Genomic DNA, 115343 nt, shown 5'->3' on the forward strand with positions numbered 1-115343 from the left:
ATCACTTGGTTCGCGTTTTGCACGGTGCAAACATCTTGCGGCATGCTCAGCCCCATGGCTTTCACGTAGCTTTGGCCACCACGGGCGTCGATCGCCATCATGTGGTGCATACACATTTTTCCGTCTTCGACACAACGGTTCAGCACCTTGTCGTATAGGCCGGCTTCGACGCTGGCAAAGCGCTGTACCGGGTCACGTTCGCTCGGCTTCACCAGATTTTGATAAGTGGCGCGATCCAAGGCCTTGCCTTCGGTTTTGGCTTTGTTTACCCATTGCGCAAAGTCTTCATTGCTCAGACCGTGAAATTTGAAAGTCATTCCCGAAAAACCAGCGCCGCTGTAGTGCGAAGACATGCCTTTGAACACGCCAGGGCGGTTGATCACGGCATTTAGTTCGGTTTGCATACCAGGCATGGCGTAAATCATGCCGGCCAGATCCGGCACATAAAACGCATTCATGGTCGATGTGGACGTCAGCTTGAACAGGATGGGTCGGTCCACAGGTGCTGCGAGCTCGTTCACCGTGGCAATACCTTGCTCGGGGTAGAAGAACAACCATTTCCAGTCCATCGCCACCACTTGCACTTCCATGGGCTTGTCATCAGCCGGCAGAGGGCGCTGTGCGTCGATACGGTCCAAGGGACGGTAAGGGTCAAGTTTGTGGGTTCCGATCCATGTCAGAGCGCCCAGCGCAATGATGATGATCAACGGTACGCCCCAAATCAGCAGCTCCAATGACGTGGAGTGGTGCCAATCGGGCTCGTATTCCGCCTCGGTATTGCTCTGGCGGTACTTCCAAGCGAAAAACAAGGTGAGAAAGATGACGGGAACGATGATGATCAGCATCAGCAAGGTGGCTGTGATCACCATTTGACCTTGCTGAGCTGCAATATCCCCGGCGGGATTCAGCACTACAGCCTTGCTGCAGCCCGAGAGCGCAGCGGCCATCGTAATGGACGCCAGCGCAGACCACCTTTTCAATGCTTTGATTTTGAACATGTTGTTAATGCCTGGGTGAGGCACCCTTGTTAAACACTTTATGGACAGCTTGTAACTGTAATTTCATTAATAAATTTGTCCATTGGACATTTTGTCCAAGGTCAACCGACCCGCTTTTGAAGTTGCAATCAGGGTTTTCCTGAGGAGGAGATTAGTGCAAACCGAGCTTTTCTGCCTCGCGCGGGTGTAAAACACGGTTGTAGAAGTAGATTTAAGGACGGCATCATGTACACACCAGCATCCACAGCCCCCAGCGGGCACGGGTTCGAGAGCTCGGTATCGCTTTCAGGCGCACACACCGACGAAGATGTCACTCCGGGTGAGATTGCGGTCGGCGTCATCATCGGGCGAGCATCTGAGTATTTCGACTTCTTTGTTTTCGGCATCGCCTGTGTGCTGGTCTTTCCGGGATTGCTATTTTCGCAGATGGCGCGCTTAGATGGCACCCTAATGGCCTTTGCCATTTTTTCTCTGGCATTTGTTGCGCGGCCGGTCGGCACAGCGCTCTCCATGGCTATCCAGCGGCGCTGGGGTCGAGGCACCAAGCTCACGATTGCGCTGTTTTTACTGGGATCCAGCACCGCCGGCATGGCCTTTTTGCCAAGCTATGCAGACGCCGGGCTCACCGCTATCGCCGCCATCGTGATTTTGCGGATCGGCCAGGGGCTGGGCATGGGCGGCTCGTGGGACGGATTGCCCTCTCTGTTGGCCATGAGCGCACCCAAGGAGCGCAGAGGTTGGTTCTCGATGGTGGGCCAACTGGGCGCGCCCGTAGGTTTCATCTTGGCAGCCGGCTTGTTTGCTTATTTGCACAGCAGTCTGACTCCGGCAGAGTTCCTGAGCTATGGCTGGCGCTATCCGTTTTTTGTGGCGTTTGCCATCAACGTCGTGGCGCTGTTTGCCCGCTTGCGCTTGGTAGTGGGTCAGTCCTATGCCGAACGCTTGCAAGAGTTGGAGCTCCAGCCGGTGAGCGTGCGGAATGTGTTGCGCGATGAAGGTGGCAACGTGGTCTTGGGCGCATTTGCTGCGCTGGCCAGCTTTGCACTGTTCCACTTGGCGACGGTATTCCCCTTGTCGTGGATCGCCATGTATTCTGAGCAGGCTATCGGCGACGTGCTGCAGATTCAAATCATCGGGGCCATTTTGGCTGCTGGCGCGATCGTGTTCTCGGGTTGGTTGGCTGACCGTATCGGACGCCGCAACCTTTTGGGAACCATGGCCCTGCTGATCGGTCTTTTCAGCTTCGTGACGCCCTGGCTATTGGGTGCCGGCGAAGTCGGCAACAACCTCTTTTTGCTGACCAGTTTTGTGTTGTTGGGGCTCTCCTATGGCCAAGCCTCCGGCACGGTGACATCCAACTTTTCGCCAAAGTACCGCTACACCGGTGCAGCCTTGTCGGCTGACCTGGCGTGGTTGCTGGGTGCGGGCTTTGCACCCTTGGTAGCGCTAGGGCTCTCTGCCAAGTTCGGTCTGGGTGCTGTATCTTTGTACCTGCTGTCGGGAGCGATCTGCACGCTGTTGGCCCTGCGCATCAACCGCCTGATTGAACAAAAGGAGTAAGCCACCCACACCGGTTGGCGCGTCAACGCAGATAGTTTTGTGTTGAACCGGCCCGGCACCTTCAGGTGGCCGGGCCTTTTTGTTGGTGACGGCAAGGGCGCGCAATTTAAATGGGTAGAAATAGACAACAAAAAAGGGAGTTGTTATGCCGCAATATCGTTTCGGGGCGGGCGAGCCGCCTCACCAACGCTGGCCTGTCGCTTGGTACAACCCCGCCGTACTGTTGCAGTCTGCGCGTGAGTTGGTGTCCAGCGCCGATGTGATTCGGAATGCAGATCCCCGGGAGCTGTGGACCGGTGTTTTTGAAGCAGAAGACCACACAGCGGAGGTCGGACCGGATGGCGAGTTCTGGTTCGACTTTTTGTCCGACACCGGCGATGGCGGCAATGCAACATATACCGTTGCGCGAGCGGTGCAGGCTGAGGCCATGGACGATGGCGAAGGCGAACTCTGCCCGCGGGGGCGGATTTTGTTTTTGGGTGGCGATCTCAGCTACCCGGGTGCCAGCGCCTATGAATATCAATATCGTTTTCTGGAAATGTTCGAGGGCGCTCGCGCCGCATCGGGTTCAGATACCGCTGGCCGCAGCAGCTATGCGATTGCGCAAAACCACGATTGGTTTGACAGCCTATCCACCCTCAAACGCTACTTTGTCGACCGTGACAATGGCGAGATTTTCGGACTGCGCACGCCACAAAAGCGCTCCTATTTCGCCACACGCCTTCCGCAAGGGTGGTGGGTATTGGGTTTCGACTTTGCCTTGACGGGTGACCTAGACCGCGGCCAGTACGAGGCCTTCCGGCGCCTAGCGGGCGACAAAATCAACGGGGCGGCCAATCCCAATCATCTTATGGCTCCGGGTGACCAGCTGATCCTGATCTACCCGGAACCCTATTGGACGAGACCACTGGGTGATGGTGCTCCCGAAGGCTACCCCAAACGCTACCAGCGGCTGGAAGCCATTCTGGAGGCTAAAGGTCTGCATATCCGCATGCGTATCGCTGGGGACGTGCATCATTACTGCAGGGAGGCATCTGCCAGCCCCGATCCCACAGCGGCCGATCTGCTGGTGACCTGTGGCGCCGGCGGGGCGTTCTTGCATCCCACGCACGCAGTGTCGTTGTCGCAGCCCAAGGTCCGCCGAGCGCTCCACGACCCTAGTGCCATTAGCCCTGAGCTCGGGCAGGCAACTTTCTTCGGCACGGTTCCGTCAGAGCCCGATGCCGCTTCAGCCTATGCAGCCCAGTGCCGCTATCCCGCACCGGACGTCTCGCGCGCCTTGGGGCGCCAGATTTGGTGGTCGTTGTTCAAGTTCGCCTGGAATAGTCTCGACCCGCGAGGCGGCCCTTTGCTGCGCGGTGTAGGGCAGGGCAACCTGATGTTTCCTTTGTCGCTCGGCTTGGCGTATGCCGCCGCGTTCTGGCTCGCGTGTTCAGACGGTGCTCGGCTGGCCGTGTGGGCGGCAATCGTTGCGATGTGCTTCAGCTTGGCTAAAGACGAGCCGGGCAAGCTCGCGCGATGGGGGTCGCCAGCGATCCACGCAGCCCTCCAACTGGGCGCTATTTGGTGGGTCACGCAATTTGTGTCAGACCTTGGCTGGCACGGCTCTGCCGCCAGGGTCTGTGCAGCCCCGGGCGTATCCCATCTGTTGGGCGCTCTCGCTTGTGCAGTCTTGGGTACGGTCGTAGGCGGGCTGATTGCGGGGGTGTACTTCTGGGCCATGGCGCGGTGCGGTCTGATGTGGAACAACGCCTATTCACCGCTGGCCTGCGAGGACTACAAAGGCTTTCTGCGTTTTCGCCTCGATGCCAAAGGGGACTTGACGGGTTACTTTTTCGGGTGCGACGAAGTGCCCAAGCAATGGGCCTTGAACCGGGCGAACCCCGGCGACCTGCCCGGCCAGGCGCGCCCGGTCTGGGTAGAGGCTGCCGGCACGCAGCCCGCGCGCTGGAAAGTGGTGGATCGGTTTACCCTTCGCCGGCAGTCAAGCCGCTAAGCTGCGCCCCCGGTGGGGGCAGCAGCAGTCAAGTGGTCTGCTTTGAGCGCATAAAGTGGCTCCTATGGCGTGGCCCCATTGGGGGTATCGTAGGAGCCACTTTCTACTCCGGCCATGCACAACCCACTTGGGCATCACCCTATGACAACGCTCGACACTTCTTCGCCTTGGCACACCCGGGCTGCCGCACTGCAACCCGATGGCCGTTTGTTCATCAATGGCGCTCGTGTGGCAGCGGCAGATGGCCAGACCTTCGACAAACACTCCCCCTTGAATGGACTTCGCCTCGGCACCGTAGCCCGGGGTCAAAAGGCCGATGTGGATGCCGCCGTCGCCGCAGCACGGCGCGCATTTGCCGACCGCCGGTGGGCTGGCAAACCGCCGCGCGAGCGCAAACGCATCATGCAACGCTGGTCGGAGTTGGTATTGGCGGCGCGTGACGAGTTGGCGCTCCTGGAAACGCTGGATATGGGCAAGCCGATCGGGCACAGCCTTGCAGTAGATGTGCCTGCCACCGCCAATTGCCTGGCCTGGTATGGCGAAGCCGTTGACAAGCTGTACGACGAAATTGCCCCCACAGCAGATACCGCGCTGGCCTTGATTACCCGCGAGGCGATGGGTGTGATCGGTGCCATCGTGCCGTGGAATTACCCCCTCATCATGGCGGCCTGGAAGCTGGGCCCCGCCCTGGCGTCGGGTAACAGCGTGGTGCTCAAGCCCAGTGAAAAGTCTCCCTACACGGCCTTGAGATTAGCAGAGCTCGCAGTAGACGCTGGCATTCCTGAAGGGGTGTTAAACGTGGTGCCTGGCTATGGCCACGAAGCAGGCGAGGCACTCGCGCTGCACATGGATGTGGATGCCATCGCGTTTACCGGCTCCACCCGCATCGGCCGGCGGATGTTGGCCTGCGCCGCTGAGTCCAATCTCAAGCGGGTGTACAACGAACTAGGGGGCAAGTCTGCCTTTGTGGTGTTCAACGACGCAAAAGACGTGGCTGCCGCAGCCCGCGCGGCTGCAGGCTCTGTGTTTTACAACCAGGGCGAGTCGTGTAACGCGCCCACCCGCCTGCTGGTGCAGCAAGATGTGCTGCCCGAATTCATGGCTGCTCTGCAAGACGAGGCACGCAACTACCTGCCTGGCGACCCGCTGCATCCGGCTACCGAGATGGGCGCCTTGGTGGACGCTGGACAAATGAGTACTGTGTTGGGCTATATCCACCAGGGGCAGGCGGAGGGCGCAAACCTGGCGTTCGGCGGTCGCCGTGTGCGCACTGAGACGGGTGGTTATTTTGTGGAGCCCACCATTTTTGAGGGCGTGCGCAACGACATGACAATCGCACGTGAAGAGATTTTCGGCCCCGTGCTCGGGGTGATTCCGTTCACCACCGAGGCCGAAGCCCTGACGCTCGCCAACGACAGTGTCTACGGGCTCCAGGCCAGCGTGTGGAGCGGGCAGATTGACCGTGCCCACCGCGTGGCACGCGGGCTCAAGGCCGGCACGGTCCATGTCAACCAGTATGACGAGGACGACATCACCGTGCCCTTCGGTGGCTTCAAGCAATCCGGCAATGGTCGGGACAAATCGCTGCATGCCTTCGACAAATACACCGAGCTCAAGACGACTTGGTTGCGCATCGACGCCTAACGTTCTGGAAAGGTTTTGCCCATGTCTCAGCCTGTCCAAGCGGCGACACCGCCGTCGCACGCTCCTTCTTACTACGCAGCCAGCGGGCTGACACAACCTCCGCGTGCTCCTCTGCAGGGCAGTGTGGAGGCAGACGTGGTGGTCATCGGCGCCGGCTACACCGGCCTGTCGTCTGCATTACATCTGGCGGAGGCCGGCTTCAAAGTGGTGGTGCTGGAGGCTGCCAAAGTAGGTTGGGGTGCTTCGGGCCGCAACGGTGGGCAACTGGTACACAGCTACTCGCGGGACATGGATGTGATTGAGGCGCGCTATGGCGCCACCACCGCTCAGGCGCTGGGCAGCATGGCCTTTGAGGGCGCCCAAATCATCCGCGAGCGGATTGAGAAATACCAGATTGACTGCCACTTCAAACCCGGTGGCATGTTTGCCGCCATAACCGCCAAGCAGGTCAAGCAGCTAGAGCACCACAAACAGCTCTGGGAGCGCTACGGCCACCAGCAGCTGAGCCTGTTGGATGCGACTGAAAGCGAGGCCGCGATCGGCACCGGGCGCTACCGCGCTACCTTGCTCGACCACAGTGCCGGGCATATGCACCCCTTGCGCTTGGCACAGGGCGAAGCAGCCGCGTTCGAGTCACTGGGCGGTGTGGTGCACGAGGGCTCGCCGGTGCTGCGCATTGAGCGCGGCGACCCTGCCTTGGTGCACACCGCGCAGGGGCAGGTCAAAGCGCGTTTTGTCATCGTGGCCTGCAATGCCTATATTGGCGGGCTGGAGCCTCAGCTGGCCTCGCGGTCCATGCCCTGCGGTACCCAAGTGATCGCCACAGAGCCCTTGGGAGATCGCTTCCCCGAAATCCTGCCCACCGACTATTGCGTCGAGGACAGTAACTTTCTGTTGGACTATTTCAGACTCTCCGGTGACCGGCGCCTGCTGTACGGCGGCGGGGTTATATACGGCGCGCGGGATCCGCAGCATGTCGAGTCCATCATCCGGCCCAAGCTATTGAAAACATTCCCTCAGCTGAAAGATGTTCGCATCGACTACGGCTGGACGGGCAACTTCCTGCTGACCCTATCGCGCCTGCCGGAAGTGGGGCGCCTGAACTCCAATATTTACTACTCGCAGGGCTGCTCAGGGCACGGGGTGACTTTCACCCACTTGATCGGGCGGGTGCTTAGCGAGGTCATTCAAGGCCAAGCCAACCGGTTTGATGCCTTTGCCAATTTGCCGCATTACCCCTTCCCGGGCGGGCGCTGGTTCCGGGTGCCGCTCACCGCGCTGGGCGCTTGGTATTACGACCTGCGGGACAAGCTGCAAATTTAGAGTCTCAGGGCGATGCGGGGGCCGCCTTGGCCACCAGCCGGAACTTAATTTTTACCGTGTCCTGCACCGTCAGCGCTCCCATGGCGATGCTCAACGGGGTGATGCCGAAATCCGTTTGGCGGATCTCAAAGCTTCCTTGGATTGCCAAGGCGCCTTCTGCCTCAGACAGCGTGACAGGCAGCTGTATCGCGCGGGTCTGGTCTTTGATGCGCATGTTGGCTACCACAGCCGGATTGGAGGTACTTCCGGTGATGCTGGCGGCACTGATACTGATCTCCGGGTAGCGTTCACCATCCAGCAGGGTGGGGCGCAGCATGTTGGCCTTTGTGCCTGCTTTGGCATCCTCAGTCACATTGAGGGGAAAGTCATCTCCCTCCTCGGACCGGGCAGCGTTGTCATCCACGATCAAGGTGTTGACCGGCACTGCAATCTCAAAACCTGAGTTCTCTGCATTGGCCCCACGCCATATTTGCCCCTGCAGGTCGTCAGAACTGATGACATGGTTGTGCCCCAAGCGCGCCATGGTGCCGCCCCGGTAGACCAGAATCCGCAAGCTGGATTCCCGGGGGTCCACACGATAGCGTGTCGCCAAAGTTGCGTTAGGCGCTGCTGCGGGCGGACGCGCCTGGGTGGCATCCGGCGACAGGGGTGTCCTGGGCGGTATACGGTCCGGCCCGCCTGAGCATGCGCCCAGAAACAGTGCGAGCGCCGTGGGTAAGGCGGTGGTTCGCAGCAGCGAGGGTGCAGACATAGCCCTGCCGCAGCGGCTCAACTTGGGGGGCGTGTTGGGATTCATGGGCAGCTCCTTGACGTGGGTAGCAGCGTAGCAGGATTGCCCGTCTGCGCTATGTTGCTATGAATTCAGGAGCTGCTTGCGCATATTGCACGAGCGCTAGGTACCTATTTGACTATAAATCCAGCACCAACCGCGTGCTACTGGCGCGTGAGCAGCAGGGCAGAAACTGGTCATTCTCCGCCTGCTCTTCGGGCAAAAGATACTGGTCGCGGTGGTCGGGCACGCCGGCCTTGATGCGGGTGAGGCAGGTGCCGCACACGCCTTGCTCGCACGACATGGGAATGGCTATGCCCTCTGCATGTAATGCGGCCAGCGCGGTTTGGTCGGGCAGCACCTTGATGACCTTGCCGGTGCTGGCAATCTCTAGCTCAAAGCTGCCGTCGTCTGCTTTGGCGGTGGGCGCGGCGCCAAAGTACTCGCGGTGCAAGCGCTCCTCGGGCCAGCCGGCGGCGCGCCCGGCGTTCAGCACAGCGTCCATAAAGCCCTGCGGGCCGCAGACATAAAGGTGGGTGCCTGCGGGGGCGCTTTGCAGGGTGGCGGCGATGTCCAGCCTTTGGGCTGCATCGCCATCGTCGAAGTGGTGGTGGGCGTGTGCTGCAAACGGTGCAGCGCCCAGCCGATCCACAAACGCCGTGCGCACGCGGCTGCGGCTGCAATGGTGCAGGGTGAACGCGCCACCGGTCGCGGCCAGGTGCTCCGCCATTGCCAGCATGGGCGTGATGCCAATGCCACCGGCCAGCAGCAGGTGGTGGGGCGCCGCGCCGTCCAAGGGGAACAGGTTGCGCGGTGTGCTGATGGTGAGTGTGCTGCCCTCGGCCACCAGATCGTGCACGGCAGCCGAGCCACCGCGCGACGCCGCATCGCGCAGCACACCAATCACATAGCGGTGTGTTTCGCTGGGCGCGTTGCAGAGCGAATACTGGCGCACCAAGCCATTGGGCAGGTGCACATCAATGTGGGCACCGGCGGTGAAGACGGGCAGGGCGCCGCCATCCAGCGCCACCAGCTCCAGGCTGCAAATGTCTTGCGCCTCGGTGCGCTTGTGCGCCACGCGCACCTGCAGGGTGGGGTGGGCGCTCATGCCGTTGCACCCTGTGCGATGGGCGCTGCAGCGGTTTGTGCTGCGCCCTCGCTGGGGGCTGGCTTGCGCTCTGCCGCCACGATGCGGTCAATGATCTTGCGCGACTGCACGCCGCCGGTGTCGATGTTGAGCATCAACAGCTTGCGCTCGGGGTAGGCCAGCAGGTTTTGCTGCTGGCGCTCCAGCATCTCCTGGTCTTCGCCAAAAATCTTGCCTTGGCCTTCACGGATCTGCGCGGTCAGCGCTGCGTCCTGCGGCTTGAACTTACGCGCCATGCCCCAGAAGTAGTGAATGCTGGTGTCTGTTTCGGGGGTGATGAAGTCCACCACCCAGCTTGCTGCCTTCACCTCGTCTGGCGCCTTGTAGCCGCCATGGCCCTGCAGCGCCACACCCACTTCGATCATGATGTGGCTGGGTGGCGTGAAGTGGCAGATCTGCCAGCGGTCCACCAGTTGGTCGTCGGGCAGGCCGTTCATGCGCAGCGCCATCTTCCAGAATGGCGGTGCCTCAATGCCTTCCATGTAGCGCTCGGTGATCACATGGTCGCCGTCCACGCGGGTCTGGCAGGGCACTTCGTCAATTTCCTTCTGGCCGATGCTGGTGCTGTGCACATAGGTTTCGTGCGTCAGGTCCATCAGGTTGTCGATCATCAGGCGGTAGTCACAGGCAATCTCGTACAAGCCGCCGCCGTAGCCAAACTGCGGGTTGCCCAGCCACTCAAATTTCGGAATGTCGGCCACATCCGCCTTGGCCGCGTCGCCGGGCCATACCCACACAAAGCCGTGTTCCTCGTGCAGTGGGAAGCTGCGGTTTGCCGGAAAGCCGCGCACGCGCTGGCAGGGCATGGACACGGTTTTGCCATCGCAGCCCATGGCCAGGCCGTGGTAGCCGCAGACCAGCGTGTCGCCCTCGACCTTGCCCAGCGAGAGTGGGGCACCCCGGTGCGGGCAAAAGTCTTCCACCGCCGCCGCCATGCCCGCGCTGTTGCGGAACAGGGCCATGGGGATGTTGCAGATGCGGCGGCCCAAGGGGCGGTCGGAGGGGATCTCTTCGCTGCGGGCGGCAACGTACCAGGTGTTGAGGGGAAACATGGCTTGGCTCCTTGGGTCGGTATGGCGATTAAAATTCTTCATTCAGTATGCTGAATGACGCAAATCATAGACCTAAGTCAATTCCACGGCTAGGGGGCGGGAGTGAGGGTTTTCCCTTGAAATACGCGGTTGGATTGCCCGCCCGACGACCGGTCGGCCGCGGCGGCTACGCCTCGTCCGGCGTATCGGATTGGTCGTCAGACGCTGGGGTGTTCAGGTGCACAAACTTGCGCAGCAGCCGCAAAAACTCCTCTCGCTCGGCGGGCTCCAGGGCGTCCAGCAACTGCGCATACATGGGCTCCACAAGCGGCAGCATCTCGGCCAACACCGCTTCGCCCTCAGGCGTCAGGCGCAGCGCGCGCTGGCGGCGCGGCAGCAGCTCCCGCACGATCCAGCCCTTGGTATCCAGCCGCGCGGCAATGTCGGCAGTGGTCGATGTGTCCAGCGCCACCCGGTCTGCCAGCGTCACCTGGTCCATGCCCGGCGTGTCCTGCAAGGCGCGAAGAATGGCGTATTGCACCGGCGTGATCTGCTTGCCATGCGTCTTGGCAAACGTGCCCACCGCCAACTGGTGCGCCCGCCGGATCAGGTGGCCGGGTTCGGCTTGCAGGGGGATGGGGGCGTCAATAGCGGTGCGGTTGTCGGGCATGTTGCGTTTTGATTTTGCTATGTATTTAGTAGCTACTCGTGCATATTTTGTGAAGGCTAAAAGCCTATTTTTCACTTAAACGGCGGCGGTTGCGGTCTAGCGGAGTCGGGTAGCGAGTGCATGGGCTAGGCGGACTTCCAATTGGTCGGCAAAAGGCGAACAGGGTTTCTACGTAGCGGACGATTTCGGCTTTTTTGATTGGTGGTGGGCATATTGTGCAGGGACCCTATGAGCTCAATGTCATTCTGTCCGTCGGGGGGGGGCAATGCACTCCACTTATCATCCGCAAGACTTCGGCGTGGGGAAGATCCTACCCACGCAGCCAACCTGTAAACACTTGCCCTATGCGCGTACTACTTGCCGAAGATGAAAACGAACTGGGCACCTGGCTGACCAAAGCATTGGCCCAGAGCGACTTTCAGGTGGATTGGGTCAATGATGGCCGCCAGGTGCGCCGCAGCCTCAAGGCCACCAAATACGATGCACTGATCCTCGACTTGGGTCTGCCAGGCTTGGGCGGGCATGACGTGCTGTCTGATATGCGTGAAGCGGACGAGCGACTTCCTGTGCTGATACTGAGCGCGCGTGACTCCCTGATGGAGCGGGTGAGCTGCCTGCACGGTGGTGCTGACGATTTCTTGGCCAAGCCTTTTGAGTTGTCTGAACTGGAGGCACGTCTGATCGCATTGGTCCGCCGTTCGCGCGGCATCGAGCATCCGCGTTTTGCCTGCGGGCCCCTGAGCTACGACAGCGCGACCAAGCAATTCCGCCTGCAGCACGAGCCTTTGACGCTCACGCCGCGCGAGCATGCGGTGCTGCGTGCATTGATTCAGCACAGCGGAGAAGCGCTGTCCAAGCGCGAGCTGGTCGAGCGGGTGTTTTCTGATGAACAAGACGTGAGCCCGGAAGCCATTGAGGTGCTGGTTCACCGGTTGCGCAAGCGGCTGGACGCCTCACCGGTTCACATCACGACCCTGCGTGGCATGGGCTACATGCTGGAATGCACACCATGACAAGCACCCGGCCCGCAGCCACGGCCGCAGACAAGTCCTTGGGGCCTGTGCTGCTCTGGATCAGAGGCAGTATCCGGCGCAAGTTGCTGCTGGTCCTACTGCCCGGGCTGCTCCTGGTCTTTTCGGCGGAGCTTTGGCTGGCCTCGCGAACCGCCAGCGAAGCGGCCGATGCCGCATACGATCGCTCGCTGCTGGGCGCGGTGAAATCCATCGATTCCAGCATCTCGACTGCCAGCGGCGGTCTGGGCGTGGAGTTGCCTTACCGCATGTTGAAGTTTTTTGAGCTCACGGCCAACGGGCAGGTGTACTACCGTGTAGCCACCGAAGACGGGTTGGTGGAGATCGGCAGCTCGGAACTTCCTCTGCCGCCCAAGCCACTGCTTACCGGCATACCCCAGTTCCATGAAGGCGTCTACTTTGGGGAACCCGTCCGTGTGGGCAGTTACGCCCGTGAACTGACCACACCCCTTGCCGGCCAGTCCACGCCCCAGCGGGTGGTGGTTCAGGTGGCTGAAACCTTGGAGGCACGAACCGATTTTCGGCGCGGCCTGATCTTGAATTCGGTGGCGCGTGATTTCTTGCTGGTTGCCGTGGCCACTACGCTGTTTGGTCTCACCATTGCGTGGGCCATGCGCCCGCTGGCGCGCATGCGCCAGGACGTGGAGGCCCGCGCGCCCCGAGACCTGACGCCTATGCGCAGTGAAGGCGTGCCCGCAGAGCTGTTGCCGCTGGTAGGCGCTATCAACCACCACATCCAACGCAACCGCGAACAAACAGAAGCACGTCGCCAGTTTGTGGACGATGCCTCCCACCAGCTGCGCACCCCGCTGACGACCTTGGCGACACAAGTGGCCTATGCCCAGCGCGCGGCCGATCCTGTCGCACTGCGGACGGTGATGGACAACATTCGACAGCAACTGGATGAAACCATCCGCCAGACCAACCAGATGCTTTCCCTGGCAAAAGCCGATAGCGCCGCACCGGAGCTGGAAACCCTGGATGCCGTGGTGCTTGCCGAGGACATGGTTCGCCGCTGGTGGCCTGTTGCGCGCGAACAGGGCGTAGACCTTGGCCTGCAAGCTCCAGATGCCAAACTGCGCTTTCAGGGCGAGCCCGGTCTGCTGAAAGAGGCACTGTCAAACCTGCTGCACAACGCCATTCGCCACGGGGGCACCGGTTGCCACGTCACCTTGGCCGTAGTCGCCGATACAGAGACGGTGCGCTTCAGTGTCGTGGATGACGGGCCGGGCTTGCCTGCGGACGAACTGGCACGCGCCGGGGAGCGGTTCTTCCGGGGGCACAGCGTACAAGTGCAAGGCTCCGGATTGGGTTTGGCCATCGCGCGCACCGTGGCACAGCGCCATGGCGGCGCCCTGCAGGTCTCCGGAGGGCCTGAGGGGCGTGGGCTGGCAGTCAGCATCACCCTCGCGCGGGCCGGAGAGACCTCGATGAGTCTCGCAAGCGGATATGCGGGAATACCCTGAAAAAACGGCCTTCCGCCTGAAAGCGTTCTGAAAGTGCAATGTTTCTACAGTCTGAACATCGCAGCAGGACTGTTGCGAGCGCCCCAACACTTAGAGGAGACACTTTCATGGGTATTACTTTCAAATTCATTGCGGCCGCTCTTTCTGCCGCGGCGCTGACCGCCACTGCCAACCCGCTCGAAAAAACCGAGTGCATCGCACCTGCGAAGCCCGGTGGCGGTTTTGACCTGACCTGCAAGCTTGTTCAAAGCGCTTTGCAGGGCGGCAAGTTCATCGCCGATCCCATGCGGGTCACCTACATGCCCGGTGGCATTGGCGCCGTGGCCTACAACACCGTGATTGCCCAAAGGCCTGACGCGGCCAACGCCATCGTTGCCTTCTCCGGTGGGTCGCTTTTGAGCTTGGCGCAAGGCAAGTTTGGGCGTTACACCGAAAACGATGTGCGCTGGGTCGCTGCCATCGGTACGGATTACGGCGCTGTCGTGGTGGCCGAGAACTCGCCGTTCAAGACCCTCAAAGACGTGATGGCCGCCATGAAGGCAGACCCCTCTAAGGTGGTGCTGGGTGCGGGGGGTACCGTCGGTAGCCAAGACTGGATGAAAGCCGCACTGACTGCGCGCGCCGGTGGCGTGAACCCCAAGACCATGCGCTATGTTGCGTTTGAAGGCGGTGGCGAAGCGCTGACTGCGCTGCAAGGTGGACACATTCAAGTGTTCACAGGCGATGCGGCCGAGGCGGGCCAACAGATCAAGGCTGGCGCCAAAGTCCGCATCCTTGCGGTGATGAATGACAAACGCCTGGCGGGTGACATGTCCAACATCCCCACGGCTGCTGAACAAGGCTTTGATGTGAACTGGCCTATCGTGCGTGGCTTCTATGTGGGCCCCAAGGTCAGCGATGCAGACTACAAGACCTGGACAGACACTTTCAACAAGCTCATGGCGACCCCGGCCTTTGACAAGCTGCGCACCGAGCGTGGTCTGTTCCCGATGGCTCTGACGGGCGCGCCACTTGAAACCTATGTCAAGAAGCAAGTAGATGGCTACCGCAAGCTGGCTGACGATTTCGGTCTGAATGTGGTCCCTGCCAAGTGAGCCTGATCTACCCGATCTGACCCCGACTGCTTCCCCGTGCCAAGGCCACCCTTGGCCCGCCCCTGCGGGTGTGTCCTGCAGGGGCTTGGGCGTCTACCAAGCCCACCCTGACTTTCTCGGAGATTCCTTATGAGTGACCGCCTGCTCGGCGCCGTCTGTGTTGTTGCGTCGGCCGCCATGGCGTTGGCCGCGCAAAAATACGCGGCCGCCATTTCTTATGAACCCGTTGGCCCCCGTTCCTTCCCGCTCCTGCTGTCTGCCGCCATGTGTTTGTGCGGGCTATGGCTGCTCTTGCGGCCTACGGCTGGCTGGGAAACGTTTCGCGGCGTCCCGTGGTCGGCGACCGCACTGTGTGCAGGCGCGGTGCTGGCGTACGCGCTGTTGTTTCAATGGCTGGGGTTTGTATTGGCGACCGCGTTGATGGCCTTGCCTGTGGGCATGGCTTTTGGCGGCAGCTGGAAACAGTCGCTCGCCGGTGGCGCAGGACTGGGCGTGGCGTTGTACCTGTTGTTTGACAAAGTATTGGACGTGGTGCTCCCTATCGGGCCTATCACTGCACTGTTGGGAGGCTATTGACATGGAAGTCTTGCAACACCTCGCCTCCGGCTTTGGCGTGGCACTCAGCCCCACCAATCTGTTGATTGCTGCGATGGGGTGCTTCATCGGCACCATCGTCGGCTTGCTACCCGGCTTGGGCCCCATCAACGGGGTCGCCATTCTGATGCCGCTGGCGTTCGCCATGAAGCTTCCACCAGAGGCTTCGTTGATTTTGTTGGCCGCTGTGTACATCGGCTGTGAATACGGCGGCCGCATTTCGTCCATTCTTCTGAATGTGCCTGGCGATGCAGGGGCCATCATGACCGCGCTCGACGGCTATCCGATGGCGCGCAACGGGCAGGGCGGGGTGGCGTTGTCCATCTCGGCGTGGAGTTCGTTTGTTGGCTCGTTCATCGCGACCGCTGGCATCGTGTTGTTTGCACCGTTGCTGGCCCGTTGGGCCCTGTCGTTTGGCCCGGCGGAGTATTTTGCGCTGATGTGCTTCGCCTTTGCTTGCATTGCCGGGCTTATGGGGGCCTCGCCCGTTAAAGCGGCGTTGGCGGCCATCATCGGGCTGTCCATGAGCTGTGTGGGGTTGGATTCAAATTCCGGCGTCTACCGTTTTACAGGTGGCGACGTCCATCTGTCAGACGGCATCCAGTTTGTGGTGGTCGTGATTGGGGTGTTTTCCATCAGTGAGCTATTGCTGATGCTGGAGCAGCACCTTAGCAACAGCGGCATGATCACCCAAACCGGGCGGATGATGTTCAATCTGAAAGAAATGACCGATACTTGGTGGGGCACTGTCCGGTCCAGCGTGGTGGGGTTTGCGGTGGGGGTCCTGCCCGGTGCCGGTGCCACCATTGCCAGCGCCATGACGTATTCCATGGAAAAAAGTCTCACCGACAAAGACGGGACTTTTGGCAAGGGTGACATCCGTGGTGTGGCGGCCCCGGAGGCGGCCAACAACTCGGCAGCGACAGGTTCTTTCGTGCCTATGCTCACATTGGGCGTACCCGGCTCAGGCACGACCGCCGTGATGGTGGGTGCGCTGTCGCTGTATAACATCACCCCCGGGCCGGCGCTGTTTACCCAGCAGCCTGACTTGGTGTGGGGGTTGATCGCTTCGCTGTTCGTGGCCAATGTGATTCTGCTGCTGCTCAACATCCCGTTGGTGGGGGTGTTTACCAAAGTGCTCAAAGTCCCCAACTGGTTGTTGGTGCCCGCCATCGTCGCCGTCAGCAGCGTGGGCGTCTACGCAGTGCACGCAACCACCTTTGATTTGGTGCTCATGAGTGGCCTCGGCTTTGTCGCCTACTTGTTGCGCAAACAAGGTATTCCAATGGCTCCCTTGATCTTGGGCTTTGTGCTGGGCGACATGATGGAGCAAAACCTGCGCCGCGCGCTTTCTATTAGCAATGGCGATGCCAGTATCCTGGTGGGCAGTCCCATCACAGTGGGCCTCTGGGTGGCTGCAGCACTGATGCTGATCGTGTCTCTGTCGCTCCGCATGTGGGGGCGCAAGCCCAGCACTCCTGCGGCTCTCTGACCTTGCCCCGGCCGGGTGGAACGGATGGGCTAAACGCCTTCCACCCGGCTCCCCGTCCGCCCCCAGCGCCGCGCTGCTTCCTCCGGCGTTTGGCCTTGCGCCATGAGCGCGCCCAGTGGCGCCAGTAGCGCTTGCAAATCCGCCTCGTCAAACTTGGCTGCGCCCTCAGCGTCGTGGCCGAGCACGCTGTCGGACAGGGCGTGTTTGCGGGCCTGCAGTTCGAGCATGCGTTCTTCGATGCTGCCTTGCACCACCAGCTTGTAGACGAACACAGGCTGGTCCTGGCCGATGCGGTGGGCGCGGCCGGTGGCTTGTTCCTCCACGGCCGGGTTCCACCACGGGTCCATGTGGATGACGGTGTCGGCGGCGGTGAGGTTGAGGCCCACACCTCCGGCTTTCAGGCTGACTAGCAGCACGGGCACTTCCAGGCCTTGAAAGCGTTGCACCAACTTGCCGCGCTGGGCGGGGCGGGTGTTGCCGGTAAGGCTCAAAAACGGCATGCGCAAGGCCGAGAGCACATCGGCAATCAGCTCCAGCAGCTCGGTGAATTGCGAGAACACCAGCACGCGGCGGCCTTCGTCTACCAGCGGGACTAACAAGTCGGTGAGCGCCTCCAACTTTGCGCGCTCCATGTCGGCCCCAAGCTCACTGCCCTTCACCAGATGAGGGTCGCAACACACCTGCCGCAGCTTGAGCAGCGCATCGAGGATGCTGATCTGCGCACCGGCAAAGTTCTGGCGTTGCAGCACGCGGCGCACCTGTTTGTCGGCGGCCACGCGCACGCTCTCATACAGCTCGCGTTGGCGGCCCTGCAGCTGCACGCGCTGGATGACTTCGGTGCGCGGCGGCAGCTCGGTGGCTACGTCTTGCTTGCGGCGGCGCAGGATGAAGGGGCGCACGCGCTGGGCGAGCAGGGCGGCGCGTACCGTTTCGCCGTTTTCTTCAATCGGCTTGCGCCAGCGGGCGGCAAAGCTGCGCTGGTCGCCCAGAAAGCCGGGCATCAGCCAGTCGAACTGCGCCCAGAGTTCGCCGAGGTGGTTTTCCAGTGGGGTGCCGGTCAGGCACAGGCGGTGGCGGCTTTGTAGTTGGCGCAGGGCGCGGGCGCTGCGGCTGGCCGCGTTTTTGACCATTTGCGCCTCATCCAGAATGACCAGATGAAAGGGCTGCGCGGCCAGCACCTCGATGTCGCGCCACAGCAGCGGGTAGGTGGTGAGCACCAGGTCGTGCGCGGGCATGGCCTCAAACAGCGCTGCGCGGTCCGGGCCGTGCAGGTTCAGCACCCGCAAATCCGGCGCCATGCGTTTGGCCTCTGCCTGCCAGTTGAACAGCAGCGAGGTCGGCAGCACCACCAGCACCGGGCGGTCCAGCCTGCCGGCTTGCTTCTCCAGCAGCACATGGGCCAGCGCTTGGGCGGTTTTGCCCAAGCCCATGTCGTCGGCCAAGATGCCGCCCAGGTGCTGCGCGCGCAGGTACTGCAGCCAGGCTAAGCCTTCCAGCTGGTAGGGGCGCAGCTGCACTCGCAGGCCCGCCGGTGCTGCTACCGGCTGGGGCTGGCCGGTGGTGTGCAGGCGCTTGGCCAGCGCAGCCAAGCCCACATCGCCTTCCAGTTGCCAGCCTTGGTGGGCGCCCACGCGCGAGGCGTCCAGCAGGCTGGCACGCAATGCGTTGATGCGGCGGGCCTCCCATGCGCCCAGCTGGATGGGGCCTTTGGGCGCCATGCGCTGCGGGTCGGTGAGCAAGTCCACCATGGCGCCCACGATGGCTTTGAGCGGCCCAGCCTCAGCATCAATGCGCTTGCCACCCGGCGCGCGCAGCGAGACGGTAGCCAGGTCATCCAGCGTGTCGAGGTAGCTGGCGGTAAGCCAGCGCGGGTCGCGCTTGATGAGGTTGGCCAGCATGGGGGCGAGGTCGAGCGTTTCGCCGTCAATCTCAATCCCCAGGCTCAGCAGCCATTCGCCTTCGCGGCCGGGCAGGGCCAGCTTTTCGACGCCGCGCGCGGGTTTCACCAAGGGGCTGTCCAGCTCCTTGCCCAGCACCTCGCCGGAGTCAGGGCTGAGAATGAGCTTCCAGCGCTCCACCGGCACGCTCTCGTGCGCAAAGCCGGGCTGCACCACCACGCTCCAGCCCTTGGCCTGCAACTGGGGCACCTGGTCGGCCCAGAAATCGCCAAAGTGGTCTTCCTGCGGCAGCGTCCACACGCTGCCCAGGTGCGGGCGCTGCTTTTGGCTGCGCCACTGGAAGGTGGCTTCCGCCAGCGGCACAAAGCCCAGGTCCCACACCATGTCCATGGCGTCGGCCTCGGCCACCAGGTTGCGCTGCAGCCGCACGACCGGGCCGCCGGTGTCGAACAGCTCTTCAAACTCGGCCGGGCGGCTGTTGAGGATGGAGCTGGGGGCGGGCGTCTCCCAGCGGTCGCCCGCCGGGGTGCGGTAGGTCCAGTCGAGCTGCGCCAGCGTCACGCTGTCGCCGCGCGGGCCCAACTTGCCTTGGGGCTTGAGGCCGAGCAGGCCTTCGCCCCGACCTAGCGTCATCAGCGTGATGCGGGGGCGGAACTGGCCGATGACGGTGTCATAAGCGTCGGGCTGCGGGGGGCTGGTGTCGGCAGGCAGAGGCAGTGTGCGCTTGCGGTTCATGGTCAAAATGGCTGCTAGCGCTCGTGGAATTTGCGCAAGCAGCTATCAAAAGAAGAGCAAATCTTTGTCGGCACCCAGAGGCTAAATGCCCATGCTGTGCAGCGTGACCAGACCCTTGGGCGTCTTGAGGGTGGCGCTCAGGTTGGCCGGGCCCTCCGTAATGGCTACGCCTTCCAGACCTATGGCTGCATAAGCCGCTTGCAGTTTGGCCGCACTCGGGTGGCTTACCGCAATGCTGTCCAGGCTCACGCGGCTGCGCGGCAGGCTGTTGCGCGGGTGCAGGCGCAGGGGCTCGGCGTCGTCCGGTTTACCCCATTGGATGAGCGTGGGCAGGCAGCCTTCAAACAGGCGGTAGCCGTCTTCACGCACCGTGATTTGCCAGTGGAGCACGCCTTTGCGCGAGTGGCGGCTGGCCGGCATGGCCGGGCCACGCTCAATTCCCAGGCCCTTGAGTGCGATGCGGGCGGGCAGCATCTCATCCGTGCCGGCCACAAAGTGCACCAAGCGCGGCTCTTTGGCGACTGCCGCACGCAGCTCGGGGTTGTCCAGGTCAAACCAGCGTTTGGCGTTCGGGTTGGCGGGGCCTTTGGCGCCGGGGTTGATGGCAATGATCTCGAAATACGCCAGCGGGTGGGCCGGTGTGGCGATCTTGAAGAGCTTGTTGTGGGTGCCGAACTGGCTGTGTTCGCCGCCGGCTTCCGGGGTGATGCCGAGGGTAGCTTCGCACCACTGCAAACCTTGCTCCAAGGTGTGGGCTGCAACGACGAGGTGGTCTATCTGTGTTTTCATCGCCGCACGATACCACCCCGGCGCTGTTGCAAGCGTCTAGCGCCCTACCCATTTCACCAGCAGGTTCATGATGCGCGCGCGCCCGGCCGTATAGGGCGGGAAAAACATGCGGATGCTGGGCAGCCAGCCGCCCTTGAGCACCGCGCGCTCGTGCGAGAAAGCCTTGAAGCCGTAAATGCCGTGCGAGCTGCCGATGCCGGAGTTGTTGACCCCGCCGAAGGGCAGGTTGCCATGGGCCACATGCAGCACGCAGTGGTTGACGCAAGCCCCGCCAGAGCTGGTGTTCGTGAGCACTTTGTCGATATTGGTCTGGCTGTTGCTCCAGATGTAGAGGGCCAGCGGCTTTTGGTCTGCGTTGATAGCTTCAATCACCTGTTGCAGGTCGGTGTAGGGCAGGATGGGCAGCACCGGGCCGAAGATTTCTTCTTGCATCAAGGTGGAGTCCATGGGCACGTTGTCGACCAAGGTGGGGGCAATGTAGTTGCCGGCTGTGTCCACCTCGCCGCCGCTCAACACCCGTGCGCCGCGCGAAGTGGCGTCTTTCAGCAGGCCTTCGATGCGCTGGGTGTGGCGCTGGTTGATGATGTGGGTGAAGTCGGCGTTGCTGCGCTGGCTTTGGGCGCTGTCGCCATAGCGCGCCTTGATGACGGCCTGGCAGGCGGCCACAAACGCGTCGCGCACGGCGGCGTGCACATACAGGTAATCGGGTGCCACACAGGTCTGACCGGCGTTGACAAACTTGCCCCACATGATGGTTTCAGCCGCCTTTTGAAGGTCGGCCGTCTCGTCCACGATGGTGGGGGACTTGCCGCCCAGCTCCAGGGTGACGCTGGTCAGGTGTTTGGCCGCTGCCGCCATGACTACTTTGCCCACGGCCGGGTGAGCCGGTAAAGAAGATGTGGTCAAACGGCATGGCAAGCAGGGCTTGCGAGGTGGCCAGTGCCCCTTCAAACAAAGCCACTTCATGCGCCGGGAAGGCCTTGGTCACGATGCTGGCCAGCACCTGGGCCACGCGCGGCGCCATTTCTGAGGGCTTGAGGATGGCAGTGTTTCCCGCCGCCAAGGCGGAGACCAGCGGGCTGAGCATCAAGTAGAGCGGGTAGTTCCAGGGCGCGATGACCAGGCAGCGGCCACGGGGCTGGTACTGCACATGGGCACTGTTGCCCATGGTGAGCTCGGTGGCGCGGATGCGGGTAGGGCGCATCCAGCCCTTGAGGCATTTGATGTTGTGGCGGATTTCGTCCAAGCTGGGCACGATTTCGGTGCCATCGACTTCAAAGCGGGGCTTGTGAAAGTCGGCGGCAAAGGCTTCGTAAAGTGCCTCTTTGTGCGCCATCAGGCTGATGCGCAGCCGCTCCAGGCGTTCAATACGCTCGGCCGCGGTGGACTGGCGCCAGGCCAGCGCAGTGGCCCGCTGCGCCTCGAAGGTGGTTTGCATCAGTTGCGGGTTGGCGTCTTGATTGGCTTGGCTCATACGGTGGCTCCTGACAATAGAGGTGGGCGTAGCGCTCATTCTGTGGCGCCGCGCTTTGGCAGCAGGCATTGTGGGGGCAAGTGCGGGGGCCTGCTGTCGCTGGGGTGCAGTTTTGAGCCGCGACTCCAAACCAGATGGGGGTTGACCCTAGGCCGCTTGGCGAAACGTCAGGTTGATGCGGCAAGCGCCCGTCAAAGGGTGGTTGCCATGCGGCACAGCGCGCACTCCGTGGTAGCGCAGCCGGGCAGGGCCACCCCACACCAGCACATCACCGTGGTGCAACAGCACGGTTTGCACCGGCTCCCCCCGCTCCAGCCCGCCCAACTCGAACACGGCCGGAAGACCCAGCGACACCGACACGATAGGCGCCCCGTAGTCGACTTCGTTTTTGTCCTGGTGCAGGTTCATGCGGGCGCCGGGCGCATAGCGGTTGATCAAACATGCATCTGGCTCAAAGCCGGGGTAGCCAGCAAGCGCTGCCATGTGGTTTGCCAAGGTTTTGAAGGCTGGCGGGATGGCCGGCCAAGGAGCGCCAGTGAGCGGGTCAAGCCGCTGATAACGATAGCCTGCTGCATCGCTCACCCATCCCCAGGGTCCGCAATTGCTCATGGCTACCGACATGCGAAGCCCGCCCGGCGTGCTGAGGTGTCGCCACAGGACTGATCTGGGTGATGCGTTGTACCTCCGCCCACAGCGCAGGAGCGTCCGCAACGGCCATGCCGGCCAAGGCGTAAGCGCCAGGGCAGAGCATGTGGGGCGGTGCAGGGGTGGGCGACGAGTCGCCAAAGAGATCGAGGTTCACAGTGAACCCAGCCAAAGTGCGCCGTTGCGGCGACTTGGCGTTTCAGGGCTGCTGTTCGGTGTTGACCCGACGGGCGCCGTCAAAGCGCTTGGCCCAATAGCTGATACCCATGTCTTCCACCCGCACTTCAGCGCCTGGCTTGGGGGCGTGGATGAATTTGCCGTTGCCGACATAAATGCCGACGTGGCTAAAGGTACGGCGCATGGTGTTGAAGAACACCAAATCGCCGGGTTGCAACTCGTGTTTGTCAATTTTTTGAGTGGCCGCCGCTTGCTCGGAAGCCTGGCGCGGCAATAACAGTCCGGCAGTTTGCTGGTAGATGGCGCGCACAAAGCCACTGCAATCAAAACCGATGTCGGCCTCGGTGCCGCCGCGTTTGTAGGGCACACCCAGAAACGCCATGGAGTTCGTGACCAATTCGGTAGCGCGGTTACCAACTTTGTTGCCGACATCACCAATCCGGGACAGCAAGCCGCGCTCCGCCAACAAGCGGGACATGTCATCGCTGGGGGCGGGGGATTGTTGGGCGTGGGCGACGCTCAAAGTAAGCATCAGGGCACAGGCAAGGAAAAAACGCATCGCCGCACTCTAGTGGGGGAGGGCCAGTGTGTCAAGCGGTCTGATACATTTGATTTCACCTCTAACGCATTGATTCGCTTGGATATTCTGTGTGAGGCGGGATAACCGGGAGGCCCTGAGCGCTCGGGAGGTTATGCTCGCGCTACGTTTTTTGAGAAGGATTTCGCTATGTTGATGGATGTCGACACAAGCCAGTTGGTGCTGGTGGACTACCAGGCGCGCTTGATGCCCGCCATGTTTGAATCTGAATTGGTGCTGGGCAATGCGGTGCGCTTGGCCAAGCTGGCGGCGTTAATGGAAGTGCCTGCTTTCTACACAGAGCAAAACCCGAGCGGCCTGGGTCATACGGTGCCGGATTTGGCGGCTGCGCTGGCCGAAGCGCGTGCCAAGGTGCTGAACAAAATGCAGTTCAGCGCGATTGAAGAAGGCTTGGGCGAATGGTTGCGCCCACCGGCCAAGCCGGTGCAGGGCAATGCCCGTAGCTTGCCCAAGCATTTGCAGAAGCCTGCGGCTTCTGAGCGCGGTGCCATTGTGATCGCCGGTTGTGAAGCCCATGTGTGTTTGCTGCAAACAGCACTAGACCTTCTAGAAGACGAGTTTGAGGTGTGGGTGGTGACCGATGCTTGCAGCTCGCGCACCGAGCGTAATCGTGACGCCGCCTTTGACCGGCTGGCTGGTGCCGGTGCCGAATTGGTAACCACCGAGATGGTGGTCTTTGAATGGATTCGCTCTGCGGAGCACCCGGTTTTTAAAGAGGCGCAAGCGCTGATCAAGTAAGCCCGACGCATTTACGGGTGGCTCTATTCAAAAAGCGGCAGTCTTAAGAGACCGCCGCTTTTTTTGTGAATTCGTGATGGGCGTAGATCAGGATGCGTGAAAAGTCAGCTTGCAGCAAGTTGGCTCTCCATAATTATGAATTCAGTTTTATAGGTCCGACCGGAGACAAACAATGACAGGCTACGCCGATTTTTACCGCCGTTCCATCGATGACCGCGATGGCTTTTGGTCTGAACAGGCCGGGATGATCGACTGGCGCACCCAGCCCACCCAAGTGTGCGACTACAGCCGCCCCCCCTTCGCCAAATGGTTTGTCGGCGGGACCACCAATCTCTGCCACAACGCGGTCGACCGGCACTTGATAACCCGCCCGGACCAGCCCGCGTTGATTGCCGCCTCTACCGAAACCAATACCGAGCAGGTGTACTCGTTTGCGCAACTGCATGCGGAAGTGCAGCGCATGGCCGCCGCATTGCAAGCCTTGGGCGTCAAGCAGGGTGACCGGGTTCTGATCTACATGCCCATGATTGCCGAGGCATCGTTTGCCATGTTGGCGTGTGCCCGGATTGGTGCGATCCATACGGTGGTGTTTGGCGGCTTTGCTGCAGGCTCGCTTGCCTCTCGTATTGAAGACGCTTCACCGGTGGTGATCGTGAGTGCAGACGCCGGCTCACGCGGCGGCAAAGTAGTGGAGTACAAGCCCTTGTTGGATGAGGCGATTGCCACCTCCAGTCACAAGCCAGCCGCGGTACTGATGGTGGACCGCAAGTTGGCCCCGATGCAGCTGGTCGCCGGGCGGGATCACCTGTGGGCTGAGTTGCGCCAAGCCCACTTGGAAACCCAAGTTCCGTGTGTCTGGTTGGATTCAGCCCACCCCAGCTACACCTTGTATACCAGTGGCACCACCGGCAAACCCAAGGGGGTGCAGCGCGATACCGGAGGCTACGCAGTGGCCTTGGCGGCCAGCATGAAGTATATTTTTTGCGGCAACCCGGGGGAAACCTTCTTTTCCACCAGCGACATCGGTTGGGTGGTGGGGCACAGTTACATCATTTATGGCCCTTTGATCGCCGGCATGGCCACCATCATGTACGAAGGCCTGCCGACCCGGCCCGACGGCGGAGTGTGGTGGAGCCTGGTCGAGAAATACAAGGTGACCGTCATGTTCAGCGCGCCAACAGCGGTGCGGGTGCTCAAGAAACAAGACCCGGCGCTGTTGAGTAAATACGACCTGTCAAGCCTGCGGGCCTTGTTTTTGGCCGGGGAGCCGCTCGATGAGCCGACCGCCCAGTGGATCAGCCAGAGCTTGAGCAAGCCCATCATCGACAACTACTGGCAAACAGAGACCGGCTGGCCGATCCTGACGATTGCGAACGGGGTTGAAAAAGCACCGAGCAAGTTCGGCAGCCCGGGTGTCGCTATGTACGGCTACAACATCAAGTTAATCGATGAAAACACTTCGGAAGAGCTTACCGGTCCTGACCAAAAAGGTGTAGTGGCGATTGAAGGCCCCTTACCGCCAGGGTGTATGCAAACCGTGTGGCGTGACGACGAGCGTTTCGTGAAGACATACTGGAGCAGCATTCCCGGAAAGCAGCTCTACAGCACCTTCGACTGGGCTGTTCGCGACAAGGATGGCTACTTCTTTATTCTGGGGCGCACCGACGATGTGATCAACGTGGCGGGCCACCGTTTGGGCACCCGGGAGATTGAAGAAAGCATTTCCAGCCATCCCAATGTGTCTGAAGTTGCCGTGGTGGGGGTGGCAGACGCGCTCAAGGGGCAGGTGGCAGTGGCCTTTGTGGTGGTGAAAGATGCCAGTGGCTTAGGCGATGAGGCTGCCAAACTCAAGCTGGAAGGCGACATCATGAAAGTGGTCGACCAGTCGAATGGCGCCGTGGGGCGCCCGGCGCGGGTGCGGTTTGTCTCGGTTCTCCCCAAAACCCGAAGCGGCAAGTTGCTACGCCGCGCCATTCAGGCAGTGTGTGAGGGTCGCGACCCCGGTGACTTGACCACCATGGAAGACCCCGGCGCACTGCAGCAGATCCGCGAGCTGCTTGCATAAATCGGCATGAGGGTATGCGCGAAGCGCATACCCTCGCCAAGTCTTTACTATCCCTCAAAATCATTCAGTGGCACAATCCGCCCTGCAATGAAGGCCCTTCCCATGCCACAGTCGCATCCGCCAACCGGTTCAGCCGTGTCGCGGAAGGTTAATTAACCAGCTTTAACCAGCTTATGTTCCCTGAAGGGGAACGGAGGTCAGCGCAAGATGAGTGATTCAAACTCCAAAGGGGCGAACACGGGTTCCACCGTGTACCAAACCTATCAAAACAACACCTACCTGTTTGGTGGCAACGCTCCGTACGTCGAAGAGATGTACGAGAACTATCTGGCCAACCCCGGTAGCGTTCCCGACACATGGCGCGATTATTTCGATGCGCTGCAACACGTTCCCGCCTCTGACGGCAGCACCGCCAAAGACGTAGCCCACATGCCCGTGATCAACGCGTTTGTTGATCTGGCAAAAAAAGGCGTCAAACAGACCGTAGTTGCCACTGGTGCCGATTCCGAAATGGGCCGCAAGCGCACTGCTGTGCAGCAGTTGATTGCGGCCTACCGCAATGTCGGCGCACGTTGGGCTGATTTGGACCCTTTGAAGCGCATCGAGCGCGATGACATCCCCGAATTGGAGCCCTCGTTCTACGGCTTCAGCGATGCGGACCAGGAAACGGTCTTCAACATCAGCAACACATTCTTCGGCAAAGAATCCATGAGCCTGCGTGAGCTCATGAACGCTTTGCGTGAAACCTACTGCGGCACCATTGGCGTGGAGTACATGTACACCACCGACCAGAACCAGAAGCGCTGGTGGCAGCAAAAGCTGGAGGCAACCCGCAGCAAGCCCCAGTTCAACGCAGATAAGAAAAAGCACATCCTGGAGCGCCTGACTGCGGCTGAAGGCCTGGAGCGTTACTTGCATACCAAGTACGTAGGTCAGAAGCGCTTCTCCTTGGAAGGTGGCGAGAGCTTTATTGCCGCCATGGACGAGCTGATTCAGCAAGCCGGCGCCAAAGGTATCCAGGAAATCGTGATCGGCATGGCCCACCGCGGCCGCCTGAACGTGCTGGTCAACACCCTAGGCAAGATGCCTGCGGACCTGTTCGCTGAGTTTGACCACACCGCCCCTGAAGAACTGCCTGCTGGCGACGTGAAGTACCACCAGGGTTTCAGCTCGGACGTGTCCACTGCTGGTGGCCCCGTTCACCTGTCTCTGGCGTTCAACCCATCTCACTTGGAAATCGTGAACCCGGTGGTCGAAGGCTCTGTTCGCGCCCGTATGGACCGCCGTGATGACCCCAAGGGTTCCCAAGTGCTGCCCGTGCTGGTGCACGGCGATGCGGCCTTCGGCGGCCAAGGTGTCAACCAGGAAACATTGGCTTTGGCCCAGACCCGTGGTTACACCACTGGTGGTACGGTGCACCTGATCATTAACAACCAGATCGGTTTCACCACTTCTGACCCCCGCGACATGCGCTCCAGCGCGTTCTGCACTGACATTGTCAAGATGGTTGAATCGCCCGTGTTGCACGTGAATGGCGATGATCCGGAAGCCGTGGTGTTGGCGACCCAGTTGGCCTTGGAGTTCCGTATGGAGTTCGGTCAGGACGTGGTGGTGGACATCACTTGCTACCGCAAGCTCGGCCACAACGAGCAAGACACGCCTTCGCTCACACAGCCTTTGATGTACAAAAAGATAAGTGCCCACCCCGGCACCCGCAAGTTGTACGCAGACAAGCTGGCCGCTCAAGGTTTGGGTGCCGAGCTCGGTGACTCCATGGTCAAGGAATACCGCGCAGCTATGGATGCCGGCAAGCACACGGTTGACCCCGTACTGACGAACTTCAAGAGCAAGTACGCGGTGGACTGGTCTCCATTCCTCGGCAAAAAGTGGACGGATGCTGGCGACACAGCCATTCCGCTGACCGAGTGGAAGCGTTTGTCTGAAAAGCTGACCACCATTCCTGAGAGCGTCACACCTCACCAGCTGGTGAAAAAGGTTTACGACGATCGCGCAGCGATGGGCCGCGGCGAAATCAATGTGGACTGGGGCATGGGCGAGCACATGGCTTTCGCATCCTTGGTGGCCAGCGGCTACCCTGTGCGTTTGTCGGGTGAAGACTGCGGACGCGGTACCTTTACCCACCGCCACGCCGTGATTCACGACCAGAAGCGTGAGAAGTGGGATGCCGGCACCTATGTGCCTTTGCAAAACGTGGCCGACAAGCAGGCTCCGTTTGTCGTGATCGACTCCATCCTGTCCGAAGAAGCGGTGTTGGGCTTTGAGTACGGCTACGCATCCAACGACCCGAACACCTTGGTGATCTGGGAAGCCCAGTTCGGCGACTTCGCCAATGGCGCTCAGGTGGTAATCGACCAATTTATTGCGTCCGGCGAAGTGAAGTGGGGCCGTGTGAACGGCATCACTTTGATGCTGCCGCACGGCTACGAAGGCCAAGGCCCTGAGCACAGCTCAGCCCGCCTGGAGCGCTTCATGCAATTGGCGGCTGATACCAACATGCAGATCGTGCAGCCGACTACGGCCAGCCAGATCTTTCACGTGTTGCGTCGTCAGATGGTGCGTAACCTGCGCAAGCCATTGATCATCATGACGCCCAAGAGCTTGTTGCGTAACAAGGACGCGACATCTCCGCTGTCCGAGTTCACCAAGGGTGCGTTCCAGACCGTGATTCCCGAGAGCAAAGAGCTCAAGGGCGACAAGGTCAAGCGCGTGATTGCCTGCTCTGGCAAGGTGTACTACGACTTGGTCAAGAAGCGCGAAGAAAAGGGTGACACCGATGTCGCCATCATCCGCGTGGAACAGCTGTACCCATTCCCGCACAAGGCATTTGCGACCGAACTGAAAAAGTACCCCAACGCCACCGACGTGGTGTGGTGCCAGGACGAGCCGCAAAACCAGGGCGCGTGGTTCTTTGTGCAGCATTACATCCACGAAAACATGTTGGACGGCCAAAAGCTGGGCTACTCCGGCCGCGCTGCTTCTGCATCGCCGGCAGTGGGCTATTCCCACCTGCACCAAGAGCAACAAAAGGCTCTGGTCGAAGGCGCTTTCGGCAAGTTGAAGGGTTTTGTTCTGACCAAGTAAGTCAGCAGCTCTTCACACCTACAACACATTACGGAAAGAATTTGATATGGCAATCGTAGAAGTCAAAGTCCCACAGCTGTCTGAATCTGTGGCGGAAGCAACCTTGTTGCAGTGGAAGAAAAAGGTCGGTGACGCGGTCGCGGTCGATGAGATTCTGATCGAAGTGGAAACCGACAAAGTGGTGATGGAAGTCCCCGCACCCTCTGCCGGCGTGCTGGTCGAATTGGTCGTCGCCGACGGCGCTACCGTGGCTGCCGAGCAGCTGATCGCTCGCATTGACACTGCTGCAGTGGCCGGTGCTGTTGCACCCGCTGCGGCTCCTGCCGCTGCGCCCGCAGCTGCTGCTCCGGTGGCAGCCGCTGCTGCGGCGAACAACTCCAAGGCAGGCGTTGCGATGCCTGCTGCAGCCAAGTTGCTGGCCGACAACGGCATTGTGGCTTCCAGCGTTGAAGGTACAGGCAAAGACGGCCGCATCACCAAGGGTGACGTGTTGGCTGCTGCCGCTGCTCCTAAAGTGGTAGCGGCTGCCGTAATCCCCACGGGCGCTCCCACCAAATCTTTGCCTCAAGTGGCGGCCCCTTCTGTGAATCTGGGTGACCGTCCTGAACAGCGCGTGCCCATGAGCCGTTTGCGTGCGCGCGTGGCTGAGCGTTTGCTGCAGTCCCAGTCGACCAACGCCATCCTGACCACCTTCAACGAAATCAACATGGCTCCGGTCATGGACATGCGCAAGCGCATGCAAGAGCGTTTCGAGAAGGAACACGGCTGCAAGCTGGGCTTCATGAGCTTCTTTGTCAAGGCCGCTGTGCACGCCCTGAAGAAGTTCCCTGTGTTGAACGCATCTGTCGATGGCACCGATATCGTGTACCACGGCTACTTTGACATCGGTATCGCCGTGGGTTCCCCCCGCGGTTTGGTGGTGCCCATCCTGCGCAATGCAGACCAGATGAGCTTCGCCGATATCGAGAAGAAGATTGCTGAGTTCGGCCAGAAGGCCAAGGACGGCAAGCTGGGCATTGAAGAAATGACCGGCGGCACCTTCTCTATCTCCAACGGCGGCACTTTCGGTTCCATGATGTCTACCCCCATCATCAACCCGCCCCAGTCCGCCATTTTGGGTGTGCACGCAACCAAAGACCGCGCCATGGTCGAGAACGGCCAAGTGGTGGTTCGCCCGATGAACTACTTCGCCATGTCCTATGACCACCGCATCATCGACGGCCGTGAAGCCGTTCTTGGCCTGGTGGCCATGAAGGAAGCGCTGGAAGATCCTGCGCGCCTTTTGTTCGACATCTAATCATTCCCCGAGGTGACCCGGAGTTTGAGCCGCAGAGGGCTCTGCTCCGTGTCCCCCGCCCTGCGGGCTCCTCCTTTACCTACGCAGAACCCTCTGCGGCTCAGACTCCTAGGAATTTGTATGAGTAAACAATTTGACGTCATCGTCATTGGCGGCGGCCCTGGTGGCTACATTGCCGCTATCCGTGCAGCCCAACTGGGCTTCAATGTAGCCTGTATCGACGAGTGGAAGAATGCCGCTGGCGGCCCCGCTCCCGGCGGCACTTGCACCAACGTGGGTTGCATTCCTTCCAAGGCGCTGCTGCAATCTTCTGAGCACTTCAACCACGCCAACCACCACTTTGCCGAACACGGCATTACGGCCACCGGCGTGAGCATGGATGTGGCCAAGATGCTTGCCCGCAAAAACACCGTGGTTAAGCAAAACAACGACGGTATCTTGTACTTGTTTAAAAAGAACAAGATCGCGTTTTTCCACGGTCGTGGATCTTTCGTGAAGGCTGCTGAGGGCGGCTACGAGATCAAGGTGGCTGGCGCTGCCGAAGAAACCATCACCGGCAAGCAAATCATCATCGCGACTGGCTCCAATGCCCGCGCATTGCCCGGTACGCCATTTGATGAAGTCAATGTGTTGTCGAACGACGGCGCTCTGAACATCGGTGAAGTGCCCAAGAAGTTGGGCCTGATCGGCTCTGGCGTGATCGGTCTCGAAATGGGTTCCGTATGGAAGCGTTTGGGTTCCGAAGTGACTATTTTGGAAGGCCTGCCTACCTTCCTCGGTGCGGTGGATGAAGGCGTGGCGAAGGAAGCCTTCAAAGCTTTCACCAAGCAAGGGCTGAAGATTGAGCTGGGCGTGAAAGTCGGCGAGATCAAAAACGGCAAAAAGGGCGTGTCTGTTGCCTACACCAACGCCAAGGGCGAAGCCCAGACGCTAGAAGCCGACAAACTCATCATTTCCATCGGCCGCGTGCCCAACACCATCGGTCTGAACACCGAGGCAGTGGGCTTGGCGCTGGACGAGCGCGGCGCGATCGTGGTGGATGGCGACTGCAAAACCAATTTGCCCGGTGTTTGGGCGGTGGGCGACGTGGTGCGCGGCCCGATGTTGGCGCACAAGGCGGAAGAAGAGGGCGTTGCCGTGGCTGAGCGCATTGCCGGTCAGCACGGACACGTCAACTTCAACACGATCCCTTGGGTGATCTACACCAGCCCTGAAATCGCATGGGTCGGTCGCACGGAGCAACAGCTCAAGGCGGATGGCGTGGCTTACAAGGCCGGTCAGTTCCCGTTCCTTGCGAATGGCCGTGCACGTGCATTGGGCGACACCACCGGTTTCGTGAAGTTCTTGGCCGATGCCACGACCGACGAAATCCTGGGCGTTCATATCGTTGGACCACAAGCCTCCGAGTTGATTTCTGAAGCCGTGGTGGCCATGGAGTTCAAGGCAAGCGCGGAAGACATCGCACGCATCTGCCATGCGCACCCCTCCTTGAGTGAAGCCACCAAGGAAGCGGCGTTGGCCGTGGACAAGCGTACGCTGAACTTCTAATTGTTGTAAGCCAAATGAGCTGCTAGCGCACGTCAGATATGCGCTAGCAGCTTCTCTTTTTGTAGCATACCGGAGTAAGCCTTGAGCGTTAAAGAAGCCTACGAGGCGGAGTTGAAGGTGCGTGGATACACAGCCGACCCGGCACAGTTACGTGCCGTGGAGGCCTTGGAGCGTTGTGCCAACGATTGGGCCGCCTACAAAGCGAAGCGCTCGAATGCCCTCAAGAAGCTGATCAATCGGCCCGAGATCCCAAAGGGCGTGTATATGTTCGGCGGGGTAGGGCGGGGAAAGAGCTTCCTCATGGATTGCTTTTTCAATGCCGTTCCGCTCAAGCGTAAAACCCGCTTGCATTTCCATGAATTCATGCGCGAGGTACACCACGAACTGGTGAACCTGCAAGGCACGGTGAATCCGCTGGATGAGCTGGGTAAGCGCATGTCCAAGCGCTACCGCTTGATTTGCTTTGACGAGTTCCACGTGGCGGACATCACCGATGCCATGATCCTTCACCGTTTGCTCAACGCCCTGTTCGACAACGGCGTAGGCTTTGTGACGACCTCGAATTTCAAGCCGGATGATCTCTACCCCGGCGGCCTGCACCGGGACCGCATCTTGCCGGCCATTGCTTTGCTGAACGCGAAGCTGGAGGTGCTCAACGTGGATAACGGGACCGATTACCGCCGGCGCACCTTGGAGGACGCCAAGCTCTACCACGTGCCCAATGGCCCTGTGGCAGATGCAGCGATGACGGCGACCTTCAATGCATTGGCCGAGCAGCATGATGAAGACCCTTTGCTGCATATCGAGTCCCGCCAGATCGGCGCTTTGCGCAAGGCAGGGGGTGTGGTGTGGTTTGACTTTAAGACCTTGTGTGGTGGTCCCCGCTCGCAAAATGATTACCTCGAAATCGCCTCGCGTTTCCACACCGTATTTCTGAGTGGTGTGCCGCACATGCCGGTGCGCATGGCGTCCGAAGCCCGACGCTTCACCTGGTTGGTGGACGTGCTTTATGACCGCCGCGTGAAACTGATCATGTCTGCAGATGTGGCCCCGGAGCAGTTGTATACCGAAGGCCCCATGTCGCATGAGTTTCCGCGCACCGTGTCCCGCTTGACAGAAATGCAGTCCAAAGAGTTTTTGGAGCTGGAGCGTCGTACGGTGGATACCCGATTGACATGAAAATTTTGTCCTTCGTGGTCCGCTTGGTCTTGCTGCAGGTAGTTTTCTTGCCCGCCTTTGCTGATTCGCTAGAGGCAGTAGAGGCAGAGCGACAGCATTTGCAGTTCGAAGGTTCTCGTATCGAGTCGGCGTGCTATGACCGGTTTGCGGTCAATGCCTGCTTGTCAAAGTGGGGCGCTGAACGGCGTGCTCGCGCTGCCGCCTTGCGCAAGCGTGAGCTAGCTTTGCTTGATACAGAGCGGACGGAGCGCACACGCGAACAGCTGGAACGGCTTGAGGACAAGAAAACCGAGCAAACCAAGCGGCTGGAAGAAATGGCCAAAGACCCTGTCACGGAGCGCGTACCCAAAACAGCGCAGGTGCCACAGCCCCTTGACCGACCAGAAGTAAATGACTCGCCGGCTGCGATCAGCCCTGAGCAAGCCCAAGCCAATCGCGCTGCGTTCGAAGCCAAACTGGAAGAAGCTGCACGCCGCAAAGCCGAGGTAGAGAAGCGCATTCAAGACAGGCCCGACAGGGCTGAGCCGCTTCCGATCAATCAGTGATCGCGTAGGCCGGTCGGGAGCCTCGCTTAATGCTGAAGGGTTTCGACTTTGACAATCACGACAGACAAGTTATCACCGCCGCCATGGGCCCGAGAACGCGCTTTCTCGATCAAAAACTCGGTAGCCTCGCGGGCGGAGAGTGTGGAGAGCACGGAGCCCAGTTCGCCATTGTTGAAGTAGTGCCAAACTCCGTCGCTGCACGCCATGAGTACATCACCAGTCCGGAGCTGCGGGATAAAGTGAAAATCGATGGGGGGATCGTTCTCAGTACCGAGGCAGCCCATCAAGATATTTGACTGGGGGTGGGTAGCGGCCTGTTCTTCCGTGATTTCCCCACGATTGATCAAGGCCTGCACGTAAGAATGGTCCATGGTTCGTTTAACGAACCGATTTCCATGGAACTGGTAAACCCGGGAGTCGCCGGTATGGGCCCAATGACAGTCGCCGCCGGGATTGATCAAGAATGCTGCAAGGGTGCTGTGCGGCTCTTCTTCTGAGGAAATCGCGGTCAACTTGATCACGATATGAGCTTCTTCCACCACTTGGCGCAATGTAACGGCCGCGTCGTCAGTTGCGGGATCGTAGCGCTCAAAAAGCTGCTTCGCTGTGAGCATGACTTGGTCTGAGGCTTTCCTGCCGCCACTTCGTCCACCCATGCCGTCAGCCACGATCGCCAAAATGCATCCGTTCACCCTCGGATGTTTGAATAGCGAGACTTGGTCCTGCTGATATTCGCGGTCACCCTTGTGGATGCCGGTAGAGGCGCTGAGGCGGTAACCAGAGGACATGGAGTGGTGCTTGCGAAAAAATCGGTCGTGTGCCGGTGTGGCAGGTCGTATTATCGAGCGGCCGTTGCTTCTGGCGGTCAGTTTAACCACCTTGTCGGCGGCTTTTACCTTTGGAAACTAATCTACATTCACCTGAGCGTCGGCTCATTGAGCTCCGTATGGCGCACAGCGATCTTGACGCATGCATAGACCTTGCATCCTCGCAAGGTGGCATCAAAGATGAGTTGCTGCTTCAGCGCCTCAAGAAACGGCGCTTGGGGTTGCGCGATACCATTTTCCAGCTGCAGCGCAGTCTGGGTCCGAACGAATCCGCCTGATGTCTCAAGTGGTTGCTGCCGTTGAGGCTGTGTTCGGTGATGCAGGCGCGCTCGCACAATCCGTCCCGGAGTACTTGCCTCGCGTAGGGCAGATTCAAATGGCGCATGCGGTCGCTGAAACAATGGAAACAGGCGGAATACTTGTTGTGGAAGCCGGCACAGGGATTGGTAAGACCTATGCTTATCTCGTTCCCTCGCTGCTCAGCGGGCATAAGGTGTTGATATCCACCGCCACCAAAGCGTTGCAGGACCAGTTGTTCGGTCGCGACATTCCGGCGGTCATAGCTATGCTGAAAAGTCCGGCCCGAGTGGCACTGCTCAAAGGTCGTAGCAGTTATCTTTGCCTGCATCGGCTGACTAATGCGCGGCATGACGGGATGCTGCAGACAGCAGCACCGTTGCGTTTGTTGGGGCAAGTGGAGCAATGGGCGGTATCTACTCGTTTCGGGGATGTCGCAGAGGTGCCTGCTTTGGAGGAGTCTGCCCAAGTTTTACCGTTAGTGACCTCCACCCGGGAAAACTGCGGAGCATCCAAGTGCCCCCGTTACACCGATTGTTTTTTGTACAAAGCGCGGCGTGACGCCATGAATGCCGACATGGTGGTGATCAACCACCATTTGTTTTTTGCTGATGCGAATGTGCGGGAGTCCGGAGTGGCTGAATTACTGCCCACCGTGAACACGGTGGTCTTTGATGAAGCGCACCAACTCAATGACATCGGTGTTCAGTTTTTGGGGCGTCAATGGTCGACAGGCCAGGCCTTGGCTTTGGGGCGCGATGTGGTCTTTAGGGGTGCACAGTGCGCGCGTGGGCTTGCCGATTGGCCTCACCTGGTCGAGCAGATGGAAATGGCCGTGGTCGCTCTGCATGCGATGTTCACGGAGCAAGGGGGCGCTCAGCAACGTGCCTTGTGGGCGCTTGGAGTCCCAGACGGTTTGTCTCCTGCGATTTGGACTTCGCGGATGGTGCGCTTTGTGGACACGATCCAGACGCTCACGATGGCGCTCCAGGGGGTGTGCGATGCGCATACTGATTTGCGAACCCTTTTTGAGCGTGCAAGTGCGCTCTTGGAGCAGGTCGAGCGTGCGCTTCTTCCAGTTCAGGATGGGCTGATTCGCTGGGTGGAGTCGGGTGCACGTTTGCGGTGCGTAGAGTCGCCGATGGATATCTCTGAGGCGATGCAAGCCAAGGTGGTCTCGGGTGGTGGGGTTGATTCGCTCAAGTCGTGGGTCTTTACATCGGCCACCTTGGGTGTGGGTAACGACTTGGACTGGTTTCTTGCATCTAGCGGATTGCAAGATGCGGCTTGCTTGCGGATCCCGAGCCCATTCAATTACTCGCAACAAGCGGCTTTGTATGTTCCCAAGTCGTTTGCGCTCCCATCCTCTCAACAACACAGCAGCGCCGTAGCCGCATTGGTGGCGCAGTCGGCGCAGGTGCTCGGGGGGCACACAATGGTACTGACCACCACATTGCGTGCCATGCGACACATTGCAGACAGCATACGCAAGCTGTTGCCTGAGCACTTGGACATTCGCGTGATAGTGCAGGGCGAAGCTTCAAAGCGCGACTTGCTCAATCACTTTCAGTCAAAGCATGGGTCGGGTTTGATCCTAGTGGGGTCGGCCACGTTTTGGGAAGGCGTCGATATTGCCGGTCGCGCTTTGCAATTGTTGGTCATCGACAAAATTCCATTTGCACCGCCCGATGACCCCTTATTGCGGGCGCGCTGCGCCAAGGTGGAGGTCGAAGGGGGGAGCTCGTTCAATGAGGTTCAGCTGCCGATAGCAGGAATCGCCCTAAAACAAGGTGTGGGCCGCTTGATACGCCGGGAATCCGACCGCGGCGTTTTGGTGGTCTGTGATCCCCGCTTGCGCACGATGGCATATGGCCGAAAGTTGCTCTCTGCTTTGCCCGCCATGCGCCCCTTGTCGGAAGAGGCTCAGTATTACGCAGGGCTTGGCGAACTTACCAAAGCTTCCACCACGGATTGGAGTTAGCTTTTCCGCCGCCGGCAAGAAACTCCGATTGCGGGTAGTTCTTGTCGAGGATTCGCTTCGCATCGTCCCGCAACTGGACCATGCCCAGCGCGTCGTACGATTTGTACAAAATAAACAAAGCTTCCTCGGTGGCGGGTACATCCCGGTAATCTGTCAGGCATTGTTGGGCGCGGTTTGCGGCAGCCAGGTAGGCGCCCCGCTTGTAGTAATAGCGTGCCACATGCACTTCAGACTGTGCCAGTGAGCCCACGATGTAGTTCATGCGTTGGCGGGCATCGGGAGTGTATTTCGAGTCGGGAAAGCGTGACGTCAATTCTTTGAAGGATTCGAACGATTCTTTCGCCGCTTTTTGATCACGTTCTGCCAGATCCTGGCGAGTAACTGCCGATAGCAGGCCCAAGTCATCGTTGAAGTTCACGATGCCCTTCAAGTAGATCGCATAGTCCAAAGCCGGGCTGGCTGGGTGGAGTTTGATGAATCGCTCTAGAGTAGCCAGAGACTGTGCCTGTTCGCCAGCTTTGAAGTGGGCGTAGGCTTTATCGAGCTGAGCTTGCTGTGCCAACGGAGTTCCCGCCGCGCGCGCTTCGAGCTTCTCCAGTAAAGGCACCGCTTTGTCCCATTGTGAAGACCCCATTTCGTCTTTTGCTTCCGCGTACAAGCGATTCGGGCTCATGCCTGCGGTTTTATCGACGGGAGCGCTGGAGCAGGCCACGAGCAGGCTGGCCAAAGCCGCCAGCATGGGGGCATAAACGACCGATAATTTCGCACGCAGCATTTTGGGGACCTTCTTGATACAAACCACGAGAATTATATCGACGCACTCTGCGGAACAAGAGGTGGAAGACCCCTCGGATATCGCGGGTGAGACGGAGCTACGTCACTTCGTTTTCTCGGCGGATGTCCATGGGGAGCGCTTGGATCGCGCGCTCGCTTTTCATGTGGAAGAATTCTCGCGCAGCTATTTGCAACAACTGATAGAGCTGGGGTTGGTGCAACTGAATGGTCGCGTGGTCTTGAAGACTTCAGTCAAGGTCAAGGTAGGCGACTCTGCAGTGATTGAACTGCGCCCGACGCCTCAAAGCCAGGCTTTCAAGCCTGAGTCCATTTCTCTGGATGTGGTGTACGAGGATGAGCATGTTCTGGTGATTAACAAACCACCCGGTTTAGTGGTTCACCCGGCGCCGGGGAACTGGAGTGGAACTTTGTTGAACGGCTTGCTGGCGTACAGTGCTCACGCGTCTTTGGTTCCTCGTGCCGGTATTGTCCATCGCTTGGACAAGGACACCAGTGGCCTGATGGTGGTGGCACGCACGCGGCTTGCCATGGATTTTTTGGTGAAAGCAATTGCGGCCAGGGAGGTCAGTCGCCAGTATTTCGCGATCGCCCACAAGGCATGGCCGTGGCAGGGGCTAAAGACTGTTAGCGCGCCGATTGGTCGGGATCCGCGAAACCGATTGAAAATGGCGGTGGTGGACTTGGGTCTACACGCGGGCAAAGAAGCCAGAACAGACTTTGAGTTGCTGTTAACCAGTCAGGTCGCTTGCTGGGTTCGCTGTATTCTGCACACCGGCCGCACGCACCAAATCCGGGTCCACATGGCGCACCTCGGACACCCTTTGGTCGCTGACCCGGTTTATGGTGGTGCCCCGGCGGCGGATATGGGTCGACAAGCCTTGCATGCCTGCCGGTTGGCATTTCAACATCCTGTCACAGGTGCCAATTTGACTTTTGAGTCGCCACCGCCGCCCGATTTCTTGGCACTTTCTGTTCAATTGGGGCTCGGTTACAATCCAGTCACCAAACCGGGAGGTTTGTAATTACGGTTCACGTAGGGTAGTCGATCCAAGCAAGCAGCTTCTCCTACCTAGTGCGGTTGACTCCGGTCCGCAACAAACACCGGTTTCCATCTTTGAGTCCAGACTATGAACATGGTCGATGCTAAGCGTGTGCTCGAAACCGCTTTGATTTGTTCACCTCAGCCTTTGACGGTTCGCGTGCTGAGAGAGCTATTTGCCGATGAAATCGGTGCAGATACGGTCAAGTCCTTGTTGCTGGAACTCCAGATGGAGTGGGCTGAGCGCGGTGTAGAGTTGGTGAGTGTGGCCTCTGGCTGGCGATTTCAGAGTCGTCCCGAGATGCGGGAGTTTCTGGACAGGCTCCACCCGGAGAAACCCCCCAAGTACACCCGTGCGACGCTGGAGACTTTGGCCATCATCGCTTACCGGCAACCGGTTACGCGCGGGGACATGGAAGACATTCGGGGAGTCACGATCAGTTCACTGTTGATCAAGCAGTTGGAGGATCGGGGTTGGGTAGAAGTGATCGGGCATCGTGAGGCGCCCGGGAGACCGGCGCTTTATGCGACAACGCGGCAGTTTTTGGACGATTTGGGCTTGAGCTCTTTGGATCAGCTTCCTTTGTTGGAGTCGCCAGATCGCGGCAAAGACCCCGTGAAGGATTTTGGCGATATGTTGGGGGTTTCGGATCATGCCTCAATGAGTACCGAAGCGACCGAGGGTCAACAGTTAACTATGCCATTGCAAGCGACTTCGCACGCAGTGGAAAACGGAACATCACTATGAACGATAACGACAATATCAATGACGCTGAAGCTTCTCATGCCATTGAAGCCCCCGCTCCATTGGAAAGCACTTCTGTGAAAGTGGGAGGGAACCGCTTTGATGATGTTATCTCCGGCCAATTCGATGCAGATGAAGCCGCAGAAGATGTCAGCTTGCCTAAGCGGGTCTTGGCGCCGCTCGCCGAGACCCCGAAGTTGCACAAAGTACTTGCCCAGTCGGGAATGGGGTCGCGGCTTGAAATGGAGCAGCTGATTCTCGAAGGGCGGATTTCGGTGAACAACGAACCTGCCCACATCGGGCAGCGGATTCAGTTTGGTGACAACATCAAGGTCAACGGTAAGCCGATTCGCTTTCGAATCGACCCGCCACCTGCACGCGTGATTGCGTATCACAAGCCAGTCGGTGAGGTAGTGACCCATGATGACCCCCAAAATCGGCCCACTGTGTTTCGCCGTTTGCCAAAGCTCCACCAAGGGAAGTGGCAATCCGTCGGGCGATTGGATTTGAATACGGAAGGCTTGTTGTTGTTTACCAGCTCGGGCGAGTTGGCTAACAATCTGATGCACCCGCGATTCGGCTTGGAGCGCGAATATGCAGTGCGTGTTTTGGGCGCACTCACGAAAGAGGAAAAGCAAGCCCTGATAAGTGGCGTTCAGCTGGACGACGGAATCGCACAATTTGGCTCCATTGAAGACGGCGGTGGTGAAGGATCTAACTGCTGGTATCGCGTTACCATTTCTGAGGGCCGCAACCGCGAGGTTCGCCGTATGTTGGAGTCTGTCGGGCATGCGGTAAGCCGACTCATCCGGATTCGCTACGGCGCCATGGTGCTTCCACGGGGTCTTAAGCGCGGTGCTTGGATGGAATTGGATGAATCTGACATCCGCTTGCTGATGCAGGCAGCCGGAACACCCAAACCCCGTCTCCATGAAGAGGGAGCTGCCGGTGGCGGTGGTGCGCGCTCGCGTGGGCGCGGCGGTCGGCAGGGCGGGCGTGGTCCGGCGTACCCGAGGGATGCTGCGCCACCAGCACCTCCTGCCCGTCAAGGACGGGGTAAACCCCCTCGTCAAGTCACACGCCAAGAGGGTAGCAGTCAACCTGATCCGATGAAAACATCTTTGGGTTACATCGGTGCAGACAGCTTTTCGCAACAGCGGCAAGAGGCAAGCGGCCGAGGTCGCCCGGGTGGCGGTCAGCGCCGTTCGGGCGGCAGAAGTCGTTAATGCGAGTGTTAAACTCGCCGGCTTTGTCCATCTAGGGCAAATACAATTTTTTTCTAATCGGGAATTACTATGGCAATCGAACGCACACTTTCTATCATCAAACCTGACGCAGTCGCCAAGAACGTGATCGGTCAGATCTACGCTCGCTTTGAAGCCGCTGGACTGAAGGTCGTGGCTGCACGCATGGCACACCTGTCGCGCGGCGAAGCAGAGGCTTTTTACGCTGTGCACAAAGAGCGTCCTTTCTTCAAGGACTTGGTGGACTTCATGGTCTCCGGTCCTGTGATGATCCAAGCCTTAGAAGGCGAAGGCGCAATCGCTAAAAACCGCGACCTGATGGGCGCAACCGACCCTAAAAAGGCTGCTGCAGGTACCATCCGCGCTGACTTCGCTGACAGCATCGATGCCAATGCAGTGCACGGCTCTGACGCTCCAGAAACTGCAGCTGTGGAAATCGGCTTCTTCTTTGCTGGTATGAACGTTTACTCGCGTTAATTCAGTATGGCGGTCAATTTGCTCGATTTCGACCTCGAGGGTCTGGCCGCCTTCTGCGAAAGCTTAGGCGAGAAAAAGTTTCGCGCAACTCAGCTATTTCGTTGGGTTCATCAAAAAGGCGCAGACCAATTTGATGACATGAGCGACCTCGCCCGATCTCTCAGAGACAAATTAAAAGGCAATGCTGAAATCACCGCATTGCCTGTAATGACGCAGCATATATCTGCTGACGGAACCATCAAATGGCTGTTTGATGTCGGTGGCGGTGACGCTGTCGAAACAGTTTTTATCCCGGAGTCCGATCGAGGAACGCTTTGTATTTCCTCGCAGGCGGGTTGCGCGGTGGGTTGTCGTTTTTGCTCGACCGGCCACCAGGGATTCAGTCGAAATTTGAAGACGTGGGAGATTTTGGCGCAGCTGTGGTTTGCTGAGCACTTCCTGCGCAAGCATCTTGGGGTTCAAGAGCGCGTCATCTCCAATGTGGTGATGATGGGCATGGGGGAGCCGCTCCAAAATTACGCCGCCTTGGTGCCTGCACTAAGGACCATGCTGGACGACCATGGCTATGGTTTGTCTCGACGGCGAGTGACGGTCTCAACTTCTGGCGTGGTTCCAATGATGGATCGTCTCAAAGACGATTGTCCAGTGGCGTTAGCCGTGTCTTTGCACGCACCTACAGATGTATTGCGTGACAATTTGGTGCCCTTGAACAAGAAGTACCCACTCGTAGAGCTCTTGAGCGCATGCAAGCGTTACCTCGAAAGAGCGCCGCGCGATTTCATTACGTTTGAATATTGCATGCTCGATGGCGTTAACGACAGCCCCGAACAAGCGCGAGCCTTGCTGGCACTGGTTCGCGAGGCCGATATTCCCTGCAAGTTCAATCTGATTCCGTTTAACCCTTTTCCAGCGTCGGGGCTTTTGCGCTCGAAGAACAATGTGGTCCAGGAGTTCGCCCGGATTTTGCTGGATGGTGGGCTTGTGACTACGGTTCGCAAAACGCGGGGGGATGATATCGACGCGGCGTGCGGACAGCTCGCCGGTGACGTCAAAGATCGCACGAATGTGAGCAACCGGATAAGCAAGCAACGTACGATCATGCTGCAGCAAATCGGTGAGCAAAAAAACTTCAATTGAAATGGGGCTCGCGATGACTGACAGTAGGCAATCGACGGTGAAAGTCGCTGAGCGTAAGCTCGCCTTTATGTTGGGGGGGGCTTTGGCGATTGCTGTGTTGGGTTTCCTTCAGGGCTGCTCATCCGCTCCTTCCATTTCACCTGGTACAGACATTGCAACCGATTCCGACGAGACGCCAGCCCGCAAGCGTGCCAAGATTCGATTGGAGTTGGCGGCTGGCTACTACAGCAATGGTCAAACGCGGGTTGCGCTTGACGAGATCAAGCAGTCCATTGCTGCCGATCCGGGAATTTACGAAGCGCACAATTTGCGCGGTTTGATTTACATGCAACTCAATGATTTTGGGTTGGCAGATGAGAGCTTCAAGCGTGCGCTTCAGTTAAGCCCACAGGCGGCAGCTGTTCAGCACAATTATGGTTGGATGCTCTGTCAGCAAGGGCGGATGCCAGAGGCCTACGCTAATTTTTCTGCAGCAATTAACAACCCCCTGTACCAAGAGCGCGCCAAATCGTGGATGGCGCTTGGCGTTTGTCAGAAAACTGCGGGTTTGCGAGACGAGGCACTGGTGAGTCTGACCCGGGCGCTCGAGCTGGAGCCGGGCAATCCGGTTGCAGGCTACAACTTGGCTCTGTTGTTTGTTCTGCGCGGAGATTTATCGAGAGCGCAATCTCAGATCCGTCGCGTGAATAACAGCGAGTTTGCGAATTCTGAGACGCTATGGCTGGGCGTAAAGATTGAGCGCAGGTTAGGGAACCGAGATTCTGCGGCTCAGTTGGGGACACAGTTGGCGAAAAGGTTCCCGGTATCTAAAGAGGCAAGTTTGCTTGAGCGAGGGGCGTTTGATGAGTGAAGCGGGTGGCGAGGCGGCAGAGCAGGGCAGTGTTGTGACCAACAATCTGCCCAGTGCCGGTGAAATGCTGCGCAATGCGCGCGAAGCGGCTGGGTTGCACATCGCTGCGCTTGCTGTTTCCATGAAGGTTCCAGTCAAGAAGTTGGAGGCGCTGGAGTCAGACCGGATAGATTTGTTGCCAGATGCGGTATTCGTGCGGGCTCTGGCCTCCAGTGTTTGTCGTGCGCTGAAAATTGATCCGGCCCCCGTTCTTGAGCGCTTGCCGCATGTGGTGGCTCCCCAGTTTCAAGTGGCGGATCGAGGAATTAACGAGCCCTTCAAGGATCAACAAAATTGGGTCAAATCTTCGATGCTGGATATCGTGAAGAGACCGAGTGCATTGTTAGTACTTGGGCTGTTGACATGCGCTGTGTTGGTTTTTGCTATTCCAAGTGTGCAGTTGCCCGGCTGGCTCACCACTTCGGAGACTGAGCCCACAGAGCTAATGCCTCCAGCGGATTCAGTACCTGGCATGAGTGCACCAAAGCCAGAGTCCAACGATAAGGCTGCTGGCGTTGAAGTTGTTCCAAGTGCTACTGTTCCCCCGCAAAACACGGCAAGTCAGGTAGTGGCAGTTGCGCCCGAGCCGCCAGTGCCTGCCAGCGGTAGTCAAACCGGAGAGGATTTTTTACTCGTCCGTGCCAAGGGAACTACTTGGGTACAAGTGGTTGATGCCAATGGTGCGGTTTTATTGCGCAGGACATTGCAAGGCGGCACCACTACCGCAGTGAATGGAGTACCGCCTCTGGCAGTCGTTGTGGGTAAAGCAGACCTTGCAGAGGTCGAAGTTCGGGGTAAGCCGTTTGTGATGACGGATGTTTCAAAAGATAACGTTGCTCGTTTCGAGGTGAAGTAGTGGACCAAGGATTACCTATTGCATTAGCGCAGCCCTTGCCTCGCAGGAGTTTGCAGTCAGAGGTCAGGTGGGGCAGTCATGTCGTCACTGTGGGCGGCGCGGCTCCTGTGCGTATTCAATCCATGACGAATACCGATACCGAAGATGCGATCGGTACCGCGATTCAGGTGAAAGAGCTGGCAGCGGCGGGCTCAGAGCTGGTCCGAATCACGGTGAACACACCCGAAGCAGCCCAAGCAGTGCCTCATATTCGGGCGCAATTGGATCGTATGGGTGTCAATGTCCCGTTGATCGGTGACTTTCATTTCAACGGTCATCGCTTGTTGACTGACTACCCTGAATGTGCGGAGTCGTTGTCCAAGTACCGTATCAATCCCGGGAATGTGGGCAAGGGTGACAAACGTGACCGTCAGTTTGCACAAATGATCGAAGCGGCTATCCGTTGGGACAAGCCGATCAGAATCGGAGTGAACTGGGGTAGCTTGGATCAAGAGCTTTTGGCATCCTTGATGGATGAAAACAGCCGCAGGTCTCAGCCCTGGGATGCCAAGCAGGTCATGTATGAAGCACTGATTACCTCTGCCATTACTTCCGCAGAGAAAGCCGAAGAAATCGGCTTGCACGGGCATCAAATTATGTTGTCCTGCAAGGTCAGTGGTGTGTCCGATCTGGTCGCTGTATATCGGGAGCTCGCCCGACGCTCAAAGTATGCGTTGCACTTGGGGTTGACCGAAGCTGGAATGGGCACCAAGGGCACGGTGGCCTCTGCCACTGCCTTGGGCATTCTTTTGCAAGAGGGCATTGGCGACACCATTCGTGTATCACTGACACCCGCTCCCGGTGAAGCGCGGACTCAGGAAGTGATTGTCGCTTCCGAGATCATTCAATCACTCGGTTTGCGCAAGTTTGTGCCCAGTGTTACGGCCTGTCCAGGTTGCGGCAGGACCACCAGCACCACATTCCAAGAGCTCACCAAGCAGATCGACGATTTCTTAAGAGATCAGATGCCGGTTTGGCGCAAACAGTATCCTGGTGTCGAAAACATGAAGGTGGCCGTGATGGGCTGCATTGTCAACGGGCCGGGGGAGAGTAAGCATGCTGATATCGGCATCAGCCTTCCCGGCACAGGCGAGGCCCCTGCAGCCCCAGTTTACATCGACGGTGAAAAGAAAATGACCCTGCGCGGGGACTCCATCGCCAGCGAGTTCCAAACGGTGGTCGAGAATTACATCAAGGCGCGCTTCACGCCTCCATCCCCTCAAGCTTGAGAATTTATGTCAAAGAAAAATAGTCCACGCAAGGTGGACAAAATCGTTGCAGTCAAAGGTATGAACGATATTCTTCCGCCGCAATCTGCGTCGTGGGAAGCGCTGGAATCATTGGTTCGTAACGTGATGCGCCGGTTTGCTTTTGAAAATATTCGCACCCCGATCGTCGAGCCTACCGCATTGTTTGTGCGTGGGCTAGGCGAGGTGACGGATATTGTTGAGAAGGAAATGTATTCATTCGAGGATCGCTTGAATGGTGAAGCCCTGACGTTGCGCCCTGAAAACACCGCAGGTGTTGTGCGCGCTGTGGTCGAGCATTCTTTGCTCTACAACGGTCCCAAACGCTTGTATTACATGGGCCCTATGTTCCGGCATGAACGCCCGCAGCGGGGTCGCTACCGTCAATTCCACCAGATCGGCGCCGAGGCCTTGGGTTTCGGTGGGCCTGAGGTGGATGCAGAGGTCATCCTCATGGCGCACATGCTATGGCAAGAGCTGGGTCTGAAGGATATCGAGTTGCAGATCAACAGCTTAGGCCAACCGGAGGAGCGACACCGGCATCGGGCGGCACTCATTGAGCATTTTGAGTCTCATAAGGACGCTCTTGATGAGGAGGCCAAGCGCCGTTTGCACTTGAATCCACTGCGTCTGTTGGACTCCAAGAATCCTGCTATGCAGCCTGTGATTGAGGCCGCGCCCAAGTTGATTGATTTTCTTGGCAGCGCTTCCAAGGCACATTTAGATTCGGTTCTCCGACTCCTCGAAAGCCACGGGGTTCCCTACACCATCAATCCTCGCTTGGTCCGCGGTATGGACTATTACAACTTGACTGTTTTTGAGTTCGTGACAACCAAACTCGGATCACAGGGGACTGTCTGTGCCGGCGGTCGCTACGACTACTTGATTGAACAAATAGGCGGCAAGCCGGCTCCCGGCGTGGGCTGGGCCATGGGGGTCGAACGCGTTCTGGAGCTGATTCAAGAATCTGTGCGCCCACTTCCGACACCTGTCCTGGATGTGTTTGCGGTTATTTTGGATTCCGACTATTTACCGTCTGTGATGCCGGTTTTGTCGTCGCTGCGCCTGGCTGGTTTATCAGTGCAGATGCAGGCAAGCACGCCAGAGGGCATGCCCAGTCTCAAGTCTCAATTCAAGCGTGCCGACAGTTCTGGGGCGCGCTACGCATTGGTGTTCGGGCCCGATGAAATATCCTCGGGACAGGTCACCATCAAATCACTAAGAAACGCGGATGTTCCGCAAGTCACTATTGCGCTTACTGAAGTAGCTCAATGGGCGTCGCATCAAGCGTCATAAGCATAAACAGGCACACCATGGCAAACCATTTAGATCTCGAAGAACAAGAGCAACTTGACCAGTTCAAGCATTTTTGGAAGCAGTACGGCAATGCAATCACTTGGGTGTTGATCGCAGTCCTCGGGAGCTTCGCCGCATGGAACGGATACCATTGGTGGAATAAGCGCCAAGCGGAGCAAGCATCAGCCATGTATGAAGAGGTTGAACGTCTGATCGGAACAGGAAATCTGGTTGCGTCTACCCGTGCCTTTGATGATATGAAGCAACGCTTCCCTTCTGTTTTTTACACCCAGCAATCTGGTTTGAATTTGGCCAAAGTGGCCTATCTTTCCGGCAAGCCGGACGTAGCGAAAACTGCCTTGACTTGGGTTGCAGGTAGCAAGGCAGATACCGGCCTTGCCGCTTTGGCTAAAGTGCGTCATGCGGGTCTGTTAATCGAGTCGCAAGAGTTTGATGAAGCGGGTAAGTTGTTGTCTACCGACTTCCCGTCCGAATTCGGTGGATTGGTCGCTGACAAACGTGGGGACTTGGCGCTATCTCAAGGAAAAAGTGACGATGCGGCCCAAAGATTCAATGAAGCGCTCAAGCTATTGCCCCAGCAAGACCAGTATCGGCGCTTGGTTGAGGTCAAACTCGCAGCGCTAGGCTCTACCGAAGCGAAGTGAAACCTATGGTCAAGCGGTATTCCCCTCTCAGTCTCACCATCGCGCTTATCAGTTGCGTGGTGTTGTCGGCCTGTTCTGGTCCGACCAAGCAAAAGCCAGCTGAGCTTGCGCCCTTGGTTCCCTCATTGGGTGTCAAGAACGTCTGGAAGGGCGCCGTTGGTGGAGTTTCTTTTCCCTTGGAACTCAAAAGTTCAGGGAGCGAGATCTACTTGGCTACTACCGCGGGCTCGGTTGTTTCCTTAGACGGAGAAAGTGGTGCAGTACGCTCAAGCGGCAATGCCGGAGCAAGGATTTCTGCAGCCATTGGGGCCGGCGACGGACGTGTTGCGCTCACCACGATCACGGGTGAAGTGGTTGTAATGCAGGGTGGCAAGTCTCTCTGGCGGCAGAATCTAGGTGCGGTGGCAATCACTCCGCCTTTGGTTGCCGGTGGGCGCGTGTTTGTGATGACACCCGATCGCACCCTGTCTGCCTTTGATGGCGAAACTGGAAAGCGGCTGTGGCAACAGCAGCGCGGCGCGGACACGCTGGTTTTGGATCGGCCGGGTGTTTTGTTTCCCGTCGGAGACACCTTGGTCGTTGGGCTCGGCGGTCGCCTCGTGGGACTCAATCCCAGCAACGGGAGCCAGAAATGGGATGTGCCTGTAGCATTGGGGCGTGGTACCAATGAGGTAGAGCGCCTGGTGGATGTTGTCTCCGGCATAAGCCGCAGGGGTGCCAGCGTCTGCGTCCGAGCTTACGCGAGCGTTGTGGCCTGCGTAGACACAGGGTCCGGTAAATCTGTGTGGTCCAAAACCGCCAATGGATTTACGGGCATCGGTGGCGGAGACACTGCAGTCTTTGGTTCTGAATCCGACGGTACGCTCATCGCGTGGAGTCGCAAGGGCGGTGAGAGGCTTTGGCAATCAGACAAGTTCAAGTGGCGTGAGTTGGGCACGCCTGTCCTGTTGGGCTCTACACTCGTTGTGCCGGATAATGCGGGTCTGTTGCATCTGCTCTCTGCCGCAGATGGTGCGATAGTCGGGCGCCTTCAGCTCGACGGTTCGCCACTTGCCGCTACGCCAGTCCTTTCAGGCAATACCCTGGTCGCAGTGACTCAAAAGGGGGGCGTATTTGCCTTCCGTCCCGAATAAAAAAGGCCATTCATGAAGCCAGTTATCGCCCTCGTTGGTCGCCCCAACGTCGGTAAATCCACACTATTCAACCGCCTAACGAAAACGCGTGATGCGATCGTGGCCGACTTTGCGGGGCTTACCCGCGATCGCCACTATGGCAACGGCAAGCACGGCAAACACGAATTTATCGTCATTGATACCGGGGGCTTCGAGCCTGACGCCGGCAGTGGCATTTTTAAAGAAATGGCCAAACAAACGCGCCAAGCGGTTGCAGAGGCTGATGTTGTGGTGTTTGTGGTTGATGCGCGTGCCGGCTTGTCTGCGCAAGACCATGACATCGGGAACTATCTTCGTAAGCTGGGCAAACCTTGTCTGGTGATTGCGAATAAAGCAGAGGGCATGAAGGCCGGAGCCCAGCTCTCGGAGTTTTTTGAACTCGGGCTGGGTGAGGTCTATCCCGTCTCCGCAGCCCACGGTCAGGGCATGCGATCACTGATCGAACTGGCCCTCGATGCCTTGCATTTGGAGGAGCCCGAAGACGACCCAGAGGCGGCCGACCCAAGCATTATCAAACTCGCTGTTGCAGGCCGCCCGAATGTTGGTAAGTCGACGTTGATCAATACGTGGCTGGGTGAGGAGCGACTGGTTGCCTTTGACATGCCAGGTACTACTCGCGATGCCATCTCAGTACCTTTTGAGCGCAACGGGCAAAAGTTTGAACTCGTGGATACGGCCGGTCTTCGTCGCAAAGGGAAGGTCTTTGAAGCGATCGAGAAATTCTCGGTGGTGAAGACCCTGCAGGCCATCGAATCCGCCAGTGTCGTGTTGCTGCTGATCGATGCCGAGCAGGGCGTGACAGACCAAGACGCCCATATCGCGGGATACATCCTAGAGTCGGGGCGTGCGGTGGTTGTTGCTGTGAACAAATGGGATGCAGTGGATGAATATCAGCGCGAATTGGTAAAAAGATCCCTCGAAACCAGATTGGGGTTTTTGAAGTTTGCATCTTTGCATCTGATCTCTGCCAAAAAGCGGCAAGGGCTCGGTCCTGTATGGGATGCCATTGCCCAGGCTCACAAGGCCGCTAATTGCAAAATGCCGACGCCGGTGTTGACGCGTTTGTTGTTGGAAGCCGTTCAATTTCAAACGCCAAAGAAAACTGGTGCCTATCGCCCCAAGCTACGTTATGCCCACCAAGGGGGGATGAATCCTCCCATCATCGTGGTGCACGGAAATTCATTGGAGCACGTCACAGAGGCTTACAAGCGCTTTTTGGAAGGTCGTTTCCGTAAGGAATTCAATCTTGTGGGTACGCCCCTGAGAATCGAAATGAAATCGTCGGCGAATCCTTTTGCTGATAAGGACTAAAGGGTTTCCTTGCTCTTAAGAAGCGAATAGCTTGGCCAAATAGGCTCCACACTTATGTGTGGTATTGTCAAGCCCTCTTCATTTTTTGAACACGGAGAATATCGTGAGCAACAAAGGCCAACTCCTCCAAGACCCATTCCTGAACGCATTGCGTCGGGAGCATGTGCCGGTTTCCATTTATTTGGTAAACGGTATAAAGCTGCAGGGTCAAATCGAATCCTTTGATCAGTATGTTGTGCTCTTGCGCAACACGGTGACCCAAATGGTTTACAAACACGCAATCTCTACGATTGTTCCAGGCCGCGCAGTGAACCTGTCTGCTGTCGCTGAGGATGCACCAGCTGCTTGAGGCTGGGTGTCCGGGCCAAGTTTTGCTTGGCCCTTTTAACTTTTGAAAACCACTTCCGCTTTTGAGTAATTCGATGGACAGTCAATCGGCTCCGACTATTTTGGTGGGGGTCGATTTAGGTTTGCCCAATTTCGATGCCGAGTTGGAAGAGTTGGGTCTGCTCGCCCAAACCGCTGGGTTACAGCCGGCAGGGCGTGTAGTTTGCAAGCGCAGAGCACCGGATGCCGCCTTGTTCGTGGGATCCGGTAAGGCGGAAGAAATTCGCCAATTGGCTCTGCAAACGGGCGCGACCGAGATCCTCTTCGATCAAGCCCTGAGCCCCGGGCAGCAGCGCAACCTTGAGCGCCACATGCAGATGCCGGTCAATGACCGGACATTTTTGATCCTTGAGATTTTTGCTCAGCGGGCCAGAAGCCACGAGGGTAAGCTGCAGGTCGAGCTCGCGCGCTTGCAGTACCTGAGCACGCGTTTGGTGCGACGCTGGTCTCACTTGGAGCGTCAGCGCGGTGGTATCGGGACGCGCGGTGGTCCGGGAGAGACACAGATTGAGCTGGATCGCCGGATGATCAGTGACAACATCAAACGAACCAAAGAGCGCCTGAGCAAGGTCAAGCGCCAACGGCAAACACAGCGGCGTCAGCGTGGAAGACGTGATGCTTTTAATATCTCCCTGATCGGCTATACGAATGCAGGTAAGTCAACGCTTTTCAATGCGTTGGTAAAAGCGCGTGCCTACGCCGCTGACCAACTGTTCGCAACGTTAGACACAACGACCAGACAGCTCTACCTTGGAGAGGCCGGGCGATCAGTGTCGCTGTCGGACACCGTAGGTTTCATTCGTGATTTGCCACACGGCTTAGTTGACGCATTTCAAGCGACTTTGCAAGAAGCCATTGACGCGGATTTGTTGCTGCATGTGGTCGATGCAGCGAACCTCGAGTTCGCCGAGCAAATAGCCCAGGTCCAGATGGTTTTGAAAGAAATTGGCGCGGCTGATATTCCGCAGCTTTTGGTGTTCAATAAGGTAGATGCCATTGCGTTAGACGCACAGCCGATTCGAATCGATGATTTTTATGAGATCGAAGGGGTTCAAACTCCGCGCCTATTTGTGAGCGCGCGGACGCTGGAGGGAATGCCCTTGCTACGTCAAAAGCTGGCTGAAATTGCGAAACCTGAGCCTGAATTTATCCAGAATCCGGCTATTCACCCTGAGCCCCTAGGGGATGAGCCCTGAATTGGCACAATGCGCCTAACTGCACTTAAGAAAAAACCATGAAACTTACTGCGATCCGTACGAAAAACCGGGACTTCCTGTCCTGGCTGCGCGTGGTTCTCAATCTCAACGATTCCCGTTGGGGCCGTGGAGACGACAAGCAAGAGACACCAAGTACAGAAGGTGGTCCCAAGCCTGAGAGCGACATCGACAGGCCGTCAAATCAACCTGGTTCTTATGGCCGGCCACCCAAGAATACCGCGCAGTCTGGACCTCCGGACCTCGACGAATTGTGGAGGGATTTCAATCGCAAACTTGGCGGGCTGTTCGGTGGTGGCCAGAAGCCGCCCGCAGGTCATGGTGGAGGCGGTGGATTTCAGCCAGATATGAAGAATGCCGGCATTGGCGCGGGATTGATCATTGGGGTTGTCGCGCTGATTTGGTTAGGCACCGGTTTTTTCATCGTGCAAGAAGGTCAGCAAGCGGTCATTACGCAGTTCGGCAAATACAAATCGACGGTGAATGCCGGTTTCAATTGGCGCTTGCCGTATCCGATCGAAAAGCACGAGTTGGTGTTTGTGAGCCAGATTCGTTCTGTTGATGTAGGGCGTGATGTGGTCATGAAAGCCACCGGGCTCAAAGAGTCCGCCATGCTGACGGAAGATGAGAACATTCTGGATATCAAGTTTGCAGTCCAGTACCGTTTGAGCGATGCCCGGGCTTTCTTGTTTGAAAGCAAGAATCCGAGCGAGGCAGTGGTGCAAGCCGCAGAAACGTCTATCCGCGAGGTTATGGGCAAAATGAAGATGGACGCAGCACTCTCTGAAGAGCGCGACCAGATCGCACCGCGTGTGCGCGCATTGATGCAAACCATTCTGGACCGTTACAAGGTCGGTATCGAAGTGGTGGGTGTGAACCTGCAGCAGGGCGGTGTTCGTCCTCCCGAGCAAGTGCAGGCATCTTTCGATGATGTTCTGAAGGCCGGTCAGGAGCGTGAGCGCGCCAAAAATGAAGCGCAGGCTTACGCCAACGACGTGATTCCGCGTGCAGTGGGTTCTGCATCCCGACTCAAGGAAGAGGCGGATGCTTACAAAGCACGCGTTGTGGCTCAGGCCCAAGGTGATTCGCAGCGCTTCCGCTCGGTGTTTGCCGAGTACCAAAAGGCACCCCAGGTCATGCGCGATCGCATGTATTTGGACACCATGCAGCAGATCTACAGCAACGTCACCAAGGTGATTGTGGATTCCAAGCAGGGTTCCAACATGCTGTACCTGCCTCTGGACAAGGTCTTGCAAATGACGGGCTCGCAAGCTTCTGGTGACGTGCCATCAGCGAACCCTGTAGCAGGCGGCGCTGCATCCGCTGCAGCTGCCGGTGCAACGAATACTCCAGACCCCCGTAGCCGTGATGCGGCCCGGACCCGCGAACGCGATGTGCGCTAGGACATGACTATGAACCGCATTGGATTGATTTTTTCTTCCCTGTTGGTGCTCTTGGCACTGGCTAGTTCGACTTTGTTTGTGGTGGACCAGCGCCAGTTTGGTGTGGTCTACGCGCTGGGCCAGATCAAAGAGGTAATTACCGAACCAGGGCTGAATTTCAAGCTGCCTCCACCTTTTCAAAATGTGTCGTACATCGACAAGCGCTTGCTGACTCTCGACAGCACAGATGCGGAGCCGATGTTGACCGCTGAGAAGCAGCGCGTCGTCATCGACTGGTATGTGCGTTGGCGCATCACTGAGCCTTCGGAATACATCCGCAATGTGGGCTTGAATGAAGGCGCTGGTGCAAGCCAACTCAACCGTGTGGTGCGAAATGCATTCCAGGAAGAGATCAACAAACGCACCGTGAAAGAACTGCTCTCGCTCAAGCGTGAAGATTTGATGACTGACGTCAAGGCTGAAGTGCTCGATAAGGTGCGCGGCTCCAAGCCTTGGGGCGTGGATGTGGTTGACGTCCGCATTACCCGTGTGGACTACGTAGAGGCTATTACCGAATCGGTCTACCGCCGGATGGAGGCTGAGCGCAAGCGCGTGGCCAATGAACTGCGTTCAACGGGTGCCGCCGAGGGCGAAAAGATCCGCGCCGACGCTGACCGTCAGCGTGAAATTACGATCGCCAATGCCTACCGCGACGCGCAGAAAATCAAAGGTGAGGGCGATGCAGAGGCGGCGCGCGTGTATGCGGAGTCGTTCGGTAAAGATCCGCAATTCGCACAGTTCTATCGCAGCCTCGAGGCCTACAAATCCACGTTCGCCAACAAAAGCGACGTAATGGTGTTGGATCCGAACGGTTCTGAATTCTTCAAAACTTTCCGCAATGGGGGCGGTAGCGCTCCAGCAGTCAAGAAATAAACGTGAGTGGAGACACGTTGTGGGTTGCACTAGCCCTTGTGCTAGTGCTTGAAGGTTTGTTTCCTTTTGCGTCACCCCGCGGGTGGCGCAAGCTGTTTGAGCAGCTCTTGCAGTTGCAGGACGGGCAGATCCGCTTCTATGGCTTGTGCAGCATCGTTGTGGGTTTAGTCAGCATTTGGTGGATGCTCTCCTGAAATTTAGGGCTCAAGGCCGGTAAAATCTCCGTTTTAACAGCCTCCCCTCAATTCCATGTCCGCTTGGGTCCTCCCGGATCACATTGCCGATGTACTGCCGTCCGAAGCACGTCACATCGAAGAAATACGTCGAGATCTCCTGGACATGGCCCGTTGCTATGGCTACGAGCTCGTGATGCCTCCGTTGCTGGAGCACCTGGAGTCTCTACTGTCCGGTACCGGCAAAGCGCTGGACCTGCAGACCTTCAAGTTGGTGGATCAGCTCTCCGGTCGCACGATGGGCCTGCGCGCTGACACCACGCCGCAGGTTGCCCGGATTGATGCGCACTTGCTGAATCGCCGTGGCGTTACCCGCTTGTGCTACTGCGGGCCTGTGTTGCATACGCTACCGGCCGTGCCTCATGCCACCCGTGAACCGTTGCAGTTCGGTGCGGAAATCTATGGCCACGCAGGCTTGGAGGCTGACCTCGAAATTTTGACCTTGGCTCTGGATAGCCTCAAGGCGAGCAAGGTGGGCAGCCTGACAGTAGACATGGCCGATGCGCGCATCGTCAGTAGTTTGCTTGCCGAGTCGGGTTTGAGCAGCAGCCAGCGTGCCGATGTTTTGGCTGCGCTCGCATCCAAAGACAGCAGTGCTTTGAACGAACTCACAGCCGCCTGCCCAGCCCCTATTTCTGCGGCGCTCAAGTTGTTGGTTACGCTATACGGCGGAGCCGGTGTGTTGGCCCAGGCCCGTGCAGCGCTCCCTCAATTGCCTGGCGTGCTCGAGGCCCTCGACCATCTCGAATGGATGGCCGGTCACCTTGATGGTGCCAAAGTCACTTTTGATCTCGCGGATTTGCGTGGCTATGCGTACTACACCGGCATGCGTTTTTCTGTGTACGCCCAAGGTGCAAGTGATGCGTTGGCCCGTGGCGGGCGCTATGACGAGGTGGGCTCGGTCTTCGGGCGCAAGCGGCCGGCGGTCGGCTTCAGTCTGGATGTGAAAGTTCTAGCCCATGCGGCACAGGTGCGGCCACTGCGGGCTGCTATCCGTGCTCCATGGGGCGAGGCCACGGCCTTGCGAGCAGCGATTGCGGGTTTGCGCCAACAGGGTGAAACCGTAGTGTGTGTCCTCCCCGGGCACGAAAGTGAAGTCGATGAGTTCCATTGCGACCGTGAGCTGGTGCAAGCCGCTGGTCAGTGGGTCGTAACAGCAATTTAATCCTGAGCGAAATGAATACAACCAAAGGTCGAAATGTAGTGGTCGTCGGCACCCAGTGGGGTGATGAGGGCAAGGGAAAACTGGTCGATTGGCTCACCGAAAGCGCCCAAGGCGTGGTGCGCTTTCAAGGCGGACACAACGCGGGCCACACCCTGGTGATCAACGGTGTAAAAACCGCGTTGCACCTGATCCCCTCCGGCATCATGCGTCCCGGCGTCAAGTGCTACATCGGTAACGGTGTGGTGTTGTCGGCTGCCAAGTTGTTCGAGGAAATCGAAGGCCTGGAAAAGGCCGGTGTCGAAGTCCGCTCCCGCCTGCGTGTGAGCGAAGCCTGCCCCTTGATCCTTCCATTCCATGTGGCATTGGATGTCGCTCGGGAAGCCTTCCGTGAAAAAGGCGGGACCGCCAAGATCGGTACCACCGGTCGCGGTATTGGCCCGGCTTACGAAGACAAAATCGCACGCCGCGCGCTGCGGGTTCAGGATCTCAAGCATCCTGAGCGTTTTGCTGCCAAATTGCGCGAACTCTTGGATTTGCACAACCACGTTCTCGCGACATACTTGGGGTCTGAGGCGTTTGACTTTGGTCCTCAGCTGGCGCCTTTCATGGCCAACGGCCGAATTCAGTTTGAACCGGTGTTCCAGCAAGCGATGGAACATGCGGCACTGCTCAAAACCATGATTGCCGACGTCTCCCGCGAGCTGAACGAAGCCCATCTGGCCGGCGCTAACTTGTTGTTTGAAGGTGCTCAGGGCACCTTGCTGGATGTGGACCATGGCACCTACCCCTATGTGACCTCCAGCAACTGCGTCGCTGGAAATGCTGCGGCTGGCTCGGGCGTCGGCCCTGGCATGCTGCACTACATCCTGGGCATCACCAAGGCCTACTGCACACGCGTGGGCGGTGGTCCGTTCCCCACAGAGTTGGATTGGGAAGTGCCCGGTACTCCGGGATACCACATGAGCACCATTGGCGCCGAAAAAGGCGTGACCACCGGGCGTTCACGCCGCTGTGGTTGGTTTGACGCGGCATTGCTCAAGCGTTCTGCCCAAGTCAACGGTCTGTCGGGCTTGTGTATCACCAAGCTCGATGTGCTCGATGGCCTGAAAGAATTGATGCTCTGCACCGGCTATGAGGTGGATGGCGAAAAAATCGACATCTTGCCCATGGGCGCCGATGAGATTGAGCGCTGCAAACCCATCTATGAAGTGATGGAAGGTTGGAGTGACAGCACCGTGGGTGTGACCCAATATGACAAGTTGCCGGTAGCGGCCCGCTTGTACCTGCAGCGTATCGAACAAGTGACTGGCGTGCCGATTCACATGGTGTCTACCAGCCCGGACCGGGACCACACCATCATGATGCGCCACCCTTATTTGCCTGAGTAAGCTGTTTTATGCGTTTTATGCCTCTAGCTCACGTAAATACTGCGCAAGCAGCTATTCTTTTAGGAGCAATTTGATGTTGACTGAAGACGGTAAACACCTCTATGTAAGCTACGACGAGTACCACAACCTCATCGAAAAGCTGGCTATCAAGGTCTTCCAGTCCGGCTGGGAATTCGACACTATTTTGTGTCTGGCCCGTGGTGGCATGCGGCCTGGTGACATTCTTTCCCGGGTGTTTGACAAGCCTTTGGCCATCATGTCGACCAGCTCTTACCGCGCGGAAGCCGGCACCCAGCAAGGCAACCTCGATATCGCCCGCTATATCACCACGCCCAAGGGCGAGATCGCAGGCCGGGTGCTGCTGGTGGATGACTTGGCTGACTCCGGTCATACCCTGAATGCGGTGATCAACCAGCTGCGTAACAACTACGCCCCGATCACTGAGCTGCGTAGCGCGGTAATTTGGACCAAAGCCGTCAGCGTGTTCACACCCGACTACTCGGTCGAGTTCCTGCCGACTAATCCTTGGATTCACCAGCCGTTTGAGAGCTATGACTCTTTGCGTCCGCAGCAGCTGATTCAAAAGTGGAGCGTTTGACGCATTGTTTGTTGCTGGCGTAGTTGCATGACCGACCGGATTACTCACCTCATTCACCATCCTTACCAGCCGCCGGCTGGTTTTGAGGCGCCCCAACCGGGGGTGTTCAAGGCCTCGACAGTTTTCTTCGCGAGCGTGGCTGCCATGCGGAGTCGCGAATGGAAAGACAAGTCGGCATACACCTACGGGCTGCATGGCACGCCCACCAGCTATGCGCTGGAGGAGCGCCTCGCCACCCTGGAGGGCGGCGACGAATGCCTGTTGGTTCCCAGTGGCCTGGCTGCACTGGGTTTGGTGGCCATGTCGCTGCTCAAAAGTGGTGACGAGGTGTTGGTTCCGGACAATGCGTATGGCCCTAACAAGGCCATCGTAGAGGGCGAGCTGCAAGGTTGGGGCATTACCCACCAGTACTACAACCCGATGGACCCGGAAGACTTGGAGGCCCAGATCTCCAGCCGGACCAAGCTGGTGTGGTTGGAGGCGGCAGGGTCCGTCAGCCTTGAGTTTCCCCATTTGGTAGAGATGGTGCGCATATGCCAGCGGCGCCGCGTCAACACTGCGCTCGACAACACCTGGGGCGCCGGCCTGGCGTTTTGCCCATTTGACTTGGTGCCGGGTGCGGTGGAGCGGGTCAGCGTCGATATCTCGGCCCATGCACTGACCAAATACCCCAGTGGGGGTGGCGATGTTCTTATGGGCAGTGTGATTACCCGTAATCCGGGCCTGCACCTCAAGCTCAAGCTCACCCACATGCGCTTTGGAATCGGTGTGGGGATGAATGACGTGGAGATGGTGCTCCGCTCGTTGCCGACTATCGATCTGCGCTACAAGGCCCACGATGCCGCTACGCGCTCGCTGGCGGCCTGGGCGCAGACGCAGGCCGAGTTTGTGCAAGTCTTGCATCCGGCCTTGCCGGAATCCCCCGGTCACAGCCATTGGAAGGCACTGACTGGAGGCGAGGTTGGGACCGCCGCTGGCCTGTTCAGTGTGATGTTTGATCCACGCTTCACCCAAGCCGAGGTGGACGCCTTCTGCGATGCGCTGCGCTTGTTCAAGCTTGGTTACAGCTGGGGCGGGCCTATCAGCTTGGTAGTGCCCTATGAGCTGGAAACCATGCGCACCGGTTGGCCCGAGCATCTGCTGCGTGGCACGCTGGTTCGTTTCTCGGTCGGTTTGGAAGACGTGGCCGATCTGCAAGCCGACATTGCACAGGCACTCGAGGTATTGCGCTGACTGCGTGTTTTCCTGAGTAGGCAAGGCATGGAGGAGGGCGTACGCTGCTCCCATGACCCCGCCGCTTGATGCCGAACCGGCACCCTACATTCCCCCACCGTCAGAAGCGCCCCGCAAGTCCGTGGCGACCTTGGCATGGGGCGCACCCTTGCAATGGTTGTTGCGCGGTCTGCAGGACATGCGGGCCCATCCCGGAATTGCCTTGTTTTATGGCGTTGCATTCACCACCATGGCCTTGGTGCTGGGTGCCGTATTCCGCAACAGCCCCGAATACACCATGACGATTGCTTCGTGCTGCCTGTTGGTCGGTCCCTTTCTCGCGATGGGCTTGTATGAAGTGAGTCGCCGGCGTGAGGCGGGTACACCCGCCACCTTGGGCGGATCCATCACCTGCTGGGACCAGCATCTGGGTAGCATGGCAATGCTGGTTTTAGTGTTGATCGTGCTGGAGCTGCTGTGGGGGCGCGCCTCTTTGGTGGTGTTTGCCGTGTTTTTCAACACCGGCATGCCATCGACGACAGGCGTAGTCCAAGCCGTGTTTAACCCGGACAATCTCGAGTTCGTGCTGGCTTATGGTCTGGTCGGTGGCGGGTTCGCCTTGCTGGTGTTCGCCTTGAGCGTTGTGTCTATTCCCATGATTCTTGACCGCGACACCGATGCGGTGTTTGCTGCGATTACCAGCATCGAGGTGTTTTTGTGCAACCTGGGCGTCATGCTGTGGTGGGGGGCATTGCTCAGCGGTTTGTTGGTGGGGGCGCTGATGATGCCGTGGCATGCGGGCTTGTTGGTCGTAGGGCCCGTGTTGGGGCACGCAACATGGCATGCCTATCGGGGGTCGGTGCAATGGCCGGGGCAGGAAAGCCTGAGTGATAGCCTCGAAAACAGCAGCCCGCCTGCGTGAGCGCAGGCCGAGGTGGTAAAGTGGGTCCAATTAACGAAAGCACACTTTGGCAACACCCAACTACGGATACGAGAAACGTCAGAAAGAACTGGCTAAAAAGAAGAAAAAAGAGGAAAAGCTCAAGCAAAAAGCCGAGCGCAAGACAGGTGACGAGCCTGAGTTAACGCCCAATGAAGCGGCCGAATTGGCCGCCGCTGATGGTGCCGCTCCTGGCGAAGAAACTCCTGCGGCTTGAGTTTGGCGGCATGGCCGCCACACCCCGGACAACCTCCCCAAGTGCCCGTCATTTGAGGAGGTTTTTTATTGCCGGCCACATGGTGTTCAGGATCGTGGGGTGGGCTTCTTCCCGCGGGTGAATCCGGTCCGCTTGAAACATGGCCGCAGCGTTGGGTCCATCGGCCACGCCTTTGAGTAAAAACGGCACCAAGGCCGCCTTGGTGCTTTTGGCAACCGTGGCAAAGGTCTCGCTGAATCGTTGGGTGTAGTCCTGCCCATAGTTGGGCGGTACTTGCATACCGGCTAACAAAACTTTGGCGCCCGCCTGTTGGGCTGCGCGAGTCATGGCGGTCAGGTTGTCCTGGGTCATGGTGAGGGGCAAGCCGCGCAACGCATCGTTGCCCCCTAACTCGATAACCACCACGGTAGGTTTGTGCTGGGCCAACAGCGCCGGCAGGCGCGAGCGCCCTCCGGAAGTAGTGTCGCCGCTGATGCTGGCGTTCACCACGGTCGCGGCCAGCTTTTCCTGACCCAAGCGCTGCTCCAAGAGTGCTACCCAGCCGGTGCCGCGTTTGAGGCCGTATTCGGCACTCAAAGAGTCACCCACAATCAAGATCTTGGCGCCACTGGCTGCCCGGGGTGCCGCATCCTTCGCCATCGCCTGGTTTAGCCCTGCAAAAGAGGCCAGAATGAGTACCGCGATACAGTGTCTACGAACTAGAGAGAGCCCCATGAGTGATTCCATTATTTCGGTTGAGCATGTTTTCAAGGCGGTGACAGATTCCACCGGCACGCTAGAGATCCTGCGTGACATCGATTTTGCACTCAATACCCGTGAGACCGCAGCCATTGTGGGGGCATCGGGTTCCGGCAAGAGCACCTTGCTCTCCATCATTGCGGGCTTGGATACACCGACCGGCGGCACTGTGCGGCTGGCAGGGCAAGACATTTTTGCGCTGGATGAGGACGCCCGTGCCGCACTGCGCGCGCGCCAAGTGGGTTTCGTGTTTCAGAGCTTTCAACTGCTGGGCAACCTCACCGCGCTGGAGAACGTCATGCTGCCGCTGGAACTCGATGGCCGTAAAGACGCCCGATCTGCGGCCACCGAAATGCTCTCACGCGTTGGCCTGTCGCAGCGTTTGAACTCCTACCCCAAGGTACTGTCCGGTGGCGAGCAGCAGCGGGTCGCGCTGGCCCGTGCGTTTGTGGTCAAGCCCGCCGTCTTGCTGGCCGACGAACCCACTGGCAGTCTGGATTTCGCCACCGGCGAAAAAATCATGGAGTTGATGTTCGACCTCAACCGCGAACAAGGTACCACACTGGTATTGGTGACACATGACCGCAGCATCGCGGCCCGCTGCGACCGGCGGATTTTGATCGAGGCCGGCAAGGTCGTTCCTGAGGCAGTAGCCGCCTGAGGGGTGGACTTTGCGCTGACCTGCACTCCGCCGATACGTCCGCGCCGGTGATTATTTGCTATAAAAAAGATAGCGAATAGTGCAGGTAATACGAGCGCCAGAGTCGGTTTCTGCTGAAATGTTTCCCTGTGGAATCTCAATGGAAACCACTGTGCCTGACTGCGGGGTGCTTTCAATGCTGAGTCGGGCCTTGTGCAGGTCTGCAATCAATTTGGCGGTGCTCAAACCCAGCCCGAAGCCGGGGTGTTTGCCGGAGCTATCTGCCCGGTAAAAGCGCTCGAAGATGTGCTGTTGCACCTCGTGTGTCATGCCTTGGCCGTGGTCTTGCACGCGTATCCGTACGCCACCCGGGTTGTCTGCGTCTTCGCTCAGCGGCCCTACGGTGAGGGTGACTTGCGTGCCCTGTGGGCTGAAGGCATAGGCGTTATGCAGCAACTCGTTGACCGCCGTGGTGATCGCGACCGGGTCAACACGGCACCAAGGAATGGGGTCGTGGTGGACCAGTACCGGTGGCTCACGCCCCTCGGGCAGGTCCAGTAGGTGAGCGGCAGTGGCACACAGGGCCCCGAGGTCGGTGTTGCGGGTGCGCTTCACGTCCAGGCCGTTCAGATCCATCTCTGACAGGTCCAGCATGCGCTGCAGCAATTGGTTCAGGCCCTGGGACTTGCGCAAGATGTGCTGACCCATCTCTTTCGCCATGGCGGCACTTTGCTCACGCGTGGCCAGCAGGTCTGCGTAACCGTGAATCACTGTCAGTGGAGTGCGGATTTCGTGGGCCGCAAACGACATGAATTGCGATTTTGAGCGTTCGAGTTTTACTTCGGGCGAGGTGTCGTGTAGCAGCACGATGGTGCGCAGTTGCGGGTCTTCGAATGCATGGATGCGCATGTCCAAGTAGCGCTCAGGCAAGTCCGCGCGGGACGGCACCAGATCGCGATACACATGGTGTTGCTTCTGGTTGCGCACACTGAGCATGCTCTGGGTGACGGACAAGGCCTGTGCCTGTGCCAATTGAAAATTGCGCCCGATATGGCGTGCCACCGTGACGTAGCTCTGCCGGTCCTCGCCGGCGGGCAGGCCGATCAGGTCAAATCCTTTGTCATTGCCCAGCACCAAGAGGCCGTCGGCATCAAAGCCCATGTAGCCCTGATTGGTGGCCTCGAGCACTGATCTCAGTTGCACCGATTGCTGCTCCAGGCGCAGGTTGGTGTGCTGTAGCGCGGCGTCTGTGGTCTGCAATTCCCGGGTGCGCCTTTCCACCGCAAGGGTGAGCAACTGGGTAGCGCCACTGAGCACCAGGCTGGCTGCCAGCGTCACCCAGGTGAAGAAGATCCCCACCGCCATCGCCAGAAACGGGGTTTTGCTGAGTTGCTGACGCCAGAAGTGGCCACTGGGTTGGGCCTCGAAGCGGTAGTGGCGGTCGCTGAACGACAGCACCTCGGCATTAGGCCTCGGTGCCTGCAGCGCCAACAAGGGCCAAGCGTGTAAGGGGTTGCGTATGGGGGGTGCCAGCACGGTGCTGTCTTCAAATAGGAGTTGGCCGTTGGCGGATGGCGTTTGGTCCACAAAGCGGTAGGCCACCACTTCCGGGCCGCTTGTGTCGCCATCCGGCACCCTGAATTGGCTAAACCGCAGCGCGGCAATTACGCTGCCCACCAGGCTTTCCATGCGCAACACCGCCACTGCAAACCCAACTGGCAAGCGGGTGCCGGCCCGGGGTGCCGCGTCGTAGAGGGGACTCAGGTAAAGCGCACCCCAAGACTTGCCATGCTCTTGGGCAAGCTGAACCCGGGCCGTTGTGGCGGGACGGCCTGTGGCAATCGCCTGGTCGATGGCGTCGCGGCGCACCGAGTTGGCATAAATGTTCAGGCCCAGCGCTGGTCGGTTGAGTTCGAGTGGGGCGATGTGCTCCACTGCCACATAGAAAGCAGCCTGTGCGCTGCGCACCAAAGTGCCCTCCGCCGTGCGATCCCGCAAGCCGGCGTCCGGGCCATAGACCGCGCGAAGGCGGGTCTCAAATCGCGCCCGGTCTGCATCGGCAACCAGGGGGTTCCAGCTCAGGGCTTGTACATGGGGGGCGCCGGCGCGGATGGCGGCTGCCATATCTGCGAAATCGTCGGGTTGCGTCTGCAAGCTGGTTCGCAAATGGCTATGCAAGATACCTGCTGAGGTTTCAATACTCTGCAAATCGGTAGAAATGCGTTGGGCGAGGGCAGTGTTGGAGTCTTGCAGTCGGGCTAGGGTCAACCGCTCATCGGTCCACAGCGCCCGGGCGGTGAGTGCCAGTGTCAAGGCGGCGGCCAATCCGACCAAGAAGGTCACGCGCCATTTGCGCGCTTCACGCCAGGTGTCATCCTGTAGCCAAAGAATGGTCATGGGTAACACGATTGCAATGCCCGCCCATTCCGGCAACAACAGTGCCGCCGCCTGCAGGCCCCAGTGGCTCACTGAAGGGGCGGCGGTCAGAAAGGCCAGACCCAGCAGATACACCCCGGTGCCGATACCAGCACCCAGCAAGCCGGCGCCGGCAATCTGCATACTCTTGCGCAAGCGACGCAATTTGCTGGGCAAAATTTGCATGGCCAGCACCGCCAGTCTTGCCACTTCGGTCTGGATCACTAGCGCGGTGGCCCCCAAGGCAGCCAGCCAGACTGCCTGGTGATCGGGGCTGGCGTTCCCCAAGCACAAGTCCCAGGCAAAGCGGGCAAGCCAGAGGCCGGGCAGCACTTGGCGACCGCACATCAGCGCACCCGCGACCGCCACTCCCGCAGCCGCTGAGCCCGCAACCGGGAGGGGATGCGGCAGCGCAAACAGCAGGTGCAGTAGCACGGCTACCACCAGGTAGCTCAAAGCGCACACCCCATTGGCGGCCCACGGGGGCAAACCCATGAGCCAAGCGGCGGGCTTACTCACCGTGAGAGCGGAGATATTGGGGGAGGACATGCGTTTTATTTTAAATAAAAATCACGTTAAAACATTATAAATAATAAAAATGAATCATTTTTTGTGGTGAATCTGCAGGTCCGGTCGGAGCGTCAGGCGGCGATGCGAGGGCATTCAGACGCCACCACCGATAATCGGGGGATGTCATCTCCCAAAGTTCTATTCGGCTTTCATGCCGTCGGTGTGCGTTTGAAGACCGCGCCAAAGTCCATCGTTGAAATTTATTACGAGCCCACCCGCCGAGATGCCCGTATGCGCCAGTTTCTGGAGCGGGTGGCTGAGGCAGGCGTCCGTGTGATTGAAGCCGATGGCATGCGCCTGGCCAAACTCGCCGGCAGCCACGGGCACCAAGGTGTGGCCGCGCGGGTGCATGAGCTCAAACAAGTGCATTCGCTGGATGAACTGCTCGAAAACCTCGAAGCCGCCAACGCCGAACTCCCACCGGAGCAACGTACCCAGCCCCTGATTTTGGTGCTGGACGGCGTGACAGACCCCCACAACCTGGGTGCCTGCCTGCGGGTGGCCGATGGCGCGGGTGCCCACTGCGTGATTGCCCCCAAGGACCACGCCGCCGGCATCAACGCCACGGTCGCCAAAGTTGCCAGTGGAGCGGCTGAGACGGTGCCGTACTTCATGGTGACCAACCTGGCGCGCACGCTCAATGAGCTCAAGGAGCGCAACATCTGGATCATCGGCACCAGCGACCAGGCTACCAGCAACCTGTACCAGGCCGATCTCAAAGGCCCGGTGGCCCTGGTGCTGGGTGCCGAGGGTGACGGCATGCGCCAGCTCACTGCCAAGACGTGCGATCAGCTGGTCAGCATTCCGATGCAAGGCGCGGTAGAGAGCCTGAATGTGTCTGTGGCCAGCGGCGTGTGCCTGTACGAGGCGCTGCGTCAGCGCTCTGTGGCAGCCCCCGCATTTTCTAAACTGGGAGTGTGACGATGTTTGCTACTAAATTGAGAGCAGCTTGCGCAGTTTTAATGGGCGCTGCGCTCCTATTTGGCTTGGCCGCCTGTACCCAGGAGCAACAGAACAAGCTGGGTCGCGAGATCCAGAACTGGACCGGCACCAATGGCGTGTTAGAGTTCTACGCCGGGGACAAGCTGGTGCGTCGTTTCATCAAAATCGACAAGCTCAGTACCGCCATGGGAACCGACGACGGCAAGCCACGGCCTTACCGCTTTGGCTATGGAGTGCTGGACGAAAACCTGAACTTCACCGCGGACAGCGGCGAGAAAAAGGTGTATTTCGAAATTAGCGACTACGGTTCCAACTACCTGTTCTTTGAGAACCCGCGCTAAATCCAGCCCACCCACCCGGCTATGGCACCTGCACCCAGCAGCCATAGCAAGTGGATCTTGGTTTTCCACACTAAGAGCGTGCTTACCGCCGTAACGGCCCAGAGCGCCAGGTGGTGGGTGTCGGCTTTGTGGTTGGCCGCCAGAATCCAGCCGGTGGCCACCAGCAGCGCAATCACCAGGGGCGCCATGCCCTGCTTGAAGGCGCGCACGGCGCGCAGCTCCCGGTTGCGGTGACCCCATCGGGATGCTGTGAACGTGAGAATGCTGCTGGGCAGCATGATGCCCAGCATCGACAAAAACACGCCCAGCATGGCCAAGCCCAAGCCATACCAGCCGGCGCCGAGGCCGCCCGCTGCGTTGAGGCCGATCGTCCAACCCAATAGCGGCACAAACAAAATGTTGGGCCCGGGCGCCGCTTGTGCGAGTGCAATGCTGTTGCTGAACTGCCCGGCGTCCAGCCAACCCTTCTCGACCACCAGAAAGCGCTGCATATCGGGTGCCGTGGTGATGGCGCCGCCCACCGCCAGAAGCGAGAGCGAGGCGAAGTGCGTGAAGAGCTCGAACCACTGGGCAGCAGTCAGGGTTACGCTCATGAGGCCTCCTTCTTGGCCGCCAGATGGCCCAGGCATCGGAAGGCCCAGATGCATCCCACGCCGCCCAGGCCCAGCAAGACCCAAATCAGAGGTACGCGCAGCAAAGCCACCGCGACAAAAGTGGCGGCCATTAACGCGAGGCAGGCGCCCAGGCCCATGACATTGCTTTTGAGGGCAGGTACCAAGCGCAGGCCGGCGGCGATGATGAGTCCAGCCGCTACCGCGCCCATGCCGCGCAGTGCGCCTTGGGCTTGCGGGTTATCGGCTACTCCGGCAAAGGCGGCCGCCAGTATCAGCACCAGAACCAGCGGAAAGCTCAGCATGCCCGCCACACCGGCCAGCGCGCCGCGCCACCCGAAGTAGCGGTCGCCCAGCATGAGAGAGAGGTTCACCACATTGGGGCCTGGCAGGATCTGGGCTACGGCCCAGTCTTCCACAAACTCTTCGGTGGTGAGCCATTGTTTGCGATCAACCAGTTCGCGCTGCGCGACCGCCAATACGCCGCCAAAGCCCTGCAGGGCGAGCAGCGAGAAAGAAACAAACAGATCCGTTTTGGAGCGGGGCGCCGCGCGCGGAGTGGGGCTTGGGGTGGTAATTGGGCTGTGCGGCATGCAGGCGGATTAGGTGGATTGCCCCACCACAGTGAACTGGGCGCTATTGTCGCGCAGCCACTGTTCCGATCGGGCGCCATCCTGCTGGCTCGGGTGAAAGTCTTCGCGTAAATACTCGCGCCAAAGGGCGTGGTTGCTGCTGATGAGCCCCCCGTCGCCAAACAAAAAACGTGCGCCGCTGCGCCAGGTACTCCAGCGGAACAAGGCCTTGTCGTGCCAGAGGTTGCGCACGGTTTGCCGCACCACATCGCTGAAAAAGGTGATCGTGATGTAGCGGAACAAGCGCAGCCGCCATTCATGGTTGCCACCGATCGCGTGGTACACATCAAATGCGGTGCTACGGTGTTCACTCTCTTCGGCGCTGTGCCAGAGCCACAGGGTTTTGAGGCGCTCTTCGCTGCCTTCCAGGGCCTCGGGGTGGCTCAGCATCCAATCGGCAAAGATCGCTGTTAGGTGTTCGGTCGCCGCGGTAGCTGCGACATGGATGCGAACATCGCGGTGGGCATTTGCCTGCAATCGCCGGGTGGCGCGCCGCTCGAGCGCATTGTCAAAACCCTACTGGGTCAGTTGTGCATTGAACAAGCTGTGGATGCGACGGTGGGTCGCCTCTTGGCCCACAAAGCCCTGTACCTCGGTGGCAAAGCGTGCACGCTGGTCTTCTGGCAAGGTCTTGAGGCCGGCGCGGACCGAGTCCATAAAGTACTGCTCGCCCAGCGGGAAGCTCATGGACAGCGCATTAAAAAACGCACTGCGAAATGCATCGCCCCCATTCCAGCGCACTGCAAATGGGGTGTTCAGATCGATCAAAATTCTGCGGACAGTCAGGTCGGTCATACAGTGGCCTCTGGGGTTGCAGGTTGTGCGGGCAGTTCGCGGAGCTGGGTTGCCACCCAATGAATCACGGCCGGTGTGCTCACCATTTGCACGTGACCTATACCCTCGAAGATTACCGGCTCCACGCCGGGCAGGACCTGGCTCCGCTGCGGAAACACAATGTTGTCTTGCGGGGTGAGCGCAATACGGAGCAGAGCGCGCCGTTCAGGCGTCTCGGATTCTTTCAAGCCTTGCAGCCAAGCGCTGTTAAACAGCATTTGGCGGCCATTGGGTGTCGTGGCTTTTTTGGCGGCTTTGGTGCCGGCATGGGGAGTGCCCAGCGTCAGGACACGGGCAACCCGTTCGCTGCCGTGTTGTCGCATCCACGCGCGAATCGCCAGCCCGCCCATGCTGTGGCCGACCAAGGCCACCTGTGTCTGGCCGCTGTGCTGCAACAGCTGTTGAACCGACTTCTCAATGTGGGCCGCATAGTGGTCTATCGAAATAAACATGGGTTCCAGATTTATCGCCAACACGGTGTGCCCTTGGGCCTGCAAGCGGGGGGCTATATCGTCCCAGAGGCGGTGATTGCACAGGTAGCCATGCACCAGCAACACCGGCACCCGGGTGGGGCCCGGGTCAGCAGGCAACAGGGGCGGGCGCTTGTCAGCCCAAGGTTGGCGCAGCACAAAGGTGCGGAAGTTGGCAACAGTCTCGCCCCACCAAGCCCGGTAAAACGCGCCCGCTGGTTCTGCATCAGCGCGGCTCTTCCACATGGTGTAAGCAGTGCTCAACACCACGGCCAACCATGGCAACAGCACCGTGGCAATGAGCATATCGCCCGTGGCTCCATGCCAGAGCATGGCCAGGCCCACTCCGGCAATCACCAGAGCGAGTAAAAAACGTTGCAGCAGTTTGGCGAGCATGGGTAGGTGGTTTTACGGTTGTCAGTACACCGGCTCGAAGCGCCGGATGGCGGCCCGCACATCATCGCTCAAGGCAAAACCGCCTCCGAATTGTGTGGCCAAAGCGGCCGCCCGTGCCTCAAAGGTGTCTATCCCCATGCCATAGATGAACTGCATGGCGCCACCGGTCCAAGCCGGGAAGCCGATGCCGAAGATGGAGCCGATGTTGGCATCGTGCACGCTGGTGAGCACGCCCTCGGCCAGGCAGCGCGCTGTCTCCACCGCCTGGCGGTAGAGCAGGCGGTCTTTGAGGTCGGTGATGTTCCATGCGACATCGGGCTTTTCGAACAGGCCTTTGAGTTCGGGCCAGAGGAACTTCTTGGCACCTTTCTCCGTGGGGTATTCATAAAAGCCCGCTCCACCGGCGCGGCCGGGGCGGTTGTGCTGCTTCACCATTTTCTCGACCACAAGTTCACCGGGTGTGGCGATATAGGTCATGCCCTCGGCCTCAAAGTCTTTTTTGGTTTGGTCCATGACGTGCAGGCTCAAGGTGAGGGCGGTTTCGTCCAGCACGGCCAAGGGGCCCACGGGCATGCCGGCCTGAATGCCCGCATTTTCAATAGCAGCGGCATGAATGCCTTCGCCTAGCATGGCCGCACCTTCCATCACAAAGGTGCCGAACACGCGGCTGGTGAAAAAGCCACGCGAATCGTTCACCACGATGGGGAACTTGCCTAGCGCCTGCACGTAGTCAAAAGCGCGGGCCACCGTTTCATCGTCCGTGGATTTGCCTTTGATGATTTCGACCAGCTTCATCTTGTCGACGGGGCTGAAGAAGTGAATACCGATGAACTTTTCGGGTTTGGCGCTCGCTTTGGCCAGACCAGTAATCGGCAGGGTGGAGGTGTTGGACGCAAAAAATCCGCCCGGCGCCAAGAGCGGCTCGGACTCTTGGGTGACCTTGGCTTTGAGTTCGCGGTTCTCGAACACGGCCTCGATGATCAAGTCGCAGCCCTGCAGGTCGGCCACGCTGCCGGTGGGGTGGATCAGGTCGAGGATCTGTTGCTGTGCCTCGGGCTTCATGCGGCCCTTGTCGACGCGGCCTTGGGTGATTTTGGCGCTGTAGCTTTTGCCGAGGTCGGCCTTTTCCTGGCTCACGTCTTTGAGCACGGTGGTGATGCCCTTGCTGGCCTGGCTGTAGGCAATGCCGGCGCCCATCATGCCGGCGCCCAGCAGGCCCACTTTGGCAGGCTTGAAGCGGGGCACGCCAGCCGGGCGACTCTGGCCGCTCTTGATGGCATTCAGGTTAAAGAAGAAGGTGTTGATCATGGCCTTGGCCTGTGGGCCGGACATGAGCTTGGCCAGGTACCGGCTTTCAATGCGCAAGGCGGTGTCGAGGTCCACCTGCAAGCCCTCGACCATGCAGGCGATGATGGCCTCGGGCGCGGGGTACAGGCCCCGGGTGTTTTTCTTGATGACCGCGGGCGCAATCGGCAGCATGCCTGCCACGGCCGGGCTGCTGGGCAGGCCACCCGGAACTTTGTAGCCTTTGGCTTCCCACGGGTGTTGGGCCGCCGGGTTGGCGGCAATCCACGCCAAAGCCTTCGCTTTCATCTCAGCTGCGGCGTCGGGGCCGGGCGCTACCAGCTCGTGCACCAGCCCCAGGCCCTTGGCTTCTGAGGGGTTGAAGGTTTTGCCTTCCACCAAATAGGGCTGTGCGCCCATCAGCCCCAGGTGGCGTGTCATTTTGGTCACACCGCTGGCACCGGGCAGCAGGCCGAGGGTGACTTCGGGCAGGCCGAACTGGGTTTTGCGGTCGTCCACGGCGATGCGGTAGTGGCCCACCAGTGCCACCTCCCAGCCGCCACCCAAGGCCGTGCCGTTGAGCAGGCTGACCACGGGTTTGCCCAGGGTCTCGATGGTGCGGAAGTTACGCTTCACCCGCTCGATTTCTTCAAAAATGCGCGGTGCATCCGCTGGTGTCAGCCGCATGGCAGCCTTGAGGTCGGCACCGGCGAAAAAGGTGCTTTTGGCAGACGCCAGCAGGATGCCGGTGATGGTGTCTTTGTCCTCCAACACCTGTGCGGCGACTGCGTCCATGTCTTGCTGCCATTGCAGGCACATGGTGTTGACGGGGGAGTTCGGCTCATCAAAGGTGATGGTCGCAATACCGTGGTCTAGGGAGTAGCGAATGGTTTTCATAGTATGGATGCAAATGCTATAGATTTAGGAGCTGCTCGCGTTATATCAACGGGCGCTAGAGGTCGAAAAGGCTTCAAAGTCTCTCGACGATAGTGGCAATGCCCATGCCGCCGCCCACACACAGAGTGGCCAGCCCGTAGCGCAGTTTGCGGCGGTGCAGCTCGTCAATCAGCGTGCCCAAAATCATGGCGCCCGTAGCTCCCAGCGGGTGGCCCATCGCAATGGCGCCGCCGTTCACGTTGACCTTCTCGTGGGGCACCTTCATCTCTTTCATGAAGCGCATCACCACCGCGGCAAAGGCCTCGTTCACCTCAAACAGGTCGATGTCGTCTACGGTCAGGCCGGCTTTGGCCAGCGCCTTGCGCGTGGCGGGCATGGGGCCGGTGAGCATGATGGTGGGGTCAGCGCCGCTCAAGGCCGTGGCCACGATGCGGGCGCGCGGGGCCAGGTTGTGGGCCTTGGCAGCGGCTTCATTGCCGATCAGCACCGCGGCCGCACCATCCACAATGCCCGATGAGTTGCCGGCGTGGTGCACATGGTGAATGCGCTCCACCTGCGGGTAGCGCGTGAGAGCCACGGCGTCAAAACCCATGCCGCCCATATCGGCAAACGCAGGTTTGAGGCCTGCCAGGCCCTCGAGCGTGGTGCCGGGTTTGATGAACTCATCGCGCGCCAGAATGGTCTGGCCTAGGCTGTCTTTGACCGGCATGACAGAGCGGTCGAAGTAACCAGCAGCCTGCGCCTTGGTGGCGCGGCGTTGTGATTCCAGCGCATAGGCATCCACATCAGCGCGGGTAAAGCCTTCCAGTGTGGCGATCAGGTCTGCGCCTATGCCTTGGGGCACGAAGCAGATCTGGCTATTGGTTTCAGGGTCCATGGCCCAGGCACCGCCGTCGGAGCCAATGGGTACGCGGCTCATGCTTTCCACGCCGCCGGCCACCACCAGGTCTTCCCAGCCAGAGCGCACTTTCTGCGCTGCCATATTCACCGCCTCCAGGCCGGAAGCACAGAAGCGGTTGATCTGCACCCCCGCGCACTGAAAGTCCCAGCCGGCTTTCAAGGCAGCCACTTTGGGCAGCACCGCACCTTGGTCGCCCACAGGTGACACAACGCCCATCACCACATCGTCCACCTGCGCGGTGTCGAACTGGTAGCGCTGTTGCAGGTCCGTCAGCAGCCCTGCGAGCAGGGTGACGGGTTTGACTTCATACAGGCTGCCGTCTTTCTTGCCCTTGCCACGGGGCGTGCGGATGGCGTCAAACACAAAGGCTTCGGTCATGGGGTCTCCGGTGTTGTCGTGGGAATGCGGGTGCGCACGCTGGTGCTTGCACGGTGTTTTGCAGTATATTGTTTTTACCAAGCAAACGCTTTGTAAAAATAACTACTGACTTACCCTGAGGAAACACCATGATCGAACGCACCCTGTTCACCCCCGACCACGAATCTTTCCGCGACAGCTTCCGCCGCTTCATGGAGAAGGAAATTGCCCCCTTCCATGCAGACTGGGAAGAGCAGGGCTATGTCGCTCGCGAGGTGTGGAACAAGGCCGGTGAGAACGGCTTTTTGTGCATGACCATGCCGGAGGAATACGGCGGCTCCGAGGCGGACAAGCTGTACTCGGTAATCCAGATGGAAGAGCTGGCCCGCGGCGGCTTTACCGGTATCGGCTTCGGGCTGCACAGCGAAATTGTGGCGCCTTACGTCCTGCACTACGGCACGCCCGAGCAAAAAGCCAGGTACCTGCCCAAGTTGGCCAGTGGCGAGATGGTGGGCGCGATTGCCATGAGCGAGCCGGCGGCCGGCTCGGACCTGCAAGGCATCAAGTCCACCGCCATCCAGCAGCCCGACGGCAGCTACCTGCTCAATGGCAGCAAGACCTTCATCACCAATGGCTGGCATGCCGACCTCGTAGTGGTGGTGGCCAAAACGAACCCGGCGGCCGGCGGCAAAGGTACCAGCCTGCTGCTGGTGGAGCGCGGCATGCCCGGCTTCAGTGTGGGCCAACGCCTCAAGAAAATGGGCATGAAAGCCCAGGACACTTCCGAACTGTTTTTTGACAATGTGCGCGTACCCGCCGAGAACCTGCTGGGCGGTGCGGCCTATGAAAACAAAGGCTTTGTTTGCCTGATGGAGCAGTTGCCTTGGGAGCGCTTGCAGATTGCGATCGGCGCGGTGTCAGCGTCCCAGGCGGCCATCGATTGGACAGTGGACTATGTGAAAGAGCGCAAGGTCTTCAGCCAGCCGGTGGCCAGCTTCCAGAACACCCGCTATGTGCTGGCGGAGCTGCAGACGCAGGTGCAAGTGGCCCGCGTGTTTGTGGACAAGTGCTGTGAGCTGATCGGCAAGGACCAGCTCGACACAGCCACTGCCAGCATGGCCAAGTACTGGACCACCGACCTGCAGTGCAAGGTGATGGACGAGTGCGTGCAGCTCTTTGGCGGCTACGGCTATATGTGGGAATACCCGATCACCCGCGCCTATGCCGATGCCCGCGTGCAACGCATCTACGGCGGCACCAATGAGATCATGAAAGAAGTGATCACCCGGTCCATGGGGCTGGGCGGCAAGTAGGCGGGTGGGCGCTCGGTCGTGCGGCGCACCCGCCAGCGCCGGGAGTGGGGCGCCACTATGATCGCCGCATGACATTTGATGCACTCTTTCTGCTGGCCGGCCTGGCGGCTTTTCTGGTCGGGTCGTCCAAGGGCGGCTTGCCTGCGGTGGGCATGTTGGCGGTGCCTATCCTGTCCATGGCCATGTCGCCGGTTCAAGCCGCCGTGCTGTTGCTCCCCATTTTTGTGATCTCGGACGTGGCGGGTGTGTGGCTGTACCGCCGCGAATTCAGCCGGCCGAATTTGAAGATTTTGATCCCCGCCGGCATCGTAGGGGTGGGGGTCGGTTGGGCGACGGCTTCCATGGTTTCGGACCGCGCGATCATGCTGATGATTGGCTTGGTAGGGGTGGGCTTTTGTCTGAACCTCTGGTTGCGGGACCAGAGCGCAACCGTTGCGCAGCCACCGCACCGGGTCAAAGGCTGGTTTTGGGGAATTCTGGCGGGGTTCACCAGCTTTATTTCCCATGCGGGGGCGCCGCCCTATCAGGTTTACATGCTGCCGCAGAAGTTGCCCAAGGCGGCGTTTGCCGGCACGTCCACCATTGTGTTTGCGGTGATCAATGCCGCCAAAATCATTCCATACCAAAACTTGCGGCCCTATTCTGCGGCGTCCTTGCATTACGCCGCGTGGCTGGTGCCGTTTGCGCTAGTGGGGGCGCTCGCTGGGGCCTACCTGACACGGCGTTTGGCTGACCAGTGGTTCTACCGTATCGTGCAGGTGAGTTTGTTTGGGGTGTCGGTCAAGCTTATTGCCGATGCGGTGTGGATGGGTGCGTGACCTATGTCGCCATCCACTGGACATTAAAAGCCCGCTCGATAAACCACACCAAAGCCAGCAATAAGGTGAGAAGAGAGCCGCCGATGAACATGCCTTGTTGATAAAAGCGTGTCTTGCGCATGACGTAAGCGAGTGGCAAAAAGATCGCCACGATGGCTAGTTGGCCCAGCTCGACGCCCACGTTAAACCCGACCAAGCTAAAGATCAGGGCATGGCTTGGAAGGCCCAAGTCTGCCAGCACCGTCGCAAAGCCAAAGCCGTGGATCAGCCCGAACACAAAGGCTGCGACCCACCGCCGCTCGCCAACCATCGGGTACATGTTGTTCAGTGCCGCCAACACCACCGAGAGTGCAATCACCGACTCCACCCAGCGCGAAGGCAACTCAATCAACTGCAAAGCCGCCAGCGACAGGGTGATCGAGTGGGCGATGGTGAATGCGGTCACAACCCACAGCACTTCACGACTCGCATCCTTGAAGCGGGCGACCGGCACCCAACGCTTTCCCTGCCGCACCAGCACCACAGGCAATAGCAGTGCGAGCAAGAAAAGAATATGGTCAAACCCGATCCAGATATGCCAGACCCCTTGCACCAAAAATCCGCCCAACTGGCGCAGACTGGAGAGGGCTTTGGGCGTGAACTGCTGCTGGGGTGTTTCCGGCGAAAAGATGGAGGAGGTGGTTTCCCCGTCCAGATCCAGGCGCAGCAGGCCGCGATGCAGGGCATCCACACCAAACAGCAGCCGGTAGTTCACCGACACGTCGGCATCCGCTACGGGGCACTCACCCTGCAAACGCATGACCGCGTAGGCGCCATCCGTATGTTCGTCAATCAAGTGCTCGGTCACGCGCAGTGGGCAGCGCCCGCCACGCTCCACGGTCAGGGCATTGGTGCTCCAAGCGTCGATATCGCCGTGTTTGGCTCGCACCTCACCCCACGTGATGTCGCCATCCCCGTTGGCATCGAGACCGAGGGCAAAGTCAATGTCGCGCAGTGCAATATCCCACTGTCCGCTGACTTGGCGACCGTCTACCTTGAGTGCCAGATAGCTATCGCTGGCTTTGTGGGCCTGTGCCGGTAGCCAGCCAAGGCTCAACAGCAGAACAAGAATCAAGCGCCAATTCATTTCAGCTCCTTGGCGAGTTGTTTCATCCGGAGGTCTCCGAAGTTACTGGCACTCAACCAGTCCACAACCGGTTGGGCCGCAGGGGCTTGCCGGGCCACCACAGCGGCTTCCAGCAACACCCGCGCATCCCTCGGTTCGCGCTGGTACGCATAGTTTTCCTGGGCCAGGCGCAGTGCTGTGGGCGCATCTTTGCGGACCTGCAGCTCGAACCTTGATTCTTCGGCGAGGTGGGTGGTATCGCCCCTTGCGCGGGCCGCGGCGAAGCGATCCGCCAGCATCTTGACGTGGCCGGCAGCCTTGGGGCTGGAAGTCAGTGTTTCCGCAATAGTGAGGCGGACCAGCAGGCTGTCGGCTGACTCCCAGCTAGACAACAGCTTGACGACGTCGGCAGCCTGGCCGTTGTCCAGCAAAAAGTCGGACCATGCGGCCAACAGGTAAATGTCGTCTTGGCCCAGGGCCAAGGCTTGGTGGTAATGCTGCCGGGCGTCGGCTGTCCGCCCTTGCCAAGCGGCGACTTCGCCCATTCGGGTGAGTAGCCACAACTGGCTAGCGGTCGAGCGGGCCTGCGCCAGCGCTTGACGCAAAGTCTCGTAGCCCGCTGACAGATCGCCGGAATAGCTTTGGGTTAAGCCCTGGCAGGCGCCGTGCAGGGCGTCGCGGCCGAGCTGCTCCAGGGCGCTGCACTCTTTGCGGGCTGCGCTGTAGTCTGCTTGCACCAGATAAATGGCGCCCCGCCAGGCGTGGGCTTGGGCGTAGCTGGGGTCCAAGGTCAGCGCCTGGGCAAAATCTTGTAGGGCCCCTTGAAAATCATGTCGGTACTGGCGCAATACGCCTTTCAAGGTGAGTAGTTCGGGGCTTAGGGGACCTGCAAACGCAGACACCACCGCATCGGCGTAGCCGATGTAGCGCGGGTCGCCCTGCGCATTGGCAAGGTCGACGTAGCGTTGTACCAACGCGGCTTGGGTATCCGGGTCTTTGGGGCGCTGGCGCGCGGAACTGCGCAGGGTGGCCAGTTCTTGTGCCGCAGGGTCTGCAGCACGAGCCGGTAGTTTTTGTAGCACCTGATTGTCAGAGGCCGGAACAAACGGGGCCGCAATTGCCCCCTGACTTGCCAAACCACCCGCGAGGGCTGCGGACCACATCCATACCGTTAAGCGCATAAGCATAGGTAAATTTTTCATAAGTGGCGTACATTTAGCAGACCATCTATCCCGGTGGTTCAAAACCTGTCATCGGAGTCTAACCATGAACAAGATTTTTAGCGTAGTAGTTGCTTCCGTCCTTGCGACCGCCTCTTTCGGTTCTTTTGCAGCGTCCCACGGCGGTGCCATGAAAGACGACAAAAAAATGGAAGAGTGCAAGAAGATGGACGCTGCCAAAGCCGACGACAAGATGAAGGCAGAGTGCAAAGCCATGATGGAGAAGAAGTAAACCCTCTGCGAGGTTTGCTTTCCAAAACGGGCCTTCTGAACTGCACCCCAAAGGTTGGACATCAATCCAACCGATGGGGTGTTTTTCATGACGAAACACAGTGAGAGCTTCAAGCTCGAAGTTGTTCAAAAGTATCTGGACGGACCGCTGGGCCACAAGGCTTTGGCCAAGCAGTACGGGATAGGTCGTAACAGCATCGCGAACTGGGTGCACCGCTATAAGGCCCATGGTCTGAATGGACTGCACAGAAAGCCGGGGGGCTACTACAGCGCAGAGTTCAAGTTGAACGTACTGCGCCAAGCCAAGCTTCGGGAGTTGTCGAACACGCAAGCGGCCACGCTCTTTGACGTGCGTGGCGGTGGAGGCATCGTGGGTTTGTGGCGGCGCCAGTACGATGAGGGTGGCCTGCAAGCGCTCCACCCCAAACCCCGAGGCCGCCCTCCCATGAAGTCCCCCAAGCCCAAATCCGCGCCAGCCGCCCCCGCGCAGAAGGACGACAAGCGCTCGCTGCAAGAGTTGCACGAGGAGAACGAGCAACTACGTACGGAGGTGGCCTACCTAAAAAAGTTGGAGGCCTTGGTTCGAGCCAATCGGCAAGCTGCGCTGAAAAAGTGCAAGCCGTCCTCGAACTGAGGCCACAGTTCCTGCTGCGTCGACTACTGCAGTCCGCAGGCCTGTCGCGAAGCACGTTCTACTACCAAGCCAAGGTGCTGCAGGCTGGCGACCGATACGCCGGATTAAAGGGCAGCATTCAAGCTGTGTACGAACGCCACAAGGGGCGCTATGGCTATCGGCGCATCACGGCCGAGCTCGGACGCAGCGGCCAAATAGTGAATCACAAGACGGTGCAGCGTCTGATGCAGAGCCTGGGCCTGAAGTCGCTGGTGCGACCCAAGAAATATCGCTCCTATCGGGGCGAGATGGCCTCGACGCCCAACCTACTCAATCGTCGGTTTGAGGCCGAGCGTCCGAACGAGAAATGGGTGACCGATGTGACCGAGTTCAATGTGCGCGGCGAGAAGCTGTACCTGTCGCCCGTGATGGACCTGTTCAACGGAGAAATCGTGGCGTATGAAATGAACGAGCGTCCGCTCTTCCAGCTGGTGGGAAACATGCTCAAGAAGGCGCTGTCGCGACTCACTGCGCAGGAGGCTCCGATGATGCACTCAGATCAAGGCTGGCAGTACCAGATGGAGGCCTACCGACAGCGGCTACTCGAGCGAGGCCTGACGCAAAGCATGTCCCGCAGGGGTAACTGCCTGGACAACGCAGCGATGGAGAGCTTCTTCGGCACGCTGAAATCGGAGTTCTTCCGTCTCAACAAATTCGACAACGTCCAGCAGCTACGACAGGGACTAGGCCGCTACATCCACTACTACAACCACCAGCGTATTAAGCTCAAACTAAAAGGCCTGAGCCCGGTGGAGTACCGAACCCAGGCCTTGGGCGCCTAGCTTCCAACCGTCCAACTTCTTGGGGTCAGTTCATTCGGGCCCGTTTTTGTTGGGTGTCTTGCCTCGGTTGAGCGGGCTACACTCGCCCGGCTGCTAGAACCTCCGGAGTCCGTTATGTCGATTTCGTCACCCGCTTACCCCTTGCTTCTTGAACGTACCCTGGCCGCGCCACGCGCTGCGGTGTGGCGCTGCTGGACAGAGCCAGAGCTCTTGTGTCAGTGGTTTTGCCCGAAGCCTTGGGGCGTTAGCCATGCTGAGCTGGAGCTGTTCCCCGGCGGCCGGTTTTTCACCCACATGGTGGGCCCCAACGGGGAGCAAGTGCCGAATCCCGGTGTTTTTTTGAAGGTAGATGCAGGGCGCCAACTGGTTTTCACCGATGCCTTTGTGAGTGCATGGGTTCCCAGTGCAAAGCCGTTCATGGTGGGTGACATCACCTTTGCGGATAGCGCAGACGGCGGCCCTCACTATATCGCCCGTGCCCTGCATTGGACGGAGTCAGACCAAAAGCGCACGAGGCGATGGGCTTTCATGAAGGGTGGGATGCAGCTACCAAGCAGCTCGATGCCCTTGCCGCCTCGCTGTGAGTACTTTTACTTTTCCGGTCCGGGTGTATTGGGAAGACACCGACGCGGGCGGCGTTGTGTTTTATGCCAACTACCTGAGGTTTTTTGAGCGGGCCCGCACCGAATGGTTGCGTGCAGCTGGCGTGGAGCAGCAGCGCCTGCGTGACGACACCGGCGCCATGTTTGTAGTTGCCGAGGTGCAAACCCGCTATCTGGCACCAGCCTGTCTGGACGATTTGCTGCAGGTGACAGTGCGGGTCGAAGAGCAAGGTGCTGCCAGCATGGTGATCGTGCAAGAAGCATTTCGGGGCGACATGTTGCTAGCCAAGGGCCGCATTCGGATTGGTTGTGTACACGCTGAAAACCTGAGGCCCTGCCGAATACCGGCTAGGGTCGTCAACGCCTTGGTCGGTTCAAGTAATAACTAATCTGGATGCACTGGCGCCGCGTCGGGTGGCGGTGCTTGACCTGGGGCAGGGGCGAGTGCCATTTTTGCCAGTGCAGTGGCCAGCCAAGTTTGTACCAGCTCGAATGTCATACCACGGGCGAGCAGGGACGGGCCGAGAGCGCTGAGCACGGGATGTTTGAAAGTCCAGCGCCATGGTCGAGCCCATGCCAAGGTGGCGCCAAATGCTAATGCGGTGGCCACGGCGGCCACCGGGTGGCGTTGAACCATCGGGCGCACCCAAGCTTGAATAACGTCACCCGCCAATTCGCTGCTGGAGTGCAAGGGGTGTTGTTCCCACCAATACTTCAAGCTCGGGCCGACTGCATCCCACAGCATAGTGCCGCCAGGCAAGATGGTTTCTAAAGCCTCAAAAAGTCCCGAGCTGGCGGCCTCGCTGCGTCTGTTGGCATTGCTGGTGTTGCTTGTCGCGAGTGCTGCCCGGAGGCGCTCGCGTGAAATGGTCAGCTTCTCTAAGGCACCGAGTATGGCGTTGTTCATGTCGGCAAACTACGGAGCAAAGCGATATCGGCCTGCGCTTGGCGGCGCAGTTCGGCAAATGCCGGTTCAGTGCGAACGTTCCACAAGATCACGCCACACACGGCCGCCATGACAGCCGATACTGCGGGTACCGACGCCAGTACCCACAAGGTCGCCGATGGAATGGCATTCATTTGGGTGATCCAGAACATCATGGCGACCCCTGCCAGAACTACGGCTACACATAGCAGGCCCAGCATGACCGCACCGAGCAATGCCCGGCGTATCCAAGCGGTGCTTTGGAGGGCCAGCTCGGTGCCGATGAGTTCGCTGTAAGCCTGCGCATGGTTGCCCAAGAGCTGTGGCTGGTTGGCGATTAAGTGAAAAATTGGGTGCAGCATGGTGAGCGTGAATCTTGCGCGTGTGGGATCAGTGGTTGCGCGGGCGGCTGAGCAGGCTGATCACGCCCATGAGTACGGCGCCAGTTGCAGCAGCCAGCAACACCGACTTCACCGGCTCTTGCTGGATGTATCGCGCGGTGGCTTCTCCCGTACGGTTTGCTTTCTCGCGCAAGTGCAGCGCGCTGTCCTGCACCGCGTGCAGGCCGCGTTGGGTGATCGCGTTGGCTTCGTCCGCCGCACGGTTCAGCAACGGGGTCGCTTGATCTGCTGCATCTTGGATAGCGGTGGCAAGGGATTCTGATTTCATGGATTTCCTGAGGTATAGGCGTTGGTGTCGCCAAGGTTTTTGACAGCACTCAGTGTGCGACCGTCTGGCGATACGAGGGATCGGCCAGTAGCTCGACTGGCTGCCAGTGTGGACGCTGTAGCGATGTAGGAGGGCACTGACAGAGGCCGTGAACTTGGGAGAGTAGGAAGGGAGCCTGCTGATTGCTGCAGTGGTTGCGACTGCCGGCTCGGATTGCGCCAACCAGTCCCAAACAAATACCACCGCATAAATTGCACTTCTCGCGAAGCGGTCACCAACACGGAAGGTGCTGATGATGTGCAGTTCGCACCCCCTAAGCTGACGGCAGCCCGTGAAAAGCGAAGCTGTGCTGACAAGGCTACTCCGACTTTTCAAATCCATGGGAGGACAACCCCATGCGGTACCACTGCCTGACCATTGCCGCTTTGGCAATTGCTAGTCGAGACTGTGCTGTCCGACGAAGCTGTATAAACACCGCAATGCTGGGTGAATTTGCTATCAAATAGATAGCTATATGTGCTGAATACTGGGGGGCTATGTGCCTCTTTTGCTATGGTTTGAGATCCGCTTTCAATCGGGCCAACTCGGTGTCTTTGGTGCGCCACAACTCGGCAACCCAAGCGGAGAATCCCGCTCGGAACTCGGCGTCCTCACCGTAGTTTCCGTTGAGCAGTTCCGGAGGAATTTCGATAGACCGAGCGCGCACCACCACGCGGCGCATACGCCCGCACAGAAAGTCTCCAAAAGTGGGAATGCCATCGGGGTAGTAAATCGTCACGTCCAGAACACTGTGAAACTTGTCACCCATCGCCTGTAACGCGAGGGCCAATCCACCCGCTTTGGGTTTGAGTAAGTGGGTGTAGGGGAATTGTTGTTGGGCGTGTTTGGCCGGCGTCATGCGGGTGCCCTCCAGGAAGTTCATGACGCTGGTGGGGATGAGTGCAAATTTCTCGCAGGCTTTGCGGGTGGTTTCTTGGTCTTTGCCGCGCATTTCCGGGTGCTTTTTCAGATAGGCCTCGCTATGGCGGCGCATGAACGGGAATTCGAGTGCCCACCATGCCAGGCCCATCACCGGTACCCAAATCAGCTGTTGCTTGAGAAAAAACTTGAGCAAGGGAATGCGCCGGTTCAGCAGGTGCTGCAACACAAAGATATCGACCCAGCTCTGGTGGTTGCTGCTCACCATGTACCACTGGTCGGGGCGCAGGCCCTCGAAGCCTTGTACATCCCAAGAGGTGTGTTGGGTCAGCTTCATCCAAGCACTGTTGCCACTAATCCAGTTTTCAGCGATGGACAAGATGACGGGGTCTATGCGAAGGCGCACAGCCTTGAATGGAAGCACTAGTTTGATGACCGCAAAGACCAACAAGATTGGCACCCAAAACAGGATGTTGAGGGCAAGGAGGAGCCCGGCGATCAAACCCACCAAAGCAGGAGGAAGAAAATTCAACATACAGTTCAATGTCTAAGGGCAGGGGCCGCTGTCGTGTAAGAGTCCAATTAAGCGGCTCTCGTAGGGGTGTCGGGCGCAGTATCTTCGTAAAACCACACGTTGTTGCGCCCTTTTTGCTTGGCAACATACATTGCGGTGTCGGCGTTCTTCAGCAGGTCTGCCGGGGTATGGGTTTCGCCCAAGAACAAACAGACGCCGATACTCGGCGTGGTGCGGTACGTGGTGTCGGGTAGCTCGTAGGGCTCATTGAGGCTTGACAGTACCTTGAAGGCAACGATGGAGGCGTGTTTGCGCGCAGCGACTGCATCTTCCCCGACGTCTTGGAGCAAAAGCACAAACTCATCACCGCCGATGCGCGCGATGGTGTCCACCTGTCTGACATTTTTTTGCAAGCGGCGGGCCACTTCTTGGAGGAGCAGGTCGCCCACGTCGTGCCCCAGGGAGTCGTTCAGGCGCTTGAAATGGTCCAGGTCCATGAACATCAAGGCCCCGTGCTCTTTGCTGCGCTGGCTGTGGGCAATTGCGCTGTGAAGCCGATCGGTCAGGAGCCTGCGATTTGGCAAACCGGTCAGGGGGTCATGGAATGCCATATGGCGGATCGCTTCTTCCGCTTCTTTGCGCTCGGTGATATCGCGCGCAATCGCAATACAGCGGATTTCTTCGTCGGTCACGGTGGGCTTGCGGACGACCGATAGCTCAAACCATTGGCGGCTACCGTGACGGTCGAGGTAGTACTGGACTCCGCTCGAGCGACCTTTCTGAATGGCTTGCGAGAGTGCGGCCATACAGGCGGTGGCAGCTTCTTGGGGCAAGACCTCCTGGATGCTGCGGCCTATCAAAAAGTCTGGCTCTGCAAAAAGCGCATTCTTGTTTCCGCTGTGGACCGCACGGTAATGCCCTTTTTCACCGATCTCGAACAAAAGGTCGGGTAGCGCATCAAGGGTGGCTTGCAATTCGACTTGGGCTGCACGCAGCGAGTCTTCTGTTTGCTTGCGCGCGGTGATGTCCATCAGGGTACCGACCATACGCAGCGGTGTGCCGTCTTGGCTGGTCTGCACCACTTTGCCGCGGCTGCTGAGCCAAATCCATCGGCCATCGGCGTGCCGTGCCCGGTACTCCGCCCGGAAAGAGGTGCTGTGCCCTTTGAGATGCCTTAACACCGCCACACCGAGGGGTGCCAAGTCGTCCGGGTGAATGAATTCGCTCAAAGAGCGGGGGGATTGGGCATCGCCCGGCATATAGCCCAGCATGGCGAATGCACGCAAATCCATCATGTACCCGGGCTCTTGCCGCAGGTCATGGTCCCAGCGCCCGAGGTCTGCCCCCATGATGGCCAGCTCTAGTTGCTCGGTGGTGTCGCGCAACAGGGCTTCTGCGTCTTTGCGGTCCTGGATGTTGCGCGAGACACCGAGAACACCTATGGTCTTGCCTTGCGCATCCCGCATGGGTGTTTTATGGACTTCGAAGGTGGCGCCGCTTGGGTTGATTTTGGTGACACTGCCTTCTTCAAACGTGACGGTCTTGTCGCTTTTTAACGCCCATTGATCGGACAGTGCGAATGCTTCGGCCGCTGAGTCTTCGACCCAATTCGCATCACGGGTCCCGATGATGTCTTCAGCCTGTACGCCGAGTGCCTGGGCAAATGCGTCGTTACATAGAAGATAAACGCCTTGGAGGTCCTTGACCCATATCTGGTCGGGGATGGTTTGCAGCACATTGCGCAGCATTACCTCGTTTTTGCGCAGCGCTACGCGGGCATTGCGTTCACGGGTGATGTCTTCAATCGTGCCTTCAAAGGCGACGACCTGCCCCAGTTTGTCATGGAGTGCGTGGGCATGTTCCCGCACCCAGATTCGCTGTCCCCCTTGGAGTCGGAACATTTCCGACACAAAGTCTTTGACCTTGCCGTGCCTGCGCATCTCATCGAGGAAGTCTTTGCGACGCTGGGGCTGAACGTAAGGGTTGAGGCTACGGGCCTGGAGCAGCTGGCCGAGTTCCCCTTCATCTTCGCAACGGTGAAGCCGCAAAAAAGCGTTGTTGGCTTGGAGAATGCGGCCATCCAAAGCTGCGCGATAAGCACCTATCGGAAGGTGCTCAAAAAGGGTGGAGTTGTTGCCTTTGGAAGTCACAACTGCAGCCGCGCAGGGTTATTTCAAACTGCCCGAGAGAAACTGCGCCAGTCTTTCGCTTCGTGGGGCCGTCAGGACTTGCGCGGGATGCCCCTGTTCTTCAATCAAGCCCTTGTGCAAAAAGATCAGATGGTTAGAAACCTCACGCGCAAAGCCCATTTCATGGGTCACCACCACCATGGTGCGGCCTTCTTCGGCCAGGCTCTTCATGACCCGGAGCACTTCAGACACCAACTCGGGGTCCAGCGCACTGGTCGGTTCGTCGAACAACATCACTTCGGGTTCTACGGCCAGGGCACGGGCAATAGCGACCCGCTGTTGCTGGCCCCCGCTCATGTGGGCCGGGTAGCGATCTTCCACACCAGTTAAGCCGACTTTGGCGAGGTATTTTTGTGCGGTTGCGACCGCTTCATCTTTGGGGACACCCAGTACATGGACTGGCACCTCAATGATGTTTTCCAGCACCGTCATATGGGCCCAAAGATTGAAATGCTGAAAGACCATGGCGAGCTTGGTGCGCAAGCGTTGCAGTTGCTTGGCATCTTTGGCCATCAGTTCACCGGTCGGGCCGGCAGTCAGTGCCAGCTCTTCACCTGCGACATTGATGCGCCCTTGGTTGGGCTTTTCCAGCATGTTGATGCAGCGTAGAAAAGTACTTTTGCCGGAGCCGGAACTTCCGATGATGCTGATCACATCGCCGGCATGGGCGGACAGCGAAACGCCTTTGAGCACTTCGTTGCCGCCGAAGCGCTTGTGGATGTTCTCAACCTGGAGTTTCAGGGGCTTGTTATCGGTCATGTTCTGAGCAGTCGTATCAGGTTCAGTAGAGGGCGATCGGGCAATTAAGCGCCCAGGAGTTCGCCCGTCCGGAATGCAGTGGCGCCGGCAATCTTGCCAATTTCCGCACCGGCGTGGGCGTAGCGGTCGCGCACCCGGGCATAAAACACACCGGCCACGCCAGCGTAAATCGGATGGCTGGTGTTGTCGATGGGGTTTATGACTTCGGCGACAAGGTCGCCTTTCTGCAAGGTCTGGCCCACATCAGCGATGTACGCCACCACACCGGGGCAGGGGGTATGGAGTGTTTCAGAGCCCGCCAAAGGGGTTGCTTGGGCCAAAGCCGCAGGTACTTGAACTGATGCCTCTGAATGCACTGCACCGGCTATGCACAAAAAGTCAAAAACAGCCTGAGCATCTGCTTTCGCCCACGCGTGGGACACGTCAGACTCGCCGCGCAGTTCCACCGTCGTGCTGTTACAGCCCTGTGGCAAGGGCACCTCGATGCCATCTTGCTTCAGCCGGTCTGCCAGCTGCCACCATGCGCCGGACAGGCATTCATCAAACGGACCGCTACCCGAGTTGCGCGCCAGCAAAATAGCACGCGATTGCAGCAGGTGCGCGAGTGGCTCCAGCTGGGGCCAGCAAGGCTCCTCGGTATAAAAGTGCATCACGCCCTCGCAGTCGCAATGCAGGTCGATCACATGATCCGCATCGTGCGATAGCAGCAGCAGCGTACGGCGCAGGCTTTGCAACTCGGTATCTGGTTGCCACTGGTCCAAAAACTGGCCAATGGCCTTGCGCACTGCCGTCACGTTTGCGGCGGGGTCTGCACCCATCAAGGGTTTGATGCTGTCGTACACGGCCTTGGCCAAGTCCGGGTAATGGCGGTTGAAGTTTTCTGAGCTGTCGAGCTCAAAGCGCCCCATAGGTTTGTGGTCGATGCGCTGGGCCAGCCCGATCGGGTTGGCCACCGGCACCAAAACCACTTCGCCGCGCAACCGGCCGGCTGCCTCGGCCTGGTCCAACAAGGCACGTAAATGGAATGCGGCCAACATGCCGGGCAGTTCTTCGGCGTGCAGGCTCGCTTGCACATACACCTTGGGCCCTTGGCCCCGCGCACCGTAGTGAAAGCTGCTCAGGTTGCGTAAGCTGCCCAAACTGTTGGACAGCAGGGGATGGTCTTTGCGTTGCATGATGGTCAGTGTTTACGGGGGGCAAGGTATGCCAAAAAGTGCTTCTCCGCCAAGCGGAATAAACCAATCAGGCAGAACGACGCTACCAGATAGATGGCTGCGGCTGCAAGGTAAGCTTCAAAGGGTAGGTAGTAGTCAGAGTAGATCCGGCTGGCCGCGGCGGTGACATCGAGCATGCTCGGCACGGCACTTGCCAGACTGGTGCTCTGGAGCATCATCACCACTTCGTTGCTGTAGGCGGGCAGGGTGCGGCGCAACGCACTGGGCAGCACAATGCGGCGCATGGCTTGAAAGCGGCTCATGCCATATGCCTGCGCTGCTTCGATCTCGCCCGCAGCTGTTTCACGGATGGCACCTGCCAACATCTCTGCGGTGTAGCCGGCCGTGTTCAGGCTGAAGGCGAGCAAGGCGCAGAAGAATGGTTCTTTGAAATGCGTCCAGGGCCAGACGTCATCCCAGCGTGCCTGGATCCATTCCAGCTGGCCCAAGCCGTAATAAATCAGGTACACCTGAATCAGCAGCGGCGTGCCGCGAATCACGTAGGTGTAGGCGCCGACGACCCAGCGCAATACAGCCCACCGGCTGGTCAGCGCCAGTGCGAATATCAACGCTAAAACGGCCCCGATGGCCAAGGATGACAGGAGCAGCCCCAACGTGGTGCTGATACCGGTAAGGTAGAGTTGCAGGTTCTGCGGCTCAAAAATCACGTGCCATTTCATAGCTCACCCCGCTTGGTACCGAGGCTGTAACGTGCATTGATTTTGCGCAGCACGAACAAGGAGATGCTGGTGTAGATCAAAAACAAGGCTGCCGTGAACAGAAAAAATTCGAAAGGCGAGCGTGTCGCAGCGCTGGCTTGTTTGGAGAGGTAGGTCATCTCCTTGAGGCCGATCAGGCTGACCAGCGCAGTGGCTTTGATCAATACCAACCAGTTGTTAGTGAAGCCAGGCAGGGCATAGCGCACCATTTGCGGTGCCGTAATGCGCACAAAAGCGCGGACGCGTCCCATGCCGAAGGCCCAAGCAGCCTCCATTTGGCCTTTGGGGATGGACAGGATGGCCCCCCGGAAGGTTTCTGTCATGTAGGCGCCATAGATAACGCCGATCGTAAGTACGCCGGCCAGAAAGGGATTGATGTCGACGGTTTTTTTGCTACCGGCGAGTTCCAGCAAGTGGTTCAGGCCTATCGTGCCACCGTAAAACACCAGCAGCATCACTACCAGATCGGGTACTCCCCGGATGACGGTGGTGTAGGTCGTGGAGATGGCGACCAGCACGGGGCGACCGGAGAGCTTGGCCGCCGCGCCCAGCAGACCGAGAACAATGGACACCAGCAGGGCACACAGTGAAACTCCAACCGTGAGTACCGAGCCCTGCAATATGGCGACGTAATAAGAATTCATGAAAGCCTGTGGGCGCATGGAACGCAAAGGGGCGCACTACTGCGCCCCGATGCGTGGGTGTTACAAGGTTTATTCGCCGTAAACGTCGATGTTGTACTTGGCAAAGTACTTGTCGTTCAGGGTCTTGTAAGTGCCGTTGGCGCGGATGGCCTTGATGGCTTCGTTCAACTCACCCTTGAGTTGGTCTTCACCCTTACGCAAGGCAATACCGGCGCCGTAACCGAAGTACTGGGGCATTTTCAAGTCAGGACCGACCAACTCGAACTTAGCGCCTTCAGGCTTGGACAAGAAGCCACCGGTGACTTCCATGTAGTCAGCCACGGTGCCGTCCAGACGGCCGGACTTGATATCCAGGTACACCTGGTCTTGCGCTTCGTAGGAGTTCACGATCACGCCGGCTGGCTTCAGATCGCCCATCGCGTATTTTTCTTGGGTGGAGCCCTTCAAAACACCGATTTTTTTGCCCTTGATGGAGGCTGCGTCTGTGAACTTGACGCCCTTTTTCAGAACGAGACGGCTGGGGGTGTTGTAGTACTTGTCGGTGAAGTCGACTTCCTTCAGGCGATCATCGGTGATGGACATGGAGGAGATGATGACGTCGTACTTCTTGGCGTTCAGGCCGGGAATCATGCTGTCCCAAACTTGCTCGACAAACTCGCACTTGCGCTTGATCTGCTCGCACAGGGCGTTGGCGACATCGACGTCAAAGCCGGTGGGTTGGCCATCGGCGGACTTGAAGGTAAACGGTTCGTAGGTCGGGTCGATCGCGACTTTCAGTGGGCCGACTTCTGGCGCAGGAGCGGCTGCAACGGGTGCGGAAGCAGGAGCAGCAGGTGCTGCGGGAGCAGCCTCTTCTTTTTTGCCGCAGGCGGCCAAAACGGAGGTTGCTGCCAGTGCCAGCAGGAGTTTCTTCATGGAAAAGTCCTTTGATGTACCGGACAGAGCCGGTGGTTGGGTAAAGAAAAAAATTATTCTACGGGGTAACTAGAGCAAATTTGATGCCGCCCTGTCTTGGGGCATGGGGGTTTGTACCGGTAAAAATCATGCTTTTGGCGGTTTCGGAAGCTGTCGCGCAAAGAAATTTCCGAATGCGCACAGTCTCCGCGGGAGACTTGCTCTTCAAAATCGGAATTGCCGGTAGTCCTAAGAAGCCCTACCTAGTGCGCCGGGAAGCGCAAAACCTTACACTTACAGGTTATCCCCCGGACTCCTATGAACGCCCCAGTCGACGTCTCCTTTTTCGCGCGCGCCGCCAAACCGATTTCCAGTTACCGCAAGTACTGGGCGTCCCGCTTCGGCACCGCCCCCTTCTTGCCCATGAGCCGCGCGGAAATGGACAAGCTCGGCTGGGACAGCTGCGACATCATCATCGTTACGGGCGATGCGTATGTGGACCACCCGAGTTTCGGCATGGCGGTCATCGGCCGCATGTTGGAGGCACAAGGCTTCCGCGTGGGCATCATCGCCCAGCCGGACTGGACCAGTGCCGAGGCCTTTAAGGCCTTGGGTAAACCTAATCTGTTCTGGGGGGTGACCAGCGGCAACATGGATTCCATGATCAACCGCTACACCGCGGACCGCAAGATCCGCAGTGACGACGCCTACACGCCTGGGGATGTGGGCGGTAAGCGCCCTGACCGGGCGGCCATTGTCTACAGCCAGCGCTGCCGCGAGGCCTTCAAAGACACGCCCATCGTGCTGGGGGGCATCGAAGGGAGCCTGCGTCGTATCGCGCACTACGACTACTGGAGCGACAAGGTTCGCCGCAGCATAGTCGTGGACGCCAAGTGCGATCTGCTGCTTTACGGTAACGCCGAACGTGCGATCGTGGAAATCGCCCACCGCTTGGCTGCGAAGGAGCCGGTGGAGCAAATCACCGATGTGCGGGGCACCGCTTTTGTGCGTCGCCCGGATGACGAGTCCGGCAAAGACTGGTTTGAGATCACCTCAACCACGGTGGATGAGCCGGGCCGCGTGGAGGCCCACGTCAACCCCTACATGACGACCAGCGAGCTGGCGGCCGAAAATGGCGCGACCTGCGCCAAGGAAGATGAAGCCAAAGCCACAGCAGCGGCTGCTGAGGCTGCTGGCGCTATGAATTCAGGAGCTGCTCGCGCAGACTCCACGAGCGCTACAGGCCAAAAAGACGCTAAACCCGAAGTCAATGCATCCATTGCACCGTTGACCTTCTTCGCCAACCCCGCGCTGTCGAGTGGCAAAGGCAAGCTCAAGGTGCCGCCGCGTGAGCGGTCTGTGATCCGTTTGCCGAGCTACGAGCAGGTCAAAAGCGACCCGGTGCTTTACGCACACGCCAATCGGGTGCTGCACTTGGAGACCAATCCCGGCAATGCCCGAGCCTTGGTGCAGGCGCATGGTGAGGGTTTGACCGCCCGTGATGTGTGGATCAACCCGCCGCCCATTCCGCTTACCACCGCAGAAATGGACTTTGTGTTTGATCTGCCGTACGCCCGCAGCCCGCACGCAGCCTATGCCGATGAAAATGGCAGCCATGACGGCGCGACCAAAATCCCAGCCTGGGAGATGATCCGCTTCAGCGTGAACATCATGCGCGGCTGCTTTGGTGGCTGTACCTTCTGCTCGATTACAGAGCACGAGGGCCGCATCATCCAGAGTCGCTCGGAAGAGTCCATCATCAAAGAGGTGGAAGACATCCGCGACAAGGTGAAAGGCTTCACCGGCACTATTTCTGACCTCGGCGGACCCACCGCCAATATGTACCGCTTGGGCTGCCGTAGCCCCGAGATCGAAGCGGCCTGCCGCAAGCCCAGCTGCGTGTACCCCGGCATCTGCCAGAACCTGACGACCAACCACGATCCGTTGATCAAGATCTACCGCCGTGCCCGTGCGCTCAAGGGCATCAAGAAAATCCTGATCGGCTCCGGCCTGCGCTACGACCTGGCCGTGAAGAGCCCCGAGTATGTGAAAGAGCTGGTGCAGCACCACGTGGGCGGCTACCTCAAGATCGCGCCCGAGCATACCGAGCAGGGCCCGCTCACCAAGATGATGAAACCCGGCATCGGCAGCTACGACAAGTTCAAACAGCTGTTCGAAAAGTTCAGCGCCGAAGCTGGCAAAAAACAGTACCTGATTCCGTACTTCATCGCAGCCCACCCGGGTACCAGCGATGAAGACATGATGAACTTGGCCATCTGGCTCAAGAAAAACGGCTTCCGCGCCGACCAGGTGCAAACCTTCTACCCAAGCCCTATGGCCACTGCCACGGCCATGTACCACTCGGGCCGCAACACCCTGAAGCGGGTGCATCGCACTGCTCAGAGCGAAGAAGAAACCGTGGACATCGTGCGCGGTGAAAAGCGCCGCCGTTTGCACAAAGCCTTTTTGCGCTACCACGATGCCAACAACTGGCCGCTGTTGCGCGAGGCGCTCAAGACCATGGGCCGCGCCGACCTGATCGGCAATGGCAAGCACCATCTGATTCCGACCTTTCAGCCGCTGGTGGATGGTGGCTACCAGAGCGCCCGCAAAAAGAACTCTACCGTGGCGCCGGTCAAGGCCGCTGCGGGACGGGTGCAACCCTTGGGCAAGGCCGCGGCACCGGTTAAGGGCCGCTTGCTGACCCAGCACACTGGTTTGCCCCCGCGCGACACGGGTGCGCCGAAGCCAGCATTCAAAGCGGCCCGTAAGCCGCGCTGATCCGGAGCTAGGTGTTTTTTTTCGGGTCTTTTGGGGTGTTGGCCCCCGCTAAGCTTGCGCGAGGTGCTCTTCTTTTTATAGCAATTTTCGCAGGTTTGGCCTGTGGTACGCAGGATGCGCGTGCTCAGGGCGGGTTCGTGGACTGCCCGCCAGAGAGCAAGCCCTTGAGCGCCGAGATGTTCACGGCATCCCGCGCGCAGGCACGAGACCGCGGATTTCTCTGGCGCGTTACTCGGGACGGACATAGCTCCTATCTGTATGGCACCTTGCATGTGGGCCGCGACACCTGGTTGGCGGCAGGCCCTGCGATGGCAAGCGCTTTGCAGAACGCAAACACATTGGCGCTGGAGCTTGATCCGCTGGATCCTGACAACGCCCGTCGCATGGGGGTAGCGCTGGCACAGGCTCCCTCGTGGCCACTCGCCCCCGATATGCGGCAGCGTTTGATTCGCCAGTTGCAAATGCAGTGCCTGCCGGTGAATTCGGTGGGCACGAGCCCGTCGGAACTGCTGTTGTCGGGCGTTGCCTTGGCGGTGGCACGCCGGGATGGGTTCGATGCGCAGTTCGGATCCGAGACCTACTTAGCGCTTTTTGCCCGGCAACGTGGCATGCCGGTGGTGTCCCTGGAGACCGTCGAACTGCAGTTACAAGCTTTGCTGTCATCTAGTGCGACAGAAGCCACCTGGATGTTGGAGGACGGATTGCGAGAGCTCGATGCCGGCACCGCGCGACAGAGCCTGCGGGACTTGGTCCACATGTGGGAGGCCGGCGATCAGCAGCGCCTCGACACCTACCAGCAGTGGTGTGAGTGCGTGGTAACTCCGATGGAGAAGTTACAGATGCAGCGGCTTTTAGACCAACGAAACCCCGCCATGGCGCAGCAGATTGACGCTATGCTCCGTGCAGGACAGCGCGTGTTTGCTGCGGTCGGGAGTTTGCACATGGCGGGAGATCGGGGTTTGCCCGCAGTGTTAGGCCGAATGGGCTATCAGGTCGAGCGTTTACCCTGATTGGCAAGCCTTTTTAGAGGCAGCTCAGCCTTCACAATGTTGGTAACTCTTGGTGGTAACGGTTACAAAATTCCGCTTTTGGTGCGGCTTGCCATCAGGTGACCGGTTTTTTGCAGACTTATGCAATAAGCTATGATTTAAACCAATGACAAGCCCGCGGACTCGCCACGGGTGAATGTGAGAGACATATGCTGACAGACCACGACCTGGGTGCCTTGGTGCGGGCCCAACATGCCGATCCTTTCAGCATTCTCGGGCCCCATACCGTTGAGGACGGTGTGCAAATCACTGCGCTGTATCCAGATGCGCGCACGGTCCGCGCTATGGATCGCGAGTCGGGCCGACTGCTGGGCGAGTTGCAAAGGCACGAAGGCACGGATGTCTTTTCCCTGTTGCTGCCCGGCGTAGCGTCTTTCCCTGATTACCGCCTGGAGGTCGCTTGGCAGGATCCTGAGGCGGGCGTTTCATTGCTGGAGGATGCTTACCGCTTTCCGGTTGTCCTTCAAGACATGGATTTGTGGCTGTTAGCGGAAGGCACCCATTTGCGCCCCTACGAGTGCCTCGGTGCCCACCCGGTCCAGATGTGCGGCATTGACGGTACCAGCTTCGCGGTGTGGGCGCCGAACGCCCGGCGTGTCTCGGTGGTTGGCTCCTTCAATGGGTGGGACGGGCGCCGTCATCCGATGCGCTTGCGCCGCGAATGCGGTGTGTGGGAAATTTTTGTGCCCCATGTCAGCAAGGGCGATGCCTACAAATTTGAACTGTGGAACGCACAGGGCGCAATCAGTACCAAGGCAGATCCTTTTGCATTTGCGGCCCAACTGCGGCCTGATACCGCCAGCATCGTCGCAGGCTTACCGCCCCGGTTGCCCATGCGGGCAGACCGCCAAAAGGCGAACGGGCTGCACCAGCCTTTGAGTGTGTACGAAGTGCACTTGGGCTCCTGGCGCAAAGCTGATGGCTGGCGCTGGCTGAACTACCGTGAGTTGGCAGACACCCTGGTGCCCTATGCGCGCGAGATGGGCTTCACACACTTGGAGTTGTTGCCGGTCAGCGAACACCCTTTTGACGGTTCTTGGGGCTACCAACCTTTGGGGCTTTTTGCACCCACGTCGCGCTTCGGGTCGCCCGAAGACTTCCAGTACTTTGTGGATGCGGCGCATCACGCGGGCCTCGGTGTGATTTTGGACTGGGTGCCTGCGCACTTCCCGAGTGATGCCCACGGACTGGCCGAATTTGATGGCACCCACCTGTATGAGTACGCCGACCCGAAAGAAGGCTTTCACCAGGACTGGAACACCCTGATTTACAACTTCGGCCGCACCGAAGTGCGCAACTTTTTAGTCAGCAATGCTTTGTACTGGCTGGAGCGCTTCGGCATCGATGGTCTGCGGGTGGATGCGGTGGCTTCCATGCTCTACCGCGACTACAGCCGCGCCGCAGGGCAGTGGATACCCAATAAACACGGTGGTCGCGAGAACCTGGAGGCGATTGAGTTCCTGCGCCGCATGAACCATGTGGTGGGCACTGAGCGACCAGGCGCTATCACATTGGCTGAAGAGTCCACCGCCTTCCCTGGCGTGAGCCGGCCTCCGTCGCCGGACTTGCAAAGTGGCGGCTTGGGGTTTCACTACAAATGGAACATGGGCTGGATGCATGACACCTTGCAGTACGCGTCCATGGATGGTGTGCACCGCAAGTACCACCAGAATCAGCTCACCTTCGGGCTGATGTACGCCTTCACTGAAAACTTTGTGCTGCCGCTTTCTCATGACGAGGTAGTGCACGGCAAAGCGTCTTTGCTGGGCAAGATGCCTGGTGATGCGTGGCAACAATTCGCCAATTTGCGAGCACTGTACGGTTTCATGTGGGCTTACCCCGGCAAGAAATTGCTGTTCATGGGCGGCGAGTTGGCCCAGCCCACCGAATGGGCCGATGGCGCCCAGTTGCCGTGGCACTTGGAGCAAGACCCTCGCCACCAGGGTGTGCAAAGGCTGGTGCGTGACCTGAACCGGGTGTACCGCGCGTTTCCCGCCATGCATGAGCAGGATATCGAGCCCGACGGCTTTGCTTGGATTGCCCATGACGACGCAGCGCAATCGGTCATTGCCTTCCAGCGCCGCGCCCTGGACGGTCGGGTCGTGGTGGTGGTGTGCAATTTCACGCCCGTGCCACGGCCGGGCTACCGCATCGGCGTGCCGGTGGCTGGCGCGTGGCGCGAAGTCATCAATACCGACAACGGGGTTTACGGCGGCAGCAGCCTGAGCTCGGGTGCCCGCAGCACCGAGCTGGTAGCGGCGCACCACCATGGCCAGTCGCTGGTCATCACTTTGCCGCCCTTGGCATGCCTTGTGCTCGTTCCCGGAGAAGAATGAGTCTTTCTATGCCTTTGACGACTTTGTTGCCGGGCTTTGCCTCTGCATGGGGCGCGAGCCTTACTGCAGACGGTGTGAACTTCGCGTTGGCGGCACCAGATGCCACCTGCGTGGAGCTGTGCCTGTTTGATGACACCGGCACCACCGAGCTGGAGCGCATCGCGTTGCCAGTGCGCACTGGGCCGGTCTGGCATGGGCTATTGCCCGGCGCAGGGGCGGGGCAGGTGTATGGATACCGGGTTCACGGCCCTTGGGCTCCCACGCAGGGACATCGGTTCAATCCAGCCAAGTTGTTGCTCGACCCCTATGCCTTGGAGGTCGCAGGCCGTTACGACGGATCCGACCTGCATTGGGCCCACACCCCTGAAAGCGCACGCGGCGTGCAGCAACTCGACCCGCGGGACAACGCCGCCACCGCGCTCAAAGCCCGGGTAGTGAGCGCCTTGCCGCCCGCAAGTGCGGGGCCAAAGATTGATCCCGCGCAGCGTGTGTTGTATGAACTGCACGTCAAGGGCTTCACCCAGTTGCACCCCGATGTGCCGCTGCACTTGCGTGGCACCTATGCCGGTTTGGCGCATCCGGCAGCCATTGCACATTTGAAGGCCTTGGGCATTACCACCGTGAGTGTGATGCCGGTGGCCGCGCGCGCCGACGAAGAGCGCTTGCAGCGCTTGGGGCTCAGCAATTACTGGGGCTACAGCCCCATTGCCTGGAGCGCTCCAGAGCCTCGCTATTGGAGCGGCACACCGGGCAGCAGCCCGCGCTCGGAATTCCGTGCCATGGTCGATGCTTTGCACGCTGCAGGTGTGGAAGTGATTCTTGATGTGGTCTACAACCACACGGCTGAGACCGATGAGTTCGGCCCGCTGCTGAGCCTGCGCGGCATTGCCAACACCACCTATTACCACCTGGAACCCGAAGATCCTGCCCGCTACATCAATTGGACAGGCTGCGGCAACTGCGTCAACCTTAACCACCCGATCGTGCTGCGCACCGTGATGGATAGCTTGCGCACCTGGGTGGACGACTATGGGGTCGACGGGTTTCGCTTTGACCTGGCGCCCGTCATGGCACGTGGCACCCAAGACGCCGGCTACCGCTTCCAGCCACACGCTCCGTGGTTGATGGCTGTGGCCCAAGACCCGGTGTTGCGCAACCGCCTGATGGTGGCAGAGCCTTGGGACATCGGACCCGGGGGCTATCAGCTGGGCGCTTTTCCGCACGGGTGGTTGGAATGGAATGACCGTTTCCGCGATACCCAGCGTAGCGCTTGGCTGCGGCATGGCATTAGCCGTGGTGCACTGGCCCAGCACTTGGCAGGTTCAGCCGATGCATTTGCCCGCGGGCAGCGTGCTGCGCACAGCAGCGTGAATTTTGTGACGGCTCACGATGGCTTCAATTTGATGGACGTCGTGAGCTACTGCGAACGCCACAATGAGGCCAATGGCGAACACAACCGCGATGGCCATGGCCACAACTTGAGCGTCAACCATGGTGTTGAGGGCGCCAGCGACCTGCCAGCGGTCCAAGAGGCCCGAGCCCGGCACCGGCGCACCTTGCTGGCAGCTACGGTTTTGTCATTAGGCACCCCCATGCTGTTGGCCGGCGATGAGTTGGGCCACACCCAGGGCGGCAACAACAACGCTTACTGCCAGGACAATGCCACGACCTGGTTGCGATGGGACGTTTTTGCCCTGCATGAAACCGCTTTCTGGGCCCGTGCGATCGCCTTGCGCCGGCAACTGCCGGCATTGCAAGCCGGCGGTTGGTGGCGCAGCAGTGCGGAGTCTGCCGGTTGTGGCCCGGTAGCTACTTGGGCCTTGCCGGACGGCCGCACCCTGCAGCCCGCAGATTGGGACGCCCCCCACGGCGGCGCCATGGCTGTTGCCCTTCAGGCCGGCACGCCGGACGCAGTGTTGTTGCTCCTCAACCCCAGCCCCCACGAGCAGGTCTTTTGTTTACCGCAAGGTGCCTGGCGCGTGGTTTTGGATTCCGCCGTTCCGGAGTTGCCCTCAGAAGGCAGCCCGGTGGTTGGCAATGTCATATTGCTGCAGGCAGACAGCCTCATGCTTTTGACTTGGTAACTATTTCTTCAACCGTATCTCCACCTCTGTCACACCACCATGCCACGCATCACACTGCCCACTTCGCCCTTTGATGGTCAGCGCCCCGGTACTTCGGGTTTGCGCAAAAAAGTCACCGTCTTTCAGCAGCCCCGTTATCTGGAAAATTTTGTGCAGGCCCTGTTTGATGTGTTGCCGGATGCGGCCGGGCAGACGCTGGTAGTGGGTGGCGATGGCCGTTTTTACAACCGCGTAGCCATTCAAACCATTCTGCGTATGGCCTCAGCCAAGGGCTATGCCCGGGTGCTGGTGGGGCAGGGGGGTATTTTGTCGACACCTGCAGTCAGCGCGGTCATTCGCCGCCATGGCGCCAGTGGTGGCATCGTGCTGTCGGCCAGCCATAACCCCGGCGGTCCGGATGGCGACTTCGGCATCAAATACAACGTGGCTAACGGTGGCCCCGCACCTGAAAAGGTCACCGACGCGATTTACGAGCGCACAAGGTTGGTCCGCGAAATCCGCACCATGAGCACGCCCGATATCAGCTTGGACGCGCTGGGGAGCCAGTACATCGGGAGCACCGAGGTGCTGGTGATTGACTCTGTGTCCGATTACGCCGAGGTCATGCGCAGCTTGTTTGACTTCGGCGCCATTCGGACCTTGTTTGCCGGTGGGTTCACCCTGCGGTGTGACGCCATGTGCGCAGTCGGCGGCCCCTACGCCAAAGCCTTGCTGGAGGGCGAGCTGGGCGCACCGGCTGGCACGGTGGTTAACGGCACGCCGCTTGAAGATTTCGGTGGCTTGCACCCGGACCCGAACCCAGTGAATGCCGAAGACCTGATCGCCCATCTGTTTGCGGCCAATGCCCCCGATATGGGTGCGGCGAGCGATGGCGATGCCGACCGCAACATGATCGTCGGCCGCAAGTTTGTGGTGTCGCCCAGCGACAGCTTGGCGGTAATTGTCGCCCACGCCACCTTGGTACCGGGTTACCAGGCCGGTGTGGCTGGGGTGGCCCGCTCTATGCCCACTTCGACCGCAGTGGATCGGGTGGCCAAGGCTCTGGGTATACCGTGTTATGAAACTCCCACTGGCTGGAAGTTTTTCGGCAACCTGATGGACGATGGCAAGGTCACCTTGTGCGGAGAAGAAAGCTACGGCACCGGCTCCAACCATGTGCGCGAGAAAGACGGTTTGTGGGCCATGCTGTTCTGGCTCAACCTGATTGCCGCCAGCGGCAAATCGGTCGAGACCTTGGTGCGCGAGCTATGGGCGCAATATGGCCGCTGCGTATATTCCCGCCATGATTACGAAGGCATTCCCGCCGAGCGGGCCGACGCGCTCATGCGCGACTTGCGTGCGTCTTTGCCCACTCTAGGTGGCACCACGATTGCCGGATTGCCGGTGGCTTTTGCCGACGACTTCGCCTACACCGACCCGGTGGATGGCAGCGTGAGCCAGAAGCAGGGCGTGCGCGTGGTGCTGGCCGACGGCTCGCGCGTGGTATTCCGCCTCTCGGGTACCGGCACTGAGGGCGCCACCTTGCGCGTCTACCTAGAGCGCCACGAGCCCGATGCAGCGCGCCACGACATTCCCGCCCAAGAGGCCCTACAACCCCTGATCGCCTTGGCGGAGATGGTGGCCCGCATCCGCCATTTCACCGGCATGAACCAACCTACCGTGACGACCTGAGCCGCAGAAGCACAGGCATACCTTTTTTAAAAACAAACCTAAGCGACAGGAGACAAACCCATGAGCACCCAAGACAACGCCCGCAACCTCGCGCTTCAAGAGCGCCACATGCAGCCCCACATGCTGGTGCGCCGCACCATCGCCTTGGTGCTGGCCGGTGGCCGCGGCTCCCGCCTCAAGCAATTGACCGACCGGCGCGCCAAGCCGGCGGTGTACTTTGGCGGCAAGTTCCGTATCGTTGACTTTGCGCTCTCCAACTGCGTGAACTCCGGCATTCGCCGCATCGGAGTGATCACCCAGTACAAGTCGCACTCGCTGTTGCGCCACTTGCAGCGCGGCTGGAGCTTTCTGCGTGCCGAACTCAACGAGATGGTCGACCTGTTGCCCGCCCAGCAGCGGGTGGACGAAGAGCACTGGTACCGCGGTACCGCGGATGCGATCTACCAGAACCTGGACATCATCCAGAGCAGCAAGCCTGAATACGTGGTGGTGCTGGCCGGTGACCACATCTACAAAATGGATTACTCGCTGATGCTCAAAGACCACGTGGAGAGCGGCGCTGGCTGCACCGTGGGCTGTATCGAAGTGCCGCGTGCAGAGGCTACCGCCTTTGGTGTGATGGCTGTGGACGGCACCCGCAAAATCACCGAGTTTGTCGAGAAACCTGCCAACCCACCGGCCATGCCCGGCAACGACGCGGTGTCTCTGGCCAGCATGGGCATTTACATCTTCGACTCCAAGTACCTGTACGACTTGCTGGAAGATGATTTGGCCAACCCTGAGTCCAGCCACGATTTCGGCAAAGACGTGATTCCCCGCGTGGTGCGCGAGGGCAGGGCAGTGGCGCACCCGTTCTCTATGTCGTGTGTGTCGTCCACCCCGGACGCCGTGCCCTATTGGCGCGATGTGGGTACCATCGACGCCTTTTGGGAAGCCAACCTTGATCTCGCATCGGTCACCCCGGAGCTGGATATCTACGACACCAATTGGCCCATCTGGACTAGCCAGCGCCAGTTGCCACCGGCCAAGTTTGTGCAGGATGCCGATGGCAAGCACGGCCAGGCCATCAACACCATGGTGTCGGGCGGCTGCATTGTGTCGGGCTCGGTGGTGAGCAACTCGGTGCTGTTTAGCAGTGTGCGCATCCATTCGTTTTGTGTGATTGACCAGGCCGTATTGCTGCCTGAGGTCACCGTGGGGCGGGGTTGCCGCCTCAGCAGGGTGGTGATTGACCGGGGTGTGGAGGTTCCGGATGGGCTCATCGTGGGCGAAGACCCGGTGGCGGACGCCGCGCGTTTTGAGCGCACCGACAACGGCGTCGTCCTGATCACCAAAGACATGCTGAAGCGGCTGGAAGCCCAATAACTTAGTTCTACGAAAGATCGCCCATGCGCATCCTGCAAGTCAGTGCCGAAATTTTCCCTCTGCTCAAAACGGGAGGGCTGGCTGACATTGCCGGTGCGCTGCCGGCGGCTTTGCATGAAGCGGGATGCGATGTACGGGTGCTGCTGCCCGGCTTTCCGGCCGTTGTGGCGGGCCTGCGCAATGCAGCACCGGTAGGGGCGTTTGTGATGCCTTGGGGCGAAATGGTGGAAGTTGTCTACGGCGAGTTGCCAGCGCTCGCCAGGGGTGACATGCAGCAGGGCGCTTATGTGCTCATGGCACCTGGCCTCTATGAGCGCCCGGGCAATCCTTATGAAGATGCCAACAAGCAACCCTATGGCGACAACCACCGCCGTTTCGCAGCACTGGGCCAAGCAGCGGCCCATCTCGCTCATGGCATGGACGGCCTGTGGCGCGCTCAACTGGTGCACAGCCACGATTGGCATGCTGGGCTGGCCAGTGCGTATCTCAAGCTGTGGGCCGACCGCGGCGCCACACGGGTGCCCTCGGTGTTTACCGTGCACAACCTGGCATACCAGGGCGTATTTGGCCCGCAGTATTTCGGCGACCTCGGTCTTCCCGGCGAGGCCTTTCACGTGCAGGGTATGGAGTTTCATGGGCAGCTCTCGTTCATGAAGGCGGGCTTGTTTTACGCGAACCACATCACCACCGTGAGCCCCACCTATGCCCGTGAAATCCAAACGCCGGAGCAGGGCTGCGGGCTGGACGGCCTCCTCATGGCGCGACGCGACGCTTTGAGTGGCATCCTGAACGCAGTGGATGACACCGTCTGGAATCCCACCAGTGACGCCTTGCTGGAACACCACTATGACGCCCGCCACATGTCGGGCAAAGCCATTAACAAAGCTTTGTTGCAAGGCGCCATGGGAATGGATGTGGATGCCGATGCGCCCCTCTTCGCCGTGGTGAGCCGTCTCACGGATCAGAAAGGCCTGCCCTTGGTGCTTGCCGGTTTGGATGAAATTGTGACGCGCGGCGGCCAGTTATTGGTGCTGGGCAGTGGCGACGCCTGGCTGGAGCAGGCTTTCACAGAGCGCGCCAAAACCCACGCCGGCCGGGTGGCCGTGAAGCTGGGCTATGACGAATCCTTTGCCCACCGGGTGTTCGCCGGCAGCGACGTAACCCTGGTGCCCTCGCGATTCGAGCCCTGTGGCTTGACCCAGATGTATGGCCTCAAATACGGCAGCTTGCCTTTGGTGCGCCGCGTGGGTGGCTTGGCTGACACGGTGGTGGACAGTGATCTCGAAACCCTGGAAGACCGCACCGCCACCGGCTTTGTATTTGATGCGTTTGACGAAACCGCCTACCGCAAAGCAGTGCGTCGCGCCTTTGCCCTCTATCACCGCAAGGCGGAATGGAACCGCGTGCGCCAAACCGGCATGAAGCTTGCCTTCGACTGGGCTACCGCCGCCGGGCACTACACCCACCTTTACCAAAGGTTGATTCAAGAATGACCACCCCTACCACCCCTATGACGAGTGCCCCTGTGACCTTTGAATTTGATGCGCCCGGGCGCGACCTCGAATCCCTGAAACGCTCCATCGCCAACAAGCTCATGTTCGTGGTGGGTAAAGACCCAGAAGCTGCCCGCCCCGAGGACTGGTTGCACGCCGCTGCCTATGCGGTGCGCGATCAGCTGGTGGAGCGCTGGATGACCACGACCCGCGCCCAATACGCCCAAGACTCCAAGCGCGTGTACTACCTCAGCATGGAGTTTTTGATCGGTCGCACCTTCAGCAACGCCATGCTCGCCGTTGGCCTGCGTGAGCGGGTCAAACAAGCCCTGGCCGACTTCGGGGTGGACATCGACGCAGTCACCGAGCTGGAGCCCGATGCGGCGCTGGGCAACGGTGGTTTGGGCCGCTTGGCCGCGTGTTTTCTAGATTCGATGGCCACGCTGAATATTCCCGGCTTTGGCTACGGCATTCGCTATGACTACGGCATGTTTAAGCAAACCATCGTGGACGGCCGCCAAGTGGAGGTGCCCGACTACTGGCTCACCCACGGCAACCCGTGGGAGTTTCCGCGCCCCGAGGTGAACTACCGCGTGCAGTTCGGTGGCCATGTGGTGAAAGAGGGCAGCGCCTACAATTGGGTGGACAGCCACGATGTGCAGGCCATGGCCTACGACACCATCATCCCCGGCTACGCCACCAAGGCTACCAACACCTTGCGCTTGTGGTCTGCCAAAGCTACCCAAGAGATTGACCTGGGCGCCTTCAACCGCGGCAACTACATGGCGGCGGTGGAGACCAAAAACCACTCCGAGAACGTGTCCCGCGTGCTCTACCCCGATGATTCCACCGCATCCGGCAAAGAGTTGCGCTTGCACCAGGAATACTTCTTTTGCAGCGCCAGCGTGCAAGACTTACTACGTCGCTACCTGCGCACGCACGACAACTTTGAGAGCCTGCCCGACAAGGTCAGCATCCACCTCAACGACACCCACCCGGTGCTGGCGATTCCCGAGCTCATGCGCCTGCTGCTCGACGAGCACCACCTGTCTTGGGCCGACGCCTGGCGGCTCTGCCAGGGTGTGTTCAGTTACACCAACCACACCCTCATGCACGAGGCGCTGGAGACTTGGCCGGTGGAGATGATGGGGCGCATCCTGCCGCGCCACCTGCAAATCATTTACGACATCAACGCCCAGTTTTTGCACCAGATATCCCTACGCGGTGGCAGCCCCGAGTTGCTGCGCAAGGTAAGCCTGGTGGACGAGGGCGGTGAGCGCCGCGTTCGCATGGCTTACCTGGCCGTCATCACCAGCCACTCGGTCAACGGCGTCTCGGCCTTGCACTCGGAGCTGATGAAAGAAAGCATCTTCTTCGACTTTGCCAAGCTCTGGCCCGAGCGTTTCAACAATAAAACCAACGGCATCACCCCACGCCGCTGGCTGGCACAAGCGAACCCGGCGCTGTCAGCGGTGCTGGACAAGCAGGTCGGCACCGGCTGGCGCCGTGACCTCACGCAACTCAGCGGCCTGAACGCGGTGCTGACCCAGCCCAAAGTCATCGAGGCCTTCCAGGGTGCCAAGCTCGCCAACAAGCAGCGCCTGGCCGCGTGGGTGCAGGCCAACATGGGCCTCACGATCCCGACTGATGCGCTCTACGACGTGCAGGTCAAGCGCATTCACGAGTACAAGCGCCAATTGCTCAATGTGCTGCACGTGGTCACCCGTTACTTGCGCATCATCAACAACTCCGGCTCGGTGACGGTGACGCCCCCTGTACCTCGCGTTGTGGTGTTTGCCGGCAAAGCCGCTTCGGCTTACCACATGGCCAAGCAGATCATTCACCTCATCAATAACGTAGCCAGCGTGGTCAACAACGACCCGCGCGTCGGCAACTTACTTAAGGTGGTGTTCATCCCCAACTACAGCGTAAGCCTGGCCGAGCGCATCATCCCGGCGGCTGATTTGTCAGAGCAAATCTCCACCGCAGGCACCGAGGCATCGGGCACCGGCAACATGAAGTTCGCCCTCAACGGCGCGCTCACCATTGGCACGCTGGACGGCGCCAATGTGGAGATTCTGGACAACGTGGGTGCCGACAACATCTTCATCTTCGGCCTGACCACGCCCGAAGTGGCCGCCACCCGCGCCGCTGGCTACCAGCCGCGCGCCATTGCCGAGGGCAATGCCGAACTGACTGCGGTGCTGGAAGCCATCCGCGATGGCGTCTTCAGCCCCGACGAGCCCGGCCGCTTCCAGAGCATTTACGACCTGCTTGTGAACTGGGGCGACCACTACCTGCTGTTGGCCGATTACGCCGCCTACATCGCCGCGCAAGAGCAGGTGGATGTGGCCTACCAAAGCATAGAGGCTTGGTCCATCAAGGCCCTGCGCAACGTGGCGGCCATGGGGCCGTTTTCTGCCGACCGCACGATTGCGGAGTACGCAGATAAGATTTGGAAGTGCAAGCCGCTCGAGCTGGCAAGTTAGGTCATGGAGGAGGCCGGTTTCAATGGAAATCGGCCTCTAGCCCGCGTATCAATTAGGCGAGTAGCTATTATTTTAGGAGCGATTGAGTCCGCTCCCAGAAGAGGTAGCCCGCCAGCCCAGCCAGGTGCAACCAGACTGTCAGCCAGTAGGTGGTTTGAAAACTGGCTTTCACCGTTTTGTGCCGCAGCACTTGCTGGGCCGCTCGCGCAGCAGGCCAGCCACCTGCCAGCGCGAGCAGGTGCAAGGTGTCTTCCTTGGTTCTCCACTGGCCTTTTTGTGCCGCATATTTGTCCACCCAGTAGGCAAAGAAGGTGGCGAGGTTGATGCCCACCGCACCGAGCGCCGCCAGGGTCGGGAGCCTGTGTTGCCAGATGCCCCAGGTCAGTAAGGCGATCCAGATCAGGGTCAAGGAGCCAACTCCCATCAAAGGCGCAGATGCTTCTGGCTGCCTGGCCTCTTGGCGGGGGCGTGTTGCGCTGGTAACAGCGCGTGGCACAGAGCGGTGGTTAATAGGGGCGCGGTGACCGTCCCGAGAGCTAGGGGGTAAAGCGCCTAGGTTGCGCTGACGCACGGCCATGGCCCTCGGGCCTTTGCCGCTCATGTGAATTTCTTCAAAATCTACCGTGGCACCCAACGGGGGCTGAGTACCACCGTGACAGTCACGGATATGAAAAAAGATATCTTGGCTGGTTGCATTGCAGCGAATAAAGCCAAAGCCTCGCTGCTCGTCGAACCGGACCACTTGGCCCTGCTTTTTCATGTGAAGTCCTCCCTGCGCGTGCCGCTATGTTGCGGCTATCGCTGGCTCGGTGGCAGCTATCAACCGCCCAGTGCCACGTAGACGTTCTGCACGTCGTCGTTGCCGTCAATGGCGGCCAAAAAGGCTTCTACCTCTTCCAGCGCTTCGGCGCTCAGGCTAGTGGGGTCTACCGGATTTTTGGCCTTGTAACCCAGCTTCATCGACAGCACGTTGAAGCCGAAGTTGGACAAGGCGCGGGCGACCAGGTCCAGGTCGGCGGGGTCGGTGTAGAACACGGTGTTGCCTTCTTCGTCACCGGCTTCAAAGTCTTGCGCACCGGCCTCAATAGCGGCCACTTCAGCATCCGAGTCGGCAGCGGCGGGGGAGGCTTCGATCATGCCCAGGTGGTTAAAGTCCCATGCTACCGAGCCGCTGATGCCCAACTGGCCTTTGCGGAATAGCACCCGCATTTCTGGGGCGGTGCGCTTCACGTTGTCGGTCAGGCACTCGACCATTACCGCCACTTGGTGGGGCGCAAAGCCTTCGTAGATGACGTGCTCGTAGTTGATGACTTCACCGGTCAGGCCAGCACCTTTTTTGATGGCGCGGTCCAAGGTGTCTTTGGGCATGGAAACTTTGCGGGCCTGCTCGACCACCAGGCGCAGCTTGGCGTTGGCGGCGGGGTCTGCGCCGCCGCGGGCGGCTACCGTAATTTCTTTTACCAGCTTGGTAAACAGCCGGCCCTTGGCATCGGCCACCAGGGCCTTGCCCTTTGCTTTCCATTGCGCGCCCATAGCGAGTCTTTCTTGATATTGAAGCGTTTGATTTTACTTGGCTGCCTGAGTCGCTGAGCCGGTGCCGGGCGCAGCGCGCCATTGGGCAATGCGATGTTCCACCTGGGTGTGGAACAAGTAGGGGTCGTCTCAGAAAACGGAAAACAAAGCACGATAAGGCTCAATCCCGAGCCAACACGTCGATGATTGGGCAAACCGCACTTCCGTTGCCCGCGTCGCATTGCTGCACCAAACCACCCAGCACTTGACGTATAGCAACAAGGTCAGCCATCTTCTTCTCGATCAATGCTAGCTTACGGGTCGCCAGTGCCAGCGTTTCCATGCAGGCGCAGGCTGCATCCAGCGTCAGCAACGCGCCCACTTCGTCCAGCGTGAAGCCAAGCGCCTGCGCTCGCTTGATGAAGCGCACGCGCTTGGCCTGCTCCGGCGCGTAGCGCCGATGGCCGCCCAGAGGCTTGGGGGGCTCATCCAGTAGGCCGCGCCGTTGGTAATAGCGGATTGTCTCGATATTCACTCCACCCGCTTCCGCGAGCTTGCCTATGGTCAGTTCTGCGCCCATGCAAATTCCTCTTGATTCCGTACTCGGGTACGGAATATAGAATAACATCTGGGTACATAAGTTCAAGGAATGGCAATGGCACAACTCACTGGCAAAGGCTCGCTGATCGCAGGTGTAGTGGCGGCCATCGGTGCATCGGTCTGCTGTGTTGGGCCGCTCGTGCTGTTGGCGCTCGGCATCGGCGGCACATGGATAGGCAACCTCACGGCGATGGAGCCGTACCGGCCTATCTTCATTGGCTTGACGCTGCTGTTTCTTGGGCTGGCCTTCCGCAAGCTCTATCTGGTGCCACAGGTATGCACACCGGGCACGCCCTGCGCCGATCCGCGCACGCTCCAGCGGCAGCGGCTCACCTTCTGGATCGTCGCCGTTCTGTTGCTCGGCCTGCTGGCCGTGCCGTGGCTGGCTCCGTTGTTTTATTGAAAGGAAATTCCATGCGCAAATTACTGTTCGCGGCGCTGATCGCGCTGCCACTGGCGACAGTGGCCGCTACCCCGAAAACCGTAACGCTCGACGTGCAAAACATGACCTGTGAGCTGTGCCCGATCACGGTCAAGAAGTCTCTGGAAAAGGTGCCCGGTGTGAGCGCGGTCAAGGTCGATTTCGACCAAAAGACCGCCACCATCAGCTATGACGCCGACAAAGCACAACCGGAAGCGCTGACCAAGGCCACGACGAACGCAGGCTATCCGTCCACCGTGCACAAGTGATCAGACGATGAGCGCCGTCATTCTGGAATCCGTGCTGACCTGTCCGCATTGTGGCCATGCCCAGCAGGAAACTATGCCTACCGACGCCTGCCAGTTTTACTATGAGTGCAGCCAATGCAAGGCGCTGCTGCGTCCGAAACCGGGCGACTGCTGCGTGTTCTGTTCGTTCGGTTCGGTGCCATGCCCGCCGATTCAACAGCAGAGGGGGTGCTGTGGCTAGAGTGGTTGCAGTGGTCGTAGCGGTCTGAACTTGCCCGCACCGACCTTGGCGCTGCTGCGCCACAGGTAATCACCGGTTAGGTTGATGTGCTCCCAGCCCAGCGGCGACAGGTATTGCAATAGCGTGTCATCGGCAGCGTGGCCGTGGCCGCGCAAGGCGCTCGCGGTCCGTTCCAGATAGACCGTGTTCCACAGCACGATGGCCGCCGTCACCAAGTTGAGGCCACTGGCGCGGTAGCGTTGTTGCTCAAAGCTGCGGTCGCGGATTTCGCCCAGGCGGTTGAAGAACACGGCGCGGGCCAGCGCGTTGCGGGCCTCGCCTTTGTTCAGCCCGGCATTCACGCGGCGGCGTAGCTCTACGCTTTGCAGCCAGTCCAGGATGAACAGCGTGCGCTCGATTCGACCCAGCTCGCGCAGGGCGACGGCCAAGCCGTGCTGGCGCGGATAGCTGCCGAGCTTTCTCAACATTAGCGAGGCGGTCACCGTGCCCTGTTTGATCGAAGTGGCCAGCCGCAGAATTTCATCCCAATGCGCCCGAATGGCCTTGATGTTCAGCCGGTCGCTGCTGATCATCGGCTTGAGCGCATTATAGGCGGCATCGCCCTTGGGAATGTAGAGCTTGGTGTCGCCCAGGTCGCGGATGCGTGGCGCGAAGCGGAAGCCCAGCAGGTGCATCAGCGCAAAAACGTGATCGGTGAAGCCCGCCGTGTCTGTGTAGTGTTCCTCAATGCGTAGGTCGGACTCGTGGTACAGCAGGCCGTCGAGCACATAGGTCGAGTCGCGCACGCCGACGTTGACCACCTTGATATGAAACGGCGCGTATTGGTCGGAAATGTGGGTGTAGAAAGTTCGCCCTGGACTGCTGCCATATTTCGGGTTGATGTGGCCGGTACTCTCGGCCTTGCTGCCAGTTCGGAAGTTCTGGCCGTCCGATGATGACGTGGTGCCGTCGCCCCAATGTGCGGCAAAGGGATGGCGGAACTGCGCGTTCACCAGCTCCGCCAGCGCTGTCGAATAGGTTTCGTCGCGGATATGCCAGGCTTGCAGCCAGGACAGCTTGGCGTAGGTCGTGCCGGGGCAAGACTCTGCCATCTTGGTCAGTCCCAGGTTGATCGCATCAGCCAGAATGGTGGACAGCAGCAGGTGCTTGTCCTTGGCCAGGTCGCCCGATTTCAGGTGCGCAAAGTGCCGGGTGAAGTCCGTCCACTCATCGACCTCCAACAACAATTCGGTGATCTTGATATGCGGCAGCGCCATTGCCGTCTGGTCGATCAGCGCCTGCGCGGTGTCGGGCACCGCTGCATCCAATGGCGTGATCTTCAAGCCGGACTCGGTGATGATGGCGTCAGGCAGGTCGTTGGCCGCCGCCATGCGGTTGACGGTGGCGAGCTGCGTTTCCAGCAGCGTCAGCCGGTCGTGCAGGTACTGGTCGCAGTCGGTGGCCACGGCCAGCGGCAATTCGCTGGCCTTCTTGAGGCTGGCGAACTTCTCGGACGGCACCAGGTAGTCCTCGAAGTCCTTGAACTGGCGCGAACCTTGCACCCAGATGTCCCCGGAACGCAGCGCGTTCTTCAGCGCCGACAGTGCGCACAGCTCGTAATAGCGCCTGTCGATACCGGCATCGGTCATCACCAGTTTCTCCCAGCGTTTCTTGATGAAAGCGGTCGGCGCATCGGCAGGCACCTTGCGGGCGTTGTCGGCGTTCATGCCGCGCAGCACCTCGATGCCTTCGAGCACGTCCTTGGCGGCGGGCGCAGCCCGCAGCTTGAGCACAGCTAAAAATTCAGGCGCGTAGCGGCGCAGGGTGGCGTAGCTCTCGCCGATGCGGTGCAGGAAATCGAAGTCTTCGGGCTGTGCGAGCTTCTGCGCCTCGGTGACGCTCTCGGCGAAAGCGTCCCAGGACATGACAGCTTCGATGGCGGCGAACGGGTCACGACCCGATTGCTTGGCGTCGATCAGCGCCTGACCGATGCGCCCGTACAGCCGTACCTTGGCGTTGATCGCCTTGCCGGATGCCTGGAACTGTTGCTGATGCTTGTTCTTGGCTGCGTTGAACAGCTTGCCCAGGATGCGGTCGTGCAGGTCAATGATTTCGCCGGTGACGGTGGCCATGCCCTCGATAGCGAGCGCCACGAGGGTGGCATACCGCCGTTGTGGCTCAAACTTGGCCAAGTCGGCTGGCGTCATCTGGCCACCCTCACGAGCGATCTTGAGCAGCCGGTTCTGGTGAACCAGCCGCTCGATGTCGGTGGGCAAATCGAGCGCCTGCCAAGCTTTGAGACGTTCGATGTGTTCGAGCATGTGGCGAGAGTTCGGTTTGGCGGGCGATTGCCGCAGCCAAGCCAGCCAAGTGGTCTTGCCGTTGTCGCGGCGCTTCAACAGCTCATCAAGTCGATGCCGGTGCCCATTCGACAGTGGCTCGGACAGTGTTTCGTAAATGCGCCGATTGGCGCGGGTGATGGCCTCGGCACTGGCGCGCTCGATGGCGTTGATCGCGGGCAGAATGACCGACTGCCGTCGTAGATGCTCAATCAAGGCGCTGGCCAGAACGATGCCTTTGTCGGTCTGCATGGCCAGCTCGGTCAGCGTGTGCACGGCTTGCCGGTAGTGGCTCATGGTGAAAGGCTGGAAGCCGAACACCGTTTGCAGCTCGGCCAGGTGCTCGCGGCGGGTCTGCTCTCGTTGCCCGTACTCGTTCCAGCTTTCGACGCCAACCTTGAGCTGATCGGCGACCAGTTTCAGCAAGGGTGGAAACGGCGGTTGATCGACACCAAGGATGATGCCGGGGAAGCGCAGGTAGCAAAGCTGCACGGCGAAGCCCAGACGGTTGGCTGGGCCGCGCCTCTGCCGGATGAGGGCGAGGTCTGTTTCGCTGAAGGTGTAATACCGGATCAGGTCGTCCTTGGTGTCCGGCAACGCCAGCAGGTTTTCCCGCTCGGCGGCGGACAGGAAGGAACGACGTGGCATAGCTATCCAGTTCTCAAGTATTGATACAGGGTTTCGCGGCTGATGCCATAGTCGCGGGCGACAGCCGCTTTTTGCTCGCCCTCAGTAATGCGGCGCTTCAGCTCGACAATTTGTGGTTCGCTCAGGGACTTTTTCCGGCCCCGGTACGCGCCACGCTGCTTGGCCAGCGCAATACCTTCACGCTGCCGCTCCTGAATCAAGGCACGCTCGAACTCGGCAAACGCGCCCATCACCGACAGCATGAGATTCGCCATCGGCGAGTCCTCGCCGGTAAAGGTCAAGCATTCCTTGGCGAACTCGATGCGCACACCGCGCTTCGTCAGCTTTTGCACCAGGGTGGCGCAGGTCATCAAGATTGCGGGCCAGCCGATCCATGCTATGCACCACCACCGTGTCGCCGTCGCGCACAAATGACAGCAAGGCATCAAGTTCCGGCCGCTGGGTGTCCTTGCCCGATGCCTTGTCGGTGAACACCTTGTCCACATGGACTTGTTCAAGTTGCCGTTCCGGGTTCTGGTCGAAGCTGCTGACCCGGACATAGCCGATACGTTGACCTTTCAAGACGCCTCCGATGCTGAATGTGTCAGGAAAGAACCTATGACGTTTGGCGGCATGTGTCAATAAATTACAAACCAAAGCCTATTCTGACGCTAAGCGTGCGAAGTGCCTGACATCAGGATAGGGTATAGCTCAAATTGACATGCCGTCCCCAGTCACCACATGGACGCGTCGCGTAATCTGTTTTCTCGGCACAGGGTCAGCGACCGTCCAATCCAATAGTAGCGCAGGTGCTATCAGTGAGATAAAGAACGCAGACGAGCACGAAGCCCGTCTGCTTCACTCACCGCAGGACGCTTACTTCACGCCAGTGATTACATAGCCCTTGCCGCCCTTGACGAACTCGAATTCGACGGTTTTACCGACTGAGAGTTGGTCCAGCAGCATCTTGTCCTTGACCTGGAACCCCATGGTCATGGCTGGCCAGTTCAGGCTCTTGACGGGTTCATGGGCAAGGGTGACGAGATTGGCGCCTGCGTCTACCCTGGTTACCTTGCCTTTGGCCATGTGCATGGATTGCCCGGCGGCCGGCTTTCCCATCGGCATCTCCTTCATGCCCTCCATCGATTTTTGCTGCGCCATCGCGGCCGTGGCCGAGAGCAAAACGACGGCTGCGAGTGAGGTGATCAGTGACTTCTTCATGTTCATATTTCTCCAATAAGTGAGTAGGAATACCGCTCCCTGGCCAAGGCCGGGGACCAGTGGTTTTCATCACAGGCTGTCGCCTTGCGAATGAATGGGTTGCCCTTGCGCGTTCGACTGTCGGGGCGGTCGGCGCATCAGGAAATAAGCCGCCGGGATCACGAACATCGACAGCAGCGGCGCGGTGATCATGCCGCCGACCATGGGCGCAGCGATGCGCTGCATGACCTCGCTGCCGGTGCCGCTGCCCCACATGATCGGGAACAGGCCCGCCAGAATCACCGCCACCGTCATCGCCTTGGGGCGCACGCGCAGCACTGCGCCTTCTCGGATGGCGTCGAGCAGGTCGGCTTCGCTGGTCTGGTTTTGATCAACGCGCGCCATCCAGGCCTGTTTGAGGTAGAGCAGCATGATGACGCCGAACTCGGCCGACACCCCCGCCAGGGCAATGAAGCCCACTACGCCAGCCACCGACAGGTTGTAGCCCAGGCCATACAGCAGCCAGATACCGCCGACCAGGGCAAACGGCAGCGTGGCCATCAGCAGCAGGGCCTCGCCGAAGTGCTTGAAGGTGAGATACAGCAGCACAAAAATGATCAGCAGCGTGAACGGCACCACCAGCTTGAGCTTGGCCGTGGCCCGCTCCAGAAACTCGAACTGCCCCGACCACGACACCGCGTAGCCCGGGGGCAATTTCACCTGCTCAGCCACCGTTTGCTGCATCTCGCGCACCGCCGTGCCAAGGTCGCGGCCGCGTAGATCGACGTAGACGAAACCGGCCAGACGGGCGTTCTCGCTGCGCAGCATGGGCGGGCCGTCGTCGATGCGAATGTCTGCCACATCTCCCAGCACGAGCTGCTGTCCACGCGGGGTCACGATGGGCAGGCTGCGCAGCCGGTCCAGCGAATCGCGCACTTCGCGCGGGTAGCGCACATTGATCGGATAGCGCTGCAAGCCTTCGATGGTTTCGCTGATGTTCATGCCGCCCACGCTGCTGGCCACCACCGACTGCACGTCGGCGATGTTGAGCCCGTAGCGGGCCGCCCGCTCGCGGTGAATATCCACGTTCACATAGCGCCCACCCGTGAGTCGCTCGGCAAAGGCGCTGGTGACACCCGGAACATTTTTGACCGCCTGCTCAATCTCGCCCGTCAGCCGGTTGATGACCTCAAGGTCGCTGCCCAGCACCTTGACCCCAACCGGGCTCTTGATGCCGGTGGCCAGCATGTCCAGGCGGTTGCGGATGGGCGGAATCCAGATGTTGGTCAGACCAGGAACGCGCACGGTCTTGTCGAGTTCCTCCACAATTTTCTCAGGCGTCATGCCGGGGCGCCACTCGCTTTGCGGCTTGAACTGAATGGTGGTCTCGAACATCACCAGCGGTGCGGGGTCGGTCGCAGTCACCGCGCGGCCTGCCTTGCCGTAGACGCTGGCCACTTCCGGCACGGCCTTGATCAGCCGGTTGGTCTGTTGTAGCAATTGCGCCGCCTTGCCCGCAGACAGCCCGGGCAGCGCGGTCGGCATGTAGAGCAAATCGTCTTCGTCGAGCGGCGGCATGAACTCGCTGCCGAGATGCTGCAAGGGCCACAGGCTCAGCCCGAAGAACAGCACCGCGACGGCGATGGTGGCCTTGGGAAAGCGCAGCACGGCATCGAGCAAGGGGCGATAGATCGCGATCAGGACGCGATTCAAAGGGTTCTTCTGCTCGTCTGGAATGCGCCCCCGAATGAGATAGCCCATCAACACCGGGATCAGCGTCACCGAGAGGCCTGCGGCGGCGGCCATGGCATAGGTCTTGGTGAAGGCCAGCGGCGAGAACATGCGGCCTTCTTGCGCTTCGAGCGTGAACACCGGCACAAAGGACAGGGTGATGATCAACAGCGAGAAGAACAGCGCCGGGCCGACCTCGGCGGCGGCATCGCCGATCACCTGCCAGCGGGCATCGCCTTGCAGCAGCTTGCCAGGGTTCTCGTGGCCCCATTCCTCCAGGTGCTTGTGGGCGTTCTCGATCATCACCACCGCTGCATCAACCATGGCGCCAATGGCGATGGCAATACCACCCAGCGACATGATGTTGGCGTTGACGCCTTGCGCATGCATGACGATGAAGGCGGCCAGAATGCCCAGGGGCAAGGAGACGATGGCCACCAGCGCAGAGCGCAGGTGAAAGAGGAACAGAGCACATACCACCGCCACCACAACAAACTCCTCGATCAGCTTGTGGCTGAGGTTCTCGATGGCCCGCTCGATCAGCGCGGAACGGTCGTAGGTCGGGACGATCTCCACGCCCGGCGGCAGGCTCTGTTTCAGGACGGCGAGTCTCTGCTTGACCGCCTCAATGGTGGAGAGCGCGTTCTCGCCCGAGCGCATGACGATCACGCCGCCCACGGCTTCGCCTTCGCCATCCAGCTCACCGATACCGCGTCGCATCTCGGGACCGATCTGCACCTGCGCCACGTCGCCCAGCAGCACTGAGACGCCAGCGTCGGTGGTCATCAACGGGATGGCACGGAAGTCATCCAGGCTTTGCAGGTAACCCGAGGCGCGCACCATGAACTCGGCCTCGCCCATCTCCAGCACCGAGCCACCCGCTTCCTGGTTAGCGCGGCGAATCGCCTCGATCACCTTGCCGTGCGGGATGCGGTAGGCGGCCAGCTTGTCCGGGTCGAGCACCACCTGGTATTGCTTGACCATGCCGCCGATGGTGGCCACCTCGGCCACGCCAGGCACCGTTTTCAGCTCGAACTTGAGGAACCAGTCCTGCAGGCTGCGCAGTTGCGCCAGATCCTGCTGGCCGCTCTTGTCGGTCAGCGCGTACTGGTAAATCCAGCCCACCCCGGTCGCATCCGGGCCAAGCGCCGAGCTGGCCCCCGGCGGCAGGCGCGACTGCACCTGGTTGAGGTACTCCAGCACCCGCGAACGCGCCCAATACAGGTCAGTCTCGTCCTTGAACAGCACATAGACATAGCTGTCGCCAAAGAAGGAATAGCCGCGCACCACCCGCGCCCCCGGCACCGACAGCATGGTGGTGGTGAGCGGATAGGTGACCTGGTTCTCGACCAGTTGCGGCGCCTGCCCCGGCCATGAGGTGCGGATGATGACTTGGGTGTCCGACAGGTCGGGCAAGGCGTCTAGCGGCGTGCGAACCAGCGAAACCATGCCCCAGGCCGCCAGCAGCCCGGTGGCGATCAGTACCAGGAAGCGGTTGGCAATCGACCAATGGATCAGTCGGGCGATCATCGTGCACCTCCTTTCGGCATGCCTGTGCGCGCTTGCCATTGAATGATCTGCGGTGCATCGCCTTCCTGCATGCGGAACTCGATCTCAATCTCGTTGCCCGCTGCAAGCTGTTTCGAGACCTCTGGCGCCAGCTTGAAGTCCATGGTCATGCCGGGCCACTTCAAGGCGGGAACTTCCGCATGGGTCAGCGTAACGGTTTCACCAGTCACGGCTTCCACGCGGGCACTGGTGTGGTAGGTCTTGGGATCGGTTGGTTGCGCAGCGCTTGTCAGAGCAGGCTCCTTGCCCGAGGACAGGCGCGCTTCCACGCCTTTCAGGCTGGCTTCCGAATCGATCAGGAACTGCCCGGACAGCACGATCTTTTGACCCTGGCTGAGCCCGGACAGGATTTCGGCCTGGCCGTTCTGTTCGCGCCCCACTTGCACCTCAAGCGGACGGAATGCCCCGTCTTCGACGGCCATGACCAGCGTGCGTTTGCCGGTGCGCACCAGGGCCTCGCTGGGCACCAGCAAGGTGGAACGAGCCTGCCCGCCGCTGGCTGGCCTGAGCTGCATCTGAACGAACATGCCGGGCACCAGTTGGGCTTTGGGGTTGGACAGGGCCATGCGCGCCTTGCGCGTGCGCGTCGTCGGATTGACCTCGGGTAACCAGGCCTGCACCTGGCCCCGGAACACCTCGCCCGGCCACGCCGGGGTCTGCGCCGTGACTTGGGCGCCTGAGGCGACTTGCGCGGCCTGGCTCTCCGGCACCTCGGCCTGCACCCAGACGGTGGACAGATCATTGATGCGCATCAGCGGCATGCCCGTCATCACCGTGCTGCCTTCGCGAGCCATCAGTTCCGTGACCACGCCAGCACTTGGCGCAACCAGGGTCATGCGGGCCTGGACCTGCCCCGTGCGCTCGACCAGGGCGATCTGCGCCTCGCTCATGCCAGCTTGCCGCATGCGCTGGCGGGCACCATCGGCGAGCGTCTCAAGTCCGCGCCCCTGCAGACGCTTGGCGGTCAGGTAATCTTCCTGGACCGCCGCCCAGTCGGGCACATACATGTCCAGTAGCGGCTGCCCCTTGACTACGCTATCCAGAGCCGCCCGCACATGCAGCTTCTCGACAAAGCCGGTTGCGCGTGCCTGCACCACGGTTTGACCGCGTTCGTTCCAGGCCACGGTGCCTACCGCCGAAACCTCGGGCACCAGTTGGCCAGAAACGACTTCTCCCGTGCGCAACCCCAGATTTTGCTGGATGCGCGAGCTGACCGAGACCGTGCCGGCATCAGAACCCGCAGCACCGGCATAGGCGGGCACCAGCATCATGTCCATGAAGGGCGATTTGCCCGGCGCTTCGAACTTTTTGCCCGGCACCATCGGGTCGTGGTAGTGAAGGATGGGACGACCGGTGACCGGATCGACATCGCCACCCTTGAGGCCGGCTTCAATATGGCGCCGGGTGGCCGCCTCACCGTCAGGTATGCCCCAAGTCGAGGGATCGACCGGGGTATCCGCAGGTGGGCCTTTGGCTTGCGAGGAGGCTGTCATCGGAGCGTGCGCCATCCCGTTCCTGAGACCCAGTTGATAGACGCCCCAGCCGCCCGTGCCGAGCACTCCAGCTGCCAGCAAGGCGATGACGATGGTTTTCTTGTTCATGGTTTTTGCTCCTGAGCAGGTGGATTGGAGGGGTCCGTTGGGGTTGCTTGCGCCACCGGGTCGAGCGGAATCAGAAACTCCAGCTCGGCCCACCAAGCGGCGGTCTGCTTTTCGATGCGCAGCCGCTCCATCCGGGTGTCGGTCACCATGCGCTGGGCTTCAAGAACAGCGGCCAACGGTGCCTTGCCACCTCGAAAAGCAGCTTCTGTGGCCGCCACGCGTTCGGTCGTCAGCGGGATCAGGGTCTTGTCGTAATCGGCGAGGCGGCTCAGGTTGCTTTGCCAGTTGGCAAGCAGGCGCTGCACCTCAAAAAGATGCTCGCGCCGCATTTCTTCGCGCTCAAGCCGTACCTGCTCTACGCGCTGCAACCTGGCTGACAGGTCTCGGTCCTGTTTGCGGGTCTGATCCCATTGCAGAGGAATGGACACGCCAAGCGACACCATGTCGCCGAACTGGCTGCCCCGTTTGCTGTACATCAGAGACCAGCTCCAGTCGGCGT

The 115343-nt window shown here is 59.6% G+C and carries 100 protein-coding genes and 3 pseudogenes (2 of these 103 only partly in view); 61 read left to right on the plus strand and 42 right to left on the minus strand.

Features of this window, described 5'->3' with window-relative positions; all coding sequences use genetic code 11:
- Positions 1–998: the 5' portion of a ubiquinol oxidase subunit II gene (gene cyoA, locus U5L73_RS09895; RefSeq protein WP_322562201.1), read on the minus strand. Its footprint begins 49 nt before the window's first position; the window shows 998 of its 1047 coding nt (coding positions 1–998); it begins with the start codon at positions 996–998; its stop codon lies beyond the left edge, outside the window.
- A 225-nt stretch (positions 999–1223) separates the two neighbouring features.
- Between cyoA and U5L73_RS09900 the strand changes: the two genes are divergently transcribed.
- The 4 genes from U5L73_RS09900 (at position 1224) to U5L73_RS09915 (ending at position 7521) form a co-directional block, all read left to right on the plus strand.
- On the plus strand, positions 1224–2558 hold the full coding sequence (locus tag U5L73_RS09900) for an MFS transporter (protein WP_322562202.1): 1335 nt from the start codon (positions 1224–1226) through the stop codon (positions 2556–2558).
- Positions 2559–2703: 145 nt separating this feature from the next.
- Positions 2704–4554 (plus strand): hypothetical protein, encoded by a 1851-nt coding sequence (locus tag U5L73_RS09905; protein ID WP_322562203.1) that lies wholly within the window; start codon positions 2704–2706, stop codon positions 4552–4554.
- A 141-nt stretch (positions 4555–4695) separates the two neighbouring features.
- Entirely contained in the window at positions 4696–6198 is a 1503-nt protein-coding gene (locus U5L73_RS09910) for an aldehyde dehydrogenase (protein ID WP_322562204.1), read from the plus strand.
- A 21-nt stretch (positions 6199–6219) separates the two neighbouring features.
- Positions 6220–7521, plus strand: coding sequence for an FAD-binding oxidoreductase (locus U5L73_RS09915; protein WP_322562205.1), 1302 nt, complete (start codon positions 6220–6222; stop codon positions 7519–7521).
- 4 nt (positions 7522–7525) lie between these two features.
- Here U5L73_RS09915 and U5L73_RS09920 read toward each other — a convergent pair whose 3' ends face one another.
- From U5L73_RS09920 to U5L73_RS09935, 4 genes are all read right to left on the minus strand, one after another.
- Complete coding sequence (locus U5L73_RS09920) at positions 7526–8317, minus strand: YceI family protein (protein ID WP_322562206.1); 792 nt, start codon at positions 8315–8317, stop codon at positions 7526–7528.
- 112 nt (positions 8318–8429) lie between these two features.
- Positions 8430–9398 (minus strand): PDR/VanB family oxidoreductase, encoded by a 969-nt coding sequence (locus tag U5L73_RS09925; RefSeq protein ID WP_322562207.1) that lies wholly within the window; start codon positions 9396–9398, stop codon positions 8430–8432.
- A complete protein-coding gene (locus U5L73_RS09930; RefSeq protein WP_322562208.1) occupies positions 9395–10489 on the minus strand; it encodes an aromatic ring-hydroxylating dioxygenase subunit alpha in 1095 nt (364 codons plus the stop codon). Before U5L73_RS09930 ends, U5L73_RS09925 begins: the two co-directional genes overlap by 4 nt.
- Before the next feature lie 166 nt (positions 10490–10655).
- Positions 10656–11138, minus strand: a complete 483-nt coding sequence (locus tag U5L73_RS09935) for a MarR family winged helix-turn-helix transcriptional regulator (RefSeq protein ID WP_322562209.1) — start codon at positions 11136–11138, stop codon at positions 10656–10658.
- 344 nt (positions 11139–11482) lie between these two features.
- On the opposite strand from U5L73_RS09935, the gene U5L73_RS09940 reads away from it, so the two are divergent.
- From U5L73_RS09940 to U5L73_RS09960, 5 genes are all read left to right on the plus strand, one after another.
- Complete coding sequence (locus U5L73_RS09940) at positions 11483–12151, plus strand: response regulator (protein ID WP_322562210.1); 669 nt, start codon at positions 11483–11485, stop codon at positions 12149–12151.
- On the plus strand, positions 12148–13635 hold the full coding sequence (locus tag U5L73_RS09945) for a sensor histidine kinase (protein WP_322562211.1): 1488 nt from the start codon (positions 12148–12150) through the stop codon (positions 13633–13635). The genes U5L73_RS09940 and U5L73_RS09945 overlap by 4 nt, the downstream gene beginning before the upstream one ends.
- A gap of 107 nt (positions 13636–13742) precedes the next feature.
- Positions 13743–14729: a Bug family tripartite tricarboxylate transporter substrate binding protein gene (locus U5L73_RS09950; RefSeq protein WP_322562212.1), complete on the plus strand. Its 987-nt coding sequence runs from the start codon at positions 13743–13745 to the stop codon at positions 14727–14729.
- A 129-nt stretch (positions 14730–14858) separates the two neighbouring features.
- Positions 14859–15305 carry a tripartite tricarboxylate transporter TctB family protein gene (locus U5L73_RS09955; RefSeq protein WP_322562213.1) on the plus strand — a complete coding sequence of 149 codons (447 nt, stop codon included), beginning with the start codon at positions 14859–14861 and terminating at the stop codon, positions 15303–15305.
- A gap of 1 nt (position 15306) precedes the next feature.
- Positions 15307–16815 (plus strand): tripartite tricarboxylate transporter permease, encoded by a 1509-nt coding sequence (locus U5L73_RS09960; RefSeq protein ID WP_322562214.1) that lies wholly within the window; start codon positions 15307–15309, stop codon positions 16813–16815.
- Between the two features lie 29 nt (positions 16816–16844).
- On the opposite strand, the gene U5L73_RS09965 is transcribed toward U5L73_RS09960, so the two are convergent.
- From U5L73_RS09965 to U5L73_RS09990, 6 genes and pseudogenes are all read right to left on the minus strand, one after another.
- The gene (locus U5L73_RS09965; protein ID WP_416221294.1) at positions 16845–19448 is read right to left on the minus strand and encodes a DEAD/DEAH box helicase; all 2604 of its coding nucleotides are present in this window, start codon (positions 19446–19448) and stop codon (positions 16845–16847) included.
- A gap of 81 nt (positions 19449–19529) precedes the next feature.
- The gene (locus tag U5L73_RS09970; RefSeq protein WP_322562215.1) at positions 19530–20237 is read right to left on the minus strand and encodes a VOC family protein; all 708 of its coding nucleotides are present in this window, start codon (positions 20235–20237) and stop codon (positions 19530–19532) included.
- A gap of 36 nt (positions 20238–20273) precedes the next feature.
- Positions 20274–21095, minus strand: a complete 822-nt coding sequence (locus U5L73_RS09975) for an aldehyde dehydrogenase family protein (RefSeq protein ID WP_322563488.1) — start codon at positions 21093–21095, stop codon at positions 20274–20276.
- Complete coding sequence (locus U5L73_RS09980; protein WP_322562216.1) at positions 20995–21711, minus strand: aldehyde dehydrogenase family protein; 717 nt, start codon at positions 21709–21711, stop codon at positions 20995–20997. The genes U5L73_RS09975 and U5L73_RS09980 overlap by 101 nt, the downstream gene beginning before the upstream one ends.
- 147 nt (positions 21712–21858) lie before the next feature.
- Positions 21859–22513: pseudogene (alkB, locus tag U5L73_RS09985) on the minus strand (DNA oxidative demethylase AlkB).
- 42 nt (positions 22514–22555) lie between these two features.
- Complete coding sequence (locus U5L73_RS09990) at positions 22556–23092, minus strand: C40 family peptidase (protein ID WP_322562217.1); 537 nt, start codon at positions 23090–23092, stop codon at positions 22556–22558.
- A 168-nt stretch (positions 23093–23260) separates the two neighbouring features.
- Here U5L73_RS09990 and U5L73_RS09995 point away from each other — a divergent pair, with 168 nt between their 5' ends.
- From U5L73_RS09995 to U5L73_RS10025, 7 genes are all read left to right on the plus strand, one after another.
- Entirely contained in the window at positions 23261–23869 is a 609-nt protein-coding gene (locus tag U5L73_RS09995) for an isochorismatase family protein (RefSeq protein ID WP_322562218.1), read from the plus strand.
- Positions 23870–24041: 172 nt separating this feature from the next.
- Positions 24042–25934, plus strand: a complete 1893-nt coding sequence (locus U5L73_RS10000; protein ID WP_322562219.1) for a propionate--CoA ligase — start codon at positions 24042–24044, stop codon at positions 25932–25934.
- A gap of 207 nt (positions 25935–26141) precedes the next feature.
- Entirely contained in the window at positions 26142–29036 is a 2895-nt protein-coding gene (locus tag U5L73_RS10005) for a 2-oxoglutarate dehydrogenase E1 component (RefSeq protein ID WP_322562220.1), read from the plus strand.
- A gap of 46 nt (positions 29037–29082) precedes the next feature.
- Positions 29083–30333, plus strand: coding sequence for a 2-oxoglutarate dehydrogenase complex dihydrolipoyllysine-residue succinyltransferase (gene odhB, locus U5L73_RS10010; RefSeq protein ID WP_322562221.1), 1251 nt, complete (start codon positions 29083–29085; stop codon positions 30331–30333).
- A gap of 120 nt (positions 30334–30453) precedes the next feature.
- On the plus strand, positions 30454–31881 hold the full coding sequence (gene lpdA, locus U5L73_RS10015; RefSeq protein ID WP_322562222.1) for a dihydrolipoyl dehydrogenase: 1428 nt from the start codon (positions 30454–30456) through the stop codon (positions 31879–31881).
- Between the two features lie 81 nt (positions 31882–31962).
- On the plus strand, positions 31963–33060 hold the full coding sequence (zapE, locus tag U5L73_RS10020; RefSeq protein ID WP_322562223.1) for a cell division protein ZapE: 1098 nt from the start codon (positions 31963–31965) through the stop codon (positions 33058–33060).
- Positions 33057–33605, plus strand: coding sequence for a hypothetical protein (locus U5L73_RS10025; protein WP_322562224.1), 549 nt, complete (start codon positions 33057–33059; stop codon positions 33603–33605). The genes zapE and U5L73_RS10025 overlap by 4 nt, the downstream gene beginning before the upstream one ends.
- A gap of 26 nt (positions 33606–33631) precedes the next feature.
- Here U5L73_RS10025 and U5L73_RS10030 read toward each other — a convergent pair whose 3' ends face one another.
- The gene (locus tag U5L73_RS10030; RefSeq protein WP_322562225.1) at positions 33632–34393 is read right to left on the minus strand and encodes a PP2C family protein-serine/threonine phosphatase; all 762 of its coding nucleotides are present in this window, start codon (positions 34391–34393) and stop codon (positions 33632–33634) included.
- A 158-nt stretch (positions 34394–34551) separates the two neighbouring features.
- Here U5L73_RS10030 and U5L73_RS10035 point away from each other — a divergent pair, with 158 nt between their 5' ends.
- Both U5L73_RS10035 and U5L73_RS10040 read left to right on the plus strand, forming a co-directional pair.
- Entirely contained in the window at positions 34552–34710 is a 159-nt protein-coding gene (locus U5L73_RS10035; RefSeq protein WP_416221295.1) for a YdcH family protein, read from the plus strand.
- Positions 34710–36710, plus strand: coding sequence for an ATP-dependent DNA helicase (locus tag U5L73_RS10040; RefSeq protein ID WP_322562227.1), 2001 nt, complete (start codon positions 34710–34712; stop codon positions 36708–36710). Before U5L73_RS10035 ends, U5L73_RS10040 begins: the two co-directional genes overlap by 1 nt.
- Here the strand turns inward: U5L73_RS10040 and U5L73_RS10045 are convergent.
- Entirely contained in the window at positions 36679–37485 is an 807-nt protein-coding gene (locus U5L73_RS10045; protein ID WP_322562228.1) for an outer membrane protein assembly factor BamD, read from the minus strand. The two genes, U5L73_RS10040 and U5L73_RS10045, sit on opposite strands and share 32 nt — an antisense overlap.
- Position 37486: 1 nt before the next feature.
- On the opposite strand from U5L73_RS10045, the gene U5L73_RS10050 reads away from it, so the two are divergent.
- The 23 genes from U5L73_RS10050 to U5L73_RS10160 all read left to right on the plus strand — a co-directional run bounded on the left by U5L73_RS10050 (position 37487) and on the right by U5L73_RS10160 (position 59291).
- Positions 37487–38527 carry an RluA family pseudouridine synthase gene (locus U5L73_RS10050; protein ID WP_416221296.1) on the plus strand — a complete coding sequence of 347 codons (1041 nt, stop codon included), beginning with the start codon at positions 37487–37489 and terminating at the stop codon, positions 38525–38527.
- Positions 38528–38632: 105 nt separating this feature from the next.
- Positions 38633–39292, plus strand: coding sequence for an SMC-Scp complex subunit ScpB (gene scpB / locus U5L73_RS10055; protein ID WP_322562229.1), 660 nt, complete (start codon positions 38633–38635; stop codon positions 39290–39292).
- Positions 39289–40515, plus strand: coding sequence for a pseudouridine synthase (locus U5L73_RS10060; protein WP_322562230.1), 1227 nt, complete (start codon positions 39289–39291; stop codon positions 40513–40515). The genes scpB and U5L73_RS10060 overlap by 4 nt, the downstream gene beginning before the upstream one ends.
- Before the next feature lie 69 nt (positions 40516–40584).
- Entirely contained in the window at positions 40585–41010 is a 426-nt protein-coding gene (gene ndk, locus U5L73_RS10065) for a nucleoside-diphosphate kinase (protein WP_313876022.1), read from the plus strand.
- Positions 41011–41016: 6 nt separating this feature from the next.
- On the plus strand, positions 41017–42147 hold the full coding sequence (rlmN, locus tag U5L73_RS10070) for a 23S rRNA (adenine(2503)-C(2))-methyltransferase RlmN (protein ID WP_322562231.1): 1131 nt from the start codon (positions 41017–41019) through the stop codon (positions 42145–42147).
- Complete coding sequence (gene pilW / locus U5L73_RS10075) at positions 42125–42997, plus strand: type IV pilus biogenesis/stability protein PilW (protein ID WP_322562232.1); 873 nt, start codon at positions 42125–42127, stop codon at positions 42995–42997. The genes rlmN and pilW overlap by 23 nt, the downstream gene beginning before the upstream one ends.
- Positions 42990–43892 (plus strand): helix-turn-helix domain-containing protein, encoded by a 903-nt coding sequence (locus tag U5L73_RS10080; RefSeq protein ID WP_322562233.1) that lies wholly within the window; start codon positions 42990–42992, stop codon positions 43890–43892. The genes pilW and U5L73_RS10080 overlap by 8 nt, the downstream gene beginning before the upstream one ends.
- The gene (ispG, locus tag U5L73_RS10085; protein WP_322562234.1) at positions 43892–45160 is read left to right on the plus strand and encodes a flavodoxin-dependent (E)-4-hydroxy-3-methylbut-2-enyl-diphosphate synthase; all 1269 of its coding nucleotides are present in this window, start codon (positions 43892–43894) and stop codon (positions 45158–45160) included. The genes U5L73_RS10080 and ispG overlap by 1 nt, the downstream gene beginning before the upstream one ends.
- Positions 45161–45193: 33 nt before the next feature.
- On the plus strand, positions 45194–46474 hold the full coding sequence (gene hisS, locus U5L73_RS10090; protein ID WP_322563490.1) for a histidine--tRNA ligase: 1281 nt from the start codon (positions 45194–45196) through the stop codon (positions 46472–46474).
- 17 nt (positions 46475–46491) lie between these two features.
- Positions 46492–47139 carry a tetratricopeptide repeat protein gene (locus tag U5L73_RS10095; protein ID WP_322562235.1) on the plus strand — a complete coding sequence of 216 codons (648 nt, stop codon included), beginning with the start codon at positions 46492–46494 and terminating at the stop codon, positions 47137–47139.
- A gap of 5 nt (positions 47140–47144) precedes the next feature.
- Positions 47145–48272 (plus strand): outer membrane protein assembly factor BamB, encoded by a 1128-nt coding sequence (gene bamB, locus U5L73_RS10100; RefSeq protein ID WP_322563491.1) that lies wholly within the window; start codon positions 47145–47147, stop codon positions 48270–48272.
- Between the two features lie 12 nt (positions 48273–48284).
- Positions 48285–49622 (plus strand): ribosome biogenesis GTPase Der, encoded by a 1338-nt coding sequence (der, locus tag U5L73_RS10105; protein ID WP_313880769.1) that lies wholly within the window; start codon positions 48285–48287, stop codon positions 49620–49622.
- Positions 49623–49725: 103 nt separating this feature from the next.
- The gene (gene hfq / locus U5L73_RS10110) at positions 49726–49971 is read left to right on the plus strand and encodes an RNA chaperone Hfq (RefSeq protein WP_322562236.1); all 246 of its coding nucleotides are present in this window, start codon (positions 49726–49728) and stop codon (positions 49969–49971) included.
- 73 nt (positions 49972–50044) lie between these two features.
- Positions 50045–51205, plus strand: coding sequence for a GTPase HflX (hflX, locus tag U5L73_RS10115; RefSeq protein WP_322562237.1), 1161 nt, complete (start codon positions 50045–50047; stop codon positions 51203–51205).
- A gap of 38 nt (positions 51206–51243) precedes the next feature.
- A complete protein-coding gene (gene hflK / locus U5L73_RS10120) occupies positions 51244–52626 on the plus strand; it encodes an FtsH protease activity modulator HflK (RefSeq protein ID WP_322562238.1) in 1383 nt (460 codons plus the stop codon).
- 9 nt (positions 52627–52635) lie between these two features.
- Complete coding sequence (gene hflC / locus U5L73_RS10125; RefSeq protein WP_322562239.1) at positions 52636–53538, plus strand: protease modulator HflC; 903 nt, start codon at positions 52636–52638, stop codon at positions 53536–53538.
- A 2-nt stretch (positions 53539–53540) separates the two neighbouring features.
- The gene (locus U5L73_RS10130) at positions 53541–53732 is read left to right on the plus strand and encodes a DUF2065 domain-containing protein (RefSeq protein WP_313876032.1); all 192 of its coding nucleotides are present in this window, start codon (positions 53541–53543) and stop codon (positions 53730–53732) included.
- A gap of 55 nt (positions 53733–53787) precedes the next feature.
- The gene (locus U5L73_RS10135; RefSeq protein WP_322562240.1) at positions 53788–54936 is read left to right on the plus strand and encodes an ATP phosphoribosyltransferase regulatory subunit; all 1149 of its coding nucleotides are present in this window, start codon (positions 53788–53790) and stop codon (positions 54934–54936) included.
- An 11-nt stretch (positions 54937–54947) separates the two neighbouring features.
- Positions 54948–56324: an adenylosuccinate synthase gene (locus tag U5L73_RS10140; RefSeq protein WP_322562241.1), complete on the plus strand. Its 1377-nt coding sequence runs from the start codon at positions 54948–54950 to the stop codon at positions 56322–56324.
- Between the two features lie 73 nt (positions 56325–56397).
- Positions 56398–56922: a phosphoribosyltransferase gene (locus U5L73_RS10145; protein ID WP_313876035.1), complete on the plus strand. Its 525-nt coding sequence runs from the start codon at positions 56398–56400 to the stop codon at positions 56920–56922.
- 27 nt (positions 56923–56949) lie between these two features.
- On the plus strand, positions 56950–58155 hold the full coding sequence (locus U5L73_RS10150; protein ID WP_322562242.1) for a PLP-dependent transferase: 1206 nt from the start codon (positions 56950–56952) through the stop codon (positions 58153–58155).
- Positions 58156–58207: 52 nt separating this feature from the next.
- Positions 58208–59056 (plus strand): DUF2189 domain-containing protein, encoded by an 849-nt coding sequence (locus U5L73_RS10155; RefSeq protein WP_322562243.1) that lies wholly within the window; start codon positions 58208–58210, stop codon positions 59054–59056.
- A gap of 46 nt (positions 59057–59102) precedes the next feature.
- Positions 59103–59291, plus strand: coding sequence for a hypothetical protein (locus U5L73_RS10160; RefSeq protein ID WP_322562244.1), 189 nt, complete (start codon positions 59103–59105; stop codon positions 59289–59291).
- Positions 59292–59339: 48 nt separating this feature from the next.
- Here U5L73_RS10160 and U5L73_RS10165 read toward each other — a convergent pair whose 3' ends face one another.
- Positions 59340–60005 (minus strand): arylesterase, encoded by a 666-nt coding sequence (locus U5L73_RS10165; protein ID WP_416221297.1) that lies wholly within the window; start codon positions 60003–60005, stop codon positions 59340–59342.
- Here U5L73_RS10165 and U5L73_RS10170 point away from each other — a divergent pair.
- Positions 60004–60690, plus strand: a complete 687-nt coding sequence (locus tag U5L73_RS10170; RefSeq protein ID WP_322562246.1) for an ABC transporter ATP-binding protein — start codon at positions 60004–60006, stop codon at positions 60688–60690. The two genes, U5L73_RS10165 and U5L73_RS10170, sit on opposite strands and share 2 nt — an antisense overlap.
- 51 nt (positions 60691–60741) lie before the next feature.
- On the opposite strand, the gene U5L73_RS10175 is transcribed toward U5L73_RS10170, so the two are convergent.
- On the minus strand, positions 60742–63633 hold the full coding sequence (locus U5L73_RS10175) for a CHASE domain-containing protein (RefSeq protein WP_322562247.1): 2892 nt from the start codon (positions 63631–63633) through the stop codon (positions 60742–60744).
- Positions 63634–63774: 141 nt separating this feature from the next.
- On the opposite strand from U5L73_RS10175, the gene rlmB reads away from it, so the two are divergent.
- Together rlmB and U5L73_RS10185 are read left to right on the plus strand one after the other, a co-directional pair.
- Complete coding sequence (gene rlmB, locus U5L73_RS10180; RefSeq protein WP_322562248.1) at positions 63775–64575, plus strand: 23S rRNA (guanosine(2251)-2'-O)-methyltransferase RlmB; 801 nt, start codon at positions 63775–63777, stop codon at positions 64573–64575.
- 2 nt (positions 64576–64577) lie between these two features.
- Positions 64578–64937, plus strand: a complete 360-nt coding sequence (locus U5L73_RS10185; RefSeq protein WP_416221298.1) for a hypothetical protein — start codon at positions 64578–64580, stop codon at positions 64935–64937.
- Here the strand turns inward: U5L73_RS10185 and U5L73_RS10190 are convergent.
- From U5L73_RS10190 to U5L73_RS10215, 6 genes and pseudogenes are all read right to left on the minus strand, one after another.
- Complete coding sequence (locus U5L73_RS10190) at positions 64934–65530, minus strand: chromate transporter (RefSeq protein ID WP_322562249.1); 597 nt, start codon at positions 65528–65530, stop codon at positions 64934–64936. The genes U5L73_RS10185 and U5L73_RS10190 overlap by 4 nt on opposite strands.
- Positions 65527–66141 (minus strand): chromate transporter, encoded by a 615-nt coding sequence (locus U5L73_RS10195; protein ID WP_322562250.1) that lies wholly within the window; start codon positions 66139–66141, stop codon positions 65527–65529. The genes U5L73_RS10190 and U5L73_RS10195 overlap by 4 nt, the downstream gene beginning before the upstream one ends.
- A gap of 9 nt (positions 66142–66150) precedes the next feature.
- Positions 66151–66975, minus strand: a pseudogene (locus U5L73_RS10200) (metal-dependent hydrolase).
- The gene (locus U5L73_RS10205) at positions 66972–67880 is read right to left on the minus strand and encodes an esterase/lipase family protein (RefSeq protein ID WP_322562251.1); all 909 of its coding nucleotides are present in this window, start codon (positions 67878–67880) and stop codon (positions 66972–66974) included. Before U5L73_RS10205 ends, U5L73_RS10200 begins: the two are co-directional and overlap by 4 nt.
- A 21-nt stretch (positions 67881–67901) precedes the next feature.
- Positions 67902–70061, minus strand: a complete 2160-nt coding sequence (locus tag U5L73_RS10210) for a 3-hydroxyacyl-CoA dehydrogenase NAD-binding domain-containing protein (protein ID WP_322562252.1) — start codon at positions 70059–70061, stop codon at positions 67902–67904.
- 73 nt (positions 70062–70134) lie between these two features.
- Complete coding sequence (locus tag U5L73_RS10215) at positions 70135–71340, minus strand: acetyl-CoA C-acetyltransferase (RefSeq protein WP_322562253.1); 1206 nt, start codon at positions 71338–71340, stop codon at positions 70135–70137.
- Between the two features lie 128 nt (positions 71341–71468).
- Here U5L73_RS10215 and U5L73_RS10220 point away from each other — a divergent pair, with 128 nt between their 5' ends.
- Both U5L73_RS10220 and U5L73_RS10225 read left to right on the plus strand, forming a co-directional pair.
- Positions 71469–72632, plus strand: a complete 1164-nt coding sequence (locus U5L73_RS10220) for an acyl-CoA dehydrogenase family protein (protein WP_322562254.1) — start codon at positions 71469–71471, stop codon at positions 72630–72632.
- Positions 72633–72700: 68 nt separating this feature from the next.
- The gene (locus U5L73_RS10225; RefSeq protein WP_322562255.1) at positions 72701–73450 is read left to right on the plus strand and encodes a sulfite exporter TauE/SafE family protein; all 750 of its coding nucleotides are present in this window, start codon (positions 72701–72703) and stop codon (positions 73448–73450) included.
- Position 73451: 1 nt separating this feature from the next.
- On the opposite strand, the gene U5L73_RS10230 is transcribed toward U5L73_RS10225, so the two are convergent.
- Both U5L73_RS10230 and U5L73_RS10235 read right to left on the minus strand, forming a co-directional pair.
- Positions 73452–74576 carry a HupE/UreJ family protein gene (locus U5L73_RS10230; RefSeq protein WP_322562256.1) on the minus strand — a complete coding sequence of 375 codons (1125 nt, stop codon included), beginning with the start codon at positions 74574–74576 and terminating at the stop codon, positions 73452–73454.
- Positions 74573–75742, minus strand: a complete 1170-nt coding sequence (locus tag U5L73_RS10235; protein ID WP_322562257.1) for a hypothetical protein — start codon at positions 75740–75742, stop codon at positions 74573–74575. The genes U5L73_RS10230 and U5L73_RS10235 overlap by 4 nt, the downstream gene beginning before the upstream one ends.
- A gap of 79 nt (positions 75743–75821) precedes the next feature.
- Between U5L73_RS10235 and U5L73_RS10240 the strand changes: the two genes are divergently transcribed.
- The 4 genes from U5L73_RS10240 to ybgC all read left to right on the plus strand — a co-directional run bounded on the left by U5L73_RS10240 (position 75822) and on the right by ybgC (position 78452).
- Positions 75822–76007: a hypothetical protein gene (locus U5L73_RS10240; protein WP_313880748.1), complete on the plus strand. Its 186-nt coding sequence runs from the start codon at positions 75822–75824 to the stop codon at positions 76005–76007.
- 87 nt (positions 76008–76094) lie between these two features.
- Positions 76095–77461 (plus strand): IS3 family transposase gene (locus tag U5L73_RS10245; protein ID WP_322560488.1). Its coding sequence is split into 2 segments (ribosomal slippage): positions 76095–76584 and positions 76584–77461, totalling 1368 coding nucleotides; the frame shifts between segments, so codons are not numbered across the junction.
- Positions 77462–77575: 114 nt separating this feature from the next.
- Complete coding sequence (locus tag U5L73_RS10250; RefSeq protein WP_322562258.1) at positions 77576–78133, plus strand: SRPBCC domain-containing protein; 558 nt, start codon at positions 77576–77578, stop codon at positions 78131–78133.
- Positions 78042–78452 carry a tol-pal system-associated acyl-CoA thioesterase gene (gene ybgC, locus U5L73_RS10255; RefSeq protein WP_322562259.1) on the plus strand — a complete coding sequence of 137 codons (411 nt, stop codon included), beginning with the start codon at positions 78042–78044 and terminating at the stop codon, positions 78450–78452. The genes U5L73_RS10250 and ybgC overlap by 92 nt, the downstream gene beginning before the upstream one ends.
- On the opposite strand, the gene U5L73_RS10260 is transcribed toward ybgC, so the two are convergent.
- From U5L73_RS10260 to U5L73_RS10305, 10 genes are all read right to left on the minus strand, one after another.
- Complete coding sequence (locus U5L73_RS10260; RefSeq protein ID WP_322562260.1) at positions 78449–78970, minus strand: hypothetical protein; 522 nt, start codon at positions 78968–78970, stop codon at positions 78449–78451. The two genes, ybgC and U5L73_RS10260, sit on opposite strands and share 4 nt — an antisense overlap.
- The gene (locus U5L73_RS10265) at positions 78967–79350 is read right to left on the minus strand and encodes a hypothetical protein (RefSeq protein ID WP_322562261.1); all 384 of its coding nucleotides are present in this window, start codon (positions 79348–79350) and stop codon (positions 78967–78969) included. Before U5L73_RS10265 ends, U5L73_RS10260 begins: the two co-directional genes overlap by 4 nt.
- A 28-nt stretch (positions 79351–79378) precedes the next feature.
- Entirely contained in the window at positions 79379–79657 is a 279-nt protein-coding gene (locus U5L73_RS10270; RefSeq protein ID WP_322562262.1) for a hypothetical protein, read from the minus strand.
- A gap of 550 nt (positions 79658–80207) precedes the next feature.
- Positions 80208–81110, minus strand: a complete 903-nt coding sequence (locus tag U5L73_RS10275; RefSeq protein WP_322562263.1) for an acyltransferase — start codon at positions 81108–81110, stop codon at positions 80208–80210.
- Between the two features lie 47 nt (positions 81111–81157).
- A complete protein-coding gene (locus tag U5L73_RS10280) occupies positions 81158–83239 on the minus strand; it encodes a diguanylate cyclase domain-containing protein (protein WP_322562264.1) in 2082 nt (693 codons plus the stop codon).
- Positions 83240–83257: 18 nt separating this feature from the next.
- Positions 83258–84037, minus strand: a complete 780-nt coding sequence (locus U5L73_RS10285; protein ID WP_322562265.1) for an ABC transporter ATP-binding protein — start codon at positions 84035–84037, stop codon at positions 83258–83260.
- Positions 84038–84081: 44 nt separating this feature from the next.
- The gene (locus tag U5L73_RS10290) at positions 84082–85212 is read right to left on the minus strand and encodes a succinylglutamate desuccinylase/aspartoacylase family protein (RefSeq protein WP_322562266.1); all 1131 of its coding nucleotides are present in this window, start codon (positions 85210–85212) and stop codon (positions 84082–84084) included.
- A gap of 5 nt (positions 85213–85217) precedes the next feature.
- The gene (locus U5L73_RS10295; protein ID WP_322562267.1) at positions 85218–85931 is read right to left on the minus strand and encodes an ABC transporter permease subunit; all 714 of its coding nucleotides are present in this window, start codon (positions 85929–85931) and stop codon (positions 85218–85220) included.
- Entirely contained in the window at positions 85928–86614 is a 687-nt protein-coding gene (locus tag U5L73_RS10300) for an ABC transporter permease (protein ID WP_322562268.1), read from the minus strand. The genes U5L73_RS10295 and U5L73_RS10300 overlap by 4 nt, the downstream gene beginning before the upstream one ends.
- 69 nt (positions 86615–86683) lie before the next feature.
- Positions 86684–87529: an ABC transporter substrate-binding protein gene (locus U5L73_RS10305; protein ID WP_322562269.1), complete on the minus strand. Its 846-nt coding sequence runs from the start codon at positions 87527–87529 to the stop codon at positions 86684–86686.
- A 297-nt stretch (positions 87530–87826) separates the two neighbouring features.
- On the opposite strand from U5L73_RS10305, the gene U5L73_RS10310 reads away from it, so the two are divergent.
- The 8 genes from U5L73_RS10310 (at position 87827) to U5L73_RS10345 (ending at position 102776) form a co-directional block, all read left to right on the plus strand.
- Positions 87827–90289, plus strand: coding sequence for a YgiQ family radical SAM protein (locus tag U5L73_RS10310; RefSeq protein WP_322562270.1), 2463 nt, complete (start codon positions 87827–87829; stop codon positions 90287–90289).
- Between the two features lie 137 nt (positions 90290–90426).
- Entirely contained in the window at positions 90427–91299 is an 873-nt protein-coding gene (locus U5L73_RS10315; RefSeq protein ID WP_322562271.1) for a TraB/GumN family protein, read from the plus strand.
- 188 nt (positions 91300–91487) lie between these two features.
- The gene (glgB, locus tag U5L73_RS10320; RefSeq protein WP_322562272.1) at positions 91488–93674 is read left to right on the plus strand and encodes a 1,4-alpha-glucan branching protein GlgB; all 2187 of its coding nucleotides are present in this window, start codon (positions 91488–91490) and stop codon (positions 93672–93674) included.
- An 8-nt stretch (positions 93675–93682) separates the two neighbouring features.
- Positions 93683–95758 (plus strand): glycogen debranching protein GlgX, encoded by a 2076-nt coding sequence (gene glgX / locus U5L73_RS10325; RefSeq protein WP_322562273.1) that lies wholly within the window; start codon positions 93683–93685, stop codon positions 95756–95758.
- 39 nt (positions 95759–95797) lie between these two features.
- Positions 95798–97429: an alpha-D-glucose phosphate-specific phosphoglucomutase gene (locus U5L73_RS10330; RefSeq protein WP_322562274.1), complete on the plus strand. Its 1632-nt coding sequence runs from the start codon at positions 95798–95800 to the stop codon at positions 97427–97429.
- Between the two features lie 60 nt (positions 97430–97489).
- Entirely contained in the window at positions 97490–98794 is a 1305-nt protein-coding gene (gene glgC, locus U5L73_RS10335; RefSeq protein ID WP_416221299.1) for a glucose-1-phosphate adenylyltransferase, read from the plus strand.
- Between the two features lie 23 nt (positions 98795–98817).
- The gene (gene glgA / locus U5L73_RS10340; RefSeq protein WP_322562275.1) at positions 98818–100287 is read left to right on the plus strand and encodes a glycogen synthase GlgA; all 1470 of its coding nucleotides are present in this window, start codon (positions 98818–98820) and stop codon (positions 100285–100287) included.
- Positions 100284–102776, plus strand: coding sequence for a glycogen/starch/alpha-glucan phosphorylase (locus tag U5L73_RS10345; RefSeq protein WP_322562276.1), 2493 nt, complete (start codon positions 100284–100286; stop codon positions 102774–102776). The genes glgA and U5L73_RS10345 overlap by 4 nt, the downstream gene beginning before the upstream one ends.
- 67 nt (positions 102777–102843) lie before the next feature.
- Here the strand turns inward: U5L73_RS10345 and U5L73_RS10350 are convergent, their stop codons facing one another.
- The 3 genes from U5L73_RS10350 to merR all read right to left on the minus strand — a co-directional run bounded on the left by U5L73_RS10350 (position 102844) and on the right by merR (position 104868).
- Entirely contained in the window at positions 102844–103536 is a 693-nt protein-coding gene (locus U5L73_RS10350; RefSeq protein ID WP_322562277.1) for a cold shock and DUF1294 domain-containing protein, read from the minus strand.
- Positions 103537–103595: 59 nt separating this feature from the next.
- A complete protein-coding gene (locus tag U5L73_RS10355; RefSeq protein ID WP_322562278.1) occupies positions 103596–104309 on the minus strand; it encodes a YebC/PmpR family DNA-binding transcriptional regulator in 714 nt (237 codons plus the stop codon).
- Positions 104310–104469: 160 nt separating this feature from the next.
- Complete coding sequence (gene merR / locus U5L73_RS10360; protein ID WP_322562279.1) at positions 104470–104868, minus strand: Hg(II)-responsive transcriptional regulator; 399 nt, start codon at positions 104866–104868, stop codon at positions 104470–104472.
- A gap of 75 nt (positions 104869–104943) precedes the next feature.
- Here merR and U5L73_RS10365 point away from each other — a divergent pair, with 75 nt between their 5' ends.
- From U5L73_RS10365 to U5L73_RS10375, 3 genes are read left to right on the plus strand one after another with little or no spacing between them, the layout of a single operon-like run.
- Positions 104944–105291, plus strand: a complete 348-nt coding sequence (locus U5L73_RS10365; RefSeq protein ID WP_416221300.1) for a mercuric transporter MerT family protein — start codon at positions 104944–104946, stop codon at positions 105289–105291.
- A gap of 11 nt (positions 105292–105302) precedes the next feature.
- The gene (merP, locus tag U5L73_RS10370; protein ID WP_322562281.1) at positions 105303–105578 is read left to right on the plus strand and encodes a mercury resistance system periplasmic binding protein MerP; all 276 of its coding nucleotides are present in this window, start codon (positions 105303–105305) and stop codon (positions 105576–105578) included.
- Between the two features lie 7 nt (positions 105579–105585).
- The gene (locus tag U5L73_RS10375; RefSeq protein WP_322562282.1) at positions 105586–105798 is read left to right on the plus strand and encodes a GDCCVxC domain-containing (seleno)protein; all 213 of its coding nucleotides are present in this window, start codon (positions 105586–105588) and stop codon (positions 105796–105798) included.
- Here U5L73_RS10375 and U5L73_RS10380 read toward each other — a convergent pair.
- The 6 genes and pseudogenes from U5L73_RS10380 to U5L73_RS10405 all read right to left on the minus strand — a co-directional run.
- Positions 105795–108764 (minus strand): Tn3 family transposase, encoded by a 2970-nt coding sequence (locus U5L73_RS10380; RefSeq protein WP_322562283.1) that lies wholly within the window; start codon positions 108762–108764, stop codon positions 105795–105797. The two genes, U5L73_RS10375 and U5L73_RS10380, sit on opposite strands and share 4 nt — an antisense overlap.
- 2 nt (positions 108765–108766) lie before the next feature.
- A pseudogene (locus tag U5L73_RS10385) lies at positions 108767–109325 on the minus strand (recombinase family protein).
- 294 nt (positions 109326–109619) lie between these two features.
- Complete coding sequence (locus U5L73_RS10390; RefSeq protein WP_322562284.1) at positions 109620–109964, minus strand: copper-binding protein; 345 nt, start codon at positions 109962–109964, stop codon at positions 109620–109622.
- A gap of 69 nt (positions 109965–110033) precedes the next feature.
- Positions 110034–113204, minus strand: a complete 3171-nt coding sequence (locus tag U5L73_RS10395; protein WP_322562285.1) for an efflux RND transporter permease subunit — start codon at positions 113202–113204, stop codon at positions 110034–110036.
- Positions 113201–114844 (minus strand): efflux RND transporter periplasmic adaptor subunit, encoded by a 1644-nt coding sequence (locus tag U5L73_RS10400; RefSeq protein ID WP_322562286.1) that lies wholly within the window; start codon positions 114842–114844, stop codon positions 113201–113203. Before U5L73_RS10400 ends, U5L73_RS10395 begins: the two co-directional genes overlap by 4 nt.
- Positions 114841–115343 carry the 3' end of a TolC family protein gene (locus tag U5L73_RS10405; protein ID WP_322563494.1) on the minus strand. It continues 769 nt past the right edge of the window, so only the last 503 of its 1272 coding nucleotides appear in the window; its start codon lies off the right edge, out of view; the stop codon is at positions 114841–114843. Before U5L73_RS10405 ends, U5L73_RS10400 begins: the two co-directional genes overlap by 4 nt.

Source organism: Rhodoferax sp. (assembly GCF_034520025.1).
Lineage (GTDB): Bacteria > Pseudomonadota > Gammaproteobacteria > Burkholderiales > Burkholderiaceae_C > Allorhodoferax.

Coding starts and splice junctions, on each gene's coding strand:
- U5L73_RS09900 (WP_322562202.1), top strand. CDS start 1,224: ATGTACACACCAGCATCCACAGCCCCCAGCGGGCACGGGTTCGAGAGC.
- U5L73_RS09905 (WP_322562203.1), top strand. CDS start 2,704: ATGCCGCAATATCGTTTCGGGGCGGGCGAGCCGCCTCACCAACGCTGG.
- U5L73_RS09910 (WP_322562204.1), top strand. CDS start 4,696: ATGACAACGCTCGACACTTCTTCGCCTTGGCACACCCGGGCTGCCGCA.
- U5L73_RS09915 (WP_322562205.1), top strand. CDS start 6,220: ATGTCTCAGCCTGTCCAAGCGGCGACACCGCCGTCGCACGCTCCTTCT.
- U5L73_RS09920 (WP_322562206.1), bottom strand. CDS start 8,317: ATGAATCCCAACACGCCCCCCAAGTTGAGCCGCTGCGGCAGGGCTATG.
- U5L73_RS09925 (WP_322562207.1), bottom strand. CDS start 9,398: ATGAGCGCCCACCCCACCCTGCAGGTGCGCGTGGCGCACAAGCGCACC.
- U5L73_RS09930 (WP_322562208.1), bottom strand. CDS start 10,489: ATGTTTCCCCTCAACACCTGGTACGTTGCCGCCCGCAGCGAAGAGATC.
- U5L73_RS09935 (WP_322562209.1), bottom strand. CDS start 11,138: ATGCCCGACAACCGCACCGCTATTGACGCCCCCATCCCCCTGCAAGCC.
- U5L73_RS09940 (WP_322562210.1), top strand. CDS start 11,483: ATGCGCGTACTACTTGCCGAAGATGAAAACGAACTGGGCACCTGGCTG.
- U5L73_RS09945 (WP_322562211.1), top strand. CDS start 12,148: ATGACAAGCACCCGGCCCGCAGCCACGGCCGCAGACAAGTCCTTGGGG.
- U5L73_RS09950 (WP_322562212.1), top strand. CDS start 13,743: ATGGGTATTACTTTCAAATTCATTGCGGCCGCTCTTTCTGCCGCGGCG.
- U5L73_RS09955 (WP_322562213.1), top strand. CDS start 14,859: ATGAGTGACCGCCTGCTCGGCGCCGTCTGTGTTGTTGCGTCGGCCGCC.
- U5L73_RS09960 (WP_322562214.1), top strand. CDS start 15,307: ATGGAAGTCTTGCAACACCTCGCCTCCGGCTTTGGCGTGGCACTCAGC.
- U5L73_RS09965 (WP_416221294.1), bottom strand. CDS start 19,448: ATGAACCGCAAGCGCACACTGCCTCTGCCTGCCGACACCAGCCCCCCG.
- U5L73_RS09970 (WP_322562215.1), bottom strand. CDS start 20,237: ATGAAAACACAGATAGACCACCTCGTCGTTGCAGCCCACACCTTGGAG.
- U5L73_RS09975 (WP_322563488.1), bottom strand. CDS start 21,095: ATGGCGGCAGCGGCCAAACACCTGACCAGCGTCACCCTGGAGCTGGGC.
- U5L73_RS09980 (WP_322562216.1), bottom strand. CDS start 21,711: ATGAGCCAAGCCAATCAAGACGCCAACCCGCAACTGATGCAAACCACC.
- U5L73_RS09990 (WP_322562217.1), bottom strand. CDS start 23,092: ATGCGTTTTTTCCTTGCCTGTGCCCTGATGCTTACTTTGAGCGTCGCC.
- U5L73_RS09995 (WP_322562218.1), top strand. CDS start 23,261: ATGTTGATGGATGTCGACACAAGCCAGTTGGTGCTGGTGGACTACCAG.
- U5L73_RS10000 (WP_322562219.1), top strand. CDS start 24,042: ATGACAGGCTACGCCGATTTTTACCGCCGTTCCATCGATGACCGCGAT.
- U5L73_RS10005 (WP_322562220.1), top strand. CDS start 26,142: ATGAGTGATTCAAACTCCAAAGGGGCGAACACGGGTTCCACCGTGTAC.
- odhB (WP_322562221.1), top strand. CDS start 29,083: ATGGCAATCGTAGAAGTCAAAGTCCCACAGCTGTCTGAATCTGTGGCG.
- lpdA (WP_322562222.1), top strand. CDS start 30,454: ATGAGTAAACAATTTGACGTCATCGTCATTGGCGGCGGCCCTGGTGGC.
- U5L73_RS10025 (WP_322562224.1), top strand. CDS start 33,057: ATGAAAATTTTGTCCTTCGTGGTCCGCTTGGTCTTGCTGCAGGTAGTT.
- U5L73_RS10030 (WP_322562225.1), bottom strand. CDS start 34,393: ATGTCCTCTGGTTACCGCCTCAGCGCCTCTACCGGCATCCACAAGGGT.
- U5L73_RS10035 (WP_416221295.1), top strand. CDS start 34,552: ATGGCGCACAGCGATCTTGACGCATGCATAGACCTTGCATCCTCGCAA.
- U5L73_RS10040 (WP_322562227.1), top strand. CDS start 34,710: ATGTCTCAAGTGGTTGCTGCCGTTGAGGCTGTGTTCGGTGATGCAGGC.
- U5L73_RS10045 (WP_322562228.1), bottom strand. CDS start 37,485: ATGCTGCGTGCGAAATTATCGGTCGTTTATGCCCCCATGCTGGCGGCT.
- scpB (WP_322562229.1), top strand. CDS start 38,633: ATGAACATGGTCGATGCTAAGCGTGTGCTCGAAACCGCTTTGATTTGT.
- U5L73_RS10060 (WP_322562230.1), top strand. CDS start 39,289: ATGAACGATAACGACAATATCAATGACGCTGAAGCTTCTCATGCCATT.
- ndk (WP_313876022.1), top strand. CDS start 40,585: ATGGCAATCGAACGCACACTTTCTATCATCAAACCTGACGCAGTCGCC.
- rlmN (WP_322562231.1), top strand. CDS start 41,017: ATGGCGGTCAATTTGCTCGATTTCGACCTCGAGGGTCTGGCCGCCTTC.
- U5L73_RS10080 (WP_322562233.1), top strand. CDS start 42,990: ATGAGTGAAGCGGGTGGCGAGGCGGCAGAGCAGGGCAGTGTTGTGACC.
- U5L73_RS10095 (WP_322562235.1), top strand. CDS start 46,492: ATGGCAAACCATTTAGATCTCGAAGAACAAGAGCAACTTGACCAGTTC.
- bamB (WP_322563491.1), top strand. CDS start 47,145: ATGGTCAAGCGGTATTCCCCTCTCAGTCTCACCATCGCGCTTATCAGT.
- der (WP_313880769.1), top strand. CDS start 48,285: ATGAAGCCAGTTATCGCCCTCGTTGGTCGCCCCAACGTCGGTAAATCC.
- hflX (WP_322562237.1), top strand. CDS start 50,045: ATGGACAGTCAATCGGCTCCGACTATTTTGGTGGGGGTCGATTTAGGT.
- hflK (WP_322562238.1), top strand. CDS start 51,244: ATGAAACTTACTGCGATCCGTACGAAAAACCGGGACTTCCTGTCCTGG.
- hflC (WP_322562239.1), top strand. CDS start 52,636: ATGAACCGCATTGGATTGATTTTTTCTTCCCTGTTGGTGCTCTTGGCA.
- U5L73_RS10135 (WP_322562240.1), top strand. CDS start 53,788: ATGTCCGCTTGGGTCCTCCCGGATCACATTGCCGATGTACTGCCGTCC.
- U5L73_RS10140 (WP_322562241.1), top strand. CDS start 54,948: ATGAATACAACCAAAGGTCGAAATGTAGTGGTCGTCGGCACCCAGTGG.
- U5L73_RS10145 (WP_313876035.1), top strand. CDS start 56,398: ATGTTGACTGAAGACGGTAAACACCTCTATGTAAGCTACGACGAGTAC.
- U5L73_RS10150 (WP_322562242.1), top strand. CDS start 56,950: ATGACCGACCGGATTACTCACCTCATTCACCATCCTTACCAGCCGCCG.
- U5L73_RS10155 (WP_322562243.1), top strand. CDS start 58,208: ATGACCCCGCCGCTTGATGCCGAACCGGCACCCTACATTCCCCCACCG.
- U5L73_RS10170 (WP_322562246.1), top strand. CDS start 60,004: ATGAGTGATTCCATTATTTCGGTTGAGCATGTTTTCAAGGCGGTGACA.
- U5L73_RS10165 (WP_416221297.1), bottom strand. CDS start 60,005: ATGGGGCTCTCTCTAGTTCGTAGACACTGTATCGCGGTACTCATTCTG.
- U5L73_RS10175 (WP_322562247.1), bottom strand. CDS start 63,633: ATGTCCTCCCCCAATATCTCCGCTCTCACGGTGAGTAAGCCCGCCGCT.
- rlmB (WP_322562248.1), top strand. CDS start 63,775: ATGTCATCTCCCAAAGTTCTATTCGGCTTTCATGCCGTCGGTGTGCGT.
- U5L73_RS10185 (WP_416221298.1), top strand. CDS start 64,578: ATGTTTGCTACTAAATTGAGAGCAGCTTGCGCAGTTTTAATGGGCGCT.
- U5L73_RS10190 (WP_322562249.1), bottom strand. CDS start 65,530: ATGAGCGTAACCCTGACTGCTGCCCAGTGGTTCGAGCTCTTCACGCAC.
- U5L73_RS10195 (WP_322562250.1), bottom strand. CDS start 66,141: ATGCCGCACAGCCCAATTACCACCCCAAGCCCCACTCCGCGCGCGGCG.
- U5L73_RS10205 (WP_322562251.1), bottom strand. CDS start 67,880: ATGCTCGCCAAACTGCTGCAACGTTTTTTACTCGCTCTGGTGATTGCC.
- U5L73_RS10210 (WP_322562252.1), bottom strand. CDS start 70,061: ATGAAAACCATTCGCTACTCCCTAGACCACGGTATTGCGACCATCACC.
- U5L73_RS10215 (WP_322562253.1), bottom strand. CDS start 71,340: ATGACCGAAGCCTTTGTGTTTGACGCCATCCGCACGCCCCGTGGCAAG.
- U5L73_RS10220 (WP_322562254.1), top strand. CDS start 71,469: ATGATCGAACGCACCCTGTTCACCCCCGACCACGAATCTTTCCGCGAC.
- U5L73_RS10225 (WP_322562255.1), top strand. CDS start 72,701: ATGACATTTGATGCACTCTTTCTGCTGGCCGGCCTGGCGGCTTTTCTG.
- U5L73_RS10230 (WP_322562256.1), bottom strand. CDS start 74,576: ATGAATTGGCGCTTGATTCTTGTTCTGCTGTTGAGCCTTGGCTGGCTA.
- U5L73_RS10235 (WP_322562257.1), bottom strand. CDS start 75,742: ATGCTTATGCGCTTAACGGTATGGATGTGGTCCGCAGCCCTCGCGGGT.
- U5L73_RS10240 (WP_313880748.1), top strand. CDS start 75,822: ATGAACAAGATTTTTAGCGTAGTAGTTGCTTCCGTCCTTGCGACCGCC.
- U5L73_RS10250 (WP_322562258.1), top strand. CDS start 77,576: ATGTCGATTTCGTCACCCGCTTACCCCTTGCTTCTTGAACGTACCCTG.
- U5L73_RS10260 (WP_322562260.1), bottom strand. CDS start 78,970: ATGAACAACGCCATACTCGGTGCCTTAGAGAAGCTGACCATTTCACGC.
- U5L73_RS10265 (WP_322562261.1), bottom strand. CDS start 79,350: ATGCTGCACCCAATTTTTCACTTAATCGCCAACCAGCCACAGCTCTTG.
- U5L73_RS10270 (WP_322562262.1), bottom strand. CDS start 79,657: ATGAAATCAGAATCCCTTGCCACCGCTATCCAAGATGCAGCAGATCAA.
- U5L73_RS10275 (WP_322562263.1), bottom strand. CDS start 81,110: ATGTTGAATTTTCTTCCTCCTGCTTTGGTGGGTTTGATCGCCGGGCTC.
- U5L73_RS10285 (WP_322562265.1), bottom strand. CDS start 84,037: ATGACCGATAACAAGCCCCTGAAACTCCAGGTTGAGAACATCCACAAG.
- U5L73_RS10290 (WP_322562266.1), bottom strand. CDS start 85,212: ATGCAACGCAAAGACCATCCCCTGCTGTCCAACAGTTTGGGCAGCTTA.
- U5L73_RS10295 (WP_322562267.1), bottom strand. CDS start 85,931: ATGAAATGGCACGTGATTTTTGAGCCGCAGAACCTGCAACTCTACCTT.
- U5L73_RS10300 (WP_322562268.1), bottom strand. CDS start 86,614: ATGAATTCTTATTACGTCGCCATATTGCAGGGCTCGGTACTCACGGTT.
- U5L73_RS10305 (WP_322562269.1), bottom strand. CDS start 87,529: ATGAAGAAACTCCTGCTGGCACTGGCAGCAACCTCCGTTTTGGCCGCC.
- U5L73_RS10310 (WP_322562270.1), top strand. CDS start 87,827: ATGAACGCCCCAGTCGACGTCTCCTTTTTCGCGCGCGCCGCCAAACCG.
- glgB (WP_322562272.1), top strand. CDS start 91,488: ATGCTGACAGACCACGACCTGGGTGCCTTGGTGCGGGCCCAACATGCC.
- glgX (WP_322562273.1), top strand. CDS start 93,683: ATGCCTTTGACGACTTTGTTGCCGGGCTTTGCCTCTGCATGGGGCGCG.
- U5L73_RS10330 (WP_322562274.1), top strand. CDS start 95,798: ATGCCACGCATCACACTGCCCACTTCGCCCTTTGATGGTCAGCGCCCC.
- glgC (WP_416221299.1), top strand. CDS start 97,490: ATGAGCACCCAAGACAACGCCCGCAACCTCGCGCTTCAAGAGCGCCAC.
- glgA (WP_322562275.1), top strand. CDS start 98,818: ATGCGCATCCTGCAAGTCAGTGCCGAAATTTTCCCTCTGCTCAAAACG.
- U5L73_RS10345 (WP_322562276.1), top strand. CDS start 100,284: ATGACCACCCCTACCACCCCTATGACGAGTGCCCCTGTGACCTTTGAA.
- U5L73_RS10350 (WP_322562277.1), bottom strand. CDS start 103,536: ATGAAAAAGCAGGGCCAAGTGGTCCGGTTCGACGAGCAGCGAGGCTTT.
- U5L73_RS10355 (WP_322562278.1), bottom strand. CDS start 104,309: ATGGGCGCGCAATGGAAAGCAAAGGGCAAGGCCCTGGTGGCCGATGCC.
- merR (WP_322562279.1), bottom strand. CDS start 104,868: ATGGGCGCAGAACTGACCATAGGCAAGCTCGCGGAAGCGGGTGGAGTG.
- U5L73_RS10365 (WP_416221300.1), top strand. CDS start 104,944: ATGGCACAACTCACTGGCAAAGGCTCGCTGATCGCAGGTGTAGTGGCG.
- merP (WP_322562281.1), top strand. CDS start 105,303: ATGCGCAAATTACTGTTCGCGGCGCTGATCGCGCTGCCACTGGCGACA.
- U5L73_RS10375 (WP_322562282.1), top strand. CDS start 105,586: ATGAGCGCCGTCATTCTGGAATCCGTGCTGACCTGTCCGCATTGTGGC.
- U5L73_RS10380 (WP_322562283.1), bottom strand. CDS start 108,764: ATGCCACGTCGTTCCTTCCTGTCCGCCGCCGAGCGGGAAAACCTGCTG.
- U5L73_RS10390 (WP_322562284.1), bottom strand. CDS start 109,964: ATGAAGAAGTCACTGATCACCTCACTCGCAGCCGTCGTTTTGCTCTCG.
- U5L73_RS10395 (WP_322562285.1), bottom strand. CDS start 113,204: ATGATCGCCCGACTGATCCATTGGTCGATTGCCAACCGCTTCCTGGTA.
- U5L73_RS10400 (WP_322562286.1), bottom strand. CDS start 114,844: ATGAACAAGAAAACCATCGTCATCGCCTTGCTGGCAGCTGGAGTGCTC.